Annotated in this window: 101 protein-coding genes, 1 other RNA gene and 3 pseudogenes (1 of these 105 cut by a window edge); 68 read left to right on the top strand and 37 right to left on the bottom strand. The window is 60.8% G+C overall.

The window, feature by feature from the left end; all coding sequences use genetic code 11:
• Window positions 1–602 (bottom strand): annotated as a pseudogene (locus M5C01_RS02715) (hypothetical protein); the annotation flags it as partial.
• Between the two features lie 446 nt (window positions 603–1,048).
• Here M5C01_RS02715 and M5C01_RS02720 point away from each other — a divergent pair.
• The 15 genes from M5C01_RS02720 (at window position 1,049) to M5C01_RS02790 (ending at window position 16,241) form a co-directional block, all read left to right on the top strand.
• Window positions 1,049–1,708 (top strand): hypothetical protein, encoded by a 660-nt coding sequence (locus M5C01_RS02720; RefSeq protein ID WP_152737244.1) that lies wholly within the window; start codon window positions 1,049–1,051, stop codon window positions 1,706–1,708.
• 119 nt (window positions 1,709–1,827) lie between these two features.
• Complete coding sequence (gene flhA / locus M5C01_RS02725; protein ID WP_177100135.1) at window positions 1,828–3,957, top strand: flagellar biosynthesis protein FlhA; 2,130 nt, start codon at window positions 1,828–1,830, stop codon at window positions 3,955–3,957.
• A gap of 11 nt (window positions 3,958–3,968) precedes the next feature.
• Complete coding sequence (gene flhF / locus M5C01_RS02730; protein ID WP_103495943.1) at window positions 3,969–5,297, top strand: flagellar biosynthesis protein FlhF; 1,329 nt, start codon at window positions 3,969–3,971, stop codon at window positions 5,295–5,297.
• Window positions 5,298–5,418: 121 nt separating this feature from the next.
• Entirely contained in the window at window positions 5,419–6,252 is an 834-nt protein-coding gene (gene fleN / locus M5C01_RS02735) for a flagellar synthesis regulator FleN (RefSeq protein ID WP_040069867.1), read from the top strand.
• Window positions 6,249–6,989 carry an RNA polymerase sigma factor FliA gene (gene fliA / locus M5C01_RS02740; protein WP_152737245.1) on the top strand — a complete coding sequence of 247 codons (741 nt, stop codon included), beginning with the start codon at window positions 6,249–6,251 and terminating at the stop codon, window positions 6,987–6,989. The genes fleN and fliA overlap by 4 nt, the downstream gene beginning before the upstream one ends.
• 172 nt (window positions 6,990–7,161) lie before the next feature.
• Window positions 7,162–7,533 carry a chemotaxis response regulator CheY gene (locus tag M5C01_RS02745; protein WP_003183998.1) on the top strand — a complete coding sequence of 124 codons (372 nt, stop codon included), beginning with the start codon at window positions 7,162–7,164 and terminating at the stop codon, window positions 7,531–7,533.
• Window positions 7,534–7,555: 22 nt separating this feature from the next.
• Window positions 7,556–8,344, top strand: a complete 789-nt coding sequence (locus tag M5C01_RS02750) for a protein phosphatase CheZ (protein ID WP_103495941.1) — start codon at window positions 7,556–7,558, stop codon at window positions 8,342–8,344.
• A 14-nt stretch (window positions 8,345–8,358) separates the two neighbouring features.
• Window positions 8,359–10,638, top strand: a complete 2,280-nt coding sequence (locus M5C01_RS02755; protein WP_103495940.1) for a chemotaxis protein CheA — start codon at window positions 8,359–8,361, stop codon at window positions 10,636–10,638.
• A 52-nt stretch (window positions 10,639–10,690) separates the two neighbouring features.
• Window positions 10,691–11,824 (top strand): chemotaxis response regulator protein-glutamate methylesterase, encoded by a 1,134-nt coding sequence (locus tag M5C01_RS02760; protein WP_103495939.1) that lies wholly within the window; start codon window positions 10,691–10,693, stop codon window positions 11,822–11,824.
• Window positions 11,824–12,564 carry a flagellar motor protein gene (locus M5C01_RS02765; RefSeq protein ID WP_103495938.1) on the top strand — a complete coding sequence of 247 codons (741 nt, stop codon included), beginning with the start codon at window positions 11,824–11,826 and terminating at the stop codon, window positions 12,562–12,564. Before M5C01_RS02760 ends, M5C01_RS02765 begins: the two co-directional genes overlap by 1 nt.
• 10 nt (window positions 12,565–12,574) lie before the next feature.
• Window positions 12,575–13,462: a flagellar motor protein MotD gene (gene motD / locus M5C01_RS02770; protein WP_103495937.1), complete on the top strand. Its 888-nt coding sequence runs from the start codon at window positions 12,575–12,577 to the stop codon at window positions 13,460–13,462.
• A 51-nt stretch (window positions 13,463–13,513) separates the two neighbouring features.
• Window positions 13,514–14,302 carry a ParA family protein gene (locus tag M5C01_RS02775; protein WP_103495936.1) on the top strand — a complete coding sequence of 263 codons (789 nt, stop codon included), beginning with the start codon at window positions 13,514–13,516 and terminating at the stop codon, window positions 14,300–14,302.
• An 84-nt stretch (window positions 14,303–14,386) separates the two neighbouring features.
• On the top strand, window positions 14,387–15,292 hold the full coding sequence (locus tag M5C01_RS02780) for a CheW domain-containing protein (protein ID WP_152737246.1): 906 nt from the start codon (window positions 14,387–14,389) through the stop codon (window positions 15,290–15,292).
• Between the two features lie 73 nt (window positions 15,293–15,365).
• The gene (locus M5C01_RS02785) at window positions 15,366–15,848 is read left to right on the top strand and encodes a chemotaxis protein CheW (protein ID WP_040069887.1); all 483 of its coding nucleotides are present in this window, start codon (window positions 15,366–15,368) and stop codon (window positions 15,846–15,848) included.
• Window positions 15,849–16,241, top strand: a complete 393-nt coding sequence (locus tag M5C01_RS02790) for a DUF2802 domain-containing protein (protein WP_152737247.1) — start codon at window positions 15,849–15,851, stop codon at window positions 16,239–16,241.
• A 51-nt stretch (window positions 16,242–16,292) separates the two neighbouring features.
• On the opposite strand, the gene M5C01_RS02795 is transcribed toward M5C01_RS02790, so the two are convergent.
• Both M5C01_RS02795 and M5C01_RS02800 read right to left on the bottom strand, forming a co-directional pair.
• Complete coding sequence (locus tag M5C01_RS02795) at window positions 16,293–17,087, bottom strand: hypothetical protein (protein ID WP_103495935.1); 795 nt, start codon at window positions 17,085–17,087, stop codon at window positions 16,293–16,295.
• A 252-nt stretch (window positions 17,088–17,339) separates the two neighbouring features.
• Window positions 17,340–18,341 (bottom strand): alpha/beta fold hydrolase, encoded by a 1,002-nt coding sequence (locus M5C01_RS02800; protein ID WP_178129768.1) that lies wholly within the window; start codon window positions 18,339–18,341, stop codon window positions 17,340–17,342.
• A 79-nt stretch (window positions 18,342–18,420) separates the two neighbouring features.
• Between M5C01_RS02800 and aroC the strand changes: the two genes are divergently transcribed.
• The 6 genes and pseudogenes from aroC to M5C01_RS02830 form a co-directional block, all read left to right on the top strand.
• Window positions 18,421–19,512: a chorismate synthase gene (gene aroC / locus M5C01_RS02805; RefSeq protein ID WP_152737249.1), complete on the top strand. Its 1,092-nt coding sequence runs from the start codon at window positions 18,421–18,423 to the stop codon at window positions 19,510–19,512.
• Complete coding sequence (locus tag M5C01_RS02810) at window positions 19,512–20,672, top strand: MFS transporter (protein ID WP_152737250.1); 1,161 nt, start codon at window positions 19,512–19,514, stop codon at window positions 20,670–20,672. The genes aroC and M5C01_RS02810 overlap by 1 nt, the downstream gene beginning before the upstream one ends.
• On the top strand, window positions 20,669–21,289 hold the full coding sequence (locus M5C01_RS02815) for a methylthioribulose 1-phosphate dehydratase (RefSeq protein WP_103495932.1): 621 nt from the start codon (window positions 20,669–20,671) through the stop codon (window positions 21,287–21,289). Before M5C01_RS02810 ends, M5C01_RS02815 begins: the two co-directional genes overlap by 4 nt.
• Window positions 21,290–21,390: 101 nt before the next feature.
• Window positions 21,391–21,936, top strand: coding sequence for an acireductone dioxygenase (locus tag M5C01_RS02820; RefSeq protein WP_103495931.1), 546 nt, complete (start codon window positions 21,391–21,393; stop codon window positions 21,934–21,936).
• Window positions 21,937–21,965: 29 nt separating this feature from the next.
• Window positions 21,966–22,649, top strand: coding sequence for an acireductone synthase (mtnC, locus tag M5C01_RS02825; protein ID WP_152737251.1), 684 nt, complete (start codon window positions 21,966–21,968; stop codon window positions 22,647–22,649).
• A gap of 405 nt (window positions 22,650–23,054) precedes the next feature.
• A pseudogene (locus M5C01_RS02830) lies at window positions 23,055–23,249 on the top strand (helix-turn-helix transcriptional regulator); the annotation flags it as partial.
• Window positions 23,250–23,335: 86 nt separating this feature from the next.
• Here M5C01_RS02830 and M5C01_RS02835 read toward each other — a convergent pair.
• Window positions 23,336–23,608, bottom strand: coding sequence for a DUF3509 domain-containing protein (locus M5C01_RS02835; protein WP_103495929.1), 273 nt, complete (start codon window positions 23,606–23,608; stop codon window positions 23,336–23,338).
• 327 nt (window positions 23,609–23,935) lie between these two features.
• On the opposite strand from M5C01_RS02835, the gene M5C01_RS02840 reads away from it, so the two are divergent.
• The gene (locus M5C01_RS02840) at window positions 23,936–24,454 is read left to right on the top strand and encodes an ankyrin repeat domain-containing protein (protein WP_152737252.1); all 519 of its coding nucleotides are present in this window, start codon (window positions 23,936–23,938) and stop codon (window positions 24,452–24,454) included.
• Window positions 24,455–24,487: 33 nt separating this feature from the next.
• Here the strand turns inward: M5C01_RS02840 and M5C01_RS02845 are convergent, their stop codons facing one another.
• From M5C01_RS02845 to M5C01_RS02870, 6 genes are all read right to left on the bottom strand, one after another.
• Window positions 24,488–25,396 (bottom strand): MurR/RpiR family transcriptional regulator, encoded by a 909-nt coding sequence (locus M5C01_RS02845; protein ID WP_100939052.1) that lies wholly within the window; start codon window positions 25,394–25,396, stop codon window positions 24,488–24,490.
• A 102-nt stretch (window positions 25,397–25,498) separates the two neighbouring features.
• The gene (locus M5C01_RS02850) at window positions 25,499–26,263 is read right to left on the bottom strand and encodes an ABC transporter ATP-binding protein (RefSeq protein ID WP_152737253.1); all 765 of its coding nucleotides are present in this window, start codon (window positions 26,261–26,263) and stop codon (window positions 25,499–25,501) included.
• Window positions 26,264–26,282: 19 nt separating this feature from the next.
• Window positions 26,283–27,395 carry a succinylglutamate desuccinylase/aspartoacylase family protein gene (locus M5C01_RS02855; RefSeq protein ID WP_152737254.1) on the bottom strand — a complete coding sequence of 371 codons (1,113 nt, stop codon included), beginning with the start codon at window positions 27,393–27,395 and terminating at the stop codon, window positions 26,283–26,285.
• A gap of 9 nt (window positions 27,396–27,404) precedes the next feature.
• Entirely contained in the window at window positions 27,405–28,103 is a 699-nt protein-coding gene (locus M5C01_RS02860) for an ABC transporter permease (RefSeq protein ID WP_103495925.1), read from the bottom strand.
• 14 nt (window positions 28,104–28,117) lie between these two features.
• The gene (locus tag M5C01_RS02865) at window positions 28,118–28,807 is read right to left on the bottom strand and encodes an ABC transporter permease (protein WP_103495924.1); all 690 of its coding nucleotides are present in this window, start codon (window positions 28,805–28,807) and stop codon (window positions 28,118–28,120) included.
• A 92-nt stretch (window positions 28,808–28,899) separates the two neighbouring features.
• A complete protein-coding gene (locus M5C01_RS02870) occupies window positions 28,900–29,676 on the bottom strand; it encodes an ABC transporter substrate-binding protein (RefSeq protein ID WP_152737255.1) in 777 nt (258 codons plus the stop codon).
• 262 nt (window positions 29,677–29,938) lie between these two features.
• Here M5C01_RS02870 and M5C01_RS02875 point away from each other — a divergent pair, with 262 nt between their 5' ends.
• From M5C01_RS02875 to speE, 4 genes are all read left to right on the top strand, one after another.
• Window positions 29,939–30,469, top strand: a complete 531-nt coding sequence (locus tag M5C01_RS02875) for a hypothetical protein (RefSeq protein WP_152737256.1) — start codon at window positions 29,939–29,941, stop codon at window positions 30,467–30,469.
• Window positions 30,470–30,558: 89 nt separating this feature from the next.
• Entirely contained in the window at window positions 30,559–30,747 is a 189-nt protein-coding gene (locus tag M5C01_RS02880; protein WP_121138082.1) for a PLDc N-terminal domain-containing protein, read from the top strand.
• Window positions 30,748–30,975: 228 nt separating this feature from the next.
• Complete coding sequence (locus tag M5C01_RS02885; RefSeq protein WP_247263009.1) at window positions 30,976–31,179, top strand: hypothetical protein; 204 nt, start codon at window positions 30,976–30,978, stop codon at window positions 31,177–31,179.
• A 177-nt stretch (window positions 31,180–31,356) separates the two neighbouring features.
• Window positions 31,357–32,232 carry a polyamine aminopropyltransferase gene (gene speE, locus M5C01_RS02890; RefSeq protein WP_152737257.1) on the top strand — a complete coding sequence of 292 codons (876 nt, stop codon included), beginning with the start codon at window positions 31,357–31,359 and terminating at the stop codon, window positions 32,230–32,232.
• Window positions 32,233–32,298: 66 nt separating this feature from the next.
• On the opposite strand, the gene M5C01_RS02895 is transcribed toward speE, so the two are convergent.
• A complete protein-coding gene (locus tag M5C01_RS02895) occupies window positions 32,299–32,451 on the bottom strand; it encodes a DUF3309 family protein (RefSeq protein ID WP_103495920.1) in 153 nt (50 codons plus the stop codon).
• A 309-nt stretch (window positions 32,452–32,760) separates the two neighbouring features.
• On the opposite strand from M5C01_RS02895, the gene M5C01_RS02900 reads away from it, so the two are divergent.
• From M5C01_RS02900 to csrA, 3 genes are all read left to right on the top strand, one after another.
• A complete protein-coding gene (locus tag M5C01_RS02900) occupies window positions 32,761–33,576 on the top strand; it encodes an SDR family oxidoreductase (protein ID WP_103495919.1) in 816 nt (271 codons plus the stop codon).
• Between the two features lie 65 nt (window positions 33,577–33,641).
• Window positions 33,642–33,974, top strand: coding sequence for a YnfA family protein (locus M5C01_RS02905; RefSeq protein ID WP_103495918.1), 333 nt, complete (start codon window positions 33,642–33,644; stop codon window positions 33,972–33,974).
• A 168-nt stretch (window positions 33,975–34,142) separates the two neighbouring features.
• Complete coding sequence (gene csrA, locus M5C01_RS02910) at window positions 34,143–34,343, top strand: carbon storage regulator CsrA (protein WP_103495917.1); 201 nt, start codon at window positions 34,143–34,145, stop codon at window positions 34,341–34,343.
• A 3-nt stretch (window positions 34,344–34,346) separates the two neighbouring features.
• Here the strand turns inward: csrA and M5C01_RS02915 are convergent, their stop codons facing one another.
• Entirely contained in the window at window positions 34,347–34,574 is a 228-nt protein-coding gene (locus M5C01_RS02915; RefSeq protein WP_103495916.1) for a YheU family protein, read from the bottom strand.
• Window positions 34,575–34,759: 185 nt separating this feature from the next.
• Here M5C01_RS02915 and M5C01_RS02920 point away from each other — a divergent pair, with 185 nt between their 5' ends.
• Window positions 34,760–35,569 (top strand): DNA/RNA non-specific endonuclease, encoded by an 810-nt coding sequence (locus M5C01_RS02920; protein WP_152737258.1) that lies wholly within the window; start codon window positions 34,760–34,762, stop codon window positions 35,567–35,569.
• A gap of 280 nt (window positions 35,570–35,849) precedes the next feature.
• The gene (locus tag M5C01_RS02925) at window positions 35,850–40,709 is read left to right on the top strand and encodes an NEL-type E3 ubiquitin ligase domain-containing protein (protein ID WP_248764279.1); all 4,860 of its coding nucleotides are present in this window, start codon (window positions 35,850–35,852) and stop codon (window positions 40,707–40,709) included.
• A gap of 20 nt (window positions 40,710–40,729) precedes the next feature.
• Here the strand turns inward: M5C01_RS02925 and mnmC are convergent, their stop codons facing one another.
• Window positions 40,730–42,742: a bifunctional tRNA (5-methylaminomethyl-2-thiouridine)(34)-methyltransferase MnmD/FAD-dependent 5-carboxymethylaminomethyl-2-thiouridine(34) oxidoreductase MnmC gene (gene mnmC / locus M5C01_RS02930; protein ID WP_152737259.1), complete on the bottom strand. Its 2,013-nt coding sequence runs from the start codon at window positions 42,740–42,742 to the stop codon at window positions 40,730–40,732.
• 140 nt (window positions 42,743–42,882) lie between these two features.
• Here mnmC and pap point away from each other — a divergent pair, with 140 nt between their 5' ends.
• Both pap and M5C01_RS02940 read left to right on the top strand, forming a co-directional pair.
• Window positions 42,883–44,391, top strand: coding sequence for a polyphosphate:AMP phosphotransferase (gene pap, locus M5C01_RS02935; RefSeq protein WP_103495913.1), 1,509 nt, complete (start codon window positions 42,883–42,885; stop codon window positions 44,389–44,391).
• A 108-nt stretch (window positions 44,392–44,499) separates the two neighbouring features.
• Window positions 44,500–45,684 carry an acetyl-CoA C-acyltransferase gene (locus M5C01_RS02940; RefSeq protein ID WP_152737260.1) on the top strand — a complete coding sequence of 395 codons (1,185 nt, stop codon included), beginning with the start codon at window positions 44,500–44,502 and terminating at the stop codon, window positions 45,682–45,684.
• A 20-nt stretch (window positions 45,685–45,704) separates the two neighbouring features.
• Here M5C01_RS02940 and M5C01_RS02945 read toward each other — a convergent pair whose 3' ends face one another.
• A complete protein-coding gene (locus M5C01_RS02945; protein WP_152737261.1) occupies window positions 45,705–45,914 on the bottom strand; it encodes a DUF6316 family protein in 210 nt (69 codons plus the stop codon).
• A 211-nt stretch (window positions 45,915–46,125) separates the two neighbouring features.
• Between M5C01_RS02945 and M5C01_RS02950 the strand changes: the two genes are divergently transcribed.
• The gene (locus M5C01_RS02950) at window positions 46,126–47,085 is read left to right on the top strand and encodes a DMT family transporter (protein WP_103495910.1); all 960 of its coding nucleotides are present in this window, start codon (window positions 46,126–46,128) and stop codon (window positions 47,083–47,085) included.
• A gap of 9 nt (window positions 47,086–47,094) precedes the next feature.
• Here M5C01_RS02950 and M5C01_RS02955 read toward each other — a convergent pair whose 3' ends face one another.
• Window positions 47,095–48,489: a class II fumarate hydratase gene (locus M5C01_RS02955; protein ID WP_152737262.1), complete on the bottom strand. Its 1,395-nt coding sequence runs from the start codon at window positions 48,487–48,489 to the stop codon at window positions 47,095–47,097.
• 191 nt (window positions 48,490–48,680) lie between these two features.
• Here M5C01_RS02955 and M5C01_RS02960 point away from each other — a divergent pair, with 191 nt between their 5' ends.
• The 7 genes from M5C01_RS02960 to M5C01_RS02990 all read left to right on the top strand — a co-directional run bounded on the left by M5C01_RS02960 (window position 48,681) and on the right by M5C01_RS02990 (window position 56,536).
• Entirely contained in the window at window positions 48,681–49,205 is a 525-nt protein-coding gene (locus M5C01_RS02960) for a DUF2059 domain-containing protein (RefSeq protein WP_103495908.1), read from the top strand.
• Between the two features lie 12 nt (window positions 49,206–49,217).
• Window positions 49,218–49,514, top strand: coding sequence for a BolA family protein (locus M5C01_RS02965; RefSeq protein ID WP_100939074.1), 297 nt, complete (start codon window positions 49,218–49,220; stop codon window positions 49,512–49,514).
• A gap of 117 nt (window positions 49,515–49,631) precedes the next feature.
• On the top strand, window positions 49,632–50,570 hold the full coding sequence (locus M5C01_RS02970; RefSeq protein WP_152737263.1) for a rhodanese-related sulfurtransferase: 939 nt from the start codon (window positions 49,632–49,634) through the stop codon (window positions 50,568–50,570).
• A gap of 36 nt (window positions 50,571–50,606) precedes the next feature.
• The gene (locus tag M5C01_RS02975; protein ID WP_177100248.1) at window positions 50,607–51,209 is read left to right on the top strand and encodes a DsbA family protein; all 603 of its coding nucleotides are present in this window, start codon (window positions 50,607–50,609) and stop codon (window positions 51,207–51,209) included.
• A gap of 31 nt (window positions 51,210–51,240) precedes the next feature.
• Complete coding sequence (locus M5C01_RS02980) at window positions 51,241–53,019, top strand: ABC transporter ATP-binding protein (protein ID WP_177100246.1); 1,779 nt, start codon at window positions 51,241–51,243, stop codon at window positions 53,017–53,019.
• A gap of 213 nt (window positions 53,020–53,232) precedes the next feature.
• Window positions 53,233–55,692 carry an EAL domain-containing protein gene (locus M5C01_RS02985; protein WP_152737264.1) on the top strand — a complete coding sequence of 820 codons (2,460 nt, stop codon included), beginning with the start codon at window positions 53,233–53,235 and terminating at the stop codon, window positions 55,690–55,692.
• Window positions 55,693–55,738: 46 nt separating this feature from the next.
• Window positions 55,739–56,536: an iron-containing redox enzyme family protein gene (locus tag M5C01_RS02990; protein ID WP_103495902.1), complete on the top strand. Its 798-nt coding sequence runs from the start codon at window positions 55,739–55,741 to the stop codon at window positions 56,534–56,536.
• 162 nt (window positions 56,537–56,698) lie between these two features.
• Here the strand turns inward: M5C01_RS02990 and M5C01_RS02995 are convergent, their stop codons facing one another.
• From M5C01_RS02995 to M5C01_RS03015, 5 genes are all read right to left on the bottom strand, one after another.
• A complete protein-coding gene (locus M5C01_RS02995) occupies window positions 56,699–57,625 on the bottom strand; it encodes a GGDEF domain-containing protein (protein ID WP_152737265.1) in 927 nt (308 codons plus the stop codon).
• Between the two features lie 273 nt (window positions 57,626–57,898).
• Window positions 57,899–58,639: a YciK family oxidoreductase gene (locus tag M5C01_RS03000; RefSeq protein WP_152737266.1), complete on the bottom strand. Its 741-nt coding sequence runs from the start codon at window positions 58,637–58,639 to the stop codon at window positions 57,899–57,901.
• A 36-nt stretch (window positions 58,640–58,675) separates the two neighbouring features.
• Window positions 58,676–59,347, bottom strand: coding sequence for an N-acetylmuramic acid 6-phosphate phosphatase MupP (gene mupP / locus M5C01_RS03005; protein WP_152737267.1), 672 nt, complete (start codon window positions 59,345–59,347; stop codon window positions 58,676–58,678).
• A 3-nt stretch (window positions 59,348–59,350) separates the two neighbouring features.
• Window positions 59,351–60,049 carry a bifunctional 2-polyprenyl-6-hydroxyphenol methylase/3-demethylubiquinol 3-O-methyltransferase UbiG gene (gene ubiG / locus M5C01_RS03010; RefSeq protein WP_100939083.1) on the bottom strand — a complete coding sequence of 233 codons (699 nt, stop codon included), beginning with the start codon at window positions 60,047–60,049 and terminating at the stop codon, window positions 59,351–59,353.
• 88 nt (window positions 60,050–60,137) lie between these two features.
• Window positions 60,138–61,469, bottom strand: coding sequence for a TRZ/ATZ family hydrolase (locus tag M5C01_RS03015; protein WP_152737268.1), 1,332 nt, complete (start codon window positions 61,467–61,469; stop codon window positions 60,138–60,140).
• Between the two features lie 109 nt (window positions 61,470–61,578).
• On the opposite strand from M5C01_RS03015, the gene mtnA reads away from it, so the two are divergent.
• The 10 genes and pseudogenes from mtnA to ihfB all read left to right on the top strand — a co-directional run bounded on the left by mtnA (window position 61,579) and on the right by ihfB (window position 73,364).
• The gene (gene mtnA / locus M5C01_RS03020) at window positions 61,579–62,655 is read left to right on the top strand and encodes an S-methyl-5-thioribose-1-phosphate isomerase (protein WP_152737269.1); all 1,077 of its coding nucleotides are present in this window, start codon (window positions 61,579–61,581) and stop codon (window positions 62,653–62,655) included.
• Window positions 62,656–62,982: 327 nt separating this feature from the next.
• Window positions 62,983–65,634 carry a DNA gyrase subunit A gene (gene gyrA / locus M5C01_RS03025; RefSeq protein ID WP_152737270.1) on the top strand — a complete coding sequence of 884 codons (2,652 nt, stop codon included), beginning with the start codon at window positions 62,983–62,985 and terminating at the stop codon, window positions 65,632–65,634.
• Between the two features lie 92 nt (window positions 65,635–65,726).
• Window positions 65,727–66,812 (top strand): 3-phosphoserine/phosphohydroxythreonine transaminase, encoded by a 1,086-nt coding sequence (gene serC, locus M5C01_RS03030; protein WP_103495991.1) that lies wholly within the window; start codon window positions 65,727–65,729, stop codon window positions 66,810–66,812.
• Window positions 66,812–67,906: a prephenate dehydratase gene (gene pheA / locus M5C01_RS03035; RefSeq protein ID WP_017129662.1), complete on the top strand. Its 1,095-nt coding sequence runs from the start codon at window positions 66,812–66,814 to the stop codon at window positions 67,904–67,906. The genes serC and pheA overlap by 1 nt, the downstream gene beginning before the upstream one ends.
• An 11-nt stretch (window positions 67,907–67,917) precedes the next feature.
• The gene (gene hisC, locus M5C01_RS03040) at window positions 67,918–69,030 is read left to right on the top strand and encodes a histidinol-phosphate transaminase (RefSeq protein ID WP_103495894.1); all 1,113 of its coding nucleotides are present in this window, start codon (window positions 67,918–67,920) and stop codon (window positions 69,028–69,030) included.
• A pseudogene (locus M5C01_RS03045) lies at window positions 69,023–69,973 on the top strand (prephenate dehydrogenase/arogenate dehydrogenase family protein); the annotation flags it as partial. The gene hisC and the pseudogene M5C01_RS03045, both read left to right, overlap by 8 nt.
• Window positions 69,974–69,978: 5 nt before the next feature.
• Window positions 69,979–70,668 carry a (d)CMP kinase gene (cmk, locus tag M5C01_RS03050; RefSeq protein WP_100939089.1) on the top strand — a complete coding sequence of 230 codons (690 nt, stop codon included), beginning with the start codon at window positions 69,979–69,981 and terminating at the stop codon, window positions 70,666–70,668.
• 120 nt (window positions 70,669–70,788) lie between these two features.
• On the top strand, window positions 70,789–72,480 hold the full coding sequence (gene rpsA, locus M5C01_RS03055) for a 30S ribosomal protein S1 (RefSeq protein WP_100939090.1): 1,692 nt from the start codon (window positions 70,789–70,791) through the stop codon (window positions 72,478–72,480).
• A 186-nt stretch (window positions 72,481–72,666) separates the two neighbouring features.
• On the top strand, window positions 72,667–72,948 hold the full coding sequence (locus tag M5C01_RS03060) for a hypothetical protein (protein WP_152737272.1): 282 nt from the start codon (window positions 72,667–72,669) through the stop codon (window positions 72,946–72,948).
• A gap of 122 nt (window positions 72,949–73,070) precedes the next feature.
• The gene (ihfB, locus tag M5C01_RS03065; protein ID WP_121138149.1) at window positions 73,071–73,364 is read left to right on the top strand and encodes an integration host factor subunit beta; all 294 of its coding nucleotides are present in this window, start codon (window positions 73,071–73,073) and stop codon (window positions 73,362–73,364) included.
• Between the two features lie 468 nt (window positions 73,365–73,832).
• Here ihfB and cysC read toward each other — a convergent pair whose 3' ends face one another.
• Both cysC and M5C01_RS03075 read right to left on the bottom strand, forming a co-directional pair.
• Complete coding sequence (gene cysC / locus M5C01_RS03070; RefSeq protein WP_152737273.1) at window positions 73,833–74,432, bottom strand: adenylyl-sulfate kinase; 600 nt, start codon at window positions 74,430–74,432, stop codon at window positions 73,833–73,835.
• A gap of 64 nt (window positions 74,433–74,496) precedes the next feature.
• Window positions 74,497–75,549, bottom strand: a complete 1,053-nt coding sequence (locus tag M5C01_RS03075; RefSeq protein WP_152737274.1) for a glycosyl transferase — start codon at window positions 75,547–75,549, stop codon at window positions 74,497–74,499.
• A gap of 267 nt (window positions 75,550–75,816) precedes the next feature.
• Here M5C01_RS03075 and M5C01_RS03080 point away from each other — a divergent pair, with 267 nt between their 5' ends.
• From M5C01_RS03080 to M5C01_RS03090, 3 genes are all read left to right on the top strand, one after another.
• Window positions 75,817–76,836, top strand: a complete 1,020-nt coding sequence (locus M5C01_RS03080; RefSeq protein WP_152737275.1) for a glycosyltransferase family 4 protein — start codon at window positions 75,817–75,819, stop codon at window positions 76,834–76,836.
• 78 nt (window positions 76,837–76,914) lie between these two features.
• Window positions 76,915–78,909: a nucleoside-diphosphate sugar epimerase/dehydratase gene (locus tag M5C01_RS03085; RefSeq protein ID WP_152737276.1), complete on the top strand. Its 1,995-nt coding sequence runs from the start codon at window positions 76,915–76,917 to the stop codon at window positions 78,907–78,909.
• A 113-nt stretch (window positions 78,910–79,022) separates the two neighbouring features.
• Window positions 79,023–79,358: a ComEA family DNA-binding protein gene (locus tag M5C01_RS03090; protein ID WP_152737277.1), complete on the top strand. Its 336-nt coding sequence runs from the start codon at window positions 79,023–79,025 to the stop codon at window positions 79,356–79,358.
• A 66-nt stretch (window positions 79,359–79,424) separates the two neighbouring features.
• Here the strand turns inward: M5C01_RS03090 and M5C01_RS03095 are convergent, their stop codons facing one another.
• Complete coding sequence (locus M5C01_RS03095) at window positions 79,425–79,985, bottom strand: TetR/AcrR family transcriptional regulator (protein ID WP_103495868.1); 561 nt, start codon at window positions 79,983–79,985, stop codon at window positions 79,425–79,427.
• A 167-nt stretch (window positions 79,986–80,152) separates the two neighbouring features.
• Here M5C01_RS03095 and M5C01_RS03100 point away from each other — a divergent pair, with 167 nt between their 5' ends.
• Both M5C01_RS03100 and M5C01_RS03105 read left to right on the top strand, forming a co-directional pair.
• A complete protein-coding gene (locus M5C01_RS03100; RefSeq protein ID WP_152737278.1) occupies window positions 80,153–80,806 on the top strand; it encodes a GntR family transcriptional regulator in 654 nt (217 codons plus the stop codon).
• Window positions 80,807–80,821: 15 nt separating this feature from the next.
• Complete coding sequence (locus M5C01_RS03105; RefSeq protein WP_152737279.1) at window positions 80,822–81,673, top strand: DUF1989 domain-containing protein; 852 nt, start codon at window positions 80,822–80,824, stop codon at window positions 81,671–81,673.
• Window positions 81,674–81,690: 17 nt separating this feature from the next.
• On the opposite strand, the gene M5C01_RS03110 is transcribed toward M5C01_RS03105, so the two are convergent.
• Window positions 81,691–81,858: a DUF2897 family protein gene (locus M5C01_RS03110; protein ID WP_103495866.1), complete on the bottom strand. Its 168-nt coding sequence runs from the start codon at window positions 81,856–81,858 to the stop codon at window positions 81,691–81,693.
• A 121-nt stretch (window positions 81,859–81,979) separates the two neighbouring features.
• The gene (gene eat, locus M5C01_RS03115; protein WP_152737280.1) at window positions 81,980–83,344 is read right to left on the bottom strand and encodes an ethanolamine permease; all 1,365 of its coding nucleotides are present in this window, start codon (window positions 83,342–83,344) and stop codon (window positions 81,980–81,982) included.
• Between the two features lie 262 nt (window positions 83,345–83,606).
• Between eat and pyrF the strand changes: the two genes are divergently transcribed.
• Window positions 83,607–84,305 carry an orotidine-5'-phosphate decarboxylase gene (gene pyrF / locus M5C01_RS03120; RefSeq protein WP_177145861.1) on the top strand — a complete coding sequence of 233 codons (699 nt, stop codon included), beginning with the start codon at window positions 83,607–83,609 and terminating at the stop codon, window positions 84,303–84,305.
• 71 nt (window positions 84,306–84,376) lie between these two features.
• On the opposite strand, the gene M5C01_RS03125 is transcribed toward pyrF, so the two are convergent.
• Window positions 84,377–85,381, bottom strand: coding sequence for an NADP-dependent oxidoreductase (locus tag M5C01_RS03125; RefSeq protein WP_103497383.1), 1,005 nt, complete (start codon window positions 85,379–85,381; stop codon window positions 84,377–84,379).
• Window positions 85,382–85,616: 235 nt separating this feature from the next.
• Between M5C01_RS03125 and M5C01_RS03130 the strand changes: the two genes are divergently transcribed.
• The 3 genes from M5C01_RS03130 (at window position 85,617) to M5C01_RS03140 (ending at window position 90,137) form a co-directional block, all read left to right on the top strand.
• A complete protein-coding gene (locus tag M5C01_RS03130) occupies window positions 85,617–86,378 on the top strand; it encodes an SDR family oxidoreductase (protein WP_152737281.1) in 762 nt (253 codons plus the stop codon).
• Between the two features lie 250 nt (window positions 86,379–86,628).
• On the top strand, window positions 86,629–88,053 hold the full coding sequence (locus M5C01_RS03135) for a PLP-dependent aminotransferase family protein (RefSeq protein ID WP_152737282.1): 1,425 nt from the start codon (window positions 86,629–86,631) through the stop codon (window positions 88,051–88,053).
• Between the two features lie 116 nt (window positions 88,054–88,169).
• Window positions 88,170–90,137, top strand: a complete 1,968-nt coding sequence (locus M5C01_RS03140) for a methyl-accepting chemotaxis protein (protein ID WP_152737283.1) — start codon at window positions 88,170–88,172, stop codon at window positions 90,135–90,137.
• Window positions 90,138–90,307: 170 nt separating this feature from the next.
• On the opposite strand, the gene M5C01_RS03145 is transcribed toward M5C01_RS03140, so the two are convergent.
• Window positions 90,308–91,498, bottom strand: coding sequence for a benzoate/H(+) symporter BenE family transporter (locus M5C01_RS03145; protein ID WP_103497387.1), 1,191 nt, complete (start codon window positions 91,496–91,498; stop codon window positions 90,308–90,310).
• Between the two features lie 226 nt (window positions 91,499–91,724).
• Here M5C01_RS03145 and M5C01_RS03150 point away from each other — a divergent pair, with 226 nt between their 5' ends.
• Window positions 91,725–92,489: a GntR family transcriptional regulator gene (locus M5C01_RS03150; RefSeq protein WP_152737284.1), complete on the top strand. Its 765-nt coding sequence runs from the start codon at window positions 91,725–91,727 to the stop codon at window positions 92,487–92,489.
• A 134-nt stretch (window positions 92,490–92,623) separates the two neighbouring features.
• Here M5C01_RS03150 and guaD read toward each other — a convergent pair whose 3' ends face one another.
• From guaD to xdhA, 4 genes are read right to left on the bottom strand one after another with little or no spacing between them, the layout of a single operon-like run.
• On the bottom strand, window positions 92,624–93,928 hold the full coding sequence (gene guaD / locus M5C01_RS03155; RefSeq protein ID WP_152737285.1) for a guanine deaminase: 1,305 nt from the start codon (window positions 93,926–93,928) through the stop codon (window positions 92,624–92,626).
• 8 nt (window positions 93,929–93,936) lie between these two features.
• The gene (xdhC, locus tag M5C01_RS03160; protein WP_152737286.1) at window positions 93,937–94,779 is read right to left on the bottom strand and encodes a xanthine dehydrogenase accessory protein XdhC; all 843 of its coding nucleotides are present in this window, start codon (window positions 94,777–94,779) and stop codon (window positions 93,937–93,939) included.
• Window positions 94,776–97,178, bottom strand: a complete 2,403-nt coding sequence (xdhB, locus tag M5C01_RS03165) for a xanthine dehydrogenase molybdopterin binding subunit (RefSeq protein ID WP_152737287.1) — start codon at window positions 97,176–97,178, stop codon at window positions 94,776–94,778. The genes xdhC and xdhB overlap by 4 nt, the downstream gene beginning before the upstream one ends.
• Window positions 97,171–98,625: a xanthine dehydrogenase small subunit gene (gene xdhA / locus M5C01_RS03170; protein ID WP_178129743.1), complete on the bottom strand. Its 1,455-nt coding sequence runs from the start codon at window positions 98,623–98,625 to the stop codon at window positions 97,171–97,173. Before xdhA ends, xdhB begins: the two co-directional genes overlap by 8 nt.
• 256 nt (window positions 98,626–98,881) lie before the next feature.
• On the opposite strand from xdhA, the gene M5C01_RS03175 reads away from it, so the two are divergent.
• From M5C01_RS03175 to M5C01_RS03195, 5 genes are all read left to right on the top strand, one after another.
• Window positions 98,882–99,541, top strand: coding sequence for a GntR family transcriptional regulator (locus tag M5C01_RS03175; protein WP_103497392.1), 660 nt, complete (start codon window positions 98,882–98,884; stop codon window positions 99,539–99,541).
• A 2-nt stretch (window positions 99,542–99,543) separates the two neighbouring features.
• Window positions 99,544–103,032: a chromosome segregation protein SMC gene (gene smc / locus M5C01_RS03180; protein ID WP_178129744.1), complete on the top strand. Its 3,489-nt coding sequence runs from the start codon at window positions 99,544–99,546 to the stop codon at window positions 103,030–103,032.
• A 262-nt stretch (window positions 103,033–103,294) separates the two neighbouring features.
• Window positions 103,295–104,140, top strand: a complete 846-nt coding sequence (gene zipA / locus M5C01_RS03185; RefSeq protein WP_152737290.1) for a cell division protein ZipA — start codon at window positions 103,295–103,297, stop codon at window positions 104,138–104,140.
• A 218-nt stretch (window positions 104,141–104,358) separates the two neighbouring features.
• Window positions 104,359–106,716, top strand: coding sequence for an NAD-dependent DNA ligase LigA (gene ligA, locus M5C01_RS03190; protein ID WP_152737291.1), 2,358 nt, complete (start codon window positions 104,359–104,361; stop codon window positions 106,714–106,716).
• Between the two features lie 287 nt (window positions 106,717–107,003).
• A complete protein-coding gene (locus M5C01_RS03195; protein ID WP_152737292.1) occupies window positions 107,004–108,173 on the top strand; it encodes a putative zinc-binding metallopeptidase in 1,170 nt (389 codons plus the stop codon).
• Window positions 108,174–108,251: 78 nt separating this feature from the next.
• On the opposite strand, the gene M5C01_RS03200 is transcribed toward M5C01_RS03195, so the two are convergent.
• Window positions 108,252–108,434, bottom strand: coding sequence for a hypothetical protein (locus M5C01_RS03200; protein ID WP_152737293.1), 183 nt, complete (start codon window positions 108,432–108,434; stop codon window positions 108,252–108,254).
• Between the two features lie 414 nt (window positions 108,435–108,848).
• Here M5C01_RS03200 and M5C01_RS03205 point away from each other — a divergent pair, with 414 nt between their 5' ends.
• The gene (locus tag M5C01_RS03205) at window positions 108,849–109,163 is read left to right on the top strand and encodes a hypothetical protein (RefSeq protein WP_152737294.1); all 315 of its coding nucleotides are present in this window, start codon (window positions 108,849–108,851) and stop codon (window positions 109,161–109,163) included.
• Between the two features lie 225 nt (window positions 109,164–109,388).
• Window positions 109,389–109,485: signal recognition particle sRNA small type (ffs, locus tag M5C01_RS03210), an RNA gene on the top strand.
• 257 nt (window positions 109,486–109,742) lie between these two features.
• Here the strand turns inward: ffs and M5C01_RS03215 are convergent.
• The 5 genes from M5C01_RS03215 to M5C01_RS03235 form a co-directional block, all read right to left on the bottom strand.
• On the bottom strand, window positions 109,743–110,384 hold the full coding sequence (locus M5C01_RS03215) for a hypothetical protein (protein WP_103496688.1): 642 nt from the start codon (window positions 110,382–110,384) through the stop codon (window positions 109,743–109,745).
• A gap of 166 nt (window positions 110,385–110,550) precedes the next feature.
• Window positions 110,551–111,255 (bottom strand): AAA family ATPase, encoded by a 705-nt coding sequence (locus M5C01_RS03220; RefSeq protein ID WP_152737295.1) that lies wholly within the window; start codon window positions 111,253–111,255, stop codon window positions 110,551–110,553.
• Complete coding sequence (locus M5C01_RS03225; RefSeq protein WP_152737296.1) at window positions 111,255–111,998, bottom strand: ABC transporter permease; 744 nt, start codon at window positions 111,996–111,998, stop codon at window positions 111,255–111,257. Before M5C01_RS03225 ends, M5C01_RS03220 begins: the two co-directional genes overlap by 1 nt.
• Window positions 111,999–112,525: 527 nt before the next feature.
• Window positions 112,526–113,347: an AraC family transcriptional regulator gene (locus M5C01_RS03230; RefSeq protein WP_152737297.1), complete on the bottom strand. Its 822-nt coding sequence runs from the start codon at window positions 113,345–113,347 to the stop codon at window positions 112,526–112,528.
• Window positions 113,348–113,352: 5 nt separating this feature from the next.
• Window positions 113,353–113,407, bottom strand: the 3' portion of a protein-coding gene (locus M5C01_RS03235) for a kinase inhibitor (protein ID WP_152737298.1). 497 nt of this gene lie beyond the right edge of the window; 55 of the gene's 552 nt are visible here — the last part of the coding sequence; its start codon lies beyond the right edge, outside the window; its stop codon occupies window positions 113,353–113,355.

Genomic DNA, 113,407 nt, shown 5'->3' on the forward strand with positions numbered 1-113,407 from the left:
TCGATCTCTCCTTTTTTTTCCAGCCTCAGCAGAAGCGCGTTTTGTCCGATGATAATTTTTTCATCGGGGTCCACAACGATATTTGACCTGGGGTGGCTCAGCAGCGTTCTGCGGTTTCTCAGGGTGGAAAGGTGGTCCTGGGGGAGGTTGGGTGGCGCGTCGGTGAGACGAGGGAGAATAACGCTGCCCTTATTGCCAAAACTTTCGTCAGGCGCCCCATTTTCCAGGAAGCGTGCCAGTGCAATTCGGGACTCTCCTGCGAATGAACGGTGATGGCCGGCCAAGAGTATTTTGCCATCCTTGAGTATCTGAGCCCCGGTGGCGGTGGCCTCGCTTCCTGTTTTGAATACGCCGAGGAGGCTGCCGGTGCCATCTGGGCCAAAAGACGGATCAAGGCGTCCCAGATTGGTGAGTTGCGCCAGTTGAAAACTCAGTTGGTTGTTTTCCAGATGCGTCCCTACAAAGAGTATTTCTCCGCGGGGGCGCAGACCAGCGATGCTCATGAGCAGAGTGCCCGCCCTGAAGTCAGAGAACGAGCCTAGAAATCCAAATTCACTATCTATGCTTCCAGGAGCAGTTAAGTTTTGAGTGGGTCCTTTCATGAGGATGTCTCTCTTTGTTTGGATGAATCTGCATCCGTTGAGTTTGGAGGGGTAGGGGCAAGCTAACCCCCGCGATGGTGGATATTCGATGTGTGCTTGTCATTCCGTGTTGCATAACGATGATAGGGGCGGGAAAGATTTCTCGTGAACTGTCAGAACTGACAGTTTTTTATGTTGAGTTGTACTAAGAGTGTGGTTTATTGGATTGTTTTTAACTAAAGCGGCAATAGGGCGGGGATGAGGCTATCAGAGTGGTTTTTTTGGCTGCACGTCTTCTGCGTTGCGCACCCTGCGCCAGCTCTTGTCTCGGCGGCACGACCAGTGGCAGTACTTTTTGCATAAAACTGTCAATTCTGACAGTAGACCGCGTTCGTTTGCCTGGCGCCTCATAGGCTCCATGGAGGTTTCATTCTTCTCAGGGATGGCCATCATGGGAGCGAACGATCATGAGCAACGAGCAATATGAGCGGCTGGAAGGGATGGGGTTGCTATTTGTATCGGGCAGGTTGGAGGACAAACCTGAAATCGGTGCGATCGGCTATTCGATCACTTTCAGGTTGTTACTGGATTTTGAACGTTTCAAAGAAGCAGCCAACACCCATATTCCGGGTTACCTCGATGCTCCTATCAACGCCATCCGTCCCGAGTTGGCCGGTCTGGCCTATCACTATTCGTACAATTACTTTTCCGGCAATGCGGGAAGTATTCGTTCATTCGAGCAACTCTGCGGGGTATTCAGCAATCCGAATGACTATATGAGTGATTGGTCCGCCAATGGACTTTCGAGGCGTTATGGCAAGCCGGTTTTCGAGTTTTTCGACGATGATGTCTTTATCACGGTCGGGCAGGATTTTCGCTGGAGCGACCGCAAGCGCCGGATCGTCATTGCCGATTTGCCCATCATCGAATTTCAGTGGGCACTCAATTTGATGCTGGGGCATGACCTGCTTTCGCGTGCCCCGACGGCGATTGTCGTTCTGGGGTATTTCCATGAAGACCAGGTCAAGGTCGAGGATGCCCGGTTGAATCGCGGGATCCTGTACGTGAAAGGGAGTGACCTGCAGTTTGGCAAGTTGACCGCGAACGACATCCGGGTCGCCCGGTAGAACCCCTGGTTGGAGGCGGCTCGTTACCTTGTACTGCAAAAGTTGGAAGGCTTCTTGCAGTGGCAGGCCTATGACGCTCCCGGCGTCAAAAGTTTGCTTCAAGGTGACGAGGAATACCGGTGGATCGCTCTCAACTTCTCAACTCGGCGCGCAGCAACCTGAGCAGCCTCGGCCGCGGCAACCTCGGTGTGCCGGTGCTGCTGTTGATCATGCTGGCGATGATGATGTTGCCGGTGCCGGCGTTTCTGCTGGACGTGTTCTTCACCTTCAACATTGCCCTGTCGATTGTCGTCCTGCTGGTCTGCGTCTACGCCCTGCGACCGCTGGATTTCGCGGTATTCCCGACCATCCTGCTGATCGCCACGCTGTTGCGCCTGGCGCTGAACGTGGCGTCGACCCGGGTGGTCATGCTCCACGGCCAGGAAGGTCATGCCTCCGCCGGTAAGGTGATCCAGGCCTTCGGCGAGGTGGTGATCGGCGGCAACTACGTGGTCGGTATCGTGGTCTTCGCGATCTTGATGATCATCAACTTCGTGGTGGTCACCAAGGGCGCCGGACGGATTTCCGAGGTGAGCGCGCGCTTCACCCTCGATGCGATGCCCGGCAAGCAGATGGCGATCGACGCCGACCTCAACGCCGGCCTGATCGATCAGCCACAGGCCAAGCTGCGCCGCCTGGAAGTCGCCCAGGAAGCCGAGTTCTACGGTTCCATGGACGGTGCCAGCAAGTTCGTCCGCGGTGACGCCGTCGCCGGCCTGCTGATTCTGTTCATCAACCTGATCGGCGGCATGGCGGTCGGGATCTTCCAGCACCATATGAGTTTTGCCGACGCCGGCAAGGTCTACGCCCTGCTGACCATCGGTGACGGTTTGGTGGCGCAATTGCCATCACTGTTGTTATCCACAGCGGCGGCGATCATGGTGACCCGGGCTTCCGGCTCGGAAGACATGGGCAAGCAGATCAGCCGGCAGATGTTCGCCTCCCCCAAGGCCCTCGGTGTCGCCGCCGGCCTGATGGCGGTGATGGGCCTGGTGCCGGGCATGCCGCACTTTTCCTTTATCAGCCTGGCGGCCGTCGCCGGTGGCATCGCCTATCTGGTCTGGAAAAAACAGAACGTCGCCAAGGTCCAGGCCCTGGCCGAAGTCCAGCGCCAGCAGGAACTGCTGCCGTCGCCGGCGCGAACCCAGGAAACCAAGGAGCTGGGTTGGGATGACGTGAGCCCCATCGACATGATCGGCCTGGAAGTCGGTTATCGCCTGATTCCGCTGGTGGACCGCAACCAGGGCGGGCAGTTGCTGGCGCGGATCAAGGGGGTGCGCAAGAAGCTCTCCCAGGACCTCGGCTTCCTGATGCCCACGGTGCATATTCGTGACAACCTCGACCTGGCACCCAGCGCCTATCGCCTGACCCTGATGGGCGTGACCCTGGCCGAAGCCGAGATCTACCCGGATCGCGAACTGGCGATCAACCCGGGGCAGGTCTACGGTCCCCTCAACGGGATCACCGCCAAAGACCCGGCCTTCGGCCTGGAAGCGGTCTGGATCGAGGTCAGCCAGCGGTCCCAGGCGCAGTCCCTGGGGTATACCGTGGTCGACGCCAGTACCGTGGTGGCGACGCACCTCAACCAGATTCTCTACAAGCACTCCAGCGAACTGATCGGCCACGAGGAAGTCCAGCAACTCATGCAGTTGCTGGCCAAGGGCTCGCCGAAGCTGGCCGAAGAGCTGGTGCCGGGGATCATTTCCCTGTCGCATCTGCTCAAGGTGCTGCAAGCCCTGCTCGCCGAACACGTGCCGGTCCGGGATATCCGCAGCATTGCCGAAGCGATCGCCAACAATGCCAGCAAGAGTCAAGATACTGCCGCTATGGTTGCCGCGGTTCGCGTCGGATTATCCCGCGCAATCGTCCAAAGCATTGTGGGGCTTGAGTCCGAGCTGCCTGTGATCACCTTGGAACCAAGGTTGGAACAGATATTGCTCAATAGTCTGCAGAAGGCCGGACAAGGCTCGGAAGAAGGCGTTCTTCTGGAGCCGAGCATGGCTGAGAAACTCCAGCGTTCGTTGATCGACGCCGCCCAGCGCCAGGAAATGCAAGGGCAGCCGGTGATCCTGCTGGTAGCTGGACCGGTTCGCGCGATGCTTTCGCGGTTTGGACGACTGGCGGTGCCAAGTCTGCATGTCTTGGCCTACCAGGAAATTCCGGACAACAAGCAAGTGACCATCGTTGCGACAGTAGGGCCCAACGGCTGAGGTAGTGGGTTATGCAAGTTAAGCGTTTTTTCGCCGCCGATATGCGTCAGGCCATGAAGCTCGTTCGTGATGAGCTGGGCTCCGACGCGGCCATTATCGGCAACCGCCGGATTGCGGGCGGTGTCGAGCTGACGGCTGCCCTGGACTACAAGCTCTCGGCGCTGTCGCCGCGGGTGCCGAACATGGAACTCGAAGACGAGCTGCGCAAGACTCAGTCGCGTATCGTTACCGCCCAGGCCGAGCTGAGCCTGCGCAGCGACGGCGATACCGACGCCACGACCAATCGCCAACTGTTCGCCGGCCTGCCGCTGACCGCCGCCGAGCCGCTGATCGAACCGACTTTCGAAGAGCCGCGGCGCCCGGCGCCAGCGCCTGTCGCACACGCCCCGGCGGTGGACCAGCGAGTGTTCGACTCGATGCGTTCGGAGCTCAACGGCCTGCGCGAGCTGCTGGAAGTCCAGCTCGGCTCCCTGGCCTGGAACCAGTTGCAAGGTCGTCAGCCGCAACAGGCCAACCTCTGGCGTCGCCTGCAGCGTATCGGCCTGTCCGGGCCGCTGTCGCGGGACCTGCTGGAGCTGGTGAACGGGATCGAGGAGCCGCGCCAGGCCTGGCGCATGCTGCTGGCGCACCTGGCGCGGATGATCGTCACGCCCGAGATCGAGCCACTGGAAGAAGGCGGTGTGATCGCCATGGTCGGCCCGGCCGGCATGGGCAAGACCACCACCCTGGCCAAGCTGGCGGCGCGTTATGTGCTCAAGTACGGCGCGCAGAACATCGCGCTGGTGAGCATGGACAGCTTCCGTATCGGTGCCCAGGAGCAACTCAAGACCCTGGGGCGGATCCTCAACGTCTCGGTGACCCATGTCGACCCGGGCCAGTCCCTGGCCCAGGCCCTCGACCCGCTGCTGCGCAAGCGCGTGGTGCTGATCGATACCGCCGGCCTGCAGGCCAGCGATCCGGCGTTGCGCATGCAACTGGAAAGCCTGGCCGGACGCGGGATCAAGGCGAAGAATTATCTGGTCCTGGCCACCACCAGCCAGAAACAGGTGCTGACCGCCGCCTACCACAGCTACAAGCGCTGCGGGCTGGCCGGTTGCATCCTGACTAAACTTGATGAAACGGCGAGCCTCGGCGAAGTGCTGAGCCTGGCCATCAGTCACGAATTACCAGTGGCCTACCTGACCGACGGGCCACGCATTCCGGATGATCTACACCTGCCGCGCCGGCATCAATTGGTGTCCAGGGCGGTCAGTGTGCAAATGCAGGAAGAACCCAGCGAGGAAGCCATGGCCGATATGTTCGCTGATATCTACCACAGCCCGTCAAAACGGGTGGGTTGAGATGAGTATTCAGACGTTGCAAATTACCTACATCGATGGTCTGCCACGCATTGTTCCGACAAGTGAACGCGCAGCCAGTTATGTGGCCTTCCGTCTAAGCAAGACAAGGTAAGAAGAGAACATGGGCAGCATGCATCCCGTACAGGTGATCGCGGTGACCGGCGGCAAAGGTGGCGTCGGGAAGACCAACGTGTCAGTGAATTTATCCCTGGCCCTGGCTGAGCTTGGCCGGCGCGTCATGCTGCTGGATGCGGATCTGGGGCTGGCGAATGTCGACGTCCTGCTGGGCCTGACACCCAAACGTACCCTGGCCGACGTGGTCGAAGGCCGCTGTGAGCTGCGCGATGTGCTGTTGCAAGGCCCGGGCGGGATTCGTATCGTGCCGGCGGCCTCGGGGACCCAGAGCATGGTGCACCTGAGCCCGGCGCAGCATGCCGGCCTGATCCAGGCATTCAGCGATATCGGCGACAACCTCGACGTGCTGGTGATCGACACCGCCGCGGGCATTGGTGAGTCGGTGGTCAGCTTCGTCCGCGCGGCCCAGGAAGTGCTGCTGGTGGTCTGCGACGAGCCGACATCGATCACCGATGCCTACGCCTTGATCAAGTTGCTCAACCGCGACTACGGCATGAACCGCTTCCGCGTGCTGGCCAACATGGCCCAGAGCCCGCAGGAAGGCCGCAACCTGTTCGCCAAGTTGACCAAGGTCACGGATCGTTTCCTGGACGTGGCCTTACAATACGTCGGCGCCGTTCCCTATGACGAGTGTGTGCGCAAGGCCGTGCAAAAGCAGCGTGCGGTCTATGAGGCATTCCCTCGTTCGAAATGTGCCTTGGCGTTCAAGGCTATCGCTCAGAAGGTCGACACCTGGCCGCTTCCCGCCAATCCACGGGGGCACCTGGAGTTTTTCGTCGAGCGTCTGGTGCATCAAACGAGTGCGGGACCGGTGCTATGACTGCCAGTGGCTATCGCATGTATTCCAAGTCGTCGCGTGACAGCCAATATGAATTGATTGAACGTTACGCACCGTTGGTCAAACGTATCGCCTATCACCTGCTGGCGCGGTTGCCGGCCAGTGTCCAGGTCGAGGATCTGATCCAGGCCGGGATGATCGGGCTACTGGAAGTCTCGACCAAGTACGACGCGAGCAAGGGGGCCAGTTTCGAGACCTATGCCGGCATTCGTATCCGCGGCGCGATGCTCGATGAAGTGCGCAAGGGCGACTGGGCACCACGTTCGGTACACCGCAATACCCGTATGGTCAGTGACGCAATTCGCGCAATTGAAGCAAAAACCGGCCGTGACGCTAAAGATCACGAGGTTGCAGCCGAACTCCAATTGAGTCTCGACGATTATTACGGGATTTTGAACGATACCTTGGGCAGCCGCCTGTTCAGTTTCGACGACCTGTTGCAGGACGGCGACCATGAAGGGCTGCACGAGGACGGCGCAAGTACTCATCTCGAGCCGTCGCGCGACCTGGAGGATGAACGCTTCCAGGCAGCGCTGGCGGATGCGATTGCCAATTTGCCGGAGCGTGAGCGACTGGTCTTGGCGCTGTACTACGACGAGGAGCTGAACCTCAAGGAAATTGGTGAGGTGCTGGGGGTCAGCGAGTCGCGAGTCAGCCAGTTACACAGCCAGTGCGCGGCCCGTTTGCGGGGGCGTTTGGGGGAGTGGCGAGCGCGCTGAGGGCAGTGTGGGAACACTGCGAACGAGACCGGCAAGGCGTTTGACGTCTTGCGGGTGACTCGGCCGGATGGCGTTTCCATGCAGTCGTTGAGTGCTGTGCCGAATTGATTGAACAGCGCGTCCAGGTGCTGTACGCGTTTAAGACTGCTTGGAGGTCGAATTGGACAAGAACATGAAAATCCTCATCGTTGATGATTTTTCAACGATGCGGCGGATCATCAAGAACCTGTTGCGTGACCTCGGGTTCACCAACACGGTTGAGGCGGACGACGGTACTACCGCGATTCCCGTCCTCAACAGCGGTAGCATCGACTTTCTGGTCACCGACTGGAACATGCCCGGCATGACCGGTATCGATCTGCTGCGCCACGTGCGCGCCGATGAAAAGCTCAAGCACCTGCCGGTGCTGATGGTGACCGCTGAAGCCAAGCGCGAGCAGATCATCGAAGCTGCCCAGGCCGGTGTAAACGGCTATGTGGTCAAACCATTCACGGCCCAGGCGTTGAAAGAGAAGATCGAGAAGATCTTCGAACGCATCGGTTGATGAAGTCCACCACGGGGGCGCTATGGAGCACAACGAATCTTCACTGGGTGATTTTGAACTAACCCTGAAAAAACATGCCCGCGAGCTGGTCGACAGCCTTGAAAAAGGCCGGTTTGGCGACGCGGTGCAAATGATCCATGAGCTGAATCAGACCCGTGACCGTGGCCTGTACCTGGAAGTCGGCAAGCTCACCCGCGAATTGCACAGCGCCATTGTCAACTTCCAGATCGACCCGCATATGCCGCAGGCCGAGGAAGTGTCGCAGATCACCGACGCCACCGAGCGCCTGTCCTATGTGGTCAGGCTGACCGAAGCGGCGGCCAATCGCACCATGGACCTGGTGGAGAGTGCGACCCCGAGGATCACTGGCCTGAACGTCGAGGCCAAGGCCCTGGGCGCCGACTGGGGCCGTTTCATGCGGCGCGAAGTCGGTGCCCAGGAGTTTCGCGAGCTGGCGCGGCGGGTCGAGACGTTCCTGTCCCGCAGCGAGCAGGAAACCCGCGCTGTTTCGAGCGAGCTGAACGATATTCTGCTGGCCCAGGATTACCAGGACCTTACCGGCCAGGTGATCAAGCGCGTGACCCAGATGGTCACCGAAGTGGAAAGCAATCTGCTCAAATTGGTGCTGATGGCCAGTCAGGTCGACCGCTTTGCCGGTATCGAACATGACCGCGATGCGCTTCTTGCCGAAAAAGACCCACAAAAACAGATGGCCCAGGGTGAAGGTCCGCAGATTCATGCCGATAAACGTGAAGACGTTATGTCCGGTCAGGACGATGTCGACGATTTGCTTTCCAGTCTTGGATTCTAGGAGCACCCAAACACATGAGCTTCGGCGCCGATGAAGAGATCCTTCAGGATTTTCTGGTTGAGGCCGGCGAGATTCTGGAGCAACTGTCCGAACAACTGGTCGAGCTGGAAAGCCGGCCAGATGATGCGGATCTGCTCAATGCAATCTTTCGCGGTTTTCACACTGTAAAAGGGGGCGCCGGCTTCCTCCAGCTCAACGAGCTGGTGGAGTGCTGTCACATCGCCGAGAACGTGTTCGACATCCTGCGCAAGGGGGAGCGACGCGTCGACTCGGAGCTGATGGACGTGGTCCTGGAAGCGCTGGATGCGGTGAACGGCATGTTCAGCGAAGTCCGTGAACGTGGCCCGATCACTGCGGCCACCCCGGAGCTGCTGGCGGCCTTGGCGCGCCTGGCGGAACCGGCGGGTGCCGAGGAAGTGGCCGCGCCAGTGGCCGAAGTGGCGGAGCCGGAACCGGTCGCTGAAAGCGAATCCGGCGACATCACCGATAACGAATTCGAAATGCTGCTCGACTCCCTGAACAGCGTCAAGGCCGAAGCCGAGGCGCCCAAAGCGGTGGCTGCGGTACAAGGCGAGGCCGGTGGCGATGAAATCACCGACGCCGAGTTCGAGTCCCTGCTCGATCAGTTGCACGGCAAGGGCCAGTTCGCGCCGGATGCCGTGGCGGCGCCCACTCCGCCGGCAGCACCGGCGGCGGCCAGCGGTGGGGCTGAAAAAAGTAGCGATATCACCGACGACGAATTCGAAGCCTTGCTCGACCAGTTGCATGGCAAGGGTTCGTTCAAGGTCGAGGCGCTCGATACCACTCCGGCTGCGGCTCAGGCGGCCGAGAAAACCGGCGCTGCAAGCGGCGACCTGATCACCGACCAGGAATTCGAATCGCTGCTCGACGAGCTGCATGGCAAGGGCAAGTTCACCGAAGTGGCCGCGACCACGGCGGTGGCCACGCCGGCCGCGACCAAACCGGCTGCCGCCGCACCTGCACCGGTTGCCAAGGCGCCAGCGCCGGTCGCAGCGACGCCAGCACCGGCCAAGGCCGCACCGGCACCTGCCGCCGCCGCGCCGGCTCCGGCCCGTGCCCCGGCGCCTGCCGCTGCGGCCGGCGACAAGCCGGCCGCCAGCGAAGCGGAAACCACCGTGCGGGTCGATACCGCGCGCCTGGACGAGATCATGAACATGGTCGGCGAACTGGTGCTGGTGCGTAACCGCCTGGTGCGCCTGGGCTTGAACAGCGGCGATGAAGCCATGTCCAAGGCCGTGTCCAACCTCGACGTGGTGACCGCCGACCTGCAGACCGCGGTGATGAAAACCCGTATGCAGCCGATCAAGAAAGTCTTCGGCCGCTTCCCGCGCCTGGTTCGCGACCTGGCCCGGCAGTTGAAGAAAGAGATCAACCTGGAACTGGTGGGCGAAGAGACCGACCTCGACAAGAACCTGGTGGAGGCCCTGGCCGACCCGCTGGTCCACTTGGTGCGCAACTCGGTCGACCACGGTATCGAAGAACCGGCCGACCGCGAAGCCATGGGCAAGTCCCGCAGCGGTCGGGTCATCCTCTCCGCCGAGCAGGAAGGTGACCACATCCTGCTGTCGATCTCCGATGACGGCAAGGGCATGGACGCCGACGTGCTGCGCAGTATCGCGGTGAAGAAGGGCCTGATGGACAAGGATGCGGCCGATCGCCTGAGCGAGACCGACTGCTTCAACCTGATCTTCGCCCCGGGCTTCTCGACCAAGACCGAGATTTCCGACGTGTCAGGGCGTGGCGTGGGCATGGACGTGGTGAAAACCAAGATCGCCCAGCTCAACGGTACCATCAACATCTACTCGACCAAGGGCAAGGGTTCGAAGATCGTCATCAAGGTCCCGTTGACCCTGGCGATCATGCCGACCCTGATGGTCATGCTCGGCAACCAGGCTTTTGCCTTCCCGCTGGTCAACGTCAACGAGATCTTCCACCTCGACCTGTCGCGCACCAATGTGGTCGACGGCCAGGAAGTGGTGATCGTCCGCGACAAGGCCCTGCCGCTGTTCTACCTCAAGCGCTGGCTGGTCAGTTCGGCCGCTCATGAGGAGCAGCGCGAAGGCCATGTGGTGATCCTTTCGGTGGGCACCCAGCGGATCGGCTTTGTCGTCGATCAGTTGGTCGGCCAGGAAGAAGTGGTCATCAAACCGCTGGGCAAGATGCTGCAAGGGACCCCGGGCATGTCGGGCGCCACCATTACCGGTGACGGTCGCATTGCCCTGATTCTCGACGTGCCGAGCATGCTCAAGCGTTACGCCGCACGGCGTATTTGATTCTGGCCCGGCGGCTGGGCTTAAGCCCGCCGCCGTGCCTAACGGAGTGTTTATGGTAGTCAAGGTCCTGGTGGTGGATGATTCGGGGTTTTTCCGCCGCCGCGTCTCGGAAATTCTTTCGGCGGATCCAAGCATTCAGGTCGTCGGTACGGCGACCAACGGTAAAGAAGCCATCGATCAGGCCCTGGCCCTCAAGCCGGACGTGATTACCATGGACTACGAGATGCCGATGATGGACGGCATCACGGCGGTGCGGCATATCATGCAGCGCTGCCCGACGCCGGTGCTGATGTTCTCGTCCCTCACCCACGAAGGCGCCCGGGTCACCCTCGATGCGCTGGACGCCGGGGCCGTGGACTTCCTGCCGAAGAATTTCGAAGATATCTCGCGCAACCCGGAGAAGGTCAAGCAGCTGCTGTGCGAGAAGGTTCACAGCATCTCGCGCAGTAACCGCCGCTTCAGCAGTGTGCCTGCTGCCGCGCCGTCTCCGGCCCCTACGCCGACACCGGCGTCCAGCAGCTACGGCAGCCCGGCTCCGGCACCCGTGCGCACCACCCCGGTGGCCAGTCGCGCTCCGGCGCCCGCACACGCCGCGGTCTCGACCTCCGGCGCGCCGAAGCGCAAGGCCTACAAGCTGGTTGCCATCGGTACCTCCACCGGTGGTCCGGTGGCCCTGCAGCGGGTCCTGACCCAGTTGCCGGCCAGCTTCCCGGCGCCCATCGTGTTGATCCAGCATATGCCGGCGGCCTTCACCAAGGCTTTTGCCGAACGTCTGGACAAGCTTTGCCAGATCAGCGTCAAGGAAGCCGAGGATGGCGACATCCTGCGTCCCGGGCTGGCCCTGCTCGCCCCGGGCGGCAAGCAGATGATGATCGATGGGCGTGGCGCGGTGAAAATCCTGCCAGGCGATGAGCGTCTGAACTACAAGCCTTGTGTGGATATCACCTTCGGTTCCGCGGCCAAGTCCTACGGTGACAAAGTTCTGGCGGTGGTCCTCACCGGCATGGGCGCCGATGGTCGTGAAGGCGCGCGCCTGCTCAAGCAGGGCGGCAGTGCCATCTGGGCCCAGGACGAAGCCAGTTGCGTGATCTACGGCATGCCCATGGCCATCGTCAAGGCTGAGCTGGCCGATGCGGTGTACAGCCTCGATGAAATCGGCAAGCACCTGGTCGAGGCTTGTCTCTGATGGATGTGTTGAGCCTTATCGGGATGATTCTGGCGTTTGTCGCCATCATCGGCGGCAACTTCCTCGAAGGTGGTCACCTGGGGGCCCTGGCCAACGGTCCGGCCGCCTTGATCGTGCTGGGCGGGACCATCGGCGCGGCCTTGCTGCAATCGCCGATGAGCGCGTTCAAGCGCGCCATGCAGATTCTCATCTGGATCCTCTTTCCACCGCGTATCGATCTGCCTGCCGGCGTCGAGCGCGTGGTCAACTGGAGTCTGACGGCGCGCAAGGAAGGCCTGTTGGGCCTGGAAAGCATCGCCGAGGCCGAGCCCGACACCTACTCGCGCAAGGGCCTGCAACTGCTGGTCGACGGTGCCGAGCCGGAAGCCATCCGCAGCATCCTCGAAGTGGACTTCTACACCCAGGAAAGCCGTGATATCGAGGCCGCCAAGGTCTTCGAAAGCATGGGCGGCTATGCGCCGACCATCGGTATCATCGGTGCGGTGATGGGCTTGATTCACGTGATGGGCAACCTCGGCGACCCCTCGCAACTGGGTAGCGGGATTGCCGTGGCCTTTGTCGCGACCATCTACGGCGTGGCCAGTGCCAACCTGATACTGCTGCCGGTGGCCAGCAAGCTCAAGTCGATTGCCTTTCGCCAGTCGCGTTATCGGGAAATGCTCCTCGAGGGCATCCTGTCGATTGCCGAGGGCGAGAACCCGCGCTCCATTGAATTGAAGCTGCAAGGCTTCATGGAGTGATGGAGTAGACATGGCCAGACGTCGCCAACACGAAGAGCATGTGAATCACGAGCGCTGGTTGGTTTCCTACGCCGACTTCATCACGCTGCTGTTCGCCTTTTTCGTGGTCATGTACTCGATTTCCTCGATCAACGAAGGCAAGTACAAGGTAATCTCCCAGGCGCTGGTCGGGGTCTTCAACGACGCCGACCGCAGCCTCAAGCCGATTCCCATCGGTGACGAGCGCCCGGTCACGGTCAAGCCGGCCGACCCGCTGATCAAGGATGTCGATCAGACCGATGCCGCCATCGGCCAGGGGGCCAAGGACCCGCTCAAGAGCATCGCCGACGATATCAGCGCGGCGTTCGGCGACCTGATCAGTTCCAACCAGATGACCGTGCGCGGCAACGAACTGTGGGTCGAGATCGAACTCAACTCCAGCCTGCTGTTCGGCAGCGGCGATGCAATGCCCAGTGACATGGCGTTCAACATCATCGAGAAGGTGGCGAAGATCCTCAAACCCTTCGACAACCCGATCCACGTCGAAGGCTTTACCGACGACCAGCCGATCCGTACCGCGCAATACCCCACCAACTGGGAGCTGTCCTCGGCCCGTTCGGCGAGTATCGTACGGATGATGGCCATGGACGGGGTCAACCCCGGCCGGCTGGCATCGGTGGGGTATGGCGAGTTCCAGCCGGTGGCCAACAATGCCACCGCCGAAGGCCGGGCGCGCAACCGGCGGGTGGTGCTGGTGGTGTCGCGTAATCTCGACGTACGCCGCAGCCTGACCGGTACCGGCACGGCCAATGCAACACCGGACGCGGCCTTGAAGCGTGCTGGCACACAAACTGCACCGCCAGCGATAAAGCAAGCGGTACGCGAGAAGGCCGTCAAATCTCCGGCACCTGCTCTATAACTTGGCGCTATTTCTCGGCCGGCTTGACGCCGGGCGGGAGGAATACACTGAATGAGAGTCTGGGCAGTAGCCAATCAAAAGGGTGGCGTCGGTAAGACCACTTCCTCCATCGCTTTAGCCGGATTGCTGGCCGAGGCGGGCAAGCGCGTGGTCGTGGTCGACCTCGACCCCCACGGCTCGATGACCAGCTATTTCGGTTATGACCCCGATACCCTGGAACACAGCACCTTCGACCTGTTCCAGCACCGGGGCACGGTGCCTGTGGGCTTGCCTGGGCAATTGCTGCTGTCCACCAGCGACGAGCGGATTTCCCTGTTGCCCTCCAGCACCGCCCTGGCGACCCTTGAGCGCTTGTCGCCGGGCCAGAGCGGCCTGGGCCTGGTGATCGCCAAGAGTCTGGCGCAGCTGTGGCAGGACTTCGATTACGCGGTGATCGACAGCCCGCCGCTGCTGGGTGTATTGATGGTCAACGCCTTGGCGGCGAGCCAGCAACTGGTGGTGCCGGTACAGACCGAACATCTGGCGGTCAAGGGACTGGAACGGATGGTCAACACCCTGGCGATGATCAACCGTTCACGCAAGCAGGCCTTGCCCTACACCATCGTACCGACCTTGTTCGATCGCCGGACCCAGGCGTCCATGGGGACTCTGCGGGTCCTGCGCGACAAGTTCCCGGAGACCATCTGGGAAGGCTACATTCCGGTCGACACGCGCCTGCGCGATGCCAGCCGGGCGGGTGTCACACCGTCGCAGTTCGATGGCAAGAGCCGGGGCGTGCTGGCCTATCGGGCCTTGCTCAAGCACTTGCTGACCCAACAACTCATTCCGCAGGTGGCCTGACGTGACCCAGTCCTCAAGTCATCTGCCTGTCCAGCCGATACCCTTTACAGGTTACTGTAACGGGACATCTCCATGGGCATACACATGATCCGTCCTGTCGAAATCACCACACGGCCGCAAGTGGCGCTGCAATCCTATCTGGATGCACTGCTGCAGGAGGCGACCGAAGAGTTGCCGGTGGAAATCGCCGTCGCCGTCGAGGTGCCGGTCGCGGTACCGCTGCTGGTAGAGCCGAGCGCGGCCAGCGAGCTGGACGAGTTCCAGGCCGCCGTGCTCGAAGAGCAGGCCCGCGATGCCCTGGCCGCGCAAGCCGTGGTTGCCGCTCCCGTGGTGGCGGCGCCTGCGCCAGTGCCAGTGGTGTTGGAAGCGCCGGTGGCGATACCGCAGGTTGTGCCGGTCGCGCCCGTGGTGGTGGAGCCGGTGGTCGAGGTGCATCTGCCGCCCGCGGCGAATATCCCGCCGCCACCGATGCAGGGCGACGAGCGTCCCCATTGGGCGGCCGAGCCTTTCGAATGCCTGCTGTTCGACGTCGCCGGGCTGACCCTGGCGGTGCCGCTGGTCTGCCTGGGGTCGATCTATTCGCTGGCGGGGCACGAGCTGACGCCCTTGTTCGGACAGCCGGAATGGTTCCTCGGGATCCTGCCGAGCCAGGCCGGCAACCTGAAAGTGCTGGATACCGCGCGCTGGGTGATGCCGGACCGTTATCGCGACGATTTCCGCCAGGGGCTGCAATATGTGATCTCGGTCCAGGGCTACGAATGGGGGCTGGCGGTGCATCAGGTCAGCCGTTCCCTGCGCCTGGACCCCAACGAAATCAAATGGCGTACCCATCGTGGACAGCGGCCGTGGCTGGCCGGCACGGTCATCGAACACATGTGTGCGTTGCTCGACGTCTCCGAACTGGCTGAACTGATCGCCAGCGGTGCGGTGAAACATCTGCAAACGAACAAGCCGGCCGGTAAACCAGCCAGCAAACCAACGAACAAATAACGGCGTCCTAGCGGTCCCCCCGCGAGGCTTGCCAGAGCACACACCGTATCAACGGTCATTGAGGGTCAGGGGTATGAATAAGTCGTCGTCCGCACAGAGTTCCGAAGATCCGATCCTGCAATGGGTAACCTTCAAGCTGGATAACGAGTCCTATGGGATCAACGTGATGCGCGTCCAGGAAGTCCTGCGCTACACCGAGATCGCCCCGGTACCGGGTGCACCGAGCTACGTGCTGGGGATCATCAACCTGCGCGGCAACGTGGTCACCGTGATCGACACCCGCCAGCGTTTCGGCCTGATGCCGACCGAAGTGAACGACAACACCCGTATCGTGATCATCGAGGCCGACAAGCAAGTGGTCGGTATCATGGTCGACAGCGTGGCCGAAGTGGTCTATCTGCGTCAGTCGGAAGTCGAAACCGCGCCGAACGTGGGTAACGACGAATCGGCCAAGTTCATCCAGGGCGTGTGCAACAAGAACAACGAACTGCTGATTCTGGTTGAGCTGGACAAAATGATGAGCGAAGAAGAATGGTCCGAGCTGGAGAGCATCTGATTGATTCTTGAGGTCGCCGTTATTCTCCTGGCCCTGTTGTGGGCCGGGACCGTAGGGATGTTTTTGGTCTATGCCCGCAACCAGCGTCTGATTGCCGGGCAGCAGGCCGAGGGCGATGCGTTGCGGGACCAGCGCATCAAGGAGCTGGCGCGGCGCGTGGATAACTTCCAGAACGGCACCGTGCGCATGGGCGAGGACCTGCACGAGCTGCGGGCCGTCGTCGCGCCGCTACCGGAAAAGCTTGCCCAACTGGAGCAGCGTGATCCGTCGAGCCTGTCCTTCGCCCAGGCGGCACGGCTGGTGGGGATGGGGGCCAGCGTTGATGAATTGACGCAGTCCTGCGGCCTGACCCAGGCCGAGGCGGAACTGATGAGCAAGTTGCATCGGGGTTGAAGCCTTCGTCGTTGGCCTGACCCTGGCGCCCTTGGATGGGCGCCACAAGGTTCAGTGACGGGTCGCGATCCAGATCAGCAAGCCGGCCTGGAACATCGCAAAGGCCACCAGGCAGGTGATGGTGAAGCGCAGGCCGGTGTCTTCACGCTTGAATTTGCTCACCCGTTCTTCCTGCTGGCGCAGCTTCACTTCCTGTTCCAGCAGGTTCTGTTCGGCGGTCTGCAGCATCTGCGCCGCTTCGAGTATTTCGACGAATTGCAGTTTTTCGGTGTTCCACGCCGTGCGCAGGTCGCCGACCCGCACGTCCTTGTAGCTGCCCTTGAGGTGCAGGGGGGCATCCGCGTATTCGACTTCGTAACCCTGGACTTTCAGGAAGTGATCGCGGCGCAGGCGGGTGTCTTCGTTCAAGGCGTCCTTGTTTTGCAGGGTGGCGCCATCGACCACGTAATGTGAGCCCTTCTTCTGGGCCCAGATCGCCGCCTGGGCGGCCAGGAAACGTCCGATACCGCGATTCATCGGCTCGACCTGCAAGCCGCTTTCCGGTCCGAAATGCACGCGCTTGGTGCTGTGGTCGACCCACACGTCCAGGTGGTTCTGTTCCTTGCGCACCCGTTGTCCCGGCAGCTGGATCTCCAGGCGCAGCAGGCTGCGTTCCTTGCTATGGCGCTCGGCGTAGCCGAACTGGACAAACCGCAGGGGGCGGGCGCCGGTGCTGCGCTCGGTGGGCAGGGGCGCCAGGCGCAGCAGCTTGAAGTGCTCGGCCTGGACGTCCGCCCACGGCAGCTCCACGGGCGGGGCCTCGGCGGCTTCGGCGGTGTTTTCGGTTGAGGCTTGGGGTTCAGTCATTCGGCAAGATCCTGTCCGTATCCAGCTTGCCGGTCACAATATCGGTACCGGCAATGGCTTATCGGCCGTTTTTGGCAGGACTGGAGCAGAAAGTGCCCTTGGGTCTGGCACCGGTCCTGTAGCGGTCTTGAGGGCCTCTTCGCGGGCAAGCCCTGCTCCTACAGTTCAGTGTCGAACACAGATTTTACACACGACACTGGACTGTAGGAGCAGGGCTTGCCCGCGAAGCTTTTGACGGCCTCAAGCCGGGCCTCAGCGATGCGGCAGCCCGTCGATAAAGGCCAGGATCCGGCTGCCCAGTTCGGCGGCCAGAGGCAGTTGCGGGTCCTTGTAGGAGGCCAGTTGGCTCTTGATATCTTCGGGGACGATACGCAGCACGTGGTTCATGCCACCAACCAGCACCAGCTGCGCGTCCGGCTTGGCGGCCTTGAGCGCCTCGGCATCGCCGACGCCGACCTGGATGTCGTTGCGGCCCTGGACGATCAGCGCGGGCATCTTCAGGCAGGCGAAAGCCGCCGCCGGGTCCTGGCGAAACAGGCTGATCAGGTAGGGCTGGACGCTGGGACGGAAAATCGGCATCAGCGGCGCGGGGATGTCGTTGTCCAGGTGCCCGGCCTTGAGGCTGTCGAGCAGAGCGTTGGCCCGCAACATCAAGGCCGGCGGCAGGTTATTGGCCAGTTGCTGGCGAACCACTCTGTCGACCGGGCGGCCGCTGCCGGCGACGCTGATCAGCGCCGCGACGTCGAGCTTGGGCGCCGCCAGGGTGGCGATCAATGCGCCCTCGCTGTGGCCGAGCAGGATCAGTGGCCCGAAACGCGGGTCGGCCTTGAGCTTCTCGCCCCAGGCCACCACATCCGCCGTATATCCCTCGATACTCAGGGTTCGCTCGTCGGGTGCGGCCGCCAGGCTGGCGGCCACGCCACGCTTGTCGAAGCGCACACTGGCAATATTGTGACTGGCCAGTACCCCGGCCAGGCGCTTGAGGCTGTCGGTGCGACCGCCATCGGGATTGTTGCCATCGCGATCAGTGGGGCCTGAGCCGGACACGATCAACACCACGGGTACCGGTGTGTCGGAGCGCGGCAGCAGCAACGAGCCGAACAGCTCGCCGCTGCCGGTGTGCAGGGTGATCGGTTGTTGTAGCAGCACGGAGGCTTGGGCAAAACCGCTGAACAGGGTCAGGGCCATCAGAATCAATCGCAGCATTATCACGCCATTATCTACAGAGTGTCGGTTCGACTCGTCATCGAGGATAAGGTTCGAGGATGAACTACGGGGATAGCCCGCGTATACTGCCACGCTTGATCTAGACTCGATTCGCGGAGCGCCCTGCATGTCCGGCAATACTTACGGCAAGCTGTTCACTGTCACCACCGCAGGCGAAAGCCATGGCCCGGCGTTGGTCGCCATTGTCGACGGCTGCCCTCCGGGCCTGGAGTTGTCCCTGGACGACCTGCAGCGCGACCTCGACCGCCGCAAGCCGGGCACCAGCCGCCACACCACCCAGCGCCAGGAAGCCGACGAAGTGGAGATCCTCTCCGGGGTTTTCGAAGGCCGTACCACCGGCTGCGCCATCGGCCTGCTGATCCGCAACACCGACCAGAAGTCCAAGGACTACTCGGCGATCAAGGACCTGTTCCGCCCGGCCCACGCCGACTACACCTATCACCATAAATACGGTGAGCGCGATTATCGCGGCGGCGGCCGCAGTTCCGCCCGGGAAACCGCCATGCGCGTGGCGGCCGGTGCCATCGCGAAGAAGTTCCTGGCCAGCCAGGGCATCGTTATCCGTGGCTACATGAGCCAGTTGGGCCCTATCGAAATCCCGTTCAAGACCTGGGACTCGGTGGAGCAGAATGCCTTTTTCTGTCCCGATCCGGACAAGGTGCCTGAGCTTGAGGCCTATATGGACCAGTTGCGGCGCGACCAGGATTCGGTCGGTGCGAAGATCACCGTGGTTGCCGAAGGCGTGATGCCGGGCCTGGGCGAGCCGATCTTCGACCGCCTGGATGCGGAACTGGCCCATGCGCTGATGAGCATCAACGCGGTCAAGGGGGTCGAGATCGGTGCCGGTTTTGCCTGCGTGGCCCAGCGCGGCACCGAACATCGCGACGAACTGACCCCGGAAGGTTTCCTCAGCAACAACGCCGGCGGCATCCTTGGCGGGATTTCCTCCGGCCAGCCGATTGTCGCGCACCTGGCCCTCAAACCGACCTCGAGCATCACTACGCCGGGACGCTCCATCGATATCCATGGCAACCCGGTGGACGTGATCACCAAGGGCCGTCATGACCCTTGCGTGGGCATCCGTGCCACCCCGATCGCCGAAGCGATGATGGCGATCGTACTGATGGACCACCTGCTGCGTCACCGCGGGCAAAACGCTGACGTGCGGGTCGGCACACCGGTACTGGGCCAGTTGTAATGCCGGGGGCGCCGCTCCCTTACTGGCGGTTGTCCAGTTTCTACCTGTTCTACTTCGCCTTGCTGGGAGCGACGGCGCCGTTCCTGGCGCTGTACTTCCACCATCTGGGGTTTGCCCCGGCGCGGATTGGCGAGCTGGTGGCGATTCCCATGCTGATGCGCTGCGTGGCGCCGAATATCTGGGGCTGGTTGGGTGACTACACGGGCCGGCGCCTGACGATCGTGCGCTTCGGCGCGGTCTGCACCTTGCTGGCGTTTTCGCTGATCTTCTTCGACAAGAGCTACGCCTGGCTGGCGCTGGTCATGGCCCTGCATGCGTTTTTCTGGCACGCGGTGCTGCCACAGTTCGAAGTCATCACCCTGGCCCATCTGAAGGTCCAGGGCCAGGCGGCACGTTACAGCCAGATCCGCTTGTGGGGTTCCATCGGTTTCATCCTCACGGTGGTGGCACTCGGACGCCTGTTCGAGGCCCTGAGCCTGGATATCTACCCGGTGGCCATTGTGCTGATCATGACCGGTATCGTCCTGAGCAGCGCCTGGGTGCCCAATGCCCAGCCGCCGAGCCAGGGCCCGAGAGTGCCTGGCGAAGGTTTTCTGCGACAGTTGCGCCGCCCTGGGGTGTTGGCGTTCTATGCCTGTGTCGCGCTGATGCAGATGAGCCATGGTCCTTACTACACCTTCCTGACCCTGCACCTGGAAAGCCTCGGCTACACGCGTGGGCTGATCGGCATGCTCTGGGCACTGGGGGTGGTGGCGGAAGTGCTGATGTTCCTGGCCATGAGCCGGATCCTCGCGCGCTTTTCGGTCCGTCGGGTGCTGCTGGCCAGTTTCCTCCTGGCCGCCGTGCGCTGGTTGCTGCTGGGCGCGTTGGCCGATCACCTGGCGGTGCTGTTGTTCGCCCAGGTGCTGCACGCTGCGACCTTTGCCAGCTTTCACGCCTCTGCCATTCATTTCGTGCAACGTAGCTTCGGCGCGCGCCAGCAAGGCCAGGGGCAGGCGTTATACGCTGCACTGGCCGGTACGGGCGGGGCTTTGGGCGCGTTGTACGCCGGTTATAGCTGGAACAGCCTGGGGCCGACCTGGACCTTCAGCATCGCCAGCCTCGCGGCCCTGGCCGCGGCCATTATCATTGCCACACGCATGGAAGAGGAGCGGCCATGAACCTGACCCGTGAACAATTGAGCCTGGAGATCATCGAGGCCGGGCGCTTTCTGTATGGTCGCGGCTGGTCGCCGGCCACCAGCAGCAACTATTCGACCCGCCTGTCGGCCAGCCAGGCGCTGCTGACGGTGTCTGGCAAGCACAAGGGGCAGTTGGGCCCGGACGATGTGCTCGCCACCGACCTGGCGGGCAACAGCCTGGAGCCGGGCAAGAAGCCCTCGGCCGAAACCCTGTTGCACACCCAACTCTATACCTGGCGCGGGGAGATCGGCGCGGTGTTGCACACCCATTCGGTGAATGCCACGGTGTTGTCGCGGATGACGCCCGGCGAGTTCATCGAGTTCGAAGACTATGAGCTGCAAAAGGCTTTCTCCGGGGTCACGACCCATGAGTCCCGGGTGCGGGTGCCGATCTTCGATAATGACCAGGATATTGCGCGGCTGGCGGCCAAGGTGCAGCCTTGGCTCGAGGCGCATCCCGATTGCGTCGGATATCTGATTCGCGGGCACGGTCTCTACACCTGGGGGGCGCGCATGAGCGACGCCCTGCGCCAGATCGAGGCGTTCGAGTTTCTCTTTGAATGTGAGTTGAAAGTCCGTTCGCTGCGGTCTTCCTGAATATCGGTTTTTGCACGAACTGTTGATTATCTGATTATCCGGCGCGTCGGACCGGCCTCCAGAGCAGGTCGACGCAGAGCCCAGTCGAGGAATAGAGTCCCATGAGCAGCCTGTCCGTTTATCACGTTTCAAGCCCGGACCTCCCGAACAAGGTCCTGACCCACGTCGACGACATCGCTTCGACCCTGGCCGAGCAAGGGGTGCGTTTCGACCGTTGGCAAGCTGCCGCGCCGATTCAGCCCGGTGCCAGCCAGGAAGAGGTGATCGCCGCCTACCAGGTGCAGATCGACCGTCTGATGACCGAGCGCGGCTACATCACCGTCGACGTCGTCAGCCTGAACAGTGATCACCCGCAGAAGGCCGAGTTGCGCGCCAAGTTCCTCGACGAGCACCGGCATGCCGAAGACGAAGTGCGTTTCTTCGTTGCCGGTCGCGGTCTGTTCTCCCTGCACATCGGCGAGTATGTCTACGCCGTGCTCTGTGAAAAGAACGACCTGATTTCGGTACCGGCCGGTACGCCGCACTGGTTCGATATGGGCGAACACCCACATTTCGTCGCCATTCGCCTGTTCAACAACCCCGAAGGCTGGGTCGCCCAGTTCACCGGCGAGGACATCGCCAACCGTTTCCCGCGTCTCGAAGACTGACTCCGCCATTCCACCCAGAAGGATCCGACATGCCGATCAAAGCCCTCCTCACGGATATCGAAGGCACCACCAGTGCGGTGAGCTTTGTCTTCGACGTGCTGTTTCCCTACGCGGCCGGGCATCTGCCGGAGTTTGTCCGGCAACACGCCGAGCGCCCGGAGGTGGCGGTGCAACTGGGGGCGGTGCGGCTGGACAGCGGTGAGCCGGCGGCGGATGTCGAGCGGGTGATCGAGATTCTCCTCGACTGGCTTGCCGAGGACCGCAAGGCCACGCCGCTCAAGGCCTTGCAAGGCATGGTCTGGCAGCAGGGTTATGAAGCCGGTCAGCTCAAGGGGCATGTGTACCCGGATGCGGTCCGGGCGCTGCAGGACTGGCACGGGCAGGGCTTGGCGCTGTATGTGTATTCCTCGGGCTCGATCCAGGCACAGAAGCTGATCTTCGGCTGTTCCGAGGCCGGTGACCTGTCGCCCTTGTTCAGCGGTTATTTTGATACCACCTCGGGACCCAAGCGCGAAGTGCAGTCCTATCGACATATCAGCGAAGCCATCGGTTGCCCGGCAAGCCAGATCCTGTTCCTTTCGGATATCGTCGAAGAACTCGATGCCGCCCGCCAGGCCGGCATGCTGACCTGCGGCCTGGCGCGCGACGGTGGAGAACTGCCCGGCCACCCGAACGCGAGCAGTTTTGCCGAGATTGATCTGGCGACACTTTAGGTTAAACAGAGCATGGACGGTCGTCTTGATTAAAACTTGAGTCGGCCTTGTGTGCTTTAAGTTGTAGGAAATTGCCTGTTGAAATGTCGGGCATCCCTGTTTGTGTTTGTGGTTGCTTGTTAAATCCCCTTTCTGTGTAACTCTCTGTTTTTTGATGGGTGTTTGTCTGTGGCTAAGAAGCATTGGTCACGGCAGGGAGATCTATTGAAACCAGAGGGAGAAACAATCATGAACGTTCCCGAAATGCTGGGTGCCGATGTCGTGCGCAGAGTTTCTTGCAGGGTGGTCGATATTGCCGATTCGCGAGGGCGGAATAAACAGGATTTTATTCAATCCTCCAAGGCACCGTCCCACGTTGTCGTCCTGCCCGCGCTGGACAAGCCCCGCCGGTGCCGGTTGTCAAAGAGCAAAACCTTGAGCGAAAAGGAACTGGAAGTGTTGCGCTGGGCACGGGCGGGCAAAACCGTCTGGGAAATCAGCGTTATTCGCGATGTTTCCGAAGCCACGGTCAAGTTTCATCTGCGCAATATCTATCACAAGCTGGGTGTGAGCAATCGGGCGCATGCCGTGGGAGAGGCGGTTAATCGTGGCTTGGTGTGAGAGGGTGCAGGCAAGTTGCATGGCACCCGTGGAAGGGCTGCCGGGAGAGTCCGACAGGCTTCAACGGGGTGCTTGTGGTTTTCTGCTTACTGATAGGTCGGCAGTGCGAAGCGGTTCTGGCTTTGCAACAGTGCGATCGACGGTAGTTCACCGGGCTCGCTGGCGAGGTCGCGGCGAATGGCGCTGATCACCCAGGTGAGTTGTTCCGCGGTGTGTAATTGCGCGTAGGAAACCGAGCGCCGGACTTGCTTGCCGTCGCTGGCCTGCAGGGTCAGCAGAATGCCGCCATCCGGACGCGCTTGGGTCGTGACCTTGTAGTTGGAAAATACCGAAGCAAACTTTTCCTGGATCAGGCTCATGTCTATGGACTCCTTTAGCTCATGTAGGGCATGGAGTCATAGGTGCAGTGATTGTGCCAGCATGGGGTTTTAAAAAATTACTTATAAAACAATAAGTTATGTTTTTGTTGGTTTTACGCGGTCGTGCATTTTGCAAGAAAGGCCATCGTGCATCCTGCATTTTGCCGATGTCTGGTCGTTTGGCGCAGGCCTGGCGCCGGACCTCCCGCTGGCTTTTATTGATTGTCTCTATGGAAGCGCTTGAAAAATAGGGCATGACAGCGAGCCGGGGGCTCGGGAAACTGGAGTCCTTTACAGCCCTGTCCAAGCAACGCCAAGGAGCGCTCCATGTCCGACCAGGCCCGACAAATGACCGAAGACCAAGCCGCCGAGTTCGCCGAACAGGTGTTCGATGTGGCGCGCAAGGGCGATGCGCCGATGCTTGCGGCCCTGTTGAGCAAAGGCCTGCCGCCGAACCTGCGTAACCACAAGGGCGACACTTTGCTGATGTTGGCCAGTTACCACGGGCATGCCGATGCGGTGCGTGTGTTGCTGGAGCACAAGGCTGATCCGCAGATACAAAACGATAACGGCCAGAGCCCGATTGCCGGCGCGGCGTTCAAGGGCGACCTGGAGATGGTCAGGTTGCTGATCGAAGGCGGGGCCCAGGTCGAGGGGGCGTCGAAGGACGGCCGCACGGCGCTGATGATGGCGGCGATGTTCAATCGCACCACGATTGTCGATTACCTGCTCAGCCAGGGCGCCGATCCCCGGGCCCAGGACGCCAACGGCGTCACCGCATTGGCCGCGGCACAGACCATGGGCGCCCAGGACACGGCGGCGCAGTTGCAGAAAATCCTCGGCTGACGCACTGCTGCAAATACCGCGCGGCGGCCATGCTCACTTTTTCGTTGGCTTGCTGCTGCCGGGTATGTGCAGGTAGGACATCACGCTTTCCGTGAGTTCGGTTGCCAGTTTCACGGCTTCCTTGTTGCGCGCCATCACCCCGGCTACCAAGCCTTCGATCAACGCCAGTACCGCGATGTTGGAACTGGTCAACACGGCGTGGTCGGCCGGGGCAAAGAGCACGTGCTGGGCGATCCCGGTCAGCGGCGAGGCCGGCGAGTCGGTGATAGCCAGCACCGTGGCGCCACGCTCGTGGGCAAACCGCGAGAGTTGCAACGTATCCAGGGAATAGCGCGGCAGCGAGATCGCCAGGAGGATGTCCTGGTCGGTAATGGCCGCCAGTCGATAAGCGGCGTTTTCGTTACCGCCCTCCATGCTGATGGCGGTCGCGTCGGCGCAGAAGGGCATCAGGGTCGAAGCCGCGAGGCCGGCCATGTAGACGCTGTTGCCAAACCCGAGGATGTAGATCTTGCGGGCCTGGGTCAGGCAGGTGACAAAGGCTTCGAAGGTCTCGGGGTGGTTGTTGGTGCCGGTGGTGCCGAGGTTACCAATGGCACTCTCGATCTGCTCATGCAAGCCGAAGGCGCCACCGGGGCGGTGCGCCAGTTCGTTGCGCAGTTTGTCCACCGGCGACACCATCTGCTGCAAGGTCGCCACCAGCTCGGCTTTCATACCGGTGTAGCCACCCAGGTTCAGCGCCTTGGCCAGGCGGTTGACCGCGGCGGGTGAAGTGGCGGTGGCCTGCGCCATCTCCTCGATGGTCAGGGTCGCGGCTTTCAACGGATGGCGCAGGATGAAGTCGGCCACCTTGCGCAACGAGGGCTGCAGGTCGGCAACGATTTCCGCCAGTTTGCGCATGACCGGTGCGGCATAGACCGTAGTGTTTTTCGAGGGGGTCGGCATATCCGGCTCAACAGGTTCTGGGGGTGGAAGGGCGGGTGCCAGTGTATCCGAAGCCGGCCGTCGACGTGCGGGGCCGGCAATGGTCGGGGCGTCAGGCGGCGGCTATTTCAAGCTGCCGCGGAGGAATTGCCGGAGACGTTCGGACTGGGGCCCCCGCAGCACTTCGCGCGGGTTGCCGCGTTCTTCGACCTGGCCTTTGTGGAGGAATACCAACTGGTTGGAGACCTCCCTGGCGAAGCCCATTTCATGGGTCACCACGACCATGGTGCGACCTTCCAGGGCCAGGTCCTGCATGACTTTGAGCACTTCACCGACCAGCTCCGGGTCGAGCGCCGAAGTGGGTTCGTCGAAGAGCATCACTTCCGGTTCCATGGCCAGGGCCCGGGCTATCGCCACACGCTGCTGCTCGCCGCCGGACATGTGCGCCGGATAGGCGTTCAGGCGGTGTCCCACGCCGACCTTGTTCAAGTAGTGTTCGGCCTTTTCCCGGGCCTCTTTCCTGGACACACCGAGGACCTGCACCGGGGCCTCCATGACATTTTCAACGGCGCTCATGTGCGACCACAGGTTGAAGTGCTGAAACACCATGGCCAGTCGCGAACGCATGCGTTGCAGTTGCTTCGGCTCGGCGGCCTTGAGCCCGCCCGAGGCGTTGGTCACCAGCTTGAGCTGTTCACCATTGAGCCGTATCTGACCGGCATTGGGTTGTTCAAGCAAATTGATGCAGCGCAGGAAAGTGCTTTTACCGGAGCCGCTGGAGCCGATGAGGCTGATCACATCACCGGCTTTTGCCTCCAGCGACACGCCCTTGAGCACTTCGTGAGCACCGTAGCTTTTGTGCAGGTCCTGAATTTCAAGTTTGTTCATGCTGTTCACTCTGCTGAAGTCAGTCGCTGAGCAAGCGACCTTGGCGAATAGGGGTACGACCGGCGACTTTCGCCAGCCACAAGCCGGGTTGGGCGAAACGCAGACGTTCGCGGGCATAGAGAATGCCGTCGGTGCTGGCGGTCACCACGCTGTGCTGGTCGGTCACGGGGTCGATGACTTCGAACAGCGGGTCGCCGACCTTGACTCGCGCACCCAGCGGCTGCAGGAAACTGACCACGCCGGGGTGTGGCGCGTAGGCATATTGCGCTCCAGCGAACGGAGTGGCTTCACAGCAGAGGGCGGGCGCGGCCGGCCATTGACCGCTGATCAGGCCCTGTTCGGCCAGGTAGCCGAGGATCTGCTCGGCGCTGGCGATGCAGGGCTCGCGATCGGTGTCGGCCATACCTCGCAACTCAACGGTCGTGGCTATGCAGGCGAGGGGGATATTGGCCAGTGGGAAGCGTTTGGCCAGTTGCACCCAAGGGCTGGCACAGGCTTCGTCAAAGGCATTGCCGCCGGCATCCTCGGCCAGCAGGGCGGCTCCGGCGCCGAGGCGCGCGGCCAGGGAACACAGGCGCGACCAGTTTTGCGGCAGGGCGTAGAGCAGCATGATCGACTCGAAGTCGCAGTGCAGGTCCAGCACCACATCGGCATCACAGGCATGGCGCAACAACTGGCGACGCAAACCGTCAAGTTCCGAGATGGCCGGGGGCAGGTGCTCGATGACCGTGAGCATGGCGCGACGAATCAGTCCGACGTTGGTCACGGCGTCCGCGCCCAGTTGGCCTTCCAACTGCCGGGCCACGGCGTCGGTCAGTTGCGGGAAGTCGCGATTGAAGTTGCTGCCGCTGGAGAACTCGAAGCGACCCTGATGGGTGGCCTGGAACATCTGCCCGATGCCGATGGGGTTCGCCATGGGTACCAGTTCGATCACACCGATCAAGCGCCCCTGGTCTTCCAGTTCACGCAGGCGGCGCTTGAGCTCGACGGCGACGCGCATGCCGGGCAGTTCGTCGGCGTGCAGGGAGGCCTGGATGTAGGCCTTGCGCGAGCCACTGCCGAAGCGAAACAGTGACAGCTGGCGCTCGGTGCCCGTGGCGCTCCAGGGCAGGACGTAGTTGATCTGCTGCATGGGGGTTCCTTAGTGCTTGCGTGGCGCCAGATACGCCAGCCAATGGCGCTCGGCCAACTTGAACAGACGCACGAGGGCGAAGGTCATGGCCAGGTAGATCAGGCCGGCGGTGATAAAGGCTTCGAAGGGCAAATAGAAGCGCGCGCTGACGGTGCGCGCCGCGCCGGTGATATCGACGAGGGTGACGATCGACGCCAGGCTGGTGGTTTGCAGCATCATCAGCACTTCGTTGCTGTACTGCGGCAGCGCGCGGCGCAAGGCCGAGGGCAGGAGAATGCGTCGGTACAGGGTCATGCGCGACATGCCCATGGCCCGGGCGGCCTCGACTTCGCCGCCGGGTGTCGACTTCAGGCTGCCGGCGAGCAACTCTGCGCTGTAGGCACTGGTGTTGATTGCAAAGGCCAGGCAGGCGCAAAAGGTCGCGCTCGACAGATAGGGCCAGAGCAGGCTCTGGCGGACTGCTTCGAACTGCGCCAGGCCGTAGTAGATGAGGAACAATTGCACCAGCATCGGCGTGCCGCGGATCACGTAGGTGTACAGCCAGGCCGGGAAGTTGAGCAGCGGTGAGCGGGAGACCCGCAGCAGCGCCAGGGGGATGGCCAGCATCAGGCCCAGGGCCAGGGAGATCAGCAGCAGCTTGAGGGTCAGCAAGGCCCCCCCGAGATACAGCGGCAGGTTTTGCCAGATCAGGTTGTAATCGAGAATCATCGGTGGCTCTCCACTTACAGCTCGACGGCTTTGATGCCGACCGAATAGTGTTTTTCCAGATAACGCAGCACCAGCAGCGACAGGCTGGTCAGCATCAGGTAAAGCGCCGCCACGGCGAGGAAGAAGGTGAAGGGTTCGTGGGTGGCATCGGCGGCGTTCTTGGCCTTGAACATCATGTCCTGCAGGCCGATCACCGAGATCAGCGCGGTGGACTTGGTCAGCACCAGCCAGTTGTTGGTGAAACCGGGAATGGCGAAGCGAATCATCTGTGGCAGCAGGATCCGCCGGAACACCTGCAGGCCACTCATGCCATAGGCCATCCCGGCCTCGCCCTGGCCGCCGGGAATGGCCATGAAGGCACCGCGAAAGGTTTCCGAGAGATAGGCGCCGAAAATGAAGCCCATGGTGCAGACACCGGCCATGAAGGGGTTGATGTCGATGTAGTGGGTGTAGCCGAGTGCAAGAGCCAGGCGATTCACCAGATCCTGACCGCCATAGAAAATCAGCAGAATCAGGACCAGGTCGGGGATGCCGCGGATAAGGGTGGTGTAACCCTCACCCAGCATCGCCAGCCATTTGAGCGGGGATAACCGAAAGGCGGCACCGATCAGACCCAGGACAATGGCCATGGCCATCGCACTCAGGGCCAGGTTGAGGGTCAGCCAGGCACCCTCGAGGATGCTCGATCCGTAACCGTGGAGCATGATGAAACTCCTCGCCCGAAGCGCCGTCGGGCGCGCGGGACAAGTGGGGAAAGGGCGCCCGCGGCAAGCCGGCGCCAAGGTCACGGGAAGGTTTACTCGCCGTAGATATCGAACGCGAAGTACTTGGCCTGTATCTGCTGGTACTTGCCATTGGCGCGGATCGCATCGATGGCCGCATTCAGGCGCGCGGCGTTCGCGGTGTCACCCTTGCGCAGGGCGATACCGGCGCCCCGGCCGAAGTATTTCGGGTCGTTGATGTCGCGGCCGACCAGCGCGAAGCCTTTACCCGCCGGGGTTTTGATAAAGCTCTCGTCGGTGTTGACGATGTCGGCGAGGGTGGCGTCCAGGCGACCCGACGCCAGGTCAAGAAAGGCCTCGTTCTGTGAGGAATAGCGCACGATCTCGACGCCGGCTTTCTCCAGTTGTTCGGTGGCGAAGCGGTCGTAGGTGGAGGAGCGCTGCACGCCGACTTTCTTGCCCTTGAGATCCACCAGCGGATCGTTGATCAGGCTGCCGGCCTTCATCGCGAACTTGCCTGGGGTGTGGTAGTACTTTTCGCTGAAGTCGACGGATTTCAGGCGGTCGTCGGTGATCGACATCGACGACAGCACCGCATCGATCTTGCGCACCTTGAGCGAGGGGATCATCCCGTCGAACTCCTGGATCACCCATTGGCACTTGACCTTCATTTCATCGCACAGGGCATTGCCGATGTCGTAATCGAACCCCCCGAGGTTGCCTTCCGGGGTCTTGTAGGAGAAGGGTGGGTAAGCGGCTTCGATACCGATACGCAGACTGTCCTCGTCGGCATGGGCCAGGATGCTGAAGGCGCAGAGGGCCAGGGCACCTAGAAGTCCTGTCTTGTTCATATTGTTGACTCCCGTTGTTTGTGAAGTGTGGGCGAGGTGCCGTCCGGATTGGCGTGGCGGGTAGCTCCGCCTGATCTTGTCGCGGCTATAAATGACATGTTTTATTTCATAAATCAATTTTATGAAAATAAAAATGCCAAATGGTGCCATGGTGATACCGTTCGCCAGCCCGTCGACAGGGATTCAGGCGCGGATGGACCGGCTTCAGGGGGAATTGGTGTATTCTTCGCGGCCGTCATTTTCTCCTCTGCAGGACCTGTCCATGAAAACCGCCCTCGTCGAACTCATCAGCAAAATCAGCTCCGGCTGCATGAGCGAGGCCGAAATCCTGCAGATCGCCGATGAAGCAGCCCAGGCCTACGCCGACCAGGCCGGTTTCCTGGCGGCCAATCCGGACATCAACTACGACGACAGTTTTCCGATTCCCCTGGGCGAGTGGGTGGTGGTCGGTAGCCTGCCCGAGACCGTGCTGTTCCAGGCCGACACCTACATGGACCTGTTCGCCCGGATCGTCGAGTCCTTCGGCAAGGACGTGCCTTTCAATATCAAGCCCAAGCAGCTGGCCAAGGTCGAGGCCTTGACCGCCTTGAACCGTATCCAGGTCCAATTGAGCAGCATGAACCCGGAGATGGGCGGCTACGTACTGGTGAACTTCAGCCAGTTGCTCGACGACGAACTGCAGGCGGTGCTGGTCTACGGCAATGACCTGCCGCGAGTGCTGGCCCTGTGTGGAGAGGTCGGGATTGCCGCCGCGCCCTCCCTGGAAGCCCTGAGAGTCGCGCTGCACGTCTGAGTCGCCGCGGTTGAACGCGCAGCAATAAAGTGAACCCTGGCGGCGGCCGGCTATCCTATGGGGGCAGATCCTCATCTAGGAGCAAGACCATGGGTTCCACTTTCAACGGCCTGATCGGCCTGATCATCCTGGCGCTGGATATCTGGGCCATCCTCAATGTGCTGAAAAGCGGCGCCGAAACCGGGATGAAGATCCTCTGGATCCTGCTGATCATCCTGCTGCCGGTACTCGGCCTGATCATCTGGGCCATCGCCGGGCCGCGTGGCAATCTGCGCTAGTGGCGGTCAAATGCGCGCTTGAACAAGGTGCCACCCTGGCAGAGGGGGCACATTCTGGTTGCGTCTCGGAAATTGCCTACGATTTTGGTTGTAGGGGGCTGATGGTATTTACACGGATGAAGTCCTAGGGTTCGAGCAGGGTAAAAAGCTTGGAAGCTTTGCCCCCAGGTCTCTTCTCTGGCTTCAAGGGAGGACCTGTCCCGAAACCCTACGCTAAAGGATTAGCCCATGCAGGAGATGAGTATGGAACAGGCCCAGCTTGAGAAAACCCATGTCGAGATTGCCAAGCTTATCGCCGAGCAACGCAAGCTCAATGCCGAGGCGGGGAAGATGACCCGTGAAACGTTCTGGTACCCGGTCGCGATTGCCATTGGCTTTGTCGGTACCGTGTCGACAGTCACCGCACTGCTGATCAAATATCTCGTTCCTTGACCGTGGAAGTCGGCGGCCTTTGTCCCGGGACGATTCGACCTGTCATAGTTCGCAACGTAAAATGCGCGCCTTTCCCGGATTATCGAGGCTATGGCCGCTGGTGCCCATTGCTTGTTCGATAGCCCGCCATGGGCGGGGAACCGTCCGTTGCCACTCGCCTTCACCGGAGCACTTCCCATGAGCAATACGCCTGAAACCCACTACCAGGAAACCCTCTACGAAGGCTACGGCCAGCGCTTTCGCATGGACAAGCTGCTGCACGAAGTGCGCACCGGGCACCAGCACCTGGTGATCTTCGAAAACGCCCGCATGGGCCGGGTCATGGCCCTGGACGGTGTCATCCAGACCACCGAGGCCGATGAGTTCATCTACCACGAAATGCTCACCCATGTGCCTATCCTCGCCCATGGCAGTGCCAAGCGCGTGCTGATCATTGGTGGTGGTGATGGTGGCATGCTGCGTGAAGTGGCCAAGCATCGCGGCGTCGAGCGCATCACCATGGTCGAGATCGACGCCACCGTGGTCGAGATGTGCAAGCAGTTCCTGCCGGAGCACTCCAAGGGCGCGTTCGACGATGCGCGGCTGAACCTGGTGATCGACGACGGCATGCGTTTCGTCGCCACCACCGAAGAAAAGTTCGACGTCATCATTTCCGACTCCACCGACCCCATCGGTCCCGGTGAAGTGCTGTTTTCCGAAAATTTCTACCAGGCCTGCCGTCGCTGCCTGAACGAAGGCGGCATCCTGGTGACCCAGAACGGTACGCCGTTCATGCAGTTGGCCGAAGTGCAGACCACCGCGGGACGCCTGCGCAGCCTGTTCCCGGACTGGCACTTCTACCAGGCCGCGATACCGACCTACATCGGCGGTGCCATGACCTTCGCCTGGGGCGCGACCCACACCGCGTCGCGCAAGTTGTCTCTGGAAACCCTGCGCCAGCGCTTTGCTGGCAGCGGTATTGTCACGCGCTACTACAATCCCGAGATCCATCTCGGTGCGTTTGCCTTGCCGCAATACGTGTTGCAGGCCGTGAACAAACCGAGCAACGACTGATACCGCACTCGCTGGCTCGCGATGATCGTCAACCGGACCGTCGCGAGCCGACTCAAGCCAGCAGGTTCATATCCTGCCGAGCAGTACCAGGATCAGCAGTACGATCAAGACTGTCCCGATCACCCCCGATGGACCATAACCCCAGCTTCTGGAGTGTGGGAAAACGGGCAGGCCACCGACCAGCAGCAGGATCAGGATGACGATCAGAATAAGACTCATGGTGCTTTCCTTGTTCTGTTTTTCGAGACGCTATCGCGCACGTTCAGCTGTTGAATAACAGGCTGCTTGATAAGTCCGACTTGAGCGCCGAGAAGAAAATTCAGTTTTTTTCCGACCTTTCTCGCCCCCTCGTCTTATTGTTTTATTGATCGACCGTTCCCACCTTGGCGGTGTCGAACAATAAAGCTGCGCCTTCCCCCTCAGTCGTCACTTTGCCTGGAGCATTCAGCAATCTGATGGTGCATGGGCCTTCGAGCGTCCTTCGCTACACTGCCGCTCATCGTCCTCAGAACCCACAAGGCATCTGCTATGCACAATCGCATCATGATCACTGGCGCCGGCTCCGGTCTTGGCCGCGAAATCGCACTGCGCTGGGCCCGCGAAGGCTGGCGTCTGGCGCTGTCGGATGTCAGCGAGCCGGGCCTGCTGGAAACCCTCAGGCTGGTGCGCGAAGCTGGCGGCGATGGTTTCACCCAGCGTTGCGACGTGCGCGACTACAGCCAGTTGACGGCATTCGCCCAGGCGTGTGAGGTCAAATTCGGCGGCATCGATGTGATCGTCAACAATGCCGGTGTTGCCTCGGGCGGGTTCTTCAGCGAGTTGTCTCTCGAAGACTGGGATTGGCAGATCGCGATCAACCTGATGGGGGTGGTCAAGGGCTGCAAGGCGTTCCTGCCGCTGCTGGAACAGAGCAAGGGCAAGATCATCAATATCGCCTCCATGGCGGCGCTGATGCAGGGGCCGGCCATGAGCAACTACAACGTGGCCAAGGCTGGCGTAGTGGCGTTGTCGGAAAGCCTGTTGATCGAACTGGCGCAGCAGGAAGTCGGCGTGCACGTGGTCTGCCCGTCGTTTTTCCAGACCAATCTGCTGGACTCTTTCCGCGGGCCTACGCCGGCGATGAAGGCCCAGGTCGGCAAGCTGCTGGAAAGCTCGCCGATCAGCGCGAGCGACATCGCCGACTACATCTATACCCGGGTCGGCCTGGGCGAATTCATGATTCTGCCCCACGAGCAAGGGCGCATGGCTTGGGCCCTCAAACAGAAGAATCCGCAGTTGCTCTATGACGAAATGACCGTGATGGCCGACAAGATGCGGGCCAAGGCCAAACAAGTCCCGCATTGAGCTTGCCCACGGATCGACGGCTGGTTAGGGTTGCCGGCAATGGGCAATCCTGACGAGCGTTTATTGTGATCAACTACCTGTGGTTCTTTCTCGCGGCACTGTTTGAAATCGCCGGATGTTATGCCTTCTGGATGTGGCTGCGCTTGGGCAAGAGCGCCTGGTGGGTCGCCCCGGCGCTGTTGAGCCTGACGCTGTTCGCGCTGCTGCTGACCAAGGTCGAGGCAACCTACGCCGGTCGGGCCTACGCGGCCTACGGCGGTATCTACATCATTGCTTCGATTGCCTGGTTGGGCCTGATCGAGCGTATCCGGCCCCTCGGTTCCGACTGGTTGGGCGCCGCGCTCTGTGTTCTCGGTGCGAGCATCATCCTGCTGGGGCCGCGCTTTTCACCGTCCTGAATCCGGCTCTCTTCGGTAAAATCTCCGACCTGGCTCAGCCAGTAATCTTATTCTGTAGGGCGAGTCGGCCCTGTGGGTCAGGGCCGGCTGATTTGCCGTGCCTGCATTGAAGCTGCTCATCGGGCCGGGCAGTCTTGGGCGCTCATAAACCCTTGAGGATTGAGTGCCATGCTTGTACTGAGCCGCGTCGTCGGCGAGATGATTTCCATCGGCGATAACATCACCGTGAGAATTCTCGCCATTAACGGTAACCACGTTCGTTTCGGTGTCGAGGCACCGAAGAACGTCAATGTGCACCGTGCGGAAATCTACCGTCGGATCCTGACCCAACTGGGGGAGCCGGAGCCTGTCCGCGACTCCGTTGTCTGACGATCAGTCGAAAAACTCTTTCGGCACCGCGTGCCTGGGCAGCAACTGACATTGCTCGCTTTCGAGATCGAAGAGAATCACCGCCTGGCCCTTGCTCAATGCATGGCGTACCCGCAGCACGCGGGTTTCCTGGGGCGTGTCGTCACCGTTGTCGGTACCGTCGCGGCTGACGAAGTCTTCGATCAGGCGGGTGAGGGTGTCGGGTTCGAGTTGGTCGTAGGGAATCAGCATGGAATCGTCTCTGGCGGCTAAGGGGCCTGATGCTACTGTGCCAGGGCCTGTCGGGCTATAACGCCAAGGTGTAATGACAGGCCCCTCGCTCATTTCGTCCCGTTCTGACAGACATAGGCAACAAAAGAATGTTCTCTTCCTGACGGACTGCCAAGGGCAGATCGTTATTGATGAGGAACATCAAAATGAACAATGCAGTACACCCCATCAGGCCGGTTTCGTACGCGGCGTTTACCAGTGCCGGCCGCCGAGCGCTCCTGGGGGGGCTGTTGCTGGGCCTTGGCGGCTGTGTCTCGCCATTGCCGGATCTGGCGCCGCCTCCCGGGCAGATCACCCTGGTCCGCGAGGGCTTTACCCTGACCTATGACTGTGAAAATCGCACGGCGCTCAGGTACGCGTATCAGTTGACCGCCGACAAGGGCAATGCCAAGCGGCCCAGGGGCTTTGAACTGGACCCTGATCTGCCCGCCGGCTGCCCGACGCAATTTTCCACTCGAGGATACAGCGCGGTACCCGGCTGGGACCGGGGGCATCTGGTGCCCTCCAATCAAATGGACCACAGCGGCCTGGCGATTCGCCAGGCCCATTACATGAGCAATATCGTGCCCCAGGCCGCGCGCTTCAACCAGGGGATCTGGGTGCAAACGGAGGAGGTTTCGGAATGCTATCGCGACCTGGCGCCGGTACAGGTCTACGGCGGGGTGATCCACGATAACCCGGCGAATGACTTCTTCCTCGAGTCCCATGGTATCCGCACACCTGATGCCTTCTGGAAAACCATCTTGACCACCGATGCGGATGGCAAGACCCAGGCCATCAGTTGGTACATCCCCAACCAGGCGACGCTTGAGCCGTTGGACCGCTACATCCGCAGCATCGCGGAACTGGAGGCCTTGCTGGGGAGTGACACCGTCGGCATCGAAGCGAGCGACGAGGTCAAGGCGCAGAAACCCGCGCGTACCTGGCCCCGGCCACGCGACTGCGACCAGGGCTGAGCCCCGGTGGCGCGGCGTGTTGCGCGCAGAGGTGTTATCCGGCTATCCGAAAGGATTTTTATTTTTGATTTAACTTACTGATAAATAATAGATTTTTTGAGCGTTTCAAGCTTCGGCAGACTGATACCCTCGATGGAAATGGACGCGGCACTCGAGCATTGTCAGCCCCTGGCGCAATTTGCCGGAGCGCGAGTGGCCCAGGCCTTGGCGGATAACGGCCTGGGGCCTTTGTCTGCCCTGATCAGTCGCGGCGGCGGGCTTTTAAAAAAGGATATTTGAAATGTCAGCTATTCCCAGTTTTGTGCCGTCTGCCCTGGACGAGCAAAGCGAAAACGAAGATGTGATCAATGCCCATGCTCCGCCCTGGTTGTTGGCGGCCCGCCCCGAAGATATCGCGCGCCTGCGCGAGCACCTGCGGCGCAGTCTTTTTTTCAAGGAGGAACTGTCCGAGCGGTTCAAGGACCTGAAACCCGTCCGGGAGTTTTGCGCGTCGGTTCTGGAGCACGCGTTGCTGAGTCGATTCGGGCCGGGCCTGGATATCTACCGGGACCACGTGAAAATTGCCGATCGATGGCCGTCACTGCGCTATCCCATCGAGTCGTCTCAAGTCTTTCCGATGACCTATACCAGCCGCAGTTTGCTGGAGGCCGCGTTGCAGAACTTCGAGGCGGACGAACGCCTCCCTCCAAAATCCCATATAAGCCTGAGTGGCGACCCGAAGCGGGTGCCAAAAGTCAGCCTGGAGGATTTCGTCGAACTGGTGCGCCAGCTTGATCTGGGCCGGGTCTATCAGCATCACCTGTGCCAGGCTTTTCATCTCCAGGGAAGTGAGGGGGAGTCGGCGGATGACGACGAGTTTCGCATTGAGTCCGCCATCGTCCAGCAAAAGAAAGCCGATATGCTGGTGGATGCCTATATCGCTTACATGAAAAAAGACATCGATCAGATTGCCCATCAACAGATCTGCAAGTTGATCGAATGGAATATCGCCGTTGCCCCGGATGGCTCAAGGATGGTGGTCAATGGATTGAAAGTGCTGGGTGTTTCGTTACCGGGTATTTGTCTGTTCACGCTGCAGAATGTGCCAGCGAGCGAAACGGCTGCGATGAAGGATCGGGTACTGGTGCATATTCCCAATGATCCACTCACCCGCTTCAAACTCTATGCCTCGCTCGCGGCATTCCACGCCGAACTGCGTAGCCGTCTTTGGCAGCCCTCGTATGAAGCGTTCTTCTGTGGTTTTGTCAGCCAGCGCGATCTGCCGAGGTTCCTGTCGCAGTTGAGGGGGCGCCTGACCCTTGAGACCCGGGATGCCTATGGAAACTTCACCAAGTCCCTGAATCCGTCTGCCGATTTATCGTTGAAGCTGGAGTTGCTGAGCGGCGAGTTGTTTTTTCACCTCTATCGACAACAGATCCTGCGGCTTCAGGACGATGGGCGGGTCGTGGCGGTCCCGACCGAAGATGTTGACGAGGCTGCCCGCGAGGCCAGGAGGCAGTCGCTGTTGGGTCTGGGCATGACCTTGCTCAACCTGGCCGCCTTCGCCAACCCCTGGCTGGGTTTGCTGATGATGGGGGTGGCGGTCGGGCAACTGTTGGCGGAGACCTATGAGGGCTATGAGGATTGGCGGCGCGGTGAGCGTGACGAAGCGATCTCGCACATGATGTCGGTGGCCGAGGACATTGCGACGATGGTGGCCCTGGGTGTGGTCATGCACTGGGGGAGCAAGGCCCTCAAAGGTTTTTTTCAGCGGCCCTCGGACTTTTTTGACAGCCTGCTGCCGATCAAGTCGAGCGATGGTCGCTACCGGCTGTGGCAGGCCGACCTGCGCGCCTATCGCCATGATGTCCCCGAACTGGAGGAAAGAGGGCTGGACCCTGAAGGTTTTTACCTGGGGGACGATGCTGGCGATGGACACCGTTATCTGGATATCGCCGGCGAGCCTTACCGGGCCTACCGGGATAAGGCTTCCGGGGCCTGGCGTCTGTGCCATCCGAACCGTGGGTCGGCTTACGAACCCTGGCTTGAGCACAATGGCGCCGGGGCCTGGAGGCTGGCTCACGAATGGCCTTTACAGTGGCACGATCCGGTTCACCTGCTGCGTCGCCTGGGGCCTGACGTGCGGTTTTTGAGTGATAAAAACCTCGAGGAGATCCTGTCGATTCATCGACTCGACGAATCGCTATTGCGTCGCCTGCATATGAATAATGCCAAGCTCCCGGCTTCCCTGATGGACTCGATACAGCGCTTCAGGTTGGACAATGAATTGAGCTGGCTGCTGGTGCCGTCCACCGCGCCGAGATCGGCCGCGGCACGTGTGCTCGACCTGAAGCTGCAGATTCTGCCCAGCCTCGAGAGCTGGCCCCGGAATCGCACGCTCATGTTGCTGGACGATGCAGGCAAGCCGCTCAAGGAGTACGGGGCGGATCTGACAACGCAACCGATGCGGCTCATGCTCCGCTCCAGGGACATCGAGGCGGATGGATTGGCGATGGTCCTGGACAAACTGACACTCCAGGAGCAGCGGATGCTGCTCGGTCCGGGGGCGGATCCCGACCAGACGTCGGCGCTTCTGGAAGGGCTGCTGCGCACCCATGTACGCGAACAGCGCCCCACGGTGTTCCAGCGCCTCTACCGTTTGTGCTGCGTGACCAATGTCGGCTTGCCGATGAGCCTCAGGCAAGGCTTTGCCGATTTACCGGACGGGGTCTTGCGTGAAATCCTGGGACAGACGGACGACGTGCTGAAAGGGCGCTTGAGCCTTGGCGGGCGTCTGCCCTTGGAATTGATTGAAAAGGCCGGCGAAAGCAGGCGTGAGATTCGAGTCAATCACGCGCTGGACGGTGGTTTTCTCAAGAAAACGGGCGATCTGGATGGCGCCAGGTTGCAGCTGCCCCTCCTGAAAACGATGGTTGGGTGGCCGGCGGATGTGCGCTGGGAGATTCGTCAGGAGCGCTTCGACGGACGCCTGTTGTTCAAGATGGGCGATGACGACTTGCCCCGGCGCCGGGTTCTGGTCAGGACTGCACAGGGCTATCAAGCCTTTGATAATGAGGGCCTGAGCCTGGGGCCGCAGGTCAATGGGCCCCAGGCCCTGAGCTCGGCGGTGTTGAGCGGCTTGCGGGTGAGCGAGCGCGAGGCGATGGGGGTCAAGCTGGGCGAGGCCGACTTGCTGCACCAGTTGCTGATGTCCAAGATCCTGCTGCGTCCACGGGCTGAGCTCGAAGAGACACTCGGCCTGCCGCCACGCAAGCCAGGAACGCGTTCGCCGACATGGCGCGACAGCGATATGGGCGGTTGCCTGCGTGTCAGGCGTGGCATTGTCCATGGCTCGCGACGCGGGTTACGCCGGTTGACCCGGCTGTATCCAGACCTTTGCGAGGCGGAGGCGCGCAATCTCTATTTTTCTTTTGGCGATGATCCTCTTGAGGTCAGAGCTCGGCTCCAGGCGCTCGAAGAGGAGCTCCGGCAACTGCGCTCGACCCTGGCCGATTGGCGAGGAGGGCAGACGGTGAGGGCGCATGCCTGGTTGGGAGGCATGGCCGAGAGCCGTGAACAGGCGGCCGAGATCATCGAGCGTTGCTGGCGACGGCAGACACCGGCTACCTACAACGAAAATGGCGCGGCCATCGGTCACAGCCTGAGCCTGGCGGGCTTGCGCGTCGACAGCCTGCCAAGTTTGCCCACCGGTATCAGTTTTGATCATGTCACCGAGCTTTCGCTGAAGAACATGAGAATCAGTCGGATCCCAGAAGGTTTTCTCGAGCGTTTTCCCAACCTGCGCCTGCTGGAGTTGAATAACAATCGGCTGGAGTACCTGCCGAATGCGATTGCCGATATGAGCCGGCTCAGGGAGCTGTATCTGCAGGATAACCAGATCACCCTGACGCCGAACGCCGTCGGTGTGCTGTCGGGTTTGCACGATCTTGAAACCCTGAACCTGAACGGCAACTTCGATGTCAGCTTGCTGGATGTTGGCCTGATGCCGCGTTTACGCCGCCTGCATCTGCGCGGGACAGGTATCGACGGTTTGCCAGTGGGCCTGTTGACGCGGGTTCGCCTGTACGAGGCGGATCTGCGTGACAACCGGATTCAGGTTGTGCCGAACGCGATCTACACGGCACCTTCGCCGATCAATCGGCGGATCATTCTGCGTAACAACCCCTTGTCGGAGTATCACCAGAACCTGTTGGCCGCCTATCGGGCGCGCACCGGCATTACCTTCGGCATTCCCGATACCGAGTTGGCGTTGGATGACTACAGTGCGCGTCAGCGTTGGCTGGCCGATATCGAGGACGGCGAGCGCCGCGACAACCTGCGCGACCTGTGGCATGACTTGCGGCAAGAGGAGGGCTCCGGGGAACTGTTCGCGTTGTTGGGACGCCTGGGCAGCAGCGCGGAATATCAGAAGACTCGCGCCGACTTGACGCGACGCGTCTGGGAGGTGCTGGCGGAAGCCGCCGAGAACGCCACGTTGCGGCGTGAGCTGTTCGACCTGGCGGCCGATCCGTTGACCTGTGTGGACAGCGCCGCACGCAACTTCAGTCACCTGGAAGTCCGGATGTTGCTGGCCAGGGCCCGGTTTCTGGCGCTCAGGAGTAGTGAGCCGACGGAGTTGCTGAAGTTGGCGCGGGGCCTGTTTCGCCTGGAACGTATCGATGAGATTGCCCGGGAGCATGTCAAGGCGCTGTACGAGCAGCCCGAGCGGCCTTCAGCCGGTATGGTGGATGAGATCGAAGTGAATCTGGCCTATCGGATCGGCCTGGGACGTTCGCTGTATTTGCCCGGGCAGCCGAAGGAGATGTTCTTCAGATCCATTGCCGGTGTCAGCGAAGAGCAGATCCTGGAAGCCCGCGGTCGCATACGGCAGGCTGAGGCGACAGCGGCCATGAAGACCTTTATTGCTTCGCGCGATTTCTGGATCGACTACCTGAGGAAGAAGTACCCACGGGATTTCGCCCTCTTCAACAGGCCGTTTCATGAGCAGGAGGAACAACTGCTGAACAATTCCCCGGAGATGCTCAGCGACAGGTATTCCCGAAGTTTGTCGATGTTGATGGAGAGCCGCCTCGCCGAGGAGCAACGTTTTCTCGAAGGGCTGACCCAGTACGAACTGGATGAGCATCCCGCCCCGCTCTGATGTCTGGTCGGGGCGCCGGTTCAGGCGTTCGTCCGAGGCTTGACCGTGCCGCGAATCAGGGCGCGCAAGGCGAAACGATTCGGATGACAGGCCTCGGCAATGCTGCGGGGCAGCGGCAACGGTTCGTTCTCCAGCCACGCCGCCAGCAGCTCACCCGAAAGCGGTGCGCTGATCAGACCACGGGAGCCGTGGCCGCTGTTGATATACAGGCCCTCGAGCCAGGGGCAGGGGACCTGTGGCACCTGCCGGGCATCCCGGGCCAGGATGCCGTAGGCCTCGGCGAACGCTTGCGGGTCCGCCAGCGGCCCGACGATCGGCAGGTAATCGGCGCTGGTGCAGCGAAAGGCGGCCCGGCCTTGCAGTTGTTCTGGAGCCAAGCCCGCGGCGTTCAAGCGCAGGGCCAGGTCGGGCGAGATGTCCTGTAGCAATGCCAGGTTGCCGATATGCTCCGCCGTGGTGGGAGTCAGGTCTTCGCTCTTGAAATCGAAGCTGGCTCCCAGGGTATGTTCACCCAGGCGTGCCGGCGCGACATAACCTTCGGCGCAGACCACGGTGTGCAAGGCGGCGCTGCCGGCGGTCTGCGCCAGGCGAGTGATCTGCCCGCGAATGCGCTTGAGCGGCAGCGTGGCGCTGGCGGCGAAGCGTTTCACTTCGGCGGCGCCGGCAAGGATCACCACCGGGGCGCCGCCCAGCAGGGTGTCGGCGGCCCACGCCTGCCATTGGCCGTCGACCTGGCGCAGTTCGACGGCGTCGCTATGGGCACGCACTTCAATGTTCGGGTGGTCGGCCTGCCACTGGCACAAGGCCGGCGGATGAACCCAGCCGCCTTCCGGAAAGAACAGTCCACCGTGTTCGAGGGCCACGCCAGCACGGGCCTGGGCCTGGGCTTGATCGAGGACCTGCAGCAACTCGGGGCTGAAGGCCTTGGCCAATTGGGCCTGGCGCTCGGCCTCTTTCTCATCGAAGGCCAGTTGCAAGACGCCGCAGTCGTCCCAGTCGAGGCCTTTGTGCAACTGCTCGAGCAAGCGCCGGGTATGCCCGAAACCGCTGAGGATCAGTTGCGACAGCGCGGTGCCATGGGCCGACAGCTTGAGGTAGAGGACGCCTTGCGGGTTGCCCGAGGCTTCCCGGGCCAGGGCATCGTGGCGCTCCAGCAGGCAGACCTGCCAGCCACGGGTGGCGAGGCTCGCCGCGCTGGCACAACCGGCCAGGCCGCCGCCGATCACCAGGGCCCGGCGTTCGCCGCCGGGCGGTCGTGGGCGGGAGAACCAGGGCTTGGCCTGCGGCGGTTCGGCGGTGTCTTCGGGCCAGCCGATAAATTCGCCCCGCAGGATTTCCCATTTATGGCCGATGCCCGGCGTGCGGCGCATCTTGAAGCCCGCGGCATTCAACGAGCGACGGACCCAGCCGGTGCTGGTGAAGGTGCTCAGGGTCGCGCCGGGGGCCGCCAGTCGCGCCAGTTCGGCGAACAGTTCGGGTGTCCACATCTCGGGATTTTTCGCCGGGGCAAAGCCATCGAGGAACCAGGCGTCGATCCGGGCATCCAGTTGCGGCAACTGTTCCAGGGCATCGCCGACCAGCAGGGTCAGGGTCACCCGGCCATTGTCCAGCAGCAGGCGCTGGAAGCCCTGGTGAATGGCGACATACTGCCCGAGCAATTGCGCGCTGAACGTCGCCAGTTCGGGCCAGAGGCTGAGGGCGCGTTGCAGGTCGGCGCGGCTCAGTGGGTACTTTTCCACGCTGACGAAATGCAGTCGGGCGCCCGCTACCGCACAGGTTTCGAACAACTGCCAGGCGCAGAGGAAATTCAGTCCGGTGCCGAAGCCGGTTTCGCCGATCACCAGCCGCTCGTTCGGCCCGAGGGCCTCGAAACGCTCTTTCAGACGATTTTGCTCGATAAAGACGTAGCGGGTTTCGTCCAGGCCCGACTGGTCGGAGAAATACACGTCGTCGAAGACCCGCGAGTGCGGGCGACCTTGATCATCCCAGTCGATCTGGGCGTGGCTGGGAGGAGTGGGCGATACGCGGGTCATGGGGGCACTCGACGGCAACAAGGCGGCTATTCTAGCCCATTGCCGGGCGCTGGATTGATCCACGGCAAGGCCTGGGGATTTCCCGCCACACAGCGTGGTCCGATCCGTTAGTCTTGCTCTATCTTGGAAGGGAGTCGCCCATGTTTGAATCCGCCGAAATCGGTCACGCCATCGACAAAGAAACCTACGACGCCGAAGTCCCGGCCTTGCGCGAAGCCTTGCTGGAGGCGCAGTTCGAACTCCAGCAGCAAAAGCGCTTTCCGGTCATTGTGCTGATCAATGGCATTGAAGGGGCGGGCAAGGGCGAGACGGTCAAGCTGCTCAATGAATGGATGGACCCGCGTCTGATCGAGGTCCGCACCTTCGACCAGCAGACCGATGAAGAACTGGCCCGGCCACCGGCCTGGCGTTATTGGCGGCAGTTGCCAGCCAAGGGGCGCATGGGGGTGTTCTTCGGCAACTGGTACAGCCAGATGTTGCAGGGACGGGTGCACGGCCATTTCAAGGACGCGGTGCTGGACCAGGCGATCAATGGCGCCGAGCGCCTGGAGCGCATGCTCTGCGACGAAGGTGCGCTGATCTTCAAGTTCTGGTTCCACCTGTCCAAGAAACAGATGAAGGCCCGCCTCAAATCTCTCCAGGATGATCCCCTGCACAGCTGGCGCATCAGCCCGCTGGATTGGCAGCAGTCGGAGACTTACGACAAGTTCGTGCATTTCGGTGAGCGGGTGCTGCGTCGTACCAGCAACGACTATGCACCCTGGCATGTGATCGAAGGTGTCGATCCGCATTACCGCAGCCTGACCGTGGGCAAGATCCTGCTCGAAGGCTTGCAGACGGCGCTCAAGACCAAGGACGCCAAGCCGCGCCCGACCAATGCCGCACCGCTGCAGTCGGGGGTGGACGAACTCAGTCTGCTGGACAGCCTTGACCTGAGTCAGCACCTGGACAAGGACGACTATGAAGAACAACTGATTACCGAACAGGCGCGGCTGGCCGGTCTGCTGCGGGACAAGCGCATGCGTCGGCACGCGCTGGTGGCGGTGTTCGAAGGCAATGATGCGGCGGGCAAGGGCGGAGCGATCCGCCGGGTCGCCGCGGCGCTCGATCCACGGCAGTACCGTATCGTCCCCATCGCCGCGCCGACCGAGGACGAACGTGCCCAGCCGTACCTCTGGCGGTTCTGGCGGCATATCCCGCCGCGTGGCAAGTTCACCGTGTTCGACCGTTCCTGGTATGGCCGTGTATTGGTAGAACGGATTGAAGGCTTCTGCAGCCAGGCCGACTGGATGCGTGCCTACAGTGAAATCAACGATTTCGAGGAGCAACTGAGCGAGGCCGGAGTGATCGTGGTGAAGTTCTGGCTGGCCATCGATAAACAAACCCAATTGGAGCGTTTCCAGGCTCGCGAAGAAATTCCGTTCAAGCGCTTCAAGATCACCGAAGACGATTGGCGCAACCGCGAGAAATGGGAGCTGTACCGCGATGCCATCGGCGATATGGTCGACCGTACCAGCACCGAAGTGTCGCCCTGGACGCTGGTGGAAGCCAATGACAAGCGCTGGGCCCGGGTCAAGGTGCTGCGCACGATCAACCGGGCCATCGAGGACGCCTTCGAAGCATATGGGAAGAAGGGTAAGTCGAAGTAGGACGATGGCCGCGCATACGCCGGATGAATGATTGTCGCGGTCGGGAATCGGGTGGGCTTATGCTCGCTCGATCCTTCCAACCGACAACAACAATCAACGAGGTGGGTCATGCGTGAAGTGGTGATCGTCGACAGCGTGCGGACTGGCCTGGCCAAGTCCTTTCGCGGCAAATTCAACCAGACCCGGCCGGATGACATGGCGGCCCATTGCGTCAACGCCTTGCTCAGCCGCAACGGCATAGACCCGGCCAGCGTCGAGGATTGCATCGTCGGCGCCGGCTCCAACGAGGGGGCCCAGGGCTACAACATCGGGCGTAATGTCGCGGTGTTGTCGAAGCTGGGCACCGGCACCGCCGGCATGACCCTCAATCGCTTCTGCTCCTCGGGGTTGCAGGCGATTGCCATTGCCGCCAACCAGATCGCATCCGGTTGCAGTGAGATCATCGTTGCCGGTGGCGTCGAGTCCATCAGCCTGACGATGAAAAGCGTCAACACCGACAACCTGATCAACCCGCTGCTCAAGGAGCAGGTGCCGGGGATCTATTTCCCCATGGGCCAGACCGCCGAGATCGTCGCCCGACGCTACGGTGTCAGTCGTGAGCAGCAGGATCAGTATGCGTTGCAAAGCCAGCAGCGCACGGCCGCCGCCCAGGCCGCCGGTTTGTTCGACGATGAAATCGTGCCCATGGCCGTAACCTATGCGGTTGAAGACAAGGCCAGCGGGCAGATCCAGCATCTGCAAGGCGTGGTGGAGCGTGATGACTGCAATCGCCCGGACACCACATTGCAAAGCCTGGCCGGTTTGAAGCCGGTGTTTGCCGAAGACGGTTCGGTGACCGCGGGCAACTCGTCACAACTGTCCGACGGCGCTTCGATGACCCTGGTGATGAGCCTGGAAAAAGCCCTGGAACTGGGGCTGACGCCCAAGGCCTTGTTCCGTGGTTTTGCCGTGGCCGGTTGTGAACCGGACGAAATGGGCATCGGCCCGGTGTTCTCGGTGCCACGGCTGCTCAAGGCCAGGGGCCTGAGCGTGGCGGATATCGATCTGTGGGAGTTGAACGAAGCGTTCGCCTCGCAGTGCCTGTACAGCCGTGATCGGTTGGGCATCGACAACGACAGGTACAACGTCAACGGCGGTTCGATTTCCATCGGCCATCCCTTCGGCATGACCGGCTCGCGCCAGGTCGGGCACCTGGTGCGTGAGCTGCAACGACGCAAGTTGCGTTATGGCATCGTCACCATGTGCGTGGGCGGTGGGATGGGGGCGACGGGGTTGTTCGAAGCGTTGCTCTGAACCTGGACCAGACCCTGTTGCTACAGGGTCTGGCTGGCCTGGATGGCATTGGCCCGCTGCATGCGTTTTACATACAGCTGGGTTTCGCGCTCGGCATCGGTGCGAGTAAAGAACGGCCCTTCCAGTGTGTTTTCCCGAGTGCTGAAAAAAAACAATCCGTTGATGGTCGTCACTCGGCCACTGCGAAAATGTATGGCCTCGGTGCTGTCTTGTGCGCGTTTGCCGAACATGGCGAAATCTCGCTGGTGAGCGTAGCTGTCAGAAATCTAGCATAAAACTTATGAAGATAGCTCACCTGATCCTCCGATCAATGGTCATGGCCAGTTTATTGGCGGCGTTTCTGGCATGCTCAAGGTCGTATCGGGCTGTCTTCCCCGGCTGTGTTGCCGACCTGGCAAGGCCTAGAATGGCGACTTCCCCCATACGTCCGTAGGACTCTTCATGCATATCTCATCCGGTCGCTGGGGCTATGGCCTGTTCCTGGCGCTGTTGACCGCCGTGCTCTGGGGCATTTTGCCGATCAAGCTCAAGCAGGTATTGCAGGTGATGGACCCGGTGACCGTGACCTGGTGCCGGTTGATTGTGTCGGGGGGCTTTCTGTTCGTGTACCTGGCGGCGACCCGGCGGTTGCCGAGCCGGCATGTCCTCGGGCCACGAGGCGGCTGGCTGGTGCTGATGGCGGTGCTCGGCCTGGTGGGCAACTACGTGCTTTACCTCATGGGCTTGAACCGCCTCAGTCCGGGCACCGCGCAGTTGGTGGTGCAGATGGGGCCGATTTTCCTGTTGATCGCCAGCCTGTTCGTGTTCAAGGAGCGCTTCAGCCTGGGGCAGGGGCTCGGCTTGCTGGTGCTGCTGTTCGGCTTCGGGCTGTTTTTCAATCAGCGCCTGGAAGAGTTGCTGACCTCCCTGGGGACTTACACCGCCGGGGTATTGATGGTGTTGCTGGCGTCCACGGTCTGGACCTTTTATGCCTTGAGCCAGAAGCAATTGCTGACGGTATGGAATTCGTTGCAGGTGATGATGGTGATCTACCTGTTTTGTGCCTTGTTGCTCACGCCCTGGGTGCACCCGAGCGAAGTCCTGCAACTGAGTCCGTTGCAGGGCTGGTTGTTGCTCGGTTGTTGCCTCAATACCCTGGTGGCCTACGGTGCCTTTGCCGAGGCCCTGGCGCACTGGGAAGCCTCGCGGGTCAGTGCGACCCTGGCGATCACGCCGCTGGTGACCTTTGCCGCGGTGGCCCTGGCGGCCTGGCTGTGGCCCGGCTTCGTACAGCCCGAAGATATCAATGGCCTGGGGTATGGCGGCGCGTTGCTGGTGGTGCTGGGCTCGGCGCTGGTGGCGTTGGGGCCGTCGCTGATGGCCGGGCTCAAGGCCCGGCGGGTGCGTTTGATGGCAAATTAACGCTCGACGTCAGCCGTTCTTGCCGGATTCAAGCATGTTTTCCGGCCGGACCCAGGCGTCGAACTCGGCGTCGGTCAGGTAGCCGAGGGCCAGCGCCGCTTCACGCAAGGTGAGGTTTTCGCTGTAGGCCTTCTTGGCGATCTGGGCCGACTTGTCGTAGCCGATATGCGGATTCAGCGCCGTCACCAGCATCAGGCCACGCTCCAGGTGCGCGGCCATCTGCACCGGGTCGGGTTCCAGCCCGGCGATGCAATGCTGCTGGAAGTTGCTGCAACCATCGCCGAGCAGTCGGATCGACTGCAGCAGGTTATGGATGATCACCGGCTTGAACACATTCAACTGCAAGTGACCCTGGCTGGCGGCAAAGCCGATCGTCACGTCATTGCCCATGACCTGGCAGGCCAGCATCGATAGCGCCTCGCACTGGGTCGGGTTGACCTTGCCGGGCATGATTGAACTGCCCGGTTCGTTGGCCGGCAACTTCACCTCGGCAAATCCGGCACGCGGCCCGGAACCCAGCAGGCGCAGGTCGTTGGCGATTTTCATCAGGGCCACGGCGAGGGTTTTCAGGGCGCCGGAGAGGGTGGTCAGGGGCTCATGGCCGGCCAGGGCGGCGAATTTGTTCGGCGCGCTGATAAACGGCAAGCCGGACAACGCCGCGAGTTCGGCGGCAACCGCCTCGGCAAAACCATGGGGCGCATTCAGCCCGGTGCCGACGGCGGTGCCGCCCTGGGCCAGTTCGCAGACCGCCGGCAAGGCCGCGCGAATCGCCCGCTCGGCGTAGTTCAGTTGCGCGATATAGGCCGAAACCTCCTGGCCGAAGGTGATCGGCGTGGCATCCATCATATGGGTGCGCCCGGTCTTCACCAGCTTCATATGGCGCGCCGCCAGTTCCGCCAGTCCGCCGGACAACTCGGCGATTGCCGGCAGCAACTGCTGGTACACCGCCTGGACGGCGGCGATGTGCATGGCGGTGGGGAAGCAGTCGTTGGAGCTCTGGGAGCGATTGACGTGATCGTTGGGGTGTACTGGCAGCTTGCCGCCGCGGCCCTTGCCGGCCAGCTCATTGGCCCGCCCGGCAATCACTTCGTTGGCGTTCATATTGCTCTGGGTGCCGCTGCCGGTCTGCCAGACCGCTAGCGGGAACTGGTCGTCATGTTCGCCGGCGAGCACTTCGTCGGCGGCCTGCTCGATCAGCCGGGCGATATCGGCGGGCAGGTCGCCATTGCGGTTGTTGACCCGGGCCGCGGCCTTCTTGATCAACGCCAGGGCGTGCATGACCGCCAGGGGCATTTTTTCCGTGCCGATGGCGAAGTTGATCAGCGAACGCTGGGTCTGGGCGCCCCAGTAGGCCTCTTCCGGTACGTTTACCTGGCCAAGGCTGTCGGTTTCGATGCGACTCATTCGGTTTCACTCCTGATGGCGGGTTAGCGCAGTTTAGGTCCTGATCGAACGCGTGGGTTCCCTTCCAGGTTTTACTCTCTTCGCGACCATCGGACACCCGAGCATTGGCCGCGGGGTTGAGTGACACACTTTGTTAGGCGCAGAATGGATGCCCTTGGGGTTTTACCTCGCCTGTTTAGAAAGGAAACTCGATGACCCGTCTTCGTGCCATCTGTACCGCGGTTGCTCTGGTATGCGCCAGCGGCCAGGTTTTCGCCGATACCGCCAGCCACAACGCCAGTGCCGAGGCTTTCCTGACGTTGGCCCACGCCGACAAGCTGGGCACCCCGGTCTACGCGCAAGTACAGCAAATGTTTGCCCAGCGCTTCGAGCAGACCCAGGCACCGGCCTCGAAAAAGCCGTTGCTCGACACCTACCAGGCCAAGGCCAACGCCGCCCTGGACCAGGCCATCGGCTGGAACAAGCTCAAGCCTGACATGCTCAAACTCTACACCGACAACTTCAGCGAATCCGAACTCAAGGACCTGGTCGCGTTCTACCAGTCGCCACTGGGCAAGAAAGTCCTGGAAAAAATGCCGCAACTGACCCAGCAATCGGCCCAGATGACCCAGGCCAAACTGGAAAGCGCAGTACCGGTGGTGAACAAGCTGCTGGAAGACATGACCAACGAGCTGACGCCCAAGGCGCCGGCACCCGCGGTCAAGAAAAAGCCGTAAGCGGAGCCTGGAATGAGCATGCAGCAACGTATCGAAACCGCACTGGGCGCCCTGCAACCCGAGCACCTGCAAGTCCTGGACGAGAGCCATATGCACAGCCGTGGGTTGCAGACCCACTTCAAGGCGGTGCTGGTCAGCGCACAGTTTGCCGGGTTGAACAGCGTCAAGCGCCACCAGAAGGTCTATGCCGCCCTGGGTGACCTGATGAGTGAATTCCATGCGTTGGCCCTGCATACCTACACCCCTGAAGAGTGGGTGAAAATCGGCGTGGCCCCGGCATCGCCGGTCTGCGCCGGCGGAGGGCATTGATGCTGGTTTTTTGACCGGTGTTTTTTTGCTAGAATCCGCAACGCGCCGCACTGTCGGCGCGTTTTTTTTGCATCCGGTTCGCCCTTTGCGAGGGCAGCCACCTGGAGAGAATCACCCATGACTCAACCCATAGTCGTGGCGGCACTTTATAAGTTCGTCACCCTGGAAGATTACGTTGCCCTGCGCGAGCCACTGCTGCAGGCGATGGTCGACAACGGTATCAAAGGCACCCTGCTGATCGCCGAAGAAGGCATCAACGGTACGGTTTCCGGTAGCCGCGAAGGCATCGACGGCCTGCTCGCCTGGCTCAAGCTGGATCCGCGGATGATCGACATCGACCACAAGGAATCCTATTGCGACGACCAGCCGTTCTATCGGACCAAGGTCAAGCTGAAGAAGGAAATCGTCACCCTGGGGGTCGAGGGCGTGGACCCGAACAAGCAGGTCGGCACCTATGTCGATCCACAGAACTGGAATGCGTTGATCGCCGACCCGGAAGTGTTGCTGATCGACACCCGCAACGATTATGAAGTTTCGATCGGTACCTTCGAAGGCGCCATCGACCCGAAAACCACCAGTTTTCGCGAATTTCCCGACTACATCAAAGCCCATTTCGACCCGGCCAGACACAAGAAGGTCGCGATGTTCTGCACCGGCGGCATTCGCTGCGAGAAGGCCTCCAGCTACATGCTCAGCCAGGGGTTCGACGAGGTCTATCACCTCAAGGGCGGGATCCTCAAGTACCTCGAAGAGGTACCCCAGGAGCAGAGCAAGTGGCAGGGCGACTGCTTTGTCTTCGACAACCGCGTCACCGTGCGCCATGACCTGAGCGAAGGCGACTACGATCAATGCCATGCCTGTCGTACGCCGATCAGCGTCGAGGAGCGTGCCTCGGAGCACTACGTGGCCGGGATCAGTTGCCCGCATTGCTGGGACACCTTGAGCGAGAAAACCCGTCGTAGCGCCATTGACCGCCAGAAACAGATCGAACTGGCCAAGGCGCGCAACCAGCCGCACCCGATCGGTTACAACTATCGTCAATCTTCCGAGGGCTGAGCCATGTCCGCGCGCCTGCTGTATGTGATGGACCCGATGTGTTCCTGGTGCTGGGGATTTGCCCCGGTGGCCGAGGCACTGGTCAAGCAGGCCCAGGCGGCGGGGGTCGAACTGCACCTGGTGATGGGCGGCCTGCGCACCGGCAGCGGCGCCGCGCTGGAGCCGACCACCCGGCGCTATATCATGGAGCACTGGCAGGCGGTCACCGAGACCACCGGCCAACCGTTCAAGCTCGACGGCGCCTTGCCTGACGGTTTCATCTACGACACCGAGCCTGCCTGCCGCGCCGTGATCACCGCGCGTAGCCTGGCGCCGGACTGTGCGTGGACGCTGGTGGGGCTGATCCAGCGGGCCTTTTATGTCGAGGGTCGGGATGTCACCCAAGCCAGCGTGCTGGTGGAGCTGGCGGAGCAAGCCGGTTTGCCGCGCATCGAGTTTGCCGGCGCCTTCGACACGGCCGAGCAACACGCGGCCACCGCGGCCGATTTCACCTGGGTCCAGGACCTGGGGATTGCCGGCTTCCCGACCCTGCTGGCCGAACGTAATGGCCAGTTGGCGCTGCTGACCAATGGCTACCAGCCGCTGGCTGAACTTGCCCCGCTGCTCGGCCGATGGCTGGAGCGCGCGGCCAGTGCTTGAACAGCCCGATCCCGAACCCGTCAAACCCCCTGTGGACCGCTTGAGCTGGGCCGAAATCCGGCGTCTGGCCCTGCACCATAAGAAAGCGCTGTGGATCGCCAACCTGGTGGCCGTGTTGGCGACCTTGTGCAGTGTGCCGATTCCCCTGCTGTTGCCATTGCTGGTGGACGAGGTCCTGCTGGGGCACGGCGATGCCGCGCTCAAGGTGATGAACCACCTGCTGCCCGATCCCTGGCAGCGCGCCGTCGGTTATATCGGCCTGATGCTGCTGGTGACCCTGACCCTGCGTTGTGCGGCCCTGGTGTTCAACGTGGTCCAGGCGCGGCTGTTCGCCGGGCTGGCCAAGGACATCGTCTACCGCATCCGCACCCGGTTGATCGAACGTTTGAAGCGTATTTCCCTGGGCGAGTACGAAAGCCTCGGCAGCGGCACCGTGACCACGCACCTGGTGACCGACCTGGACACCCTGGACAAGTTCGTCGGCGAGACCCTGAGCCGCTTTCTGGTGGCGATGCTGACGCTGGTGGGCACCTCGGCCATCCTGGTCTGGATGCACTGGAAGCTGGCGCTGCTGATCCTGCTGTTCAACCCGCTGGTGATCTATGCCACGGTGCAGTTGGGCAAGCGGGTCAAGCATCTGAAGAAGCTGGAAAACGACAGCACCTCGCGTTTTACCCAGGCCCTGACCGAGACCCTCGACGCGATCCAGGAAGTGCGTGCCGGCAATCGCCAGGGCTTTTTCCTCGGCCGTCTGGGGACCCGTGCCCGGGAAGTACGGGATTACGCCGTGGCGTCGCAATGGAAAAGCGATGCCTCGAGCCGGGCCACGGGGCTGCTGTTCCAGTTCGGCATCGATATCTTCCGTGCGGCGGCGATGCTCACGGTGCTGTTCTCGGACCTGTCCATCGGCCAGATGCTCGCGGTGTTCAGTTATCTCTGGTTCATGATCGGGCCGGTGGAGCAGTTGCTGAACCTGCAATATGCCTTCTACGCCGCCGGCGGTGCGCTCGAGCGGATCAACGAACTGCTGGCACGTGCCGATGAACCGCAGTACCCCGGTGGCGTCGATCCTTTCATTGGGCGCGACACCGTGGGTATCGAGGTACAGGGCCTGAGTTTTGCCTATGGCGAGGAACCGGTGCTCGATCAGTTGGACCTGTCCATCGCCCCTGGCGAAAAAGTCGCGATTGTCGGCGCCAGCGGCGGCGGTAAAAGCACCCTGGTGCAACTGCTGCTGGGTCTTTACACGCCCCAGTCCGGGACCATTCGCTTTGGCGGCGCGTCCCAGGCCGAGATCGGCCTGGACACCGTGCGCGAGAACGTCGCGGTGGTGTTACAGCACCCGGCGTTGTTCAACGATACCGTGCGCGCCAATCTGACCATGGGCCGCGAGCGCAGCGATGAAGCTTGCTGGCGGGCACTGGAAATTGCCCAGCTCGACGCTACGATCAACCTATTGCCACAAGGCCTGGACAGTATTGTCGGGCGCTCCGGGGTGCGTTTGTCCGGTGGTCAGCGTCAGCGTCTGGCGATTGCCCGGATGGTCCTGGCCGAACCCAAAGTGGTGATTCTCGATGAAGCGACCTCGGCCCTCGACGCAGCCACCGAATACAACCTGCATCAGGCCCTGAGCCGGTTTCTCAGCGGTCGCACGACCCTGATCATTGCCCACCGGCTGTCTGCGGTGAAACAGGCGGATCGGGTGCTGGTATTCGACGGTGGGCGCATCGCCGAGGACGGCGACCATCAGCAGCTTATTGCCGAAGGTGGCCTCTACGCGAAGTTGTACGGGCACCTGCAAAAAATTTGACGCGCTTGAGTTTTATCGGGTTTTCTGTGCTTAGTGGTTGAATTGACTGAAGGAAAGACTTTTTTCTCTGTGTGTGCGAACGATGGATGAGTTCCGGTGACCTGGAAGGGGGGAGGTTGATCCCTTCGGTGTCATGGAAATTAGCCTAGGCTGTGCTATCAGAAGTGGATTTCTCTCGAGTGCTCATCTGGCAGTGCTGATGCAAGGGATCTCATGAAGCAAACGCGGACTCTCGGAACGCCACGGCTGTTGGGCATCGTCTGGCCATTTATTGCTGTTGTCCTGTTTCAGGCCCTGCTGGGCTGCCTGAGCCTGTATGTGCTGTCCGCCGTGCGCGGTTATGTGGCGGGCGAGAGTCTCTGGTCCAAGGGCCAGAAGGACGCCATCTACTACCTCAACCTGTACGCCGATAGTCGCGACGAAACGATCTTCCGTAAATACCAGGAAGCGATCGCCGTGCCCCAGGGCGGACACGACCTGCGGGTCGCCCTGGATTCGCCGACCCCGGACCTGGCGGCCGCCCGGCGTGGGATACTGCAAGGCGGCAACCACCCCGACGATGCCTCCAGCATCATCTGGTTATACCTGAACTTCCGGCACTTCAGTTACCTGGAACGAGCCATTGAAAAATGGGCGGTGGGCGACAGTTATCTGTTGCAACTGGACACTGTCGCCCAGCAGATGCACCGGGCGATCTCGGTCAACCAGGAGAGTAACAACGATATCCGGCGCTGGAAGAGCCAGATCTTTGCCATCAATGATGGCGTGACACCGGCTGCTAAAGCCTTCAGCGATGCCCTGGGCGAAGGTTCACGGGTCATTCTGCGCTTGTTGCTGATCACCAACCTGGCCACCGCCCTGGGCCTGATCGCCCTGGCCTTGCTGCGCACGCACAAGTTGCTGGCCCAGCGCCATGCCTTTGCCGATGCCTTGCAACTGGAAAAAGAGCGGGCGCAGATTACCCTTGAGTCGATCGGTGACGGGGTCATCACCACCGATGTGGAAGGCGCCATTGCCTATATGAATCCGGCCGCCGAGCACCTGACCCACTGGAAGGCCGGACAGGCCCATGGCCTGCCCCTGGCGGCACTGTTCAACCTGCTCGACGAAAATGCCCAGGAGGAAGGTTTTACCCTGATCGAACATATTCTCAGCGGCCGGCTGAGCGGTGGCAGCGAGCATTCCAAGCTGATCCAGCGCCTGGACGGCAGCACCGTGTCGGTGACCCTGGTGGGCGCGCCGATCCGCAACGCCGGCAAAGTCAGTGGGACGGTGCTGGTGCTGCACGATATGACCCAGGAGCGCCAGTACATTGCCAACCTGTCCTGGCAGGCCACCCATGACGCCTTGACGGGCCTGGCCAACCGGCGTGAATTCGAGTATCGCCTGGAACAGGCGCTGTACAACCTGAGCCGCCAACCGGCACGCCACTCCTTGATGTTCCTCGACCTGGACCAGTTCAAGCTGGTCAATGACACCTGCGGTCATGCCGCCGGCGATGAATTGCTCCGGCACATCTGTGCCTTGCTGCAATCCGGCTTGCGCGAGGGCGATACCCTGGCCCGTCTGGGCGGTGACGAGTTCGGCATCCTGCTGGAGAACTGCCCGTCGGAGGCCGCGGAAAAGATCGCCGAAGGCCTGCGGCAGACCGTGCAGAACCTGCATTTCGTCTGGAAAGGGCGGCCGTTCGTGACCACGGTCAGTATCGGCCTGGTGCACATTGCCCAGGCACCGGCCACCCTGGAGGCTTCGCTGCGGGCGGCGGACATGGCCTGCTACATGGCCAAGGAGAAGGGTCGCAACCGGGTCCAGGTGTATCACGCGGACGATTCGGAGTTGTCCTTGCGTTTCGGCGAGATGGCCTGGGTCCAGCGTTTGCACATGGCCCTGGAGGAAAACCGGTTCTGCCTGTATGCCCAGGAAATTGCCGCCCTGGGACACACCGATCACACCGGTGGGCATGTGGAAATCCTCCTGCGTTTGCACGACGAGGCCGGGCGTATGATCCTGCCCGACAGCTTTATCCCGGCCGCCGAGCGTTATGGCCTGATGACCCAACTGGATCGCTGGGTGGTGCAGAACGTCTTCAAGGTCATTGCCGAATGCATCGCCCAGAAGCGCGGGGGCGCGATGGCGATGTGCGCGATCAATCTGTCGGGTACCACCATTGGCGACGACGGCTTCCTCGGCTTCCTGCATGAGCAGTTCAAGCTGCATGGCATTCCGCCGGATATGATTTGTTTCGAAATAACTGAAACCAGCGCCATTTCCAATCTCGGCAGCGCCATACGATTTATCAATGAACTCAAGAACTTGGGCTGTCGGTTCTCGTTGGACGACTTTTGCGCGGGAATGTCTTCATTCGCCTATCTCAAACATTTGCCTGTAGACTTCCTGAAGATCGATGGAAGTTTCGTAAAGGATATGCTGGACGACCCGATTAACCGCGCCATGGTCGAGGTGATCAATCACATCGGCCATGTCATGGGGAAGCGAACGATTGCAGAATTCGTTGAAACACCGCAGATCGAGCAGGCCCTGCTCGAGATCGGTGTCGACTATGCTCAAGGCTATATTGTCGAGCGGCCGCAGTTGTTCACCTGTGACAGCCTGTTGTGTCGGCCCGCTCGACCCCGGCCTCTCCTGTTCAAGGCGCCTGGTACATTCCGCTGAAACCTTTGCTGATCTGCTTAAATCACCACTCAGAAGGAGCCCGACAGTGATCGACACTTTCAGCAGAACCGGCCCACTTATGGAGGCCTCCAGCTACCCCGCGTGGGCGCAGCAGCTCATTCAGGACTGTAGCGAGAGCAAGCGCCGGGTTGTCGAACACGAACTTTACCAGCGGATGCGCGACAACAGGTTGAGCGCGAAAACCATGCGCCACTATCTGATTGGCGGCTGGCCGGTGGTTGAACAGTTTGCGTTATACATGGCACAGAACCTCACCAAGACCCGTTTTGCCCGCCATCCCGGCGAGGACATGGCGCGGCGTTGGCTGATGCGCAATATCCGCGTGGAACTGAACCACGCCGACTATTGGCTGCATTGGAGCCGCGCCCACGGCGTGACCCTCGAGGACCTGCAGGCACAACAGGTCGCGCCCGAGCTGCACGCGCTGAGTCATTGGTGCTGGCATACCAGTTCGGCCGATGCGCTGATCGTCGGGATTGCCGCGACCAACTACGCCATTGAAGGGGCCACCGGCGAGTGGTCGGCGCTGGTTTGTTCGACGGGGGTCTATGCCGCGGCTTTCCCGGAGGAAGACCGCAAGCGTGCGATGAAATGGTTGAAGATGCATGCCCAGTACGATGATGCCCATCCGTGGGAAGCGCTGGAAATCATCTGTACCCTGGCCGGCAACAATCCCGCCAAGGCACTGCAGGTCGAGCTGCGGCAGGCGATCTGCAAGAGCTATGACTACATGTATCTGTTCCTTGAACGTTGCATGCAGTTGGAACATGGGGAAAAGGCTCCGGTCGCCCGCGAGCGCCAGGCCGCTCTCGCCGAGGGCTGACTGCTGGCACCTCGATCCTGAGTTCGATGCAGTCACTGTGGGAGCCGGCTTGCCGGCGATAGCGGCCGATCAGGCGATGCAAGGCTCACAGGCCTCATCGCCAGCAAGCTGGCTCCTACAGGGGTTGCGTGCAGTCTTGAATTTCCGGTTTGTGTCGCGCGTTCAGCCCGCCATGGCCAGGCGGTTGCGCCCTTCGCGCTTGGCCACATATAGGGCATTGTCCGCGCGGCGCAGCAGGCTTTCGGTGGACTCCCCCGGCAACAGTGTGGCGCAACCCAGGCTCACCGTCAGGTTGATCCGCTGGCCATCGCAATCGTAATCCTGGTCTTGCGCCGCATAACGCAGGCGCTCACCGACCAATGCCGCGGCCTCGCGATGGGTATTGGACAGCAGGATCAGAAACTCCTCGCCGCCATAGCGGAACACCCGGTCGACATTGCGCAGTTGGTCCTTAATCGACGTGGCGACGATTTTCAGCACCTTGTCGCCGGCGCTGTGGCCGTGGTTGTCATTGATCTGTTTGAAGTGGTCGATATCCAGCATCAGCACCGAAATCGGCTGGCTATGGCGGCGCGCCAGTTCGAATTCCCGCTGCAGGGCCTGCTCCATGGCGATGCGGTTGCCGGTTCCGGTCAGCGGGTCGCGCAGTGCGCAGCGGGTAGCGGCGCGGTAGAGCAGGGCGTTGCGCATCGGGTACAGCAGGCTCGCCAGCAGCGACTCCAGACTGCCCAGTTCCTGTTCATCGAATCGGCTGCTACGGCGGAATATCAACTCGCCCAATTGCTCGCCCTCATGGCTGAGGCTGTAACTGATCAAGTGATGGCCGCGTTGGCCGAACTCCAGGCGCAAGTCGCTGGCCGGGTGCAGGTAGCTCAAGGCATCCAGTGGCACCACGCGCAGGATCTCGCGGAAGAAGATGTCCAGGATGCGTTCCGGCTCCAGGCTGACCTGCAACTGCAAGGCCAGTTGATGGCGCAGTTGGGCCAGGCTGATGGGGCGTTGCTGGGCGGGCGGGAGCTGGCCAAAGCCCAGACGTTGCAATCTGGCGCGATCAAAATCAATTGCGTTGGTCTGGGTTGGCGTTTTCATGGTGGTGAGCCCCTAAGCACAAAATACGGTCTTACAGGGTGGGCGAGAGCGGCTTGGCGGCCACTCTCACGCTGTGTGTTGAGGAAGTTAGAGCGAAAGTCGTGCCAATCGGTTCAATCGAATAAAAGTCGTTTGAATTCAGCGATTTGATTTTTCGAGAGGCGCACCGTTGGCTGGCAAGGGCGGCAATTGTTTGACTTGCACTGATGGCTTTTTGGGGGCGAGTTGCCGCGTGCCAGTATTCCGGCACGCGTGGCGGGGTGAGGCGAGGATTTACTGTGCGTCGAAGGCCTGGCCGTTGACACCGCTGCTGTCGGGTCCCATCAGGTACAGGTAGACCGGCATGATCTGTTGCGGTGTCGGGTTGTTTTCCGGGTTTTCGCCGGGATAGGCCTGGGCGCGCATGCTGGTGCGGGTGGCGCCGGGGTTGATGCTGTTGGCGCGCACCGGAGCCACCGTGTCGAGTTCGTCGGCCAGGGTTTGCATCAGGCCTTCGGTAGCGAACTTGGACACGCCATAGGCCCCCCAATAGGCGCGGCCTTTGCGGCCGACACTGCTGGAGGTGAAGATCACCGAACCGTCCCGGGACAGCTTGAGCAGCGGCAGCAAGGTGCTGGTCAGCATGAACATGGCGTTGACGTTGACGTGCATGACACGCATGAAGTTTTCGCCGGAGAGCTGTTCCAGCGGGGTACGCGGGCCGATGATCGAGGCGTTGTGCAGCAGGCCATCGAGGTGGCCGAATTCGGTTTCGATCATGGCCGCCAGTTCGTCGTACTGGTGCGGCAGGGCGGTTTCCAGGTTGAACGGGATCACGGCCGGTTGCGGGTGGCCGGCGGCTTCGATCTCGTCGTAGACCTGGCTCAGGTTGGCTTCGGTCTTGCCCAGCAACAGCACGGTGGCACCGTGGGCGGCGTAGGTCTTGGCGGCGGCGGCGCCGATGCCGCGGCCGGCACCGGTGACCAGGATGACGCGGTCCTTGAGCAGGTCCGGGCGGGCGGAGTAATCGAACATGGCTAAACCTCTACAAATGTAAAACAGCTGGCAGGCTCAACAGCTGCACAGCGCGTTATCCAATACCTTGCGCAGCTCCAGCGGATGGTCGACCACCACATCGGCGCCCCAGTGGTCAGGGTTGTCGTCCGGGTGGATGTAACCGTAGCGCACGGCGGCGGTACGGGTACCGGCGTCGCGACCGGACTCGATATCGCGCAGGTCGTCACCGACGAACAAGACGCTGGCCGGGTCGAGATCGAGCATCTTGCACGCGAGGATCAGTGGCTCCGGGTGGGGCTTGCTGTTCGTCACATGGTCCGGGCAGATCAGCAGCGCCGAGCGCTCTGCCAGCCCCAGCTGTTGCATGATCGGCTCGGCGAAGCGCAGCGGCTTGTTGGTGACCACGCCCCAGAGCAGATTGGCCTTCTCGATGTCGACCAACAGCTCGGCCATGCCGTCGAACAGGCGGCTATGGATGGCGCAGGCCTTGAGGTAGCGCTCGAGGAACTCCTGGCGCAAGTCTTCGAAGCCCGGCGACTCGGGGTCCATCATAAAGGTCACGGCGACCATGGCACGGGCACCGCCGGAGATCTCGTCGCGAATCGACCGATCGGCAATTGGCGGCAGGCCGCGCTCGGCGAGCATGGCCTGGCAGATGGCAATGAAGTCCGGCGCAGTGTCGAGCAAGGTACCGTCCATGTCGAAGAGAACCGCTCTCAAACGCATCGGTTATTCCTCGCGCAGGGTCTGGATCATGTAGTTGACGTCGACGTCCGCCGCCAGCTTGTAATGCTTGGTCAGGGGGTTGTAGGTCAGGCCGATGATGTCCTTGACCGCCAGGCCCGCTTCGCGGCTCCAGGCACCGAGCTCGGAGGGGCGGATGAATTTCTTGAAGTCATGGGTGCCGCGCGGCAGCAGGCCCATGATGTATTCCGCGCCGACGATGGCGAACAGATAGGCCTTGGGATTGCGGTTGATGGTGGAGAAGAACACCTGGCCGCCGGGCTTGACCATACGGAAGCAGGCGCGGATCACCGAGGACGGGTCGGGAACGTGCTCGAGCATTTCCAGACAGGTCACCACGTCGAACTGCTCGGGCATTTCCTCGGCCAGGGCTTCGGCGGTGATCTGCCGATACTCGACGCTGACACCGGACTCCAACTGGTGCAGCTGGGCCACGGCCAGGGGCGCTTCACCCATGTCGATGCCCATCACGGTGGCACCGCGCTGGGCCATGGCCTCGCTGAGAATGCCGCCGCCGCAACCGACGTCGAGGACCTTCTTGCCGGCCAGCTTGACCCGTTCGTCGATCCAGTTGACCCGCAGCGGGTTGATGTCGTGAAGCGGCTTGAACTCGCTTTCGCGGTCCCACCAGCGATGGGCGAGGGCTTCGAACTTGGCGATTTCAGCGTGGTCGACGTTGCTCATGGACTATCCTCTAAAGCTTGGAAATCAGGTTGATGTCGCCCGCCGGGCGTTGCGTCATCTTCAATTCATGCACTCTATGGCGCGTCAATCAATGCTTCTGGGCGCCGATGCGCTGGCCCCAGGCCCGGGCCGTGGCGCCTAACTGCTGTTCGTCCAGGCGAGTCAGGCGGCGGTCTTCGAGCAGCGGCTTGCCGCCGACCCAGACATGTTGCACGCAGTCGCGGCCGCTGGCGTAGATCAGTTGCGACACCGGGTCGTAGATCGGCTGCCGGGCCAGGCCTGACAGGTCGAAGGCGACCATATCCGCGGCTTTGCCGACTTCCAGCGAACCGATCTCCTGCTCCAGGCCCAGGGCCCGGGCGCCATTGAGGGTCGCCATGCGCAGCGCGCGGTGTGCGTCCAGGGCCGTGGCGGAACCGGCGACGGCCTTTGCCAACAAAGCGGCGGTACGGGTTTCGCCGAGCAGGTCGAGGTCGTTGTTGCTCGCCGCGCCATCGGTGCCCACGGCCACGTTCACGCCGGCTTGCCACAGGCGCTCCACCGGGCAGAAACCGCTGGCCAGTTTCAGGTTCGATTCCGGGCAGTGGATCACGCTGCTGTTGCTTTCTACCAGTAATGCCAGGTCGTCATCGCTGATCTGGGTCATGTGCACGGCCTGGAAGCGTGGGCCAAGCAAGCCGAGGCGGCCCAGGCGCGCCAGCGGACGCTCGCCGCGTTGTTCCACGGACTGCTGCACTTCAAAGGCGGTCTCATGCACGTGCATGTGGATCGCGGCATCGAGCTCTTCGGCGATGACCCGGACTTTTTCCAGGTTTTCGTCGCCAACGGTGTAGGGTGCATGGGGACCGAAGGCGATCTTGATCCGTGGGTGATGCTTCAGGTCGCCGAACAGCTCGATGGCCTGGCGCAGCGACTCATCGATGCTGGCGGCGCCGGGGATCGGAAAATCGAGGATCGGAATGGCGATCTGCGCGCGCATGCCGCTGTTGTGCACGCGTTCGCTGGCGATTTTAGGGAAGAAGTACATGTCCGAGAAACAGGTGATGCCACCCTTGAGTTGCTCGGCGATGGCCAGGTCGGTGCCATCACGGACGAAGGCTTCGTCGACCCATTGGGCTTCGGCGGGCCAGATATGCTGCTCCAGCCAGGTCATCAGCGGCAGGTCGTCGGCCAGACCGCGAAACAGGGTCATGGCGGCATGCCCGTGGGCGTTGACCAGGCCGGGGGCGAGCAGGGTTTCCGGCAGTTCGCGGATCTCCCTGGCACCGAGTTTCAAGGCCTCGGCCCGAGTGCCGATAAAGGCGATACGTCCGTCACGAATGCCCAGGCCATGCTCCTTGAGTACCACGCCGGCGGGCTCGACCGGGACCAGCCAGGTCGGCAGCAGGAGAAGATCGAGCGGGGCGGCGGTATTCGGCATCGTGGACGGCTTCCGGGCTTTATCTGAAATAATGGCGAAGTATACCCGAGCGCCCCCACGGGGGGATCGCTATAATCGGCGGCTTTTGTTCCGGAGTGTGGGGTGAATCATGCGCGATCGGCTATTGGCTGCGGAAAAAGTGAAGGCCATCGATTGGCGTGATGGTGCCTTGTATCTGCTCGATCAGCGCATTTTGCCGTTCGAGGAAACCTGGCTGGCCTACGACAGTGCGGCGGGGGTCGCCGAGGCGATTCGTTCGATGGTGGTGCGCGGTGCGCCGGCCATTGGTATCAGCGCGGCGTACGGTGTCGTGCTGGCGGCACGGGCACGTCTGGCCGCGGGCGGCGACTGGCTGGCGGCGATGGAAGTCGATTTTGCCTTGCTGGCGAACTCGCGACCCACCGCGGTCAATCTGTTCTGGGCCCTGGACCGCATGCGTGAGCGTCTGGAGCGGGTCAAGGATGGCGCCGATCCGCTGGCGGTCCTGGAGGCCGAGGCGATGGCGATCCATGAAAGTGATCGCGAGGCCAACCTGACCATGGCGCAACTGGGGGTCGACCTGATCCGCAAGCACCAGGGCAATGCCCAGGCGATTCTCACCCACTGCAATACCGGCGCCCTGGCCACCGGCGGTTTCGGTACGGCCCTGGGGGTGATTCGCGGGGCTTTCCTGGAAGGGATGGTCGAGCAGGTCTATGCCGATGAAACCCGACCCTGGCTGCAAGGCTCGCGCCTGACCGCCTGGGAGCTGGCCAACGAAGGCATTCCGGTGACCCTGAACGCCGACTCGGCCGCCGCGCACATCATGAAGACCAAGGGTGTGACCTGGGTGATAGTCGGGGCCGACCGCATTACCGCCAATGGCGATGTGGCCAACAAGATCGGCACCTATCAGCTTGCGGTCTGCGCGATGCACCACGGCGTGCGTTTCATGGTGGTGGCGCCGAGCTCGACCGTCGACATGGACCTGGCCAGTGGCGACGATATCCCGATCGAAGAACGCGACGGCAGCGAGCTGTTGAGTGTTGGCGGTCATCGGGTCGGGGCCGAGGTCGAGGCCTTTAATCCGGTCTTCGACGTGACGCCTGCGGACCTGATCGATGTCATCGTGACCGAAAAAGGCATCGTCGAGCGTCCGGACACCGCGAAGATGGCCCAATTGATGTGTCGAAAACGCCTGCATTGACCGGCTTTTGTCCCTGGCCATGGGGTATTTTATGGGCCCAAAAGGCAGTCATTTTGCCTCTAAGCCCCTCTCGGCGCGCTCCCGGTCGGTTGCAGCGGCCGCCCGTCTACTTCCTTGCCTCTGCCGGGGTAGGTGCGTGGCGGCGATTGTGATAACATCCGACGGTTTCCAGGGCAGCCCGAACCGGCTGCCTTCACTGCGCAGATCCAAGGCATAACTCGTTGATTTGTCGTAAGTCGTTGCAGGGCATCAGGCCCGCGGCGGCGAGCTTCGTTCGTCCCAAATGGATGTGACGAAGTTTCACCAGAAAAAGGAATCAGGCTTCTCATGGGCGAACTGGCCAAAGAAATCCTCCCGGTCAATATCGAAGACGAGCTGAAACAGTCCTACCTCGACTACGCGATGAGCGTGATTGTCGGGCGGGCACTGCCTGATGCGCGCGATGGCTTGAAGCCCGTGCACCGGCGTGTGCTGTTCGCGATGAGCGAACTGGGTAATGACTGGAACAAGCCGTACAAGAAATCTGCCCGTGTGGTCGGTGACGTGATCGGTAAGTATCACCCGCACGGTGATACCGCGGTCTACGACACCATTGTTCGGATGGCGCAGCCATTCTCCCTGCGCTACCTGCTGGTCGACGGCCAGGGCAACTTCGGTTCGGTGGACGGCGACAACGCCGCGGCCATGCGATACACCGAAGTGCGCATGACCAAGCTGGCGCACGAGCTGCTGGCCGACCTGCATAAGGAAACCGTGGACTGGGTGCCGAACTATGACGGCACCGAACAGATCCCGGCGGTCATGCCGACCCGTATCCCCAACCTGCTGGTCAACGGCTCCAGCGGTATCGCCGTGGGCATGGCGACCAACATCCCGCCGCACAACCTCGGTGAAGTCATCGACGGTTGCCTGGCGCTCATCGACAACCCCGAGCTGAGCGTCGATGACCTGATGCAGTACATCCCGGGCCCGGACTTCCCGACCGCCGCGATCATCAACGGTCGTGCCGGCATCATCGAGGCCTATCGCACCGGTCGTGGCCGCATCTACATGCGCGCCCGTTCGACCATCGAAGACATCGACAAGGTCGGTGGTCGCCAGCAGATCGTCATCACCGAGCTGCCGTACCAACTGAACAAGGCCCGGTTGATCGAGAAGATCGCCGAGCTGGTTAAAGAGAAGAAGCTCGAAGGCATCACCGAGCTGCGCGACGAGTCCGACAAGGACGGTATGCGCGTGGTCATCGAGTTGCGCCGTGGCGAAGTGCCAGAGGTGATTCTCAACAACCTCTATGCCCAGACCCAGCTGCAAAGCGTATTCGGTATCAACATCGTTGCGCTGATCGACGGTCGCCCGCGGATCCTCAACCTCAAGGACCTGCTGGAAGCCTTCGTCCGTCACCGTCGCGAAGTCGTGACCCGGCGTACCGTGTTCGAGCTGCGCAAGGCTCGCGAGCGTGGTCATATCCTCGAAGGCCAGGCCGTTGCGCTGTCCAACATCGACCCGGTGATCGCGCTGATCAAGGCCTCGCCGACGCCGTCGGAGGCCAAGGAAGCGCTGATCAGCATGCCTTGGGAATCGTCCGCGGTCGTGGCGATGGTCGAGCGTGCCGGTGCCGACTCGTGCCGTCCGGAGACCCTGGACCCGCAGTATGGTCTGCGCGACGGCAAGTACTTCCTGTCGCCGGAACAGGCGCAGGCCATCCTCGAACTGCGTCTGCACCGCCTGACCGGCCTGGAACACGAGAAGCTGCTGGCCGAGTACCAGGAGATCCTCAACCAGATCGGCGAGCTGATCCGCATCCTCAACAGCGCCACGCGCCTGATGGAAGTGATCCGCGAAGAGCTGGAAGTGATTCGTGCCGAGTACGGCGACGTGCGCCGTACCGAGATCCTCGATGCCCGTCTCGACCTGACCCTGGGCGACATGATCCCGGAAGAAGAGCGCGTGGTGACCATCTCCCACGGCGGCTACGCCAAGACGCAGCCGTTGGCGGCCTACCAGGCCCAGCGCCGCGGTGGCAAAGGCAAGTCGGCGACCGGCGTCAAGGACGAGGACTACATTGCCCACCTGCTGGTTGCCAACAGTCACACCACGCTGCTGCTGTTTTCCAGCAAGGGCAAGGTGTACTGGCTCAAGACCTACGAAATTCCCGAAGCGTCCCGTGCCGCCCGTGGCCGTCCGCTGGTGAACCTGTTGCCGCTGGATGAGGGTGAATACATCACCACCATGCTGCCGGTGGAGGAATACACCGAAGGTCATTTCATCTTCATGGCGACCGCCGACGGTACCGTGAAGAAGACCCCGCTGGAAGCCTTCAGCCGTCAGCGTAGCGTTGGCCTGATCGCCCTGGAGCTGGATGAAGGCGACGTGCTGATCAGCGCCGCGATCACCGATGGCGAGCGTGAGGTCATGCTGTTCTCCGACGCCGGCAAGGTCACTCGCTTCAAGGAGTCCGACGTCCGTGCCATGGGTCGTACGGCCCGCGGTGTGCGCGGCATGCGCCTGAACGAAGGGCAGAAGCTGATCTCCATGATTATCCCGGAAGAAGGCAGCCAGATTCTCACGGCTTCCGAGCGCGGCTTCGGCAAGCGCACCGCGATCAGCGAGTTCCCCGAGTACAAGCGCGGCGGCCAGGGTGTGATCGCCATGGTCAGCAACGAGCGTAACGGCCGTCTGGTCGGTGCGGTACAGGTGCTCGACGGTGAGGAGATCATGCTGATTTCCGACCAGGGCACGCTGGTACGTACCCGTGTCGATGAAGTCTCCAGCCTGGGTCGTAATACCCAGGGTGTGACGTTGATCAAGCTGGCCAGCGATGAAACGCTGGTGGGCCTGGAGCGTGTCCAGGAACCTTCGGAAGTCGAAGGTGAAGAACTGGAAGACGGTGTCGAGTTCGACGGCGAAGCGCTGATCGATGACGCAGCCGACGACCAGGCGCTGGATGCAGCGACCGACGAGGCGCAACCGCAGGACTAAAAGCGCCTGTCTGCTCTACTCTCTACCGTAGGCGTAGCCGGTCTGGAGTAGGGCGCAGGCCGGTGTGTATTGAAAGCATAGCGAGAGTGGATGTGAGCAAACGAGCCTATAACTTCTGCGCGGGTCCTGCTGCGCTGCCTGAAGCTGTCCTTTTGCGTGCCCAGTCCGAGCTGCTCGACTGGCACGGCAAGGGCCTGTCGGTCATGGAAATGAGCCATCGCAGCGATGAGTTCGTGTCCATCGCCACCAAGGCCGAGCAGGATCTGCGTGACCTGCTGGATATTCCCTCGAACTACAAGGTGCTGTTCCTGCAGGGCGGCGCCAGCCAGCAATTTGCCCAGGTCGCGCTGAACCTGCTGCCCGAAAGCGGCAAGGCCGACTACATCGAGACCGGTATCTGGTCGAAGAAAGCCATCGAGGAAGCTTCGCGTTTCGGCAACGTCAATGTCGCCGCCAGCGCCAAGCCCTATGACTATTTCGCCATTCCCGGCCAGAACGAATGGAAGCTGTCGAAAGACGCGGCCTATGTTCACTATGTGTCGAACGAAACCATCGGCGGCCTGGAGTTCGACTGGATTCCGGAAACCGGTGATGTGCCGCTGGTCACCGACATGTCCTCGGACATCCTTTCGCGCCCGGTGGATATTTCCCGCTTTGGCATGATCTATGCAGGTGCGCAGAAGAACATCGGCCCGAGCGGTATCGTCGTCAATATTGTCCGTGAAGACCTGCTGGGTCGCGCCCGTTCGATCTGCCCGACCATGCTCGACTACAAGGTCGCGGCCGACAACGGCTCCATGTACAACACCCCGCCGACCCTGGCCTGGTACCTGTCGGGCCTGGTTTTCGAGTGGCTCAAGGAACAGGGTGGCGTCGAAGCCATCGGCAAGCTCAATGAAATCAAGCAGCGCACGCTGTATGACTTCATCGACGCCAGCGGCCTGTACAGCAACCCGATCAACAAGACCAACCGCTCCTGGATGAACGTGCCGTTCCGCCTGGCCGACGATCGCCTGGACAAGCCGTTCCTGGCCGGCGCCGAAGAGCAGGGCCTGTTGAATCTCAAGGGCCACCGTTCGGTGGGTGGCATGCGCGCCTCCATTTACAACGCCGTCGACATCAACGCGGTGAACGCGCTGGTGGCGTACATGGCAGCGTTCGAGAAGGAACACGGCTAATGTCCGAGCAAGAACTCAAGGCACTGCGCCTGCGTATCGACAGCCTCGATGAGAAAGTTCTCGAACTGATCAGCGAGCGCGCACGCTGCGCCCAGGAAGTCGCGCGGGTAAAAATGGCCTCGCTGGCCGAGGGCGAAGTGCCGGTGTTCTATCGTCCGGAACGTGAAGCCCAGGTGCTCAAGCGGGTCATGGAACGCAACCAGGGGCCGCTGGGCAACGAAGAAATGGCGCGGTTGTTCCGCGAGATCATGTCTTCCTGCCTGGCCCTGGAGCAGCCGCTGAAAGTGGCTTACCTGGGTCCTGAAGGTACCTTCACCCAGGCTGCGGCCATGAAGCATTTCGGCCATGCCGTGATCAGCAAGCCGATGGCGGCGATCGACGAAGTCTTCCGTGAAGTGGCGGCCGGCGCGGTGAATTTTGGTGTGGTGCCGGTGGAAAACTCCACCGAGGGTGCGGTCAACCACACCCTCGACAGTTTCCTCGAGCACGACATGGTGATTTGCGGTGAAGTCGAGCTGCGCATTCACCACCACCTGCTGGTGGGCGAAAACACCAAGACCGACAGCATCAGTCGCATCTACTCCCACGCCCAGTCCCTGGCCCAGTGCCGCAAGTGGCTGGACGCCCATTACCCGAATGTCGAGCGCGTGGCGGTTTCCAGCAACGCCGAAGCGGCGAAGCGGGTCAAGGGCGAGTGGAATTCGGCGGCGATTGCCGGCGACATGGCGGCCGGCCTGTATGGCTTGACCCGCCTGGCGGAGAAAATCGAGGACCGTCCGGACAACTCCACGCGGTTCCTGATGATCGGTAGCCAGGAAGTGCCGCCCACCGGCGACGACAAGACCTCGATCATTGTTTCCATGAGCAACAAGCCTGGCGCGCTCCACGAGCTGCTGGTGCCGTTCCACGACAACGGGATTGACCTGACGCGTATCGAGACCCGACCTTCGCGCAGTGGTAAATGGACGTATGTGTTCTTTATCGACTTCGTCGGCCATCACCGTGATCCGCTGGTCAAGGGTGTGCTGGAGAAGATCAGTCAGGAAGCCGTCGCCCTCAAGGTGCTGGGCTCCTACCCGAAAGCGGTTCTGTAAAGGCGTTGATCATGAGCGGTAACTTCCTCGCCCTGGCTCAGCCGGGCGTGCAACAACTGTCGCCTTACGTTCCGGGCAAGCCCGTGGATGAACTGGCCCGTGAGCTGGATATTGATCCGGCGCGGATCATCAAGCTGGCGAGTAACGAGAATCCCCTTGGGGCGAGTCCCAAGGCCCTGGCGGCGATTCACGATGCCCTGGCGGATTTGACCCGTTATCCGGACGGCAATGGTTTCGAGCTCAAGCAGCGTCTGTCCGAGCTGTGCCGGGTGCAGGCCAGCCAGGTGACCCTGGGCAATGGTTCCAACGATATTCTCGAACTGGTCGCCCGTGCCTACCTGGCGCCGGGGTTGAACGCGGTGTTCAGCGAACATGCCTTTGCGATCTACCCCATCGTGACCCAGGCGGTGAATGCCGAGGCCCGTGTGGCTCCGGCCAAGGACTTCGGGCATGACCTGGCGGCGATGCTCGCGGCCATCGACGAAAACACCCGTGTGGTGTTTGTCGCCAACCCGAACAACCCGACCGGTACCTGGTTCGGCCCGAGGGCGCTGGAGACGTTTCTCGCCGCTGTGCCGCAGGATGTCCTGGTGGTCCTGGACGAGGCCTATATCGAATATGCCGAAGGTGTCGACCTGCCGGATGGCCTGAACTACCTGGCAAGCTATCCGAACCTGCTGGTTTCTCGAACTTTCTCCAAGGCCTACGGCCTGGCGGCCTTGCGTGTCGGTTATGCGCTGTCGTCGCCCGCCGTGGCGGATATCCTCAATCGCGTTCGCCAACCGTTCAATGTCAACAGCCTGGCGCTGGTCGCGGCTCGTGCGGCGCTTGACGATGTCGAGTATGTCGCCCGTAGTCGAAGCTTGAACGAAGCCGGCATGCAGCAACTGGAAGAAGGTTTTCGCCAGTTGGGGCTGAGCTGGATTCCCTCGAAGGCCAATTTCATTGCTGTCGATGTCGGTCGTGAGGCGGGCCCGGTGTATCAGGGGCTGCTGCGTGAAGGGGTGATCGTGCGTCCTGTGGCCGGTTACGGCCTGCCGAAGCACCTGCGGGTCAGCATTGGCCTGGCCAGTGAGAACAGCCGTTTGCTGGAGGCGCTGGCCAAGGTCCTGGCCCGTGGTTGATGTCATGTCGATGCAATCTGTGAAGCCTATGATCGGCCGCCTTGTGGTGGTCGGCCTGGGTTTGATCGGCGGCTCCTTTGCCAAGGGGCTGCGGGAAAGCGGCCTGTGCCGGGAAGTGGTGGGTGTCGATCTCGACCCGCAATCCCGTGAGCTCGCGGTCGAGTTGGGCGTGGTCGATCGTGTTGAGGCTGATCTGGCGACGGCTTGCCAGGGCGCCGATGTGATTCAGCTGGCGGTGCCGATCCTGGCCATGGAGAAAATGCTCGGCTTGCTGGCGGGCATGGACCTGGGGCAGGCGATCCTCACGGATGTCGGCAGTGCCAAGGGCAATGTCGTGCGTGCCGCCGGTCGGGCCTTTGGCACCATGCCGCCGCGTTTTGTCCCGGGGCACCCGATTGCCGGGTCCGAACAGAGTGGCGTGCAGGCCTCCAACAGTGCGCTGTTCTGTCGGCACAAGGTGATCCTGACGCCGTTGGCCGAGACCGATCCGTCGGCGCTGGCGACGGTCGATGCGCTCTGGCGGGCCCTGGGGGCGGATGTCGAGCACATGCAGGTCGAGCGTCACGACGAAGTGCTGGCGGCGACCAGTCATTTGCCGCACCTGCTGGCCTTCGGCCTGGTGGACTCGTTGGCCAAGCGCAACGAGAACCTGGAGATTTTTCGCTACGCCGCCGGTGGATTCCGCGATTTCACGCGGATTGCTGGCAGCGATCCGGTGATGTGGCACGATATCTTCCTGGCCAACCGGGACGCTGTGCTGCGTGCGCTGGACAGTTTTCGCGGTGACCTGGACGTCTTGCGCGATGCGGTCGATGCCGGGGATGGGCCTCAGTTGCTGGAGGTATTCCAGCGTGCGCAAGCGGCGCGCGAGCATTTCGGCAGAATCCTGGCCCGCCGGGCCCGCAAGGGCACCTTGAACGCCAATGATGATCACAAAGAGGCACGGTCGTGAATATTCAAGCTCCAGTTATCACCATTGACGGGCCGAGCGGTTCGGGCAAGGGCACGGTCGCCGGGATCCTGGCCAAGCGCCTGAACTGGTGCCTGCTGGATTCCGGCGCCCTCTATCGGTTGCTGGCATTCGCCGCGCGCAACCATGGGGTCGACCTGACCAACGAGGAACTGCTCAAGGCCCTGGCCGCTCATCTGGATGTACAGTTCGTCGGTGCGACCAGTGATCGTACGGCGCGGATCATCCTCGAGGGCGACGACGTCACCGAAGATATCCGCAACGAGCAGGTCGGCGCCTGGGCTTCCCAGGTCGCGGCGTTGCCGGCGGTGCGCGAGGCTTTGCTGCAACGCCAGCGGGCGTTCCAGGAGCCGCCAGGCCTGGTGGCCGATGGCCGGGACATGGGCACGGTGGTGTTTCCCGATGCGCCGCTGAAGATTTTCCTGACCGCCAGCTCCGAGGAGCGGGCTCGTCGCCGGTACTTGCAGTTGAAGGCCAAGGGCGATGATGTTAGTCTGTCGAGTCTGCTAGATGAGATACGTGCACGCGATGAGCGTGACACCCAGCGAGCGGTAGCCCCGCTCAAGCCGGCGGCTGACGCCATACAGCTGGATTCCACGGAATTGTCCATCGAGCAGGTGCTGGAACGCATCATGAGCGAGATCGCCATTCGCGATATCGCCGGGTGACCAAGAGGTGTGCAGGGGACCAGTCATAGTCCTGCGCGGCTTCTTTCATATGAACGTAACCCACACCGTCTGGGGTGTGGCAGATGGGCGTATTCTTCGCCCTTATCAACAGGAATTAAAATGAGCGAAAGCTTTGCGGAACTCTTTGAAGAGAGCTTGAAGACCCTTAATCTTCAGGCTGGTTCGATCATCACCGGTGTTATCGTTGATATCGATTACCAAGCTCGTTGGGTCACTGTCCACGCCGGTCTGAAGTCTGAAGCTCTGATCCCGCTGGAACAGTTCTACAACGATGCTGGCGAGCTGAACATCAACGTCGGTGACGAAGTTCACGTGGCGCTGGATTCGGTTGAAGACGGCTTTGGTGAAACCAAGCTGTCCCGTGAAAAAGCCAAGCGCGCTGAATGCTGGATCGTTCTGGAAGCAGCCTTCGCAGCCGAAGAAGTGGTCAAGGGCGTTATCAACGGTAAGGTTAAAGGCGGCTTCACTGTCGACGTTAACGGCATCCGTGCGTTCCTGCCAGGTTCTCTGGTTGACGTCCGTCCAGTGCGCGACACCACGCACCTGGAAGGCAAAGAGCTCGAGTTCAAGGTCATCAAGCTCGACCAGAAACGCAACAACGTTGTCGTTTCCCGTCGCAGCGTCCTGGAAGCCGAGAACTCCGCCGAGCGTGAAGCTCTGCTGGAATCCTTGCAGGAAGGTCAGCAAGTCAAGGGTATCGTCAAGAACCTCACCGATTACGGCGCATTCGTCGATCTGGGTGGCGTCGATGGCCTGCTGCACATCACCGACATGGCTTGGAAGCGCATCAAGCACCCATCGGAAATCGTCAACGTTGGCGACGAGATCGATGTCAAGGTTCTGAAGTACGATCGCGAACGCAATCGTGTTTCCCTGGGCCTCAAGCAACTGGGCGAAGATCCATGGGTTGCTATCAAAGCCCGTTACCCAGAAAGCACTCGCGTCACCGCTCGTGTTACCAACCTGACCGACTACGGCTGCTTCGCTGAGCTGGAAGAAGGCGTTGAAGGCCTGGTACACGTTTCCGAAATGGACTGGACCAACAAGAACATCCACCCTTCGAAAGTCGTACAAGTCGGCGACGAAGTGGAAGTCATGGTTCTGGACATCGACGAAGAGCGTCGTCGTATCTCCCTCGGCATCAAGCAGTGCAAATCTAACCCATGGGAAGATTTCTCTGGCCAGTTCAACAAGGGCGATAAAATCTCCGGCACCATCAAGTCGATCACCGATTTCGGTATCTTCATTGGTCTGGACGGCGGCATCGACGGTCTGGTTCACCTGTCCGACATCTCCTGGAACGAAGTGGGCGAAGAAGCCGTTCGTCGTTTCAAGAAGGGCGACGAGCTGGACACCGTTATCCTGTCGGTTGACCCAGAGCGCGAGCGCATCTCCCTGGGTATCAAGCAACTGGAAAGCGACCCGTTCTCCGAGTACGTCTCGGTTAACGACAAAGGCGCCATCGTTAAAGGCATCGTGAAAGAAGTTGACGCCAAAGGCGCCATCATCGTTCTGGCCGACGATATCGAAGCGACTCTGAAAGCCTCCGAAATCAGCCGTGACCGCGTTGAAGACGCGCGCAACGTTCTGAAAGAAGGCGAAGAAGTAGAAGCCAAGATCATCAGCGTTGACCGCAAGAGCCGCGTGATCCAGCTGTCGATCAAGTCGAAAGACGTTGAAGACGAAAAAGAAGCCATCCAGAGCCTGCGCGACAAGCCAGCTGCTTCGGATGCTCCAGTCGACACCACTCTCGGTGCTCTGCTGCGTGCTCAGATGGAAAAACAGAACTAAGTTCTGTCGGACCATAGAAAAAGGGCGACTTCGGTCGCCCTTTTTTGTGCCCACGATTTGACGTTCAAAATCTGAAACGAATTCAGGGTGGCGACGGTCTTATTTATCAGTGTAAAAACGTTTGTCGTCAGGATCGTAGATTTGTGCTTCGTGAGCGGTTCGGGGAGCGCGTCAGTAAGGAAAGGAATGAGCAAGCTAATGGTTGTCCTCGCGTTGCTGTTACTTGCGGGGTGCGTCACCCAGGCGACGACTCACGTCAGGCGGGGCGTGAGCGGTGTCGAGATCGACTGTTCGGGACTTGGGTCGGACTGGGACAAGTGTTACACGCGGGCTGCCCTTGAGTGCAAGGCTCAGGGCTATAAGGTCGTCACCCGGTCCAGCGATGCCAAGGATGAAGGGGATGGCTATCTTTTCGGCTGGAATCCGGCTGGCGCCGTCACTCGCACCATGCTGGTGATTTGTAATTAGACGATCCTGTTCCTTGTTTCTTCTGCATGCAGATAAGTCAATAGATGGGCTGTTCAAAACCTTCCGCTCATGCTAAAACCTTCGAAGTGCTTTCCTAGCTGCTTGAAAAAGAAGGGAAAAATATGACGAAGTCGGAGCTGATCGAACGAATTGTCACCCATCAGGGGCTGCTTTCATCCAAGGATGTGGAGCTGGCCATCAAGACCATGCTTGAGCAAATGTCCCAATGCCTGGCAACCGGCGACCGCATCGAGATCCGCGGGTTTGGGAGTTTTTCGTTGCATTACCGCGCTCCGCGGGTTGGACGAAACCCCAAGACCGGGCAGTCAGTGAGCCTGGACGGGAAGTTTGTACCGCATTTCAAGCCGGGGAAGGAGTTGAGGGATCGGGTGAATGAGGACGAGGAAGAGGGTTGAGTCACAAGGGGAGGATGATTCGTCCCCTATCCGTGTGAGTTGCCGACGCATGTCTATCCCATCACTTGCTTCGGCGTGAAAATCCAAGGCTGGAACCGTATGCGGTAGTTCCGCAGATACAGGGCCGCGTGGGGGGCAGATGACTGCCATTTCTGTCGCGATCCGCTCAACTGGTTGTATGCCGTCAACCGACCACTGATTTTCGTTGTTGCTCAAAAGAGCTGTCCAGCGTTCGCACGGACAAAAAGCGACTCTGTGTCCTCTCATCCTGAGCAAATTCGGCTGGCAGTTCTCCCCAGAACAGCAGATGCCAGAGCTGCCATAACTTCATCCAAGCCTCGAAGTCAGCCCCTGCGTGAGCGGCTTGTTTATCTTTGCAACGCACTTCCCAGGGATTCTGGGTTTCTAAAGTAGCCGCAAACGACGGTGTTTACATAAGCGTCCTTGTTCAGGTAGTGGTAGAGCTGATTAATGCGGACCGTTGATCAGGGCGATTAATTGATCCACCCCGGCATCCAGATCCACATTTTGCGTGTCGATCCTCAAGTGGGGCTGTTCGGGGACTTCGTAAGGAGAAGAAATTCCGGTGAAGTTCGGCAGGTTGCCCAATCTGGCTTTGTTGTACATGCCTTTCGGGTCACGGGACTCACAGACCCGCAATGAGGTGCTGACATGAACCTCACGGAAGTGCTCGGCTCCGATGATTGTCCGGGCCAGTGCACGATCCTGGGTGAAGGGGGAAATAAAGGCCGCGATGACGATGAGCCCGGCCTCGTTCATCAATTTCGCCACTTCTGCCACGCGGCGGATATTTTCCGCCCGATCCTCGGCGCTGAAGCCCAGATTGCTATTGAGCCCATGGCGAACATTATCACCATCGAGTACGAAAGACAGTTGCCCCTTATCCAGCAGGCGTTGTTCCAGCGCAAAGGCCAGGGTCGACTTTCCCGAGGCGCTCAAACCTGTCAACCAGACGGTGATCGGTTTCTGACTCAGCAAGCCCTGGCGGTCTTCCGGTGTCACCTGACTGGCATGCCACATCACGAGCGGAGGTTGTGCGTCGGTCATAAAGGGGCGGTCCTGAATACGTTATGAAGTTTGATATCGGCCGGGTGGTGCAAGACTGCAATAGTCAACGGCCTCTGGGAGGCGGGGTGCCTGCACGAGCGTCTGAAAGCAAGCGAGTTGCCGAAAAGCGTGTTGCCCACAGATTGTCCTGGCGAAACGCCTGGATCCTTGAAGAATTGCAGCGATAGTCAAGCGCCTGTTGGCTTGTCAGGCGTAGATCGCTGTTTTCATCGATCAGCCATACCGCCGTTTCTTTATCGCGCAGGGCCATTTCACCGAAGCGAGTGGAGATCACCGGCAGGCCAAGCGAACGGTATTCGTAGTATTTGATCGGATCGACGGAGGCTGTCAGACGACTGAGCTTGAATGGGATCAAGCCAACCGAGAACGTCGCCATGGCGGCAATGGCTTCGGCATGGGGGCGCTCAGGTAATAACTCGATATTCCTTGGTAGCAGGCAGGGCGGAGGGGTAAAGATCGGGCCGATCAGTTGTATCCGGTTTTCGGGGTTGGCCTGTGCCAGCGCGATGATCAGGTCCCAGTCGAACCAGCTGCCAATCGTTCCCACATAGCCTAGCAATTGTTGCTTGGTATCCAGCACTAGCGATTCGAGGGGGGCCAGTTTCTGGATATCGCAAGCATTCAGGGCCAACTCCACCTTGTCTCCCATGGCGCCCAGCGTTTTACCGATGGCGGTGGAGGAGACCAGGATTTTCGATACTCGCTCCACGAGCAAGCGCTCGCGAGTGGCCATGGAGCGACGAGAAATCCCCTTGTAGAAGGCCGGAAAATCATCCATGGCATCGTAAACCGCATAGCTTTCGGGCATGCGCTCAATTAGCTGCAGCGCAAGCTCCGAAGGTTTACCGACGCAAATCATGCAGGGATGTTCCGCGGTGAAAGCATGGGCTTTGTTGATGATCTCGCGCCAGAGCAAGGTTTGAAGCAGACCCGAGCCCGGAATGGGCTCGATGGGCAAAACCTTGAGCTTGACCACCTGTAGCCACTCAAGGGACAACTCCTCTTTGGTGGCTGGAGCTGGAGCAGCGGTTTTGCGCTTGAAATCGGATTGTCTCGGCAGTCTTGTGGGGTATGGATCCCCGAGGCTCAACGTCAATTCGGTTTCATGCCCCGTTCCTTTGAGCTGAGCGATACAGACCTGCCTTGAGGCTCGGTACCCCACGGCCAGCCGCTTAAGACAAGGCTGATTTCATCACCTGGCTGTGCGGGGAATCGACACTCTCCGCGAGCTTTCACTTTCTTTTGCCGGCAGGCAGAGCCTGACGTGCCATTGCGATGTTGCGTAGAATGGTGAATTGAATTCGCGGGCTTCGCTCTTTGCCTTGGCTTGTTTGTGGCCAATGTTTCAGGAATTTTGAACTAAATGATGATTTTGCTGCTGTGCGCGTTCGTATTGGTCTCCTCATTATTGTTGACCGGTGCGTTACGCCGATATGCGTTGGCTCGCAGTTTGATGGATATTCCCAATGGGCGTAGTTCCCATTCTGTTGCCACGCCGCGGGGTGGTGGTGTGGCGATCGTGCTCGGTTTCCTGATCGCATTGCCGGTTCTAGCCTGGATGGGCATGATGCCAGTGACGGTATTCTTGGCACTTTTTGCGGCCGGTGCCGTTGTCGCTATAGTAGGTTTTCTCGATGATCATGGGCATATAGCTGCTCGTTGGCGTTTATTGGCTCATTTTTTCGCCTCTTGTTGGATCCTGCTTTGTTTGGGAGGCGCGCCAGCCTTCAATTTGCTCGGAGCAGAGGTCAATTTGGGCTGGCTGGGGCATATCCTCGCGGCTTTTTACCTGGTGTGGATGCTTAATCTCTATAATTTCATGGACGGAATTGACGGGATTGCCAGTGTCGAGGCTATTTTTGTGTGCCTCGGTGCTTGTCTTGTCTATGAGCTGGGCGGGTATGAGAGGTTGGCGTGGGCTCCGTTGTGCCTGGCAATGGCCGTTGCCGGCTTTCTTTATTGGAATTTTCCACCCGCACGCATTTTCATGGGCGATGCAGGCAGCGGTTTTCTAGGCATCATGCTGGGAGGGCTTTCTCTCCATGCCGCTTGGCATTCGCCTCATTTGCTGTGGGTCTGGTTGATTTTGCTGGGCGTATTTATCGTCGATGCGACGTTTACGCTGGGACGTCGACTGCTCCGTGGAGACAAGGTGTATGAGGCCCATCGCAGCCACGCCTATCAATTTGCCTCGCGTCAGGTAGGGCGTCATTTACCCGTTACCCTGGCTGTACTCGGGATCAATATTGTCTGGTTGTTGCCCATCGGCTTGTGTGTCGGCTTGTCTGTGGTGGACGGTCTCACCGGTATGTTGTTGGCTTATGCTCCTTTGGTGTTTATCGCGGTCAGATTTCATGCGGGTGAGTTGGAGAAGGTTGTTTAATCTGTCCTGGCCTGTAGCAGGGTTGGGTGATGGTCGATCCAGGACGATGACATTTTGCAGGTAAGCTATAGAGGGGTTATGGATAAGATACGAGCCTATTTGGTAGGTCTTCCGCGTCGAAAGAAGCGCGTTCTGCAGGTGCTCACCGATATCGTCATGGTCTGGGCGGCGCTGTGGATGGCGTTTGTCGTGCGTTTGGGGGTGGGTGACCTGATCAATCCATTTACCCAGCACCGCTGGTTGTTTATTGCCGCCCCGGTTGTCGCGATTCCTCTTTTCATTCGCTTCGGCCTTTATCGGGCGGTGATGCGTTATTTCGGTAACGACGCGCTGATCACCATTGTCAAGGCAGTGAGCCTTTCGGCGCTGATCCTTGGGGTGGTTGTCTATCTCTATAGCAACCATCAGGTGGTTGTTCCGCGTTCGATCATCTTTAACTATTGGTGGCTGAGCCTGGTCATGGTGGGTGGGCTACGGCTTGCCATGCGCCAATACTTCCTCGGTGACTGGTTTGGTACCGCGCAGCATATGCCGTTCACCAATCGTGATGATGGTCTGCCCAAGGTCGCCATTTACGGAGCCGGCTCGGCGGGGAATCAACTGGTTGTCGCGTTGCGTATGGGGCGTGCCATGCGGCCTGTTGCTTTTATCGATGACGACAGCGGCATTGCCGACCGCAATATTGCTGGCTTGCAAGTCTACAAGCCCAAGCATATCCAGCAGATGATTGATGCCACGGGGGCGCAGGAAATACTCCTGGCGATCCCGTCGTCTTCGCGTGGCCGTCGTCGTGAAATACTGGCGCTGTTGGAAGGTTATCCGCTCCATGTGCGAAGCGTGCCGGGTTTCATGGACCTGGCCAGTGGACGGGTCAAAGTCGACGATATCCAGGAAGTCGATATCGCCGATTTGCTCGGCCGCGATACGGTTCCCGCTCAAGAGGAGCTGCTTGAGCGCTGTATCAAGGGGCGCTCGGTGCTGGTGACGGGCGCCGGTGGGTCAATCGGTTCCGAGTTGTGCCGGCAGATTCTGACGCTTCAGCCCACCACGCTTCTGCTTTACGAGCACAGCGAGTTCAATCTCTACAGCATCCTCTCCGAGCTTGAGCAGCGGGTTGTTCGAGAGTCGTTGTCGGTGCGTTTGCTACCGATCCTGGGTTCCGTGCGTAACCAGGACAAGCTCCTTTCGGTTATGAAAACCTGGCATGTCGAGACGGTCTACCATGCGGCGGCCTACAAGCACGTTCCGATGGTTGAGCACAATATCGCCGAAGGCGTACTGAACAACGTGATCGGTACCTTGAACACCGCACAAGCCGCCTTACAGTCGGGTGTTGCCAACTTCGTGCTGATTTCCACCGACAAGGCGGTGCGTCCAACCAATGTGATGGGCAGTACCAAGCGCCTGGCTGAAATGACGCTCCAGGCCCTCAGTCGTGAGCTCGCCCCGGTACTGTTTGGCGATCAAGCCAATGTATCGCGGGTGAACAAGACCCGCTTCACCATGGTCCGCTTTGGCAATGTGCTCGGGTCCTCGGGTTCTGTTATTCCGCTGTTCCACAAGCAAATAAAAGCAGGCGGGCCGCTGACCGTTACTCACCCGAAGATCACGCGTTACTTCATGACTATTCCAGAGGCGGCCCAGTTGGTCATTCAGGCCGGCTCGATGGGGCAGGGCGGCGACGTCTTTGTTCTGGATATGGGCGAGCCTGTGAGGATTGTCGAACTGGCTGAAAAGATGATCCATCTCTCCGGCTTGAGTGTGCGCACGGACAAGAGTCCTCATGGTGATATCGCGATAGAGTTCACCGGGTTGCGGCCTGGTGAAAAGCTTTACGAGGAGTTGCTGATCGGTGACAACGTCGCTGCGACCGAGCATCCGATGATCATGAGTGCCCATGAAGATATGCTTTCATGGGATGCACTCAAGTCCAGGCTGTATGAATTGATGGCCGCCGTTGAGGGCGATGATTACGTTCGTGTACGGCAAGTGTTGCGCGATACCGTAAGCGGTTACGCCCCCGACGGTGAGATTGTCGACTGGATTTACCAGCAGCGCCGTATGGATCCCTGATCGTTACACACTTGGTAATGACGTGATTTTTGACAGGAGAGACCCATCATCTAGGTTTGGAAAGCAGCTTCGGAAAAGCTGCTTTCCTCTTACGATGTCATGGAGTGTCACTTATGCGTACAAGCTTTCTCTCTTCCCTCGTGTTCACCCTGCTGCTGGGTATCACCGGCGTGGTCAATGCGGCGCCGACCGCGCCCGCCAAGACCGATTCGTCTGTTCCCGCCTCAAGCCCGGCGGCAAGCGCCACGTCCGGCAAGCTCAACCTCAACACCGCCGATGCCCAAACCATCCAGCACGAACTCTCCGGTATAGGCGAAGCCAAGGCCCAGGCCATTGTCGCCTATCGTGAGGCGAATGGCCCATTCTCGTCGGTGGATGAGTTGCTCGAAGTCAAAGGCATCGGCAAGTCGCTGCTCGACAAAAATCGCGACAAGCTCGATATCAACTGAATACGCTCCGGGGGGAGAAGAGGCCTTCCCAGTGATCGGCCTCTTCTCAGGGCGTAAAGCAGCGTTTTACTCCACCTGATCCTTCAAGTGTGCTCTCGTTACCGCCAATATCTTTTGCGCCAGGGTCTCGTCCTCGGCACTTCGGGATAACACCAGGGCTCCCACCAGCGTCGCCAGCATGACAATGCTCTGATCCTGCGCGTCCGGCCCTGACCCCAGTGCGTCTTCGACCTGCCTGAGCCGCGACTCGATCACTGTATCCGTCGTCGGGCTCGGCTCCCCTCGCTGTCCCAGCTCCAGGCACATGGTCGGCAGCGGGCAGCCGTGATCGGGGGTGGTCAGGTGCCACTCGGACAGATAGCTGTCGATAAAGGCCTGCAACGGCTTGTCCTGGCTGAACAGCGTATCGCAATGCACATCCAGTTCGGCCGCCGCTTCCTGCAACGCCTTCTCCACCAGCTCATCCTTGGATTTGAAGTGCGCGTAGAAGCCACCATGGGTCAGCCCCAGCGCCTTCATCAAAGGTTGCAGGCCGGTCGCGCCAATACCGTCACGTCGGAAGCGTGCGGCGGCCTCCCGGATGATGCGTTCGTGGGTCTGGGCTTTGTGGTCTTGTGAATACCGCATGGCGGGCTCTCCGAATCGTTAAGCCATGATAACCGTGACATGTAGGCGATTTGTCATGTTTTTTCAAGGACGCATACCGCTAATGGGGAAAAGTCGAAACCAAGGATCTGGCATGAATAGTGATTACCCATTGCTCTACGGTTGTTGAACAATCCAAGGCGATGATCATGAGTACAGAACTGTCCCTGGCCGACCAGATTACCCTGGAGCTGCGCGCCGACATCATCGGCGGTCGCCTGCTACCGGGCATGCCGCTGGTCGAGAACGATCTGGTCAATACCTACAACGCCTCGCGCAACACGATTCGCGAGGCGCTCCATCGGCTCGGCCAGGAAGGCCTGGCGCGTTACGTCCGGAACAAGGGCGTGATGGTGCGCCGACTCGGCGTCGAGGAGGTGCGCGATCTGTTCCAGGTGCGCCGCACCCTGGAGCTGCAGGCCATCGCCCTGAGCAAACCCCTGCGCGAATACCAGTCCGACCGCATGCTCGAGTCCATCGAGGCCGCCGAGTTGGCTCGCGAGCGCGAGGATTGGCGGGCCCTGGGCACCCACAGCCTGGCGTTTCATCAACATATCGTCGGCTTGATGCGCAGTCCGCTGTTCGACGAGTTTTTTACCAATATCGTTGCGCAGTTGCGCCTGGTGTTTTGTTCGGCGCCCGATGAGCAGCGTTTCCAAGCGCCCTGGCTGGCGCGTGACCGTTATATCCACGACCTGCTTGCCGAAGGTGACAAGCACGCCGCCGGTGAGGCGATGAGCCTGTACCTCGACGATTCCGAGCAGATGCTGCTCGACTTTTTAAGCCGTCCTTCCCATCACTGATCGAGGATCTTGAGCATGTACAAAGACTATCCCGCCGCCTATCAGGTCAGCAAAGGCTCGGCCTTGCAGGTGGATACCGCGTTTTACCAGCGCATTCGCGAGGAAAAGAGCGCTCGTACGCTGATCGAACAGTTCGAGGTGCCAATTCGTACCGGGCGGGCCTGGAAGGTGCCGGCCGGCCACGTCTTCCGGGTGACCACGCCGGTTGGCCCACAGGTCGGTGACTTCAACGTCTGGAATGCCAACGACCCGCGCGAGCGTCTCTGGGCGGCCCGCACCCGTCAGTTGCAAGGCGCCCATGTCAGCACCCATGACCGGCTCTGGTCGAACCTGCCGTTCCTCCGTCCGCTGGTTACCATTACCGACGATAGCTTGGCCGGCTACGGGATCGACGAGCATGGCGGACGTCTGCATGATCTTCTGGGGACGCGCTGTGATCCGTATGTGAACAAGATGCTGACAGGGGAAGACTTCCATCATCACTGCCACTCGAACCTGACCCGCGCCGTCCTGCCGTATGGGCTGACCGAATTCGATGTCCACGATGTACTGAATATCTTCCAGTGCACGGGGCTCAATCACGACGACATGTATTTCATGAAGGCCTGCCCGGCGCAGAAGGGCGATTACCTGGAGTTTTTCGCTGAAATCGATCTGCTGTGTGCGCTGTCCACCTGCCCGGGCGGTGATCTTTCGCTGCCGATGTGGGGCCCTGAAGCCCAGGACCCGCTCAGCGTCTGTCGCCCGTTGGGGGTGGAGGTCTATCGGTTGGAGCCCTCACTGCTCGAAGGTTGGAGTTCGCCTGAGCGAGCCGCCTATAAAGGCCTGCATGGCTTGCATATCGCCAAGGCGGACTGGGAGAAATAACCAGAGGGAATGGACGATCAGCGATCCTTGGCGTCCTGGGCGTCCATCTCTGCGTTTCGTTCCTGGACGCGCCGACGCTGTTCGTCAGTCAGTTCCACTTTGTTTGCGGTGTCGCGCAACATCATCAGTCCACCGACGATGGAGCCGATGGCGACGACGATGATCAGCCAGGCATACCAGGGCATAAGGTTCTCCTAGATGGGCCGTTTGCGGATGAGCATTTCATCCGCAAGGTCGGCCCTTACCACTTCGAGTCAAAAGATTTCTCGGTGGTTCCATTGTAAGCCCGATCGGTCCGAATAGCCCTTAAAGCCCGGTCAGCATCGCATCGGCCGGCGCCGCGGCACGCGATTGCCCGGTCAACAGGAAGTAGAGGAAGCCCGCGGCCATGAAACCGAGGAAGATCAGGCCGATCAGGGTGTTGAACCAGGCCATCGCGATCAGGCACACCACCGCCAGGACCAGCGCGATCCCCGGCACGATCGGATAACCCGGTGCGCGGAAGCTGCGTTCCAGATTGGGTTCGGTTTTACGCAGTTTGAACAGACTGAGCATGCTGATGATGTACATCACGATGGCGCCGAACACCGACATGGTGATCATTGCCGCTGTCAGGCTCATGCCTTGCAGGTTGACCAGGCCGTCGCTGTAGATCGCCGCGATGCCGATCAGGCCGCCGGCAATGATGGCCCGGTGCGGGGTCTGGAAGCGTGACAGCTTGGCCAGGTAGGCGGGCAGGTAACCGGCCCTGGCCAGGGCGAAGAACTGCCGCGAGTAGCCAAGGATGATCCCGTGGAAGCTCGCCACCAGGCCAAACAGGCCGATCCACACCAGCATGTGCATCCAGCTGGAGTTGCTGCCCACTACCGCTTTCATCGCCTGGGGCAGCGGGTCGTTGATGTTCGACAGCTGGCGCCAGTCGCCGACGCCGCCGGCCATCACCATCACGCCGAGGGCCAGGAACACCAGGGTCAGGATACCGCCGACGTAGGCTTTTGGAATGGTGCGCTTGGGGTCCTTGGCTTCTTCGGCGGCCATGGCCGCGCCTTCGATGGCGAGGAAGAACCAGATCGCAAAGGGGATCGCGGCGAAGATGCCGGGGATCGAGTCGATGCTGAAAGTGCTCGAGCCGGACCAGCCGTTGAGCACGAAATTGCTGAAGCTGAAGCCCGGCGCGACCACGCCCATGAACACCAGCAACTCGGCCACCGCGAGCACCGTCACCACCAGTTCGAAGGTGGCGGCAATGCTGACGCCGAGGATATTCAGGCCCATGAACACCACATAGGCACCGACGGCGGCGAGGCGCGGGTCGAGATCCGGGTACTGGACGTTGAGGTAGGCGCCGATGGCCATGGCGATGGCCGGCGGGGCGAAGACGAACTCGATCAGGGTGGCGATCCCTGCGATCAGCCCACCACGTTCACCGAAGGCCCGGCGGCTATAGGCAAAAGGCCCACCGGCATGGGGAATGGCGGTGGTCAGTTCGGTGAAGCTGAAGATGAAGCAGGTGTACATGGTCGCCACCAGCAAGGTGGTGATGAGAAAGCCCAGGGTGCCGGCGGTCCCCCAACCATAGCTCCAGCCAAAATACTCCCCGGAGATCACCAGTCCGACCGCGATGCCCCACAGGTGCAGTGTGCCCAGCGTGGGCTTGAGTTGTGTGTTCATACGTTTTCTCCCTGAACGGTTTGGATATGGCTCGGTTCAGGAGATTGCAGTGGACGTGCCAGTCGCCAGGATCGCGTCGTTATCCGCGAAAAGCTGTCGTATCGAGGACGTTTCGCCGATGTTCGCCAAGGTTACGACTTGCTTTGGTGCGAGCTCGGGCATTTATGGCGCATCGGGACTAGATTTACCGATCACCGGGTCCCGGTCCGCCCCGGGTTCCGCTACAATGCGCGCCGATTTCGACTTGCCAGAGAGCCCGCCCATGTCCGCCTGCCAGACGCCTATTATCGTCGCCCTGGATTTCCCCTCCCGTGACGCCGCCCTGAAGCTGGCCGATCAACTGGACCCGAAACTGTGCCGGGTCAAGGTCGGCAAGGAGCTGTTCACCAGTTGCGCGGCGGAAATTGTCGGCACCCTGCGTGACAAGGGCTTCGAGGTGTTCCTCGACCTGAAATTCCACGATATCCCCAACACCACGGCCATGGCGGTCAAGGCTGCGGCGGAGATGGGCGTGTGGATGGTCAATGTGCATTGCTCCGGCGGCCTGCGCATGATGGCGGCGTGCCGTGAGGTGCTGGATCAGCGCAGCGGCCCGCAGCCGTTGCTGATCGGCGTGACCGTGCTGACGAGCATGGAGCGCGAGGACCTGGCCGGTATCGGCCTGGATGTCGATCCGCAGGTGCAGGTGTTGCGTCTGGCGGCGTTGGCGGAAAAGGCCGGGATGGATGGCCTGGTGTGCTCGGCCCTGGAAGCCACGGCGCTCAAGAGTGCCCATCCGGGCTTGCAACTGGTGACTCCGGGGATTCGTCCTGCGGGCAGCGCCCAGGACGATCAGCGTCGTATCCTGACCCCACGTCAGGCCCTGGATGCCGGTTCCGATTATCTGGTGATCGGTCGCCCGATCAGCCAGGCGGCCGATCCGGCCCAGGCGTTGGCGGCGGTAGTGGCCGAACTGGCCTGATAAGGTCTTATCGCGAGCAACCGGCGCATGCCCGATTGCTCGCGATGCGTTCTACTTGAGACGGCCCTGCTTTAAACCTTCAACACCAGCTTGCCGAAATTCTCCCCGCTGAACAGCTTCATCAGCGTTTCCGGAAAGGTCTCCAGGCCTTCGACGATATCTTCCTTGCTCTTGAGCTGGCCCTTGGCGATCCAGCCGGCCATTTCCTGTCCGGCCGCGGCGAAACGACTGGCGTAGTCCATCACCACGAAGCCTTCCATGCGGGCGCGATTGACCAGCAGCGCCAGATAATTGGCCGGGCCTTTCACCGCTTCCTTGTTGTTGTACTGGCTGATGGCACCGCAGATCACCACGCGCGCCTTGAAGTTCAGGCGAGTGAGCACTGTGTCGAGAATATCGCCGCCGACGTTGTCGAAATACACGTCCACGCCTTTCGGACATTCGCGTTTAAGACCGGCGCCCACGTCCTCGCTCTTGTAGTCGATGGCTCCGTCGAAGCCCAGTTCGTCGATCAGGAACCGGCACTTCTCGGCGCCGCCGGCAATCCCCACCACCCGGCAACCCTTGAGCTTGGCAATCTGCCCGGCAATGCTGCCGACCGCGCCGGCCGCACCGGAGATCACCACGGTTTCGCCGTCTTTCGGCGCGCCGACATCCAGGAGGGCGAAATAGGCGGTCATACCGGTCATGCCCAGGGCGGACAGGTAGCGCGGCAGCGGCGCCAGTGTCGGGTCGACCTTGTAGAAGCCCTTCGGCTCACCGAGGAAATAATCCTGCACCCCCAGGGCGCCGTTGACATGGTCGCCGACGGCAAAGCCCGGGTGGTTGGACGCCACGACTTTGCCGACACCCAGGGCGCGCATCACCTCGCCAATGCCCACCGGCGGGATGTAGGACTTGCCCTCGTTCATCCAGCCGCGCATGGCCGGGTCCAGGGACAGGTATTCGTTCTTGACCAGGATCTGGCCCGCTCCCGGTTCGCCCACCGGCACTTGCTGGTAGGTGAAGGTCTCGCGGGTCGCAGGGCCGACCGGGCGCTTGGCCAGCAGGAATTGGCGATTGTTCTGGGTGGTCATGGCAGGCACTCGAAGATCAATGAAGTCTTGTTGATAGACCCTCATCGCCCAGACAGCAAGTTTTGCAGGCAAGGCGAATAGGGCGTGATCCACTTCAATGATGAAAGGCCCCATAACCTTATCACCGCAATGCATAAGCCATTAACCGGGCTTCTGATAGTGCTGCCGCGACGGTTGCCGCGCTGGCTAGACTGAGAGCACAGCAGCCCATTCGTATTGCATTGAGGACATAACCATGAGCATGACGTTTTCCGGCCAGGTAGCCCTGGTGACCGGCGCAGCGGCCGGCATTGGCCGTGCGACCGCCCAGGCGTTTGCCGCCGAAGGCCTGAAGGTGGTCGTTGCCGACCTCGACGTTACCGGCGGTGAGGGCACGGTCGAGCTGATCCGCGCCGCGGGCGGCGATGCCGTGTTCGTGCGTTGCAATGTCACCCGGGAAGCCGATGTGCAAAACCTCATGACCCAAGCGGTGAACGCCTATGGGCGGGTTGACTACGCCTTCAATAATGCCGGTATCGAGATCGAGAAAGGCAAGCTGGCCGACGGCACCCTGGATGAGTTCGACGCGATCATGGGCGTCAATGTCAAAGGCGTCTGGTTGTGCATGAAGTACCAGTTGCCGCTGATGCTGGCCCAGGGCGGCGGCGCGATCGTCAACACCGCCTCGGTGGCGGGCCTGGGCGCGGCACCGAAGATGAGCATCTACGCGGCCTCCAAGCACGCCGTCATCGGCCTGACCAAGTCGGCGGCCATCGAGTACGCGAAGAAGAAAATCCGCGTCAATGCCGTCTGCCCGGCAGTGATCGATACCGATATGTTCCGTCGTGCCTATGAGGCCGATCCGAAGAAAGCCGAGTTCGCCGCGGCCATGCATCCGGTCGGGCGCATCGGCAAGGTCGAGGAGATCGCCAGCGCGGTGCTTTATCTGTGCAGCGACGGTGCCGCCTTTACCACCGGTCACGCCCTGGCCGTGGACGGCGGAGCCACCGCGATTTGAGTTGTCGCTCGCTTCGCCCCGGTTCGTAGCCCCTTTGCAAGGAACCCGCCTAACGGCGGGTTTTTTTATGTCCGCCGGTGTTGGAAATCCGGTCGGTACATTCGCCCTCGCGCGTCAGTCGGTGTCTTCAGGGCCCGGCGGGCGGGCCTTCCAGGGCGGGGGGAAGAGGCTTTTTGTGCAAGCAAGACCCCCGGGCTTTTGTGTTTAACTGTTTAACGAGAAATAACAATGGGTTGGAGCGTCAAACAGAATGGATTTGGAAATTGATCGGCAGGCGCTGGTCCCCGTCGTGCAGCAAATCGTCAACGCCGTGATCGAGTGGATCCGCTGCCAGCGCGCGGGTCCCGGGACTCGCCTGCCATCGGTTCGGCAGTTGGCCAAGGACAACTCCCTCAGCCAGGCGAATGTCCTCGAAGCCTGCCAGCGCCTGGTGGCGCAGGGCGTGCTGACACCGCGCAACGGCTCGGCCTTTATTGTCTCGGATGCCCACGGTGATGCCGGCGACAACGGCGAGCGGCAGTGGTACGAAGGCTTGGAGGCGGAGTGGGGGGCCTTCAGCGAGCACCCTCTGGGCGAGTTGAAGCTGGGCTGCGGTTGGGTGCCCGAAAGCTGGCGCGAGAGCGATGATATCGCCTATGCCATTCGCCAGGTCAGTCGTACGCAGATGCACGGGATGTTCAGCTACAGCACGCCCCAGGGGCTGCTGGCGTTGCGTCAACAGATCCAGAAGCGCCTGACGCAAAAGGGCATCGCCTGCGCACCCGAGCAGATACTGACAACCCATGGCGTCACCCAGGCGCTGGACCTGCTGGTGCGTCACTTGCTCAAGCCGGGTGATTGCGTCCTGGTGGAAACACCAGGCTACGCCAATCTGTACAAACTGCTGGCGCTGCAAGGAGTCAAGTTGCTGGAGGTGGAGCGTACGCAGTCCGGTCCGGACATGGAGCAGTTATCCAGGCTGTTGCAGCAGTACCGACCGCGTTGCCTGTTTATCAACAGCCTCTATCACAACCCGACGGGTACCAGCCTGACCCTGGCGGTGGCCACGCAGTTGTTGCAGCTGGCCCAGGCCCATGACTTCCTGATTGTCGAAGACGCTATCTACAGCGATCTGCAAAGCGGGCCCGGCGTACAGCTGGCGGCGCTGGACAGTGCCCAGCGGGTGATCTACGTGGGCGGTTTTTCGAAAACCCTGAGCAGTTCATTGCGGGTCGGATTCGTCCGCGCCCGGGGCGAACTGATTCAGCGCCTGGCGCAGGTGAAGATGATCACCAGCCTCGGCGCCTCGCGTTTTGCCGAGTGTGTGGTTGCCATGCTGCTGGCCAATGGCACCTATCGCAAGCTGGTGCAACGGCTACGCCAGCGCCTGAGCGTGGAGCGGGTCACCACCCTGGACACCTTGGAGAGGGCGGGCTGGGAAGTGTTCACCGAGCCCGCCGGCGGCATGTTCATCTGGGCCCGCAGCCCGGGCTACCCCTTGGCGCAAGTCCTGGCCCGGGCACGCAAGCTGGGGGTGCTGCTGGCTCCGGGCGACGCCTTTATGCCGCAAGGTAAAAACAGTGACTGGCTGAGGATAAATGTGGCCTATGCTTCGGATCTGCGCGCGCAGAAGTTCTTCCGTCTGTTGGGCGGCGCCGAATCGACCTCGACCATCCTGAAAGCGACGCGGATGTAGCTTTTGGCCATTATTCCGGCGCCAAAGGCTTGTGCTTTACCCGTCCCGATTGCGAATCTGCATGAATCTTGAATGGGCGTGTGCACCTTCAGCATTCTAATCGGGGATTAAGCGCCATGATTTCTGCCGTGCAAGGACGTTTCGCCAATCTCGGTATGGCCAAGAAATTGGGTATCGGGTTTGCCTTGGTATTGCTGCTGACCGGTCTGGTGGCGGCGATCGGTGTCTGGTCCTTGCAAACCATCAGCTTGCGCTTCGATGGGCTCAAGCAGATGTCTTCGCTCAACAGCCAATTGCTCCGGGTGCGTTTGCTGGAGCAGGAATATGCGCTGCGTTCGGATCCCAAGACCGTCGATGCCCTGCATCAGGGCGTTGACGGCCTGTTGGCGCAGGCGCAGGTCCTCAAGGCGCAATCGGCGGCCAACGTGCCGGTCATGACCGACGTCGAGCAGGCCCTGGGGGCCTACCGCAAGGCGTTCGACGAATTCGTCGAACTGACCCAGACCAAGGACCTGGCGCTGGAAATGGCCAGTTGGTCGGTGTCCAGCGTGGCCAACAACCTGGATGTGCTCCAGGCCGGTTTGTCCGATGACGGTACCTATGCCCTCAAGGATTCCCAGGGCAAGGACGGCAAGGATTTTGTCGAGCAGGCCGGCCAGGTCAGCCATGTCTCGCAGTTGATGTTGCAGGCGATGAACGAGGCCCGGGTGCGCCTCGACCAGAGCCGCAAAGGCAATGAAGAGAACCAGAGCAAGGGCAAGATCGAGCAGGCCGACCAGGCCCTGGCCCAAGTGGAGGAACTCAAGACCTCGGTCAAGGACCCGGGCTATCAGACGGTGCTGACCGAGGTCAGTGGTCATATCGCCAGCTTCAGTGACAAGCTCACCGAATACACCGGCCTGCTGGAGCAGGAAAAAAAGGTTTACCAACAGTTGCATGAGCGCGCGGCCCAGGTGGTGGAACGGGTCAACCAGGCCTATGCCGCCGAAGACCAGTCGATGCAGGCCGAACTGAAGAAAAACTCGCTGCTGATCATCGGCTCGTCGGCCCTGGCCTTGCTGGTCGGGCTGGTGGCGGCGCTGGTGATTACCCGTCTGATCGTTGCGCCGTTGCGCAGTGTGATCCTGGTAGCTCAGCAGATTGCCGCCGGTGACCTGACCGGTAAGGTGGAGGTCAGGCGTCGCGACGAAATCGGTCAACTGATGCAGGCCATGCAGCAGATGGGCGCGGGCTTGAGCGGCATCGTCAGCGGCCTGCAGGCCGGGATCGAGCAACTGGCGACCTCGGCGCATTCATTGTCGGCGGTTACCGAGCAGACCAATCTGGAAGTCAGCAGCCAGAAGGAAGAAACCGAGCAGGTCGCCACCGCGATGAACCAGATGACGGCCACGGTGCACGATGTCGCACGCAATGCCGAAGAGGCCGCCCAGGCGGCGCAGACCGCCGACGACAAGGTCGACAGCGGCCAGCAGGTGGTGCGCCAGAGCATGCAGCGGATCGAGCAACTGGCGGATTCGGCCAGTTCGGCGAGCCAGAGTATCGAAAGCCTCAGCGCGGAAATCCAGAATATCGGCACGGTGCTCGGGGTGATCAAGAGCGTGGCCGAGCAGACCAACCTGCTGGCCCTCAACGCGGCCATCGAGGCGGCCCGGGCCGGTGAGCAGGGCCGTGGTTTTGCCGTGGTGGCCGATGAAGTCCGGGCCCTGGCCAAGCGTACCCAACAGTCCACCGAAGAGATCGAACGCCTGGTCAGTGCCCTGCGCACGGCGGCACAGGCCTCGGTGCATCAGATCCAGAGCAGTGGCGAGTTGGTCAAGCTGGCGGTCAGCGATGCGTTGCAGACCGAGAGCGCGCTGGGCAGTATCGCCGCGGCGGTGTCGCTGATCCAGCAGATGAACCAGCAGATTGCAGCTGCGGCCGAGGAGCAGAGCTCGGTGGCCGAAGAAATCAACCGCAGCGTGACCAGCATCCGTGCCAGTGCCGATCAGTCTGCGCTGGCGATGCAGGGCAACGCGGCGTCAAGCATCGAGTTGGCACAGCTGGGGATGGAATTGAAGGGGATGGTCGGGCATTTCCGGATCTGATCCCGACCATTGTGCCAAGCCTGGGGAGGCGATCCTGTGGGAGCGGTGCTTGCCCGCGAAGAACGATAACGCGGTCTTCCTGACGATCCGCGGTGCTCCTTTCGCTGGCAAGCACCGCTCCCACAGGTTGTATGTTGTGCTCAGGCCTTTTCCAAAGGTTGTCTGTTGTCTCAAGCCTTGCGCCAATTGAGGATCAGCAGTGTCAGCACCCCCGCGACGATCCCCCAGAAGGCCGAGCCCACCGAAAACAGCGTGAACCCCGACGCCGTCACCATAAAGGTGATCAGCGCGGCTTCCCGCTCCTTGGGCTCGTTCATGGCCAGGCTCAACCCATTCATGATCGAACCGAACAGCGCCAGCGCCGCGATCGACAGCACCAGCTCCTTGGGCAGCGCGGCGAACAGTGCCGCGAGTGTCGCCCCGAAGGTCCCGGCAATTCCGTAGAAAATCCCGCACCAGACGGCGGCCGTGTAGCGCTTGTTCTTGTCCTCATGGGCATGGGGCCCGGTGCAGATGGCCGCGCTGATGGCCGCCAGGTTGATCCCGTGGGAGCCGAAAGGCGCCAGCAGCAGCGAGGCGATCCCGGTCACGCTGATCAACGGTGAGGCCGGCACGTTGTAGCCGTCGGCGCGCAGCACGGCGATACCGGGCATGTTCTGCGAGGTCATGGCCACCACGAACAATGGAATGCCGATGCTGATGGTTGCCGCCAGGGAGAACGAGGGCGTGGTCCACACCGGCGTCGCCACCTCCAGGTTGAAGCCGCTGAAGTCCAGCAAGCCCAACAGGCCCGAGACGGCTGTGCCGACCAGCAACGCGGCAAGCACGGCATAGCGTGGCGACAGGCGCTTGATGATCAGGTAGCTGAAGAACATCCCCAGCACCAGCCCGGTGCGATGCTGCGCGGCGACGAAGATCTCGCTGCCGATCTTGAACAGGATGCCCGCCAGCAGCGCCGCCGCCAGTGACGAAGGCAGGCGCTTGACCAGCTTCTCGAAACTGCCGGTCAGGCCGCAGATCGTCACCAGCAGCGCGCAGGTGATATAGGCACCGATCGCCTCGCCATAGGTCACCCCGGACAGGCTGGTGATCAGCAGGGCCGCGCCGGGTGTCGACCAGGCGATGGTGATCGGCGTGCGATAACGCAAGGACAGGCCGATGCTGCAAATCGCCATGCCGATCGACAGCGCCCAGATCCACGAGGAGATCTGTCCGGTGGTCAGTCCCGCGGCTTGCCCGGCCTGGAACATCAGCACCAGGGAACTGGTGTAGCCGGTCATCATCGCGATAAAACCGGCGACCACGGCGGAAGGTGAGGTGTCGGCCAAGGGGCGCAGGCGTGCCTGGGTGAGGTCGGTCATGGGACGGCATTCCTTGTACAGGGAAACAAGCGGTAACAGTCCGGGTAGACTAAACGTAAAGATGCGGGCTGATTGCAATACAGCCGGCGCGGCAAACAGCCGTACAGTCGTGTTGGCACCCGGCTTTGTGTACAATGTGCCATGCTTTTACGCGCTACTTGTCAGTGACCCGCTGTGCCGTTCGCCAGTCGGGGTCCATTCGCCGCCGTCTCCGATCCGAGTGACCATGAACGAACAGTTGCAACCCCTCAAGAAACAACCGCGTGCCGGCAAGGCCGGTCGCACCGGGACCCAGGACGATATCGTCTACGCGCATATCTTCGAGGCCATTCTCGAACAACGGCTGGCGCCCGGGACCAAGTTGAGCGAAGAAGCGCTGGGGGAAATTTTCGGGGTCAGTCGCACCATCATTCGCCGTGCCTTGTCGCGCCTGGCCCATGAAGGCGTGGTGTTGTTGCGCCCGAACCGTGGCGCGGTGGTGGCGAGTCCCAGTGTCGAGGAAGCCCGCCAGGTGTTCCTGGCCCGGCGCATGGTGGAGAAGGCGATTACCGAGCTTGCGGTCTTGCACGCCACGGCTGAGGAATTGGCGCTGTTGCGGCAGATGGTCAACGATGAACGCGACAGTTTTTCCCGTGGCGATCGTGGGGCGGGGATCCGCCTTTCCGGCGAGTTCCACCTCAAGCTGGCGGAAGCGGCGAAGAATGCCCCGCTGATCAGCTTCCAGCGCAGCCTGGTGTCGCAGACTTCATTGATTATCGCCCAATACGAAAGCGGCAATCGTTCGCACTGTTCCTACGATGAACACACCCAGTTGATCGATGCCATCGAGGCCCGGGATGCGGTGCTGGCAGTGGACTTGATGATGCACCACATGGACCATATCGACAGCAAGCTCAACCTCGATGAAGAGAGTGCGTCGGATGACCTGCATGCGGTGTTCTCGCACTTGTTGCTGGCCAAGAAGCCGGGGCGGTCCACGGCAAAACTGTAGGACCTGAGTGCAGGAGAACCGGTGGGAGCGGAGCTTGCCCGCGAAGAGGCCCTTCAGGGCGCTAAAAGCTTCGCGGGCAAGCTCCGCTCCCACACAAGCAACATTTCCACATCAGGGCTGCATTCAGCACTTATTCAGCGCTGATGCACCAGGTTCCCCGCCGCATAGGTCTGCTTCACCGTCCGGTCATCCCCCAGGGTCATCAGGACGAACAATATCTCGGCAATATTCCTGGCCTGCTTCAGGCGATAACTGAGCAGTGGCGTGGCGTGATAATCCAGCACCAGGAAGTCGGCGTCGCTGCCCGGTTGCAGGCTGCCGATCCTGTCCTCCAGGCGCAGCGCCCGGGCGCCGCCGAGGGTCGCCAGGTACAGCGATTTGAACGGACTCAACCGCGCCCCTTGCAGTTGCATCACCTTGTAGGCCTCGTTCAGCGTATGCAGGATCGAGAAGCTGGTCCCGCCGCCCACGTCCGTGCCTACGCCAACATTCAACTTGTGTTTCTCCGCCATCGGCAGGTTGAACAAGCCGCTGCCGAGGAAGAAGTTCGAGGTCGGGCAGAACGCCACCGCCGAGCCGGTCTGCGCCAGGCGTGCACACTCATCGTCACACAGGTGCACACCATGGGCGAACACCGAGCGCTCGCCGAGCAGTTGGTAGTGGTCGTAGACGTCCAGATAACCCTTGCGCTCCGGGAACAGCTCCTTGACCCACTGCACTTCCTGCAGGTTCTCACTGATGTGGGTCTGCATGTACAGGTCCGGGTATTCCCCCAGCAGTTGGCCGGCCAGGGTCAATTGCTCCGGCGTTGAAGTCGGCGCGAAACGTGGTGTCACCGCGTAGTGCAGGCGACCCTTGCCATGCCAGCGCTCGATCAGCGCCTTGCTCTCCAGGTAGCCGGATTCGGCGGTGTCGGTCAGGTAGTCCGGCGCGTTGCGGTCCATCATCACCTTGCCAGCGATCATCCGCAGGTCGAGTTTCTCCGCGACCTCGAAGAACGCATCCACTGACTGCGGGTGCACGCTGCCGAAGACCAGGGCGGTGGTGGTGCCGTTGCGCAGCAATTCCTTGATGAAGATATCCGCGACTTCCTCGGCATGGGCGCGGTCGGCGAACTGGCTTTCGCAAGGGAAGGTGTAGGTGTTCAGCCAGTCCAGCAGTTGCTCGCCATAGGCGCCGACCATGCCGGTTTGCGGCAGGTGGATATGGGTGTCGATAAAGCCCGGGGTGATCAGCGCGTCGGTGTGCTGGATGACTTCAACATCGGCGGGCAGGCTCGGCAGCAGCTCGCTGGCGGCGCCGAGGGCGATGATGCGGCCGTTCTCGACCACCAGCAGGCCGTCTTCGAAATATTCATAGGAGGCCTCGATGCCGACCTCGGCCGGATCGGCGAGGCTGTGCAGGAGGGCTGCGCGGTAGGCGGTACGGGTCGAAGGCATGGTCTTTCTCAGTGTGTGGCCTGGCTGCGGCGCGAAGCCGGCAGCAGTTTGGCAATAGGTTCGGCGCTCGCGCTGTGCTGGCCGAAATTCGCGTTATAGGTGGCGATGATCTCGCCGGCGATGGAGATGGCGATTTCCACCGGCAACTTGCCTTTGACTTCGGCCAATCCCAGCGGACAGCGCATGCGTTGCAGCACGCTGGCGTCGAAGCCGCGCTCGCGCAGGCGGTGTTCGAACTTGACCCGTTTGGTCTTCGAGCCGATCAGGCCGAAATAGGCGAAGTCGTTGCGCTTGAGGATCGCGGCGGTGAGTTCCAGATCGAGCGGGTGATTATGGGTCATGACGATGCAGTAGCTGCCCGCGGGCAGGTTGTCGATCTCATCCACCGGTTCCTCGCTGACGATCTTGCGTACGCCGCTGGGAAGCTGTGCCGGAAACTCCTGCTCGCGGGAATCGATCCAGCGTACCCGGCAGGGCAGGCTGGCGAGCAAGGGCACCAGGGCGCGGCCGACATGCCCGGCACCGAACACCGCGATTTCTGCCTGGACCTGGCCCATGGGCTCGAACAGCAGCACGGTGACGCCGCCGCAGCACTGGCCGAGGCTGGCGCCCAGGCTGAAACGCTCGAGATGGGTGTTCTGCTGGCCGCTGGCGAGCATGTCCCGGGCGATCTGCATGGCCTTGTATTCCAGGTGACCACCGCCGATGGTGTCGAAGGCGCCGGCGGCACTGACGACCATTTTCGAACCGGCATTGCGCGGCGTCGAACCGAGCTCTTCGATGATGGTCACCAGCACGCAGGGCTCGCCCTGGTTCTGCAGGTCGGCGAGGGCGCTGATCCAGTAGTTCATAGACACCTCTCTGTCGTCTGTTCGACAACCGCGACCTGTTCCGCCTTGACCTGACGCATCTGCTCGCAGCCCCATAACACCCGCTCCGGCGTCGCCGGGGCATCGATTTTCGGTTGAACCCGATAATCCGCCAGGCTCGCCACCGCATCCTTGAGCGCACACCACACCGCAATCCCCAGCATAAAGGGCGGTTCGCCCACGGCCTTGGAATGGAACACCGTGTCTTCCGGGTTCTTGCGGTTCTCCACCAGCCTGACCCGCAGGTCCAGCGGCATATCGGCCACCGCCGGGATCTTGTAGCTGGCCGGGCCGTTGGTCATCAACTTGCCCTTGGCGTTCCACACCAGTTCTTCCATGGTCAGCCAGCCCATGCCCTGGACAAAGCCGCCTTCCACCTGGCCGATATCGATGGCCGGGTTCAGCGAGGCGCCGACATCATGCAGGATGTCGGTGCGCAGCATCTTGTACTCGCCGGTCAGGGTATCGACGATGACCTCGGCGCAGGCCGCGCCATAAGCGAAGTAATAGAACGGCCGGCCCCGGGCCTGGCTGCGGTCGTAGTAGATTTTCGGCGTCTTGTAGAAGCCAGTGCTCGACAGCGACACCTGGGCGAAATACGCCTGCTGGATCAGCGTCTCGAAGGTCAGGATCTGGTCGCGTACCCGCACATGGCCGTTGCGGAATTCCACGTCCGCCTCGCTGACCTTGTAGTGCCGCGCGGCAAACTCCACCAACCGCTGCTTGATGATCTCGGCGGCGTTCTGCGCCGCCTTGCCGTTCAGATCGGCACCGCTGGAGGCGGCGGTGGGCGAGGTATTGGGCACCTTGTCGGTGTTGGTGGCGGTGATCTGCACCCGATCGATTTCCACCTGGAACACCTCGGCCACCACCTGCGCGACCTTGGTGTTCAAGCCCTGGCCCATCTCCGTGCCACCGTGGTTCAGGTGGATGCTACCGTCGGTGTAGACGTGCACCAGCGCCCCGGCCTGGTTGAGGAAACTGGCGGTGAACGAGATACCGAATTTCACCGGCGTCAGCGCCAGGCCTTTTTTCAGCACCGGGCTGTGGGCGTTGTAGCGGCGAATGGTTTCCCGCCGTTCGACGTACTGGCTGCTGGCTTCCAGTTCGGCGGTCATTTCCTCGAGCATATTGTGCTCGACGGTCTGGTAATAATGGGTGACGTTGCGTTCGGTCTTGCCGTAATAGTTGGCCTTGCGCACCGCCAGCGGATCGAGGCCCAGGTGCCGGGCGATGCTGTCCATCACCTCTTCGATGGCGACCATGCCTTGCGGACCGCCGAAGCCGCGATAGGCGGTGTTGGAAGCGATGTTGGTCTTGCAGCGATGGCCGTTGACGGTGACGTCGCCCAGGTAATAGGCATTGTCGGCATGGAACATCGCCCGGTCGACAATCGATGCCGACAGGTCTGGCGAACAACCGCAGTTGCCTGCCAGTTCCAGGTTGATCCCGTGCAGGCGCCCGCTGCTGTCGAAGCCGACGTCGTACTCGATATAGAAGGGGTGGCGCTTGCCGGTCATCAGCATGTCTTCGACCCGGGGCAGGCGCATCTTGGTCGGTTGCCCGGTCAGGCGGGCCACCACCGCACAGAGGCAGGCGGGGCTGGCGGCCTGGGTTTCCTTGCCGCCGAAACCGCCACCCATGCGCCGCATATCGACCACGATCTTGTTCATCGACACGTCCAGCACCTCGGCCACCAGCTTCTGCACTTCGGTGGGGTTCTGGGTCGAGCAATAGACAATCATGCCGCCATCTTCGGTGGGCATGACCGAGGATATCTGGGTTTCCAGGTAGAAGTGTTCCTGCCCGCCGATATGCAGGTTGCCCTGGATACGTTGTTCGGCAGTGGCCAGGGCGGCGGCCGAATCACCGCGTTTATGGGTATGGCTGTCGAGCACGAAATGGCGTTTGCGCAGGGCCTCGACCACATCCAGCACCGGCTCCAGGTCTTCGTACTCGATCACCGCGGCCATGGCCGCCTGGCGTGCGGTATCCAGGTCGCGGGCGGCGACGGCGAGCACCGGTTGGCCGACGAATTCGACGATATCGATGGCCAGCAGCGGGTCGCCCGGCAGCAGCGGGCCGATGTCCTTGAGGCCGGGAATGTCTTCATGGGTAATGGCAATGCGCACACCCTCGAAGGCATAGCACGGCGCGGTATCGATGCTGAGAATGCGCGCATGGGCGCGATCGGACATCCGCGCATAGACGTGCAACTGGTTGGGGAATTCCAGGCGGTCGTCGATATACACCGCCTCGCCGGCCACGTGTTTGTCGGCGCTGTCGTGCTTGACGCTGCGACCGACGCCGGTGCTCAGGTCCCGGGCGAACAGTTCGGCCATCTCGGCCTGGGTTTTTTCCACGGCGTGAGGGTTAGACATAAGCGGTCACCCGAGTCTCGATGTGCGGTGTTTGCAGCTCGATAAAGTACTTGCGCAACAGGTTGCGAGCACTGAGCAGGCGATATTCCTTGCTGGCGCGGAAGTCCGACAGTGGAGTGAAATCCTCCCCCAGCGCCGCGCAGGCACGTTCCAGGTTGTCCTGGTTCCAGGGCTGGCCGACCAGGGCGCGTTCGCAGGCACGGGCCCGTTTGGGAATCGCCGCCATGCCGCCGAAAGCGATCCGCGCCTCGGCCACGACGCCGTTTTCGAGGCGCAGGTTGAAGGCTGCACAGACGGCTGAAATATCGTCGTCCAGGCGCTTGGAAACCTTGTAGGCACGGAACTGCCATGCGGCATCGGCCCGGGGCACAATGATGCTTTCGATAAACTCGCTGTCCTGGCGCGCGGTGACCCGGTAATCGATGAAATAGTCTTCCAGCGCGAGGGTGCGCGTGCTGTCGCCCTTGCGCAGCCGCAGTTGTGCGTTCAGCGCGATCAACAGCGGTGGTGAATCACCAATCGGCGAGGCATTGCCGATATTGCCGCCCAGGGTGCCCTGGTTGCGGATCTGCAGGGAGGCGAAGCGTTGCAGCAGTTCGCCGAAGTCCGGGTACTCGGCCTTGAGGGTGGCGTAGCAATCGGAGAGCGGGGTCGCGGCGCCGATTTCCAGGTGATCTTCAAAGGTTTCGATGCGCTTGAGTTCGGCCACGTTGCCGACATAGATCATCACCGGCAGGGTGCGGTGGAACTGGGTGACTTCCAGCGCCAGGTCGGTACCGCCGGCCAGCAGTCGGGCTTGCGGATAAGAGTCGTAGAGCGCGGCCAGGTCGGCGACCGTCAAGGGCACCAGGCAGCGCTTGTCGCCGCTGTTCAGTTCCGCTGTTTCGGTCGGTGCGATGGCCTTGAGGCGGGCGATGGTTTCGGCTTCGCGGGCATCGAACTGGTCAGCCGGCTTGTTGCAGCAGGCGCGCTCGGCGGCGGCCAGGATCGGCCGGTATCCGGTGCAGCGGCAGAGGTTGCCGGCCAGGGCTTCATGGGCCTTGTGGCTGTCCGGGGCATCGCTGTTCTTTTGCAGGGCGAACAGCGACATCACGAAGCCCGGCGTGCAGAAGCCGCACTGCGAGCCATGGCAGTCGACCATGGCTTGTTGCACGCTGTGCAGTTGGCCCTGATGCTTGAGGTCTTCAACGCTGATCAGTTGCTTGCCGTGCAGCGACGAGACAAAGGTCAGGCAGGAATTGAGGCTGCGATAGCGGATCTGCTCCTGGCCCGAAGCGTCGCAATGCAACTCGCCGACCACCACGGTGCAGGCACCGCAATCGCCGCTGGCGCAGCCTTCCTTGGTGCCGGGTTTGCCCAGGTGCTCGCGCAAATACTCGAGCACCGTCAGATTCGGGTCCAGGGCGTGCTCGCGGCGGAGTTCCTGGTTGAGTAAAAACTGGATCACGGAAGGCCTCGCAGACTCATTATTGTTGTTGACCGATGGGCAGAATCTAGTGATATCTGACTTTTCGGTCAACAAATATCTGACCTTAAGGTCAGGAAAATCTCGCGATTGAAAGCATGGAGCGCTTTCTCCCAGTCTAGCTGCTGAAATAATTGCGGGATTCGTGCCAAATTCCGCCTCAGGAGCCCTGCGCCACCCGGTATCAAGTGCGCTACACTGCGCCGCTTGCACTGATCGAAGATTTTGAAGGAAAACCATGACGTTCAAGGCGCCGGACAGCCTCGCCGAGCAAATTGCTCACCACCTCGCCGAACGCATCATTCGCGGCGACCTCAAACCCGGGGAGCGCATCCAGGAACAGAAGGTTACGCTGGCGCTCAATGTCAGCCGTGGCTCCGTACGCGAAGCGCTGCTGATTCTCGAACGCCGCCATCTGATTGCCATCCTGCCCCGGCGCGGTGCCCATGTCACCGAGCTCACCGCCCACAAGGTGCAGAGCCTGTGCACCCTGATGAGCGAGTTGTACATCCTGCTGGGCAATGCCGTCGCCCAACGCTGGAAGGAGCAGGCCGACCTCGCGCCGTTTCTGCAACTGCAGCAGCGCCTGAGCGCCAGCTTCGAGAACGCGGATATCCGCACCTTCGTCGAAGACAGCTTCAATGTGATGCGCGCGGCCTTTCCGTTCGCCGACAACCCGTACCTGCAGGAAACCGTCGAGAACCTGCAGCCGGCCATGAGCCGCGCCTATTACCTGGCGCTGGAGCGGCGCAAGGCGGAAATGAGCGAATACCTGACCCTGTTCGCGCAACTGCTGGCCGCCGTCATGGCCCGCGACCTGCCGCTGATCCGCACGGTCCTGGCCAACTACGCCCAGCGTAGCTGCGACATCGTCCTGTCTGCCCTGGCGGTCGACTAAGCGTGCGGCTCAAGTGCATCAAGTTGGCGGGGTTCAAATCCTTCGTCGACCCGACCACGGTGAACTTCCCCAGTAACATGGCGGCGGTGGTCGGTCCCAACGGTTGCGGCAAGTCGAACATCATCGACGCCGTCCGCTGGGTGATGGGCGAGAGCTCGGCGAAGAACCTGCGCGGCGAGTCGATGACCGACGTCATCTTCAACGGCTCCACCAGCCGCAAGCCGGTAAGCCAGGCGAGCATCGAACTGGTGTTCGACAACTCCGACGGCACCCTGATTGGTGAATACGCCGCCTACGCGGAAATCTCCATCCGCCGCAAGGTCACCCGCGACAGCCAGAACAGCTACTTCCTCAACGGCACCAAATGCCGGCGCCGGGACATCACCGATATCTTCCTCGGCACCGGCCTGGGTCCGCGCAGCTACTCGATCATCGAGCAGGGGATGATCTCCAAGCTGATCGAAGCCAAGCCCGAGGACCTGCGCAATTTCATCGAGGAAGCGGCGGGCATCTCCAAGTACAAGGAGCGCCGTCGCGAGACCGAAAACCGTATTCGTCGTACCCATGAAAACCTGGCGCGCCTGACCGACCTGCGCGAAGAGCTGGAGCGCCAGCTCGAACGCCTGCACCGGCAGGCCCAGGCCGCTGAGAAATATCAGGAATACAAGGGCGAGGAGCGTCAGCTCAAGGCCCAACTGTCGGCCCTGCGCTGGCAGGCACTGAACGAGCAGGTCGGCCAGCGCGAAGCGATTATCGGCAACCAGGAAATCAGCTTCGAAGCCCTGGTGGCCGAGCAGCGCAATGCCGATGCCAGCATCGAGCGCCTGCGGGACGGGCACCATGAGCTGTCCGAACGCTTCAATCTGGTGCAGGGGCGCTTCTATTCGGTCGGTGGCGATATCGCCCGGGTCGAACAGAGCATCCAACATGGCCAGCAACGTCTGCGCCAGTTGCAGGACGATCTGCGTGAAGCCGAGCGCGCCCGTCTGGAAACCGAATCGCACCTGGGTCACGACCGCACCTTGCTGGCGACCCTCGGTGAAGAGCTGGCCATGCTCGAACCCGAGCAGGAGGTGACCAGCGCCGCTGCCGAAGAAGCCGCCGCCGCGTTGGAAGAGTCGGAAACCACCATGCACGGCTGGCAGGAACAGTGGGACAACTTCAACCTGAGCTCGGCCGAGCCGCGGCGCCAGGCCGAAGTCCAGCAGTCGCGGATCCAGCAGCTGGAAACCAGCATGGAACGTCTGGCCGAGCGCCAGCGGCGTCTGGCCGAAGAGCGCGCCTTGCTCTCGGCGGACCCGGAAGACGCGGCCATCCTCGAACTCAGCGAGCAGTTGGCCGAGAGCGAGCAGACCCTGGAAGATTTGCAGGCCAGCGAAGAAGGCCAGGTCGAGCGCCTGGAGCAACTGCGCCAGGATTTGCAGCAGGCCATGCAGGATCAGCAACAGGCCCAGGGCGACTTGCAGCGCCTCAATGGCCGCCTGGCCTCCCTCGAAGCCTTGCAGCAGGCGGCGCTCGATCCGGGCACCGGCACGGCCGAGTGGCTGCGTGAGCAGCAGTTGGCGCAGCGTCCGCGCCTGGCTGAGGGCTTGAAGGTCGAGGCGGGTTGGGAGCTGGCGGTGGAAACCGTGCTCGGCGCCGACTTGCAGGCCGTGCTGGTGGATGATTTCGCCGGTCTCGACCTCGGCGGTTTCCAGCAGGGCGACCTGCGTCTGCTCAGCCCGGCGCCGGACGGCACCCGGGTGCCGGGCAGCCTGCTGGAGAAGGTCGAGGCGGATATCGATCTGTCGCCCTGGCTGGGTCAGGTCAAGCCGGTTGAAAGCCTTGAGCAAGCCTTGTCCCTGCGCGGTCAATTGGCGGCTGGGGAAAGCCTGATCAGTCGCGACGGTTTCTGGGTCGGGCGGCATTTCCTGCGGGTGCGTCGGGCCAGCGAGGCCGAGAGCGGCGTGCTTGCCCGGGGTCAGGAAATCCAGCGCCTGGGCCTGGAGCGTGAAGAGCGTGAAGAAACCCTGGCCAGCCTCGAAACCCGCTTGCAAACCCTGCGCGCCACCCAGCGCCAGCAGGAAACCGGACGTGAGCATCTGCGCCGTCTGCTGCAGGACGAAGCCCGCCAGCAGGGTGAGCTGAAGGCCAAGCTGTCGGCCAGCAAGGCCAAGGCCGAGCAACTGCAATTGCGCCGTACCCGTCTCGATGAAGAGCAGGGCGAACTGGGCGAGCAGCGTGCCCAGGAACACGAAGAAGTCGGTGAGGCCCGCCTGCAACTGCAAGAGGCTCTCGACACCATGGCCGTCGACACCGAGCAGCGCGAGTTGCTGCTGGCCCAGCGCGACAGCCTGCGCGAGCGCCTCGATCGGGTTCGCCAGGAAGCCCGCCAGCACAAGGACCATGCCCATCAGTTGGCGGTACGCCTCGGCTCCCTCAAGGCCCAGCATGATTCCACCCGCCAGGCCCTGGAACGCCTGGAGCTGCAGTCCGAGCGCCTGAGCGAAAAACGCGAGCAGCTGAGCCTGAACCTGGAGGAGGGTGAGGCGCCGCTGGAGGAGTTGCGTCTCAAGCTCGAAGAGTTACTCGACAAGCGCCTGAGCGTCGACGTCGAACTCAAGACCGCGCAGATCGCCCTGGAAGACGCCGACCGCGAGTTGCGTGACGCCGAAAAACGCCGTAGCCAGGCCGAGCAGCAGTCACAGCTGATTCGCGGCCAGCTCGAACAGCAGCGTATGGAATGGCAGGCCCTCAACGTACGACGCAAGACCTTGCAGGACCAGTTGCTGGAAGACGGCTACGACCTGCACGGCGTGCTCGCCACCCTGACGGCCGAGGCCAGCGAGAAGGACGCCGAGGAAGAACTCGAACGCATTGCCGCGCGCATCCAGCGGTTGGGCGCGATCAACCTCGCGGCCATCGACGAATACCAGCAACAATCCGAGCGTAAACGTTACCTGGATGCCCAGAACGCCGACCTGGTGGAAGCCCTCGATACCCTGGAAAACGTGATTCGCAAGATCGACAAGGAAACCCGCAATCGCTTCAAGGACACCTTCGATCAGATCAACGCCGGCATACAAGCTTTGTTTCCAAAAGTGTTCGGCGGCGGCAGCGCTTACCTGGAGCTCACCGGTGATGATCTGCTCGACACCGGGGTCACCATCATGGCGCGGCCCCCGGGCAAGAAGAACAGCACCATCCATTTGCTCTCCGGCGGCGAAAAGGCCCTGACCGCCCTGGCCCTGGTGTTTGCCATTTTCAAATTGAATCCGGCACCGTTTTGTATGCTCGACGAAGTTGACGCGCCGTTGGATGACGCTAACGTTGGACGGTATGCCCGACTTGTCAAAGAGATGTCACAAACGGTGCAGTTCATCTATATCACCCACAACAAGATCGCCATGGAAATGGCCGATCAACTGATGGGCGTGACCATGCACGAGCCGGGTTGTTCACGGCTAGTGGCGGTGGATGTGGAGGAGGCCATGGCCCTGGTGGACGCCTGAATCGTCCGCCGTTGAGGCAAAGATATTCGAGGCGTAAGGGGATTTCCTTGGGCATTGTGGGAACTAGCACTGATCCTTGGGGACTTATAAATGCAAGCCTGTACGACAGACGGTGTAAAGTTTCCTTGTGTCGTGTTAATTTAATGTCAAGTTTTCTTGTGCGTGGGAAAAAATGCCTGTCAGAACATAGAGTTGGCGCCACGCTTTAAAGGGGTTTCAGCCCTTTCTTCATAGAACCATTTATTTAGAGGCACGGGATTACATGGAAATCGGTCTGCGCGAGTGGCTGATCGTCATCGGCATCATAGTCATTGCCGGTATTCTTTTTGATGGCTGGCGCCGGATGCGCGGTGGCAAGGGCAAGCTCAAGTTCCGTTTGGACCGGAGCCTGTCGAACCTGCCGGACGAGGATACCAGCGCCGAATTGCTGGGCCCGGCCCGTGTGCTGGACACCCACAAGGAACCTCAGCTGGACGAGCATGACCTGCCGTCCGTGAGCATGCCGGCGCGTGAAGGCCGCGAGAAGCCGTCCAAGCGCGGCAAGCGTGGCGGCGAGCCGAGCCAGGGCGATTTGAACCTGGACCTGGATGAAGGCCCGAGCTTCAGCAGCCGCGACGATGACTTCCCCGAGGAAGGCAACAAGCCGGCGGCGCGTCAGGAAAAGGAACAGCCGGCAGCGGAAGAAGTGTTGGTCATCAGCGTGATCAGCCGCGACGTCAACGGTTTCAAAGGCCCGGCGCTGTTGCAGAACATTCTGGAAAGCGGCCTGCGTTTCGGCGAGATGGATATTTTCCATCGCCACGAAAGCATGGCGGGTAACGGCGAAGTGCTGTTCTCCATGGCCAACGCGGTGAAGCCGGGTGTCTTCGATCTCGACGATATCGACCACTTCACCACTCCGGCGGTGAGCTTCTTCCTCGGTCTGCCGGGCCCGCGTCATCCGAAGCAGGCGTTCGACGTGATGGTCGCCGCCGCTCGCAAATTGTCACAAGAGCTCAATGGCGAACTGAAGGATGACCAGCGTAGTGTGCTGACCGCCCAGACCATCGAGCACTACCGTCAGCGCATCGTCGAGTTTGAACGTCGCGCCTTGACCCAGAAGCGTTAACCGTCGCATTTTTGGGTGTTCTTGAGGGCCCCTTCGCGGCGGTGCGGCGATCCGACAAGCCCTGCTCCTACAGTTCGGTGTCGAATACAAGTTTTGAGTACGACATGGGCCTGTAGGAGCAGGGCTTGCCCGCGAAGAGGCCAGATGGCTCACCGCAACAACCCGCACTAACATATTGAGCAGCCTCGGCTGCTCTTTTTTGCTTTTGAGAGAACTCCATGACCGCCGCCCACACCCGGATTCTAGAGCTGCGCGCTGAACTGGATCAGCACAACTACCGTTACCACGTCCTCGACGAGCCGAGCATTCCGGACGCCGAGTACGATCGCCTGTTCCACGAACTCAAGGCCCTGGAGGCCGAGCACCCGGAACTGGTCAGCGCCGATTCACCGACCCAGCGCGTCGGCAGCGCGGCACTGTCGGCCTTCACCCAGGTCCGGCATGAAATCCCCATGCTCAGCTTGGGCAACGCCTTCGAAGAAACCGATATGCGTGAGTTCGATCGTCGGGTCAGCGAAGGCCTCGACCTGCCGGCTGGCGACCTGTTCGGTGGCGGCGCCGAAGTTGAATACAGCTGTGAACCCAAGCTCGATGGCCTGGCGGTCAGCCTGCTGTACCAGGACGGCGCCCTGGTCCGTGGCGCCACCCGTGGCGACGGCACCACCGGCGAAGACATCAGCGTCAATGTGCGCACCGTGCGCAACATCCCCCTCAAGCTTCACGGCAGCGGCTGGCCGGCGACCCTGGAGGTACGTGGTGAAGTCTTTATGTCCAAGGCCGGCTTCGAGCGTCTGAACGCCTCGCAGCTGGAAGCCGGCGGCAAGACCTTTGCCAACCCGCGCAATGCCGCGGCCGGCAGCCTGCGCCAGCTGGACTCGAAGATCACCGCCAGCCGTCCGCTGGAGTTCTGCTGCTACGGCCTGGGCCAGGTGTCCGCTGAAATAGCCGACACCCATATCGGCAATCTCCAGCAACTCAAGGCCTGGGGCATGCCGGTCAGCCGCGAACTCAAATTGGCGAAAGGCATTGGTGAGTGCCTGGATTATTACCGTGACATTGGTGAGCGGCGTAACGCGCTGCCGTACGAAATCGACGGCGTGGTGTTCAAGGTCAACAGCCTGGCGTCCCAGCGTGAACTGGGTTTCCGCGCCCGCGAACCGCGCTGGGCGATTGCCCACAAATTCCCGGCCATGGAAGAGCTTACCGAACTGCTCGACGTGGAATTCCAGGTCGGTCGTACCGGTGCCGTCACCCCCGTGGCCCGACTGAAGCCGGTCAAGGTCGCGGGCGTGACCGTGTCCAACGCCACCTTGCACAATATGGATGAAGTGGCCCGTCTGGGACTGATGATTGGCGACACCGTGATCATTCGCCGGGCCGGCGACGTGATTCCGCAAGTGGTGCAGGTCGTGACCGAACGGCGCCCGGACAATGCCCGAGCAGTGCAGATCCCGGAAAGCTGCCCGGTGTGCGGCTCCCATGTCGAACGCACGCAACTGGTCAAGCGCAGCAAGGGCCGCGAGACGATCAGCGAAGGCGCGGTGTATCGCTGCGTCGGCCGATTGGCCTGTGGTGCGCAGCTCAAGCAGGCGATCATCCATTTTGTCTCCCGTCGGGCCATGGATATCGAAGGCCTGGGCGACAAGACCATCGAGCAGTTGGTGGATGAAAAGCTGATCGCCTCGCCAGCGGATCTCTACACCTTGGCGTATGAGCAGATCGTCGACCTGGAAGGCTTTGCCGAACTGTCGACACGCAACCTGCTGGAGGCGATTGCCGACAGCAAGAAGCCGAGCCTGGCGCGGTTTATCTATGCCCTGGGTATTCCCGATGTGGGCGAGGAAACGGCCAAGGTTCTGGCGCGTAGCCTTGGCTCGCTGGAGCGGGTCATGCAGGCGCTGCCGTCGGTCCTGACCTACCTGCCGGATGTCGGCATGGAAGTGGCCCATGAGATCCACAGCTTCTTTGAAGACGAGCACAACCGCACGGTTATCAAGGAACTGCTGGAGCGTGGGCTGGAATTGCAGGACCAGGGGGAGCTGGGCGCCGAGTTTGCCGCCAGCACTACCCTGGGCGGACTGATCGCCAAGCTGGATATCAGCTCGGTGGGGCCGACGGCGGCGGAAAAGCTGGCGACCAAGTTCGGTTCGGTCGAAGGTGTTATCGCGGCGGACTGGCTGGATCTGCGCCAGACCTTGAGTGAAAAGCCGGCCAATGCCGTGCGTGAGTTCTTCGCCCAGCCGGAGAATGCCCGGCGAGCCTTGGCGATTGAAGCGCAACTGCGTGATTTCGGCATGCATTGGCAGAGCGAGAAAAAGGCTGTGGAAGGCTTGCCGCTGGCGGGGCAGACCTGGGTGCTGACTGGCTCGTTGGAGTTGATGAGCCGTGATGTGGCCAAGGACAAGCTGGAAAGCCTGGGGGCCAAGGTGGCGGGCTCGGTCTCGGCCAAGACCCACTGCGTGGTGGCGGGCCCGGGTGCCGGCTCGAAACTGGCGAAGGCTAACGAACTGGGGCTCAAGGTGCTGGATGAAGAGGCGTTCGTGGCGTTCCTGAAGGGCCGTGGTATCGAGGTCTAAGCCCGAAAGTGCCGCAATCTCCTGTAGGAGTCGGCTTGCTGGCGATGGCGTCCTGGAGGCCGCCAAAAGCTTCGCTGGCAAGCCATGCTCCTACAGGCCTAGGTCGTACACACAACTTTCATCCGACACGAAACTGTAGGAGCAGGGCTTGCCCGCGAAGAGGCCCTTGAGGCCACCAAATCTTCCGCGGCGAGCCACGTTCCGACCGCCGATGTTTCTTCCCTGCATCAGGGAACCCACCACCGCGCCCAATGATCTAGTCTAGGCAGGCCCCTGGAGAGATCGCCATGTACCGGTTCTTCGAACAACTCAGTTCCCGCATCGCCGCGCCCTTCATCAGCGAACCCTCGCGCAACAGCAAGGTCTGGCGTTGCCGTTGCGATCAATCGGTATTCTTCCGCAACAGCCAATGCCTGGCCTGTTCCGCGGCCCTGGGCTACGAGCCTCAGGGCAGTGTACTGTCATCCCTCCAACCCGGCCCCTACCCAGGGAGCTGGCAACTGGACACCGACCCCGACGCAGGCCTGTTCCGCCGCTGCGCCAACCTCGACACCGCGGCCGCCTGCAACTGGGTGATTCCCTACGCCCACGGCAGCGCCCTGTGCACCGCGTGCGCCCTCAACCGGACCATCCCCGACCTGTCCATCGCGGAAAACCCGGATCGCTGGCGCAAGGTCGAAACCGCCAAGCGCCGCCTGGTGGCCCAGCTGATCACCTTGGGCCTGCGAGTCATCCCGAAAACCTGGGACGAAGAAAGCGGCCTGGCCTTTGACTTCGTCGGTGTCGACCTGGAGGGCAAGGCCCCCATGACCGGCCACGCCAACGGCCTGGTCACCCTCGACATCAAGGAAGCCGACGACGCTCACCGGGAAAAAGTCCGCGTGCAGATGCACGAGCCATACCGCACGCTGCTTGGCCATTTCCGCCATGAAGTAGGTCATTACTACTGGGATCGACTGATTGCCAACAGTCACTGGCTGGAACCGTTTCGCGGCCTGTTCGGTGACGAGCGCGCCAGCTATGCCGACGCCCTGGAGCGTCATTACCAGCAGGGTGCCCCGCAGGACTGGTCGCAACACTTCGTCAGCGCTTACGCGACCATGCATCCCTGGGAAGACTGGGCTGAGACCTGGGCGCATTACCTGCACATGATGGACGCGGTGGACACGGCACTGGGCTTTGGCATGAGTGCCAAGGAATCGGATTTCGACTACCCGTCGTTTCCCCTGAGCGCGCTCTACGACCCGCAACATCCGGAGGGGCCGGCGTTCCTGTCGTTCGTCAACGCCTGGATCGAGCTGGCGGGCATGCTCAACGAACTGTCCCGCAGCATGGGACAGCCGGATTTCTACCCCTTTGTGCTACCGCCGGCGACCATCGCCAAGCTGCACTTCATCCACCTGGTGATCCAGGAGGAGGGTGGCCGGGCGGATGAGGTGTTGCAGGTCGCGTCCTGAGGTTTTTTTACAAGCCCAGTTCGCTGTTTGAGCCGAGTCGGATGAAGTGCAAGGTCGCGTCATCCGGTTTTCGATAAATCATCCTTCTGCGTTCAGATCCGCCATCAAGTCCTCTATGGAGTCGAACGATTTCAAGCTACCTTGTCTGGCTTCTTTCATTGCCTTCAAGGTGCTGGTGCTGAGCTCTGGCGATTTGAACTGTAGCGTTTCATCTTTGATGGGCTTGTCAGTGTGAGTAAAAACTACTGTGTTTGCGAGCATGGTTGGATTCTCCAGGTTGGCTCAATTTTTCTGCATGAGTCTTACTTGTCAGCATCCAGTCAATTCTCGGTGTGGTGTTGTCGAAAGATCCCTTTCACTTGCCTGAAATTTCCTAGAAAATCCCAGCCCGTTGCGCCTGTTCGAACCGGCGGCTAGTCTGCATTCCGTCACCGCAAAATCGGTGATGTGGACGTGCAAGTCCGGTTCGCAACATCAGGCGCACTGTCGCTCCTCGCCTTCAGTCATTCTCTGTGTCTGAAATCTGGCGTTATGGTGGCTGTGCGCGGGAGATCTTCGGGATCTGCCGGGTTTCCTATGTTGCCCCGGTCTTGCACACCTGCGTACAGCTGCCACCCTAATTCGCGTGCAAGCGAACGGGTGATGGCTCCCACTCAGCAACTTAGGACCATCACTATGTTCAAGATCACCCCCAATCCCCCAAGTGAAGACCTGTCGTCTCTTGCCAGCCAACTGGCGATTGAGCGAGCGTTCGCCCATTACGAACTACCGCCGGACAACGTCTCACGACGTCGACGCGAACAGCTGACGACCGAAGACGCCTTGACGCAAATCGGCGAAATCCTCCAATCGGCTTCGGCCACGGCTTACGAGTGCGCGGACAACCTGCAGGGTTCCAATCGCAAGCTGGCCTTGGGCGTGGTGCACCTGGTCGATCTGGCCTTGAGTCGTGTGGATAAGCTGCTGGACAAGCAAGCACTACCAGCCTGACCTATCCCTGTAGGAGCGAGCTTGCTGGCGATGACGGCAGTGAATCCACCGCCGCCATCCCTGGCAGGCCGCTGGGCCTGATCCACGCTGAGGACCGCCACACACCAGACGCCGACAAGTACTTGACCCTCATCGAATTTTTATCGACGCCAAGCGGTTGTAACTTCTCGTTATCTAGGTACAATGGCGCGGCTCGCCGTCAGGCGGGCGTCGTTATGGTGACCCCATCGGTCCCCCCGCAACGATTACCCGTGAACCTGGTCAGATCCGGAAGGAAGCAGCCACAGCGGGAACATTGTGTGCCGGGGTGTGGCTGGTGGGGTTGCCTCCATAACGCCCACCATCAAAGCTTATCCCCCTGAATATCAGTCAAAGTGCCAGATCAAGATCGGCGCTTCGATTTTCCACGTCCGAAATTCAAGATTCGATCCGAAGCCTTGGCACCCTGGCTCGTGCCACAAATCCGGACGCCACACGGAACCTGGCGGGATGTTCTATAAGGCTGTTACCTTCGTTTGACGACTCTCGTGTGATATCAGAGATGTCCAGGGGGGTAAGGGTGGGGAGAAAAATGGGATATCAGACATCCACTACCTTCGGTTGCATGGCTGGATTCAACGCGACCTCATGGGTCAGCATATTAAAAATTTGCGGTTGCACGACATACTTCCATTTGCCCTCTTTGTAGAACAGAAAGTTGAACGCGTTGGGCGCAGGATATTTCTGGTCGCTACGGCAATAGTCACTGGCGTCAATGCAGGAAAGAATGGATTGTCCCTGGGCCAGGATCAGCTGATTGATAGTTGCGCTGTCTGGATGTTGGTGATGATAAATTCTGAGCATGTTGCTGCCGGCCGGAGAGGTTGTTGTGACCAGCGCGCACCCGTTCATGGCGGCAGTGAATACAAAATTATGCTGTGGATTATGCCGTGGTATATCGACAAAACCAGGCAATACATTGCCTTGAATAAAGGGGCACCAGTAGGCGGTGACCAAGGGATCGGTATGCGTGGGGTTGCCGGTTGGTGCCAGTATGACTTCTTTCGCCTGCCCGTCACCCAGCAGGTCGAAGGCGCCTGATTTGACGGTATTGAGAACCCTGTTTCGCTGTTGGTTCGTGCTGTTCGCTTGGTCCTTCATAAACCACGACACATTGTTTATCGCTCGCTGAGCGACATACCATATCGGATTGTTCCTAAAAGTCAGGTTGTGGCCGTTCATAATGATCTCCAGTTGTTGCGAAAATACCCGGCACCAAGGAAAGTGCCAGTGGGTGTGTAGTATTTTGTGAATGGAGAGAATGGTATTTATAGATTGGTGGGTGGACAAGTAATCAAACATGATGAAATATTTCCGAGCTCAAACTCAGGGCTGTCGAGGCGTTGCCTTAAAAAGCTGCGGCTTTTATAAACGCCTCATCAAGTGATTTCGCATCATAGGTTTCCATGAAAGTGTGGCGGTCGTCAAATCGCTTGAACCGCTTTTGACTTAACATATAAAAGTAGTCGCAGTGGTTAATAATTTCATCGACATTGTGCGAGGAAACCAGAATAGCGGCACCTCTTTTGGCTGCTCCGTGCAGACACTGCCAGATATAGTGACGAAATTCTGGATCGACACCTGCAGTGGGTTCGTCCAGGATGATGAGATCCGCGTCTATCGACAAGAGCGAAAGGGCAAAAAACCAGCGCTTTTCTCCATAACTGCATAAAGCAGACTTTTTTTTCCAGATCTCTTTGTAGCGATTGATGATGCCGGGACTCCATTGTGAAAGCTTGTGGAGTGTTTGCGACTGGGTATTCTGTATAGAGGAGCAAAGCAGGTTGGTCATTTCGAAGATATCGAACATGCGTAGTGCAGGCGGTGTCATGAGTGTCTGAGATAGATAGAGCTCTTTTGAGAAGCTGTTTCGGACATCCCCTCTACAAGGCGTCTTCAGTTTGCAGATGATATCAAAGAGTGTCGTTTTTCCAGATCCATTTGGACCCAGTACACCAATAATGGTGCCGGGGCGTATCGTCATTGTTGCATTTTCGAAAATTATTCGATCGTGATACTTGAAATCTATTGAATCTATCGTTAGGTTTTTCATTAGTAGCGGCTCCAGACAGGGTTGATGCGCAAAAATTTGATAGTGATAAGCAGGCTTGAAACGAATAAAAATAAAGTGAGTAGGGTGAATGTCGTTTTTCTTTTGAAGCCGTTCTCAATCAGCTCGGTGGCGTGCAATAAGGGATTGCCCAGATTGACAGCTTTAAGTAAAGGTGTCGTTGAAAGCGAACCGGATAGACCAAGGATCAGAAGGGCGAATGAAAAAATAGAGAATAGGGTATTTGCGTTTTGGAAGTTTAGTGGGAGGAAGCTGAAGTAGATGCCGATTGAGCAGAATAGTAGGTAGCAAATATAAAATCTCGAAATAATACTCAGGAGTTCCAAGGTGGAGTAAGCACCGAAGGGCGGGCGAGTGGCAAGGTAAAACACGACGCAATAAATCATGGCAATGACCGAGTAGGCGAGGGCTTGGGCCAGGATAAAGATTCGTTTCGCTTCGTGATTGTAAATGAATGACCGAATGTAGCCGCTTTCTCGACGGCCTATGATGTAAAAGGAGAATCCAAACAAGGCAACATTGGAAGAAATGTAGGCATAGAACCAGGCTGTGTGCTCGATGTAATCCCCCGAGACTGAATTCATCCAGCCTCTGGACAGGGCCAGGAGATAGAAAGCGGCACACGGCGAAATAATAATCCAGAATAAGGCAATGGGCTCCTTGAGTTGCTCTTTTATGAAAAGCCATGCCAAACGACTTGAACGGAAAATAATTCGACTTTGCATGGGGTTATCCTTTATGGAAATGGAACCATCATCGATTTACGTTCAGGGATTATGTCGTGCTTGAATTGAGATGAGTGTTTTTCGGTGTGAATAGCTATTTTTTATCGGATGCTGGCTGCTGCGATAACTATAATTTCCATATTGAAGCTACGTCAAATACGAGCTAGTTTGTCTGTAGGAATTCTTACTGAGCTCTCGGACGGCAGGTAGAGTCGCTCTTTTTTAGCGCGGTTCGGAGGAGAGCGCTAAAACGAGATTTATGAAAAGAAATGCCAGATTTTTGTAGGCTGTTTCATACGCTAAATGAAGATGACTTCTGTTCGTGAGGCGACGAACGGTCTTCGAAGAATTTCTATTTTCGAGATTGCTGTTCGGCTCAACGATCACTATTGATTTAGTGATGCAGGGTTAGAATGTTGCGAGAAAGACGGCATGAGGCCATGTCTGCAACTCTATTTTTTGAATAGAAGGCGCTTTATAGAATCGAAATAAACGAAGAGATTTAGCGGGTTTATCTTTGTCTTGGGTTACAACACCGCCCGCAGCTCCCGCGGCGACAACCCATAATGCTTGCGAAACCGCACCGCAAACCGTGAAGCCGAAGCATAACCACTGGCTGCCGCAATTTCCCCGATGGGTCGCGGAGTGACCTGCAACCACTGCAACGCCATCCCCAGCCTGACGTTCTCCAGGATATTGCTGAAGCTATCGTCCTCGTTCGCCAACTGCCGGCGCAATGTCGAAGCACCGAGGTTCAGGCGCTCGGCGACACTGGCAACGGTCCAGTCCCGTGCCGGATCGCTCATGACAATCTGCTGCACGCGCTCACACAGCGGATCTCGACGGTCCAGTAGCACCGGGCCGGCCCAACCGCCCAGGGCCAACGCCAACAACACCGTTTCCGCATAATGGGTGCGCAAGGCATCCGGCGAGTCGGCGTTGATGCAGTCCAGCAGGTTTTCCCAGGCCTGGGTCGTATGCCGATCCAGCGGTACGCACAACTCCTGTGTCGCCGCGCGTCCGGGGAAAGTATTGATCTGCTGGCTGTAACGAACGCTGAAGGCCCGCAACAACTCCGTGGGAAAGGTCACTGCATCGGCGATGTAGTAACCCTGTGCCCCGGGATAGTTGCTGATCCCCACTTCGCACCCCGCCGGCATCAGGATCAGATGCCGTGGACCCACGCGCATTTGCCGATCATCCCAGCCCATCAGCTTTTCGCCCTGGCGGACACGGCACAGGGTGGTGACGAAAATCGGCACCCGCTGCAGTGCATGGGGCTGGCGCGCCTGTATGACACTGGCGCCGATACGGCTTTGGCGATGTTGGATGCCGGCGGGGGCGTTCATGGTTCCTAGCGTCCGTAGGGGGCGGTGAGGGTGGCTTTGCCCAGGGCGTTGGCGTTGAGC

Source organism: Pseudomonas sp. MWU12-2319 (assembly GCF_023242525.1).
In the GTDB taxonomy this organism is placed as follows: domain Bacteria; phylum Pseudomonadota; class Gammaproteobacteria; order Pseudomonadales; family Pseudomonadaceae; genus Aquipseudomonas; species Aquipseudomonas gingeri_D.

What these genes read in the sequence shown, in the direction of transcription:
- eat (WP_152737280.1), bottom strand. Translation starts at nt 83,344, where the DNA reads ATGAACACACAACTCAAGCCCACGCTGGGCACACTGCACCTGTGGGGC.
- mupP (WP_152737267.1), bottom strand. Translation starts at nt 59,347, where the DNA reads ATGCGTTTGAGAGCGGTTCTCTTCGACATGGACGGTACCTTGCTCGAC.
- M5C01_RS02885 (WP_247263009.1), top strand. Translation starts at nt 30,976, where the DNA reads ATGCAGGAGATGAGTATGGAACAGGCCCAGCTTGAGAAAACCCATGTC.
- M5C01_RS02965 (WP_100939074.1), top strand. Translation starts at nt 49,218, where the DNA reads ATGAGCATGCAGCAACGTATCGAAACCGCACTGGGCGCCCTGCAACCC.
- M5C01_RS02940 (WP_152737260.1), top strand. Translation starts at nt 44,500, where the DNA reads ATGCGTGAAGTGGTGATCGTCGACAGCGTGCGGACTGGCCTGGCCAAG.
- M5C01_RS02785 (WP_040069887.1), top strand. Translation starts at nt 15,366, where the DNA reads ATGAATAAGTCGTCGTCCGCACAGAGTTCCGAAGATCCGATCCTGCAA.
- M5C01_RS03110 (WP_103495866.1), bottom strand. Translation starts at nt 81,858, where the DNA reads ATGCCCTGGTATGCCTGGCTGATCATCGTCGTCGCCATCGGCTCCATC.
- M5C01_RS02810 (WP_152737250.1), top strand. Translation starts at nt 19,512, where the DNA reads ATGCCGGGGGCGCCGCTCCCTTACTGGCGGTTGTCCAGTTTCTACCTG.
- rpsA (WP_100939090.1), top strand. Translation starts at nt 70,789, where the DNA reads ATGAGCGAAAGCTTTGCGGAACTCTTTGAAGAGAGCTTGAAGACCCTT.
- M5C01_RS03095 (WP_103495868.1), bottom strand. Translation starts at nt 79,985, where the DNA reads ATGCGGTATTCACAAGACCACAAAGCCCAGACCCACGAACGCATCATC.
- flhF (WP_103495943.1), top strand. Translation starts at nt 3,969, where the DNA reads ATGCAAGTTAAGCGTTTTTTCGCCGCCGATATGCGTCAGGCCATGAAG.
- M5C01_RS02815 (WP_103495932.1), top strand. Translation starts at nt 20,669, where the DNA reads ATGAACCTGACCCGTGAACAATTGAGCCTGGAGATCATCGAGGCCGGG.
- mtnC (WP_152737251.1), top strand. Translation starts at nt 21,966, where the DNA reads ATGCCGATCAAAGCCCTCCTCACGGATATCGAAGGCACCACCAGTGCG.
- M5C01_RS03215 (WP_103496688.1), bottom strand. Translation starts at nt 110,384, where the DNA reads ATGAACGGCCACAACCTGACTTTTAGGAACAATCCGATATGGTATGTC.
- mnmC (WP_152737259.1), bottom strand. Translation starts at nt 42,742, where the DNA reads ATGACCCGCGTATCGCCCACTCCTCCCAGCCACGCCCAGATCGACTGG.
- M5C01_RS02780 (WP_152737246.1), top strand. Translation starts at nt 14,387, where the DNA reads ATGATCCGTCCTGTCGAAATCACCACACGGCCGCAAGTGGCGCTGCAA.
- M5C01_RS03220 (WP_152737295.1), bottom strand. Translation starts at nt 111,255, where the DNA reads ATGAAAAACCTAACGATAGATTCAATAGATTTCAAGTATCACGATCGA.
- M5C01_RS03100 (WP_152737278.1), top strand. Translation starts at nt 80,153, where the DNA reads ATGAGTACAGAACTGTCCCTGGCCGACCAGATTACCCTGGAGCTGCGC.
- speE (WP_152737257.1), top strand. Translation starts at nt 31,357, where the DNA reads ATGAGCAATACGCCTGAAACCCACTACCAGGAAACCCTCTACGAAGGC.
- M5C01_RS02835 (WP_103495929.1), bottom strand. Translation starts at nt 23,608, where the DNA reads ATGAGCCTGATCCAGGAAAAGTTTGCTTCGGTATTTTCCAACTACAAG.
- ligA (WP_152737291.1), top strand. Translation starts at nt 104,359, where the DNA reads ATGACCGCCGCCCACACCCGGATTCTAGAGCTGCGCGCTGAACTGGAT.
- M5C01_RS02945 (WP_152737261.1), bottom strand. Translation starts at nt 45,914, where the DNA reads ATGTTCGGCAAACGCGCACAAGACAGCACCGAGGCCATACATTTTCGC.
- M5C01_RS03225 (WP_152737296.1), bottom strand. Translation starts at nt 111,998, where the DNA reads ATGCAAAGTCGAATTATTTTCCGTTCAAGTCGTTTGGCATGGCTTTTC.
- M5C01_RS03205 (WP_152737294.1), top strand. Translation starts at nt 108,849, where the DNA reads ATGTTCAAGATCACCCCCAATCCCCCAAGTGAAGACCTGTCGTCTCTT.
- cysC (WP_152737273.1), bottom strand. Translation starts at nt 74,432, where the DNA reads ATGACCGACGCACAACCTCCGCTCGTGATGTGGCATGCCAGTCAGGTG.
- M5C01_RS03135 (WP_152737282.1), top strand. Translation starts at nt 86,629, where the DNA reads ATGGATTTGGAAATTGATCGGCAGGCGCTGGTCCCCGTCGTGCAGCAA.
- ihfB (WP_121138149.1), top strand. Translation starts at nt 73,071, where the DNA reads ATGACGAAGTCGGAGCTGATCGAACGAATTGTCACCCATCAGGGGCTG.
- M5C01_RS02870 (WP_152737255.1), bottom strand. Translation starts at nt 29,676, where the DNA reads ATGAACAAGACAGGACTTCTAGGTGCCCTGGCCCTCTGCGCCTTCAGC.
- M5C01_RS03015 (WP_152737268.1), bottom strand. Translation starts at nt 61,469, where the DNA reads ATGCCGAATACCGCCGCCCCGCTCGATCTTCTCCTGCTGCCGACCTGG.
- M5C01_RS03150 (WP_152737284.1), top strand. Translation starts at nt 91,725, where the DNA reads ATGAACGAACAGTTGCAACCCCTCAAGAAACAACCGCGTGCCGGCAAG.
- M5C01_RS03200 (WP_152737293.1), bottom strand. Translation starts at nt 108,434, where the DNA reads ATGCTCGCAAACACAGTAGTTTTTACTCACACTGACAAGCCCATCAAA.
- M5C01_RS03175 (WP_103497392.1), top strand. Translation starts at nt 98,882, where the DNA reads ATGACGTTCAAGGCGCCGGACAGCCTCGCCGAGCAAATTGCTCACCAC.
- pap (WP_103495913.1), top strand. Translation starts at nt 42,883, where the DNA reads ATGTTTGAATCCGCCGAAATCGGTCACGCCATCGACAAAGAAACCTAC.
- M5C01_RS02995 (WP_152737265.1), bottom strand. Translation starts at nt 57,625, where the DNA reads ATGAAAACGCCAACCCAGACCAACGCAATTGATTTTGATCGCGCCAGA.
- M5C01_RS02925 (WP_248764279.1), top strand. Translation starts at nt 35,850, where the DNA reads ATGTCAGCTATTCCCAGTTTTGTGCCGTCTGCCCTGGACGAGCAAAGC.
- M5C01_RS03085 (WP_152737276.1), top strand. Translation starts at nt 76,915, where the DNA reads ATGGATAAGATACGAGCCTATTTGGTAGGTCTTCCGCGTCGAAAGAAG.
- xdhB (WP_152737287.1), bottom strand. Translation starts at nt 97,178, where the DNA reads ATGTCTAACCCTCACGCCGTGGAAAAAACCCAGGCCGAGATGGCCGAA.
- M5C01_RS02775 (WP_103495936.1), top strand. Translation starts at nt 13,514, where the DNA reads ATGAGAGTCTGGGCAGTAGCCAATCAAAAGGGTGGCGTCGGTAAGACC.
- hisC (WP_103495894.1), top strand. Translation starts at nt 67,918, where the DNA reads ATGAGCGGTAACTTCCTCGCCCTGGCTCAGCCGGGCGTGCAACAACTG.
- M5C01_RS02850 (WP_152737253.1), bottom strand. Translation starts at nt 26,263, where the DNA reads ATGAACAAACTTGAAATTCAGGACCTGCACAAAAGCTACGGTGCTCAC.
- M5C01_RS03060 (WP_152737272.1), top strand. Translation starts at nt 72,667, where the DNA reads ATGAGCAAGCTAATGGTTGTCCTCGCGTTGCTGTTACTTGCGGGGTGC.
- M5C01_RS03195 (WP_152737292.1), top strand. Translation starts at nt 107,004, where the DNA reads ATGTACCGGTTCTTCGAACAACTCAGTTCCCGCATCGCCGCGCCCTTC.
- M5C01_RS02875 (WP_152737256.1), top strand. Translation starts at nt 29,939, where the DNA reads ATGAAAACCGCCCTCGTCGAACTCATCAGCAAAATCAGCTCCGGCTGC.
- M5C01_RS02895 (WP_103495920.1), bottom strand. Translation starts at nt 32,451, where the DNA reads ATGAGTCTTATTCTGATCGTCATCCTGATCCTGCTGCTGGTCGGTGGC.
- zipA (WP_152737290.1), top strand. Translation starts at nt 103,295, where the DNA reads ATGGAAATCGGTCTGCGCGAGTGGCTGATCGTCATCGGCATCATAGTC.
- M5C01_RS02750 (WP_103495941.1), top strand. Translation starts at nt 7,556, where the DNA reads ATGGAGCACAACGAATCTTCACTGGGTGATTTTGAACTAACCCTGAAA.
- xdhC (WP_152737286.1), bottom strand. Translation starts at nt 94,779, where the DNA reads ATGAACTACTGGATCAGCGCCCTCGCCGACCTGCAGAACCAGGGCGAG.
- M5C01_RS03000 (WP_152737266.1), bottom strand. Translation starts at nt 58,639, where the DNA reads ATGTTCGATTACTCCGCCCGCCCGGACCTGCTCAAGGACCGCGTCATC.
- M5C01_RS02820 (WP_103495931.1), top strand. Translation starts at nt 21,391, where the DNA reads ATGAGCAGCCTGTCCGTTTATCACGTTTCAAGCCCGGACCTCCCGAAC.
- motD (WP_103495937.1), top strand. Translation starts at nt 12,575, where the DNA reads ATGGCCAGACGTCGCCAACACGAAGAGCATGTGAATCACGAGCGCTGG.
- M5C01_RS02855 (WP_152737254.1), bottom strand. Translation starts at nt 27,395, where the DNA reads ATGCAGCAGATCAACTACGTCCTGCCCTGGAGCGCCACGGGCACCGAG.
- mtnA (WP_152737269.1), top strand. Translation starts at nt 61,579, where the DNA reads ATGCGCGATCGGCTATTGGCTGCGGAAAAAGTGAAGGCCATCGATTGG.
- M5C01_RS02950 (WP_103495910.1), top strand. Translation starts at nt 46,126, where the DNA reads ATGCATATCTCATCCGGTCGCTGGGGCTATGGCCTGTTCCTGGCGCTG.
- M5C01_RS02760 (WP_103495939.1), top strand. Translation starts at nt 10,691, where the DNA reads ATGGTAGTCAAGGTCCTGGTGGTGGATGATTCGGGGTTTTTCCGCCGC.
- M5C01_RS03140 (WP_152737283.1), top strand. Translation starts at nt 88,170, where the DNA reads ATGATTTCTGCCGTGCAAGGACGTTTCGCCAATCTCGGTATGGCCAAG.
- csrA (WP_103495917.1), top strand. Translation starts at nt 34,143, where the DNA reads ATGCTTGTACTGAGCCGCGTCGTCGGCGAGATGATTTCCATCGGCGAT.
- M5C01_RS02960 (WP_103495908.1), top strand. Translation starts at nt 48,681, where the DNA reads ATGACCCGTCTTCGTGCCATCTGTACCGCGGTTGCTCTGGTATGCGCC.
- M5C01_RS03145 (WP_103497387.1), bottom strand. Translation starts at nt 91,498, where the DNA reads ATGACCGACCTCACCCAGGCACGCCTGCGCCCCTTGGCCGACACCTCA.
- M5C01_RS02920 (WP_152737258.1), top strand. Translation starts at nt 34,760, where the DNA reads ATGAACAATGCAGTACACCCCATCAGGCCGGTTTCGTACGCGGCGTTT.
- M5C01_RS02880 (WP_121138082.1), top strand. Translation starts at nt 30,559, where the DNA reads ATGGGTTCCACTTTCAACGGCCTGATCGGCCTGATCATCCTGGCGCTG.
- M5C01_RS02970 (WP_152737263.1), top strand. Translation starts at nt 49,632, where the DNA reads ATGACTCAACCCATAGTCGTGGCGGCACTTTATAAGTTCGTCACCCTG.
- M5C01_RS03080 (WP_152737275.1), top strand. Translation starts at nt 75,817, where the DNA reads ATGATGATTTTGCTGCTGTGCGCGTTCGTATTGGTCTCCTCATTATTG.
- M5C01_RS02860 (WP_103495925.1), bottom strand. Translation starts at nt 28,103, where the DNA reads ATGATTCTCGATTACAACCTGATCTGGCAAAACCTGCCGCTGTATCTC.
- M5C01_RS02845 (WP_100939052.1), bottom strand. Translation starts at nt 25,396, where the DNA reads ATGCCGACCCCCTCGAAAAACACTACGGTCTATGCCGCACCGGTCATG.
- M5C01_RS02840 (WP_152737252.1), top strand. Translation starts at nt 23,936, where the DNA reads ATGTCCGACCAGGCCCGACAAATGACCGAAGACCAAGCCGCCGAGTTC.
- M5C01_RS03130 (WP_152737281.1), top strand. Translation starts at nt 85,617, where the DNA reads ATGAGCATGACGTTTTCCGGCCAGGTAGCCCTGGTGACCGGCGCAGCG.
- M5C01_RS02720 (WP_152737244.1), top strand. Translation starts at nt 1,049, where the DNA reads ATGAGCAACGAGCAATATGAGCGGCTGGAAGGGATGGGGTTGCTATTT.
- M5C01_RS02915 (WP_103495916.1), bottom strand. Translation starts at nt 34,574, where the DNA reads ATGCTGATTCCCTACGACCAACTCGAACCCGACACCCTCACCCGCCTG.
- M5C01_RS02755 (WP_103495940.1), top strand. Translation starts at nt 8,359, where the DNA reads ATGAGCTTCGGCGCCGATGAAGAGATCCTTCAGGATTTTCTGGTTGAG.
- M5C01_RS03230 (WP_152737297.1), bottom strand. Translation starts at nt 113,347, where the DNA reads ATGAACGCCCCCGCCGGCATCCAACATCGCCAAAGCCGTATCGGCGCC.
- pyrF (WP_177145861.1), top strand. Translation starts at nt 83,607, where the DNA reads ATGTCCGCCTGCCAGACGCCTATTATCGTCGCCCTGGATTTCCCCTCC.
- M5C01_RS02900 (WP_103495919.1), top strand. Translation starts at nt 32,761, where the DNA reads ATGCACAATCGCATCATGATCACTGGCGCCGGCTCCGGTCTTGGCCGC.
- pheA (WP_017129662.1), top strand. Translation starts at nt 66,812, where the DNA reads ATGTCCGAGCAAGAACTCAAGGCACTGCGCCTGCGTATCGACAGCCTC.
- M5C01_RS02795 (WP_103495935.1), bottom strand. Translation starts at nt 17,087, where the DNA reads ATGACTGAACCCCAAGCCTCAACCGAAAACACCGCCGAAGCCGCCGAG.
- M5C01_RS02865 (WP_103495924.1), bottom strand. Translation starts at nt 28,807, where the DNA reads ATGCTCCACGGTTACGGATCGAGCATCCTCGAGGGTGCCTGGCTGACC.
- gyrA (WP_152737270.1), top strand. Translation starts at nt 62,983, where the DNA reads ATGGGCGAACTGGCCAAAGAAATCCTCCCGGTCAATATCGAAGACGAG.
- M5C01_RS03125 (WP_103497383.1), bottom strand. Translation starts at nt 85,381, where the DNA reads ATGACCACCCAGAACAATCGCCAATTCCTGCTGGCCAAGCGCCCGGTC.
- fliA (WP_152737245.1), top strand. Translation starts at nt 6,249, where the DNA reads ATGACTGCCAGTGGCTATCGCATGTATTCCAAGTCGTCGCGTGACAGC.
- M5C01_RS02985 (WP_152737264.1), top strand. Translation starts at nt 53,233, where the DNA reads ATGAAGCAAACGCGGACTCTCGGAACGCCACGGCTGTTGGGCATCGTC.
- fleN (WP_040069867.1), top strand. Translation starts at nt 5,419, where the DNA reads ATGGGCAGCATGCATCCCGTACAGGTGATCGCGGTGACCGGCGGCAAA.
- guaD (WP_152737285.1), bottom strand. Translation starts at nt 93,928, where the DNA reads ATGCCTTCGACCCGTACCGCCTACCGCGCAGCCCTCCTGCACAGCCTC.
- M5C01_RS02745 (WP_003183998.1), top strand. Translation starts at nt 7,162, where the DNA reads ATGAAAATCCTCATCGTTGATGATTTTTCAACGATGCGGCGGATCATC.
- M5C01_RS02765 (WP_103495938.1), top strand. Translation starts at nt 11,824, where the DNA reads ATGGATGTGTTGAGCCTTATCGGGATGATTCTGGCGTTTGTCGCCATC.
- M5C01_RS03105 (WP_152737279.1), top strand. Translation starts at nt 80,822, where the DNA reads ATGTACAAAGACTATCCCGCCGCCTATCAGGTCAGCAAAGGCTCGGCC.
- M5C01_RS02975 (WP_177100248.1), top strand. Translation starts at nt 50,607, where the DNA reads ATGTGTTCCTGGTGCTGGGGATTTGCCCCGGTGGCCGAGGCACTGGTC.
- M5C01_RS03090 (WP_152737277.1), top strand. Translation starts at nt 79,023, where the DNA reads ATGCGTACAAGCTTTCTCTCTTCCCTCGTGTTCACCCTGCTGCTGGGT.
- M5C01_RS02955 (WP_152737262.1), bottom strand. Translation starts at nt 48,489, where the DNA reads ATGAGTCGCATCGAAACCGACAGCCTTGGCCAGGTAAACGTACCGGAA.
- aroC (WP_152737249.1), top strand. Translation starts at nt 18,421, where the DNA reads ATGTCCGGCAATACTTACGGCAAGCTGTTCACTGTCACCACCGCAGGC.
- ubiG (WP_100939083.1), bottom strand. Translation starts at nt 60,049, where the DNA reads ATGAGCAACGTCGACCACGCTGAAATCGCCAAGTTCGAAGCCCTCGCC.